The organism is Acinetobacter sp. AS23 (genome assembly GCF_023612055.1).
Lineage (GTDB): Bacteria > Pseudomonadota > Gammaproteobacteria > Pseudomonadales > Moraxellaceae > Acinetobacter > Acinetobacter oleivorans.
On sequence record NZ_CP082274.1, the window covers coordinates 230,687 to 346,029 of the forward strand.

Sequence of the window (115,343 nt, forward strand, 5' to 3'; positions counted from 1 at the left end):
GTTTTTCAAATCTAAAAATCAAGATATTACCCTCGCTGAATTTATTAATCAGAACGATATAGAAGAAGTATTCTGGCATGGCGTTGTAATGCCGGTGCTCTATACCATTTGTACATGTAATCCAAAAACAATTGGCGACTGGCCTGCAAAAAACTTACTTGAGTTTTTACGTCACTTAACTGATGGCGATATGCTGTTACGTATGAAAGGTGGTACACCTGCATTTGTAGACAGCTTAATTAAAGATATCGACATTCATAGCGGATCAGCGATTAAGAACGTTGAATTACAAGGCGAAAAAGTACTGGTTGAAAACAGCCAAGGTGAAAAGAACTTATTTGATCGAGTGATTGTTGCAACGCCAACATCTAAAATTGATGAGTTTTTGAACCCTGAACAATTTGCTGAAGATATGAATTTGCTTAAGCAATTCCGTTTTGAGCAAGGCGATCTTGTGATTCATACAGATGCAACAGTAATGCCACCACGCCGTAAGGATTGGTCAGTGCTGAGCTATATGATGGATCGTAAGTTTACGCGTCAGCAATTCACAGTTTGGATGAATGCGGTTGAACCATCACTTGTGGGTAAAAATCCAGTGTTCCAAACTTGGCGCCCAGTGACTGATATTGACCCTAAAAAAATCATTTCGAAAGTGACTTTAACGCGTGCAGTTGTAGACTCGCAAACAATTGCTCTAAATAAAGAATTGCAACAACGCCATTTAGACTTAAACCGTAAAGTATTTTACTGTGGTTCATGGTCATGTGATGGCTTACCAATTTTAGAGTCGGCAGTTACTTCTGCGATGCATATTGCTGAAATTTTAGGTGCACCTTTACCATTTGTAGGTTTAAAACCTCAGGTTGAAGTTGCTCCGGAACTCGGTTACTAAAATTGTGAAAATAAAAGTCCGAGCGGCTCTTTCTCGACTTATTCCCCATAAATATGCAATTGATGCATCAAGTTTGGGAGATGACGAAGAGCTTGCTTGGACAAATTTGGGTTTTTGGAAAAATACTCAAAACTACCGTGAAGCTTGTTGCCAATTGGCAGATCATTTGGCACAAGCTGTCAATTTAAATTCAAAAGATCATCTCTTAGATTTAGGCTGCGGACAGGGTGCAAGTTTGTTGCACTGGCTACAGCACTATCAACCCAAAAGCCTCAGTGCAGTTGACTTACAAGCCCAGTGTGTTAATAAAATTCAAAAGCTTATTCCTGAAATAAGCCAGATTTCTTGTGGTTCATTTTTAAATTTAAAACAATTTGAATTTAAACAACGCTTCGATGCTGTGTTATGTATTGATGCGGCTTATCACAGTCATTTAAATTCATTTCTAGATTCGGTCACCCCGGTTTTAAATTCAAATGGCCGATTAGGTTTTCATTACTTAATGCGCGCTGACTCATGTCAAAACATGACAGTCCTGCAAGAACAAAAGCATCGTTATTTACTCAAAGCAGCAAATGTCGCTTGGGATACTGTGCCGACTGAAAAAATATTAAGAACAACCTTGGAACAACAAGGTTTTGCTGATATTCAAATTGAAGATTTATCCGAGCCTGTATTACTCGGTTTTTCGCGGTATATTCAAAATCAGCAAGGACAAAATCAAAGCCGAGGATTGGCAAATTTTAAAATTCAAATGACTGCAAAGTTATGCCAACAACTCTACCAAAATGGATATGTACGTTATATTCAAATCACAGCAATAAAAAAATAGGATTAGCCATGTCAGCTAAATATCAAGGATCGTGTTTATGTGGAGCTGTGAGTTACCAAAGCGAAGCGGAGCCACGTTATAGCTTTAATTGCCATTGTCGAGATTGTCAGAAGGCAACAGGTTCAGCATATGCACCAATCGCTTTTTTTCACCAATCTGAATTGAAAGTAAGTGGCGAGCTTAAATATTTTGAGACTTTGGGATCTTCTGGCCGACCTATTAAACGAGCGTTCTGCCCGACGTGTGGTTCTCAGCTTTTTGGCTTACCTGAAATTGCGCCTGAAATGATTTCAATACGTGCAGGTACTTTGGATGACCCGAGTCTCTATCAGCCTAGAGCAGAGGTGTTTGTGAGCCAAGCCTATGCATGGGATACGCTGAACCCAAACCTTAAACACTTTGAAAAAATGATAGAGAAGAGCAAGAAATAAGGCTTAATTAAAAAAGCCAAATATTGCCAAAGTACATATTAAAGTAAGACTGCCAAAGGCTAAAAATAATATAGTTTTTCTAAATTTTAGCTGAGGCATTTTACTTACAATAATAATAAGGCATGCAAGTATGGTCACTAAAGGTTGAAAAAGATTTGATGGCAAAGTAAACATCTCGTTCCTTGTTATTTTTAAATATATTTTAGAAATAAAGTAATGGGTTCATTATAGCGTTTTCTTATTTAATTGACGAACAGAACTTGTTTATAAATTCATATTTTTATTTCAATGATAGTAAATTAAGTTTTAAATTTAAAAGAAACATGTACGCTTTTTCTTACATACATTCGGGAAATTGGCGTCTTTTTATGACGTGATGAATTGCCTATGATGAACTCATCAGGAACAGGAAGTTCCGAAACGTAAAACAACAATAATAAGTTTAAGCATCAGGACGTGAGGTATTACAGGAAGTGTACCTAGTAACGAAATACGAAAAAAGCCCAACAGGATGTTGGGCTTTTTTCATTTTGTATTAATAAATTTGTTTGCCGCCTAATGCTGTGCAATCAACTGGTGTATTCCATTTTACGGCAGTTCCTGTAAGTACTGGACGTACAATACGCCACGGCCAGAAACCAAATCTTTGGCTTTGATGATAATTAATCACCACATCTGCACCGTATTTACGAGCAACGATCGCTAATTTAGGTTTTACTTCTTCAAAACCACCATAGGTTCCTTTCGCGGCTTTAATACGTTTAATAGATTTATAGTGCTCTGCTGAAGGAGTACCCTCAATTAAGCAAATGGGTGGGTTTGCAGTAGTTTGCATTTGAGCTTGAGATGTAGTGTCTTGAGCATATGTTGTTAAAGGCAAAGTTAGAAATAAAGCAGGTAAAATAAAACGAAGTTTCATATTTTTCCGTATTGGTATCTTAATGAATTAAAGTTTATAAAATAGGTCTTATTCATATGACCTTATTTGGGGGCGCATTATAATCGTATCTTTTTAATATTTCTTATTTTAATCTTATATTTTTTAATAAATTAGCAGCATTCTATTTCACTTGTTAAAAGAATAAATTCCTTTTAGAAAATTATTTTTAAGCTTAGGTTTATAATAAGTCTTTATCAAATTAAAAAAATAGTTTTAGGCAAGAGCTTTTTATCGAAAAGATATTCTTTAAAATATTATTAATATATTTTGCTATAAAACTATAGCCGCAGCAAAAGAAATGGTTATTGAATTAGAGAAATATGAAAAATAATTTGAAGGGTGTAGGTCAATAGGTCTGCACTCAATTTTTTGGTAATAATTATAAATCTTTAAGTATTTCAAAACCTACAGGCAACAAAAAACCCCATAAATCAAATATTCATGAGGTTTAATGATGGTGCCGGCACACGGATTCGAACTGTGGACCTACTGATTACAAGTCAGTTGCTCTACCAACTGAGCTATGCCGGCAATGTGGAGTGAATTTTACAGTTTCTTAAAAAAAATACAAGCCAAAAAATGAGCATTTGAATTTTTTCTATCAATTTTTAAGCGCTTATGCGTTTGAGCTTTAAGAATGGCCTAAGGCTTCAACATATAAATAAAAGAATCAACATGTTCACCACTATTTAAAGTGACGCGAACAGGTACTCTTTCGTACTCTTCGCCTTCAAAGTCATCCAGTAATTTCCAGTTTGCATCTAGATGTTCCGAGCTAAAAACAAAACCTTGCACTTGGTTAGCACTATTATCGAGTACAATTCCCGGATAGCCTAAATCTGCTCCCCAACCTTCATGACGTAGGGTTCCGTTTACCCAGCCTTCCGACCATTGTCCGCCAATATTTTCAAGTATATGGGCATTAGGACGGCCAGGACCTAAAGTGCCATAAACAAATAAACTCGACATGTGATTTTCCTTTAAATTACTCATTAATGCGCTTTTGCGTGTTTTGTATAAATTACTAAAAATATTCCCAATAATGACAATACAACCGTTAAAGCTACAATCGCACTCCAGCCGCGGTGTAACCAGAACCAACCACCTGCCGAACCGACAATACTTGAACCCATATAGTAAAACAGCAAATACAGTGAACTTGCATGGGCTTTGGCTTGTTTGCTTTCAGCGCCGACTGAACTACTCGTAAGCGAGTGGGTAATAAAGAAGCCGGTGGTAATAAAGGCAATCCCAATAATAATGCCAAAAAGCGAGCTGAGCAGGGTCATGAGGCTACCCACAATCATGAGCGCGAAACCACTCATCATCATGGTTTTTTTACCAAAGCGATCGGCTAAGCTACCTGCCAACGATGAAGACACCATACCAAAGCTATATGACAAGAAAATAAGGCTAATTTGAGTCTGACTCAGTGAATAAGGTGCTGCGCTTAAACGGAAAGTGGCGTAGTTAAACAAGGTAACAAACACACTCGTGAGCAAGAAACCAATAGTAAACAGGCGTAGCAATTTAAAATTACTTAAATGGGTCCGCCACATTTGCAGGTGAAAATTTAAATTCAAACCCTTTTTCTGTACAAAATTACGCGAAGCAGGAAGTAAATTCAAAAAGGCAATTGAACAAATAAAACAGATTGCGCCAAGTAAGCCTAAAGCAGTTCGCCAAGAAAAATATTCAATCAAAATACCCATGCCGACACGGCCCATCATTCCACCAAAGGCCGTACCTGCAATATACAAACCCATGGTTTTACCCAAGTATTCAGGTGCGATTTCTTCGGCAATCCAAGCCATAGTTACGGCTGGTACACCGCCAAGCAATAGACCTTCTAGTGCTCGTGCTATTAGTAAGCTATGCCAGTTAGGCGTAAACATAGCCACAATATTAAGAATAGCCGCACACAGCATTGAACTAAAGATGACACCACGACGACCAATTGCCTGTGAAAAAGCACTAGATAGAACAATTGAAATCGCTAAAAAGGCAGTCGTTAATGACAGGGCAAGAGAGCTACTCGCAGGACTAATCTGGAAGCTTTGGCTAAATGCAGGCAGGAGCGGTTGTACGCAATAAATCAGAGAGAAACTAGCGAAACCTACGAGGAATAAAGCGAATCCTGCGTGTTTATAGGCTTTAGTCCCTTTGTGAATCCATTCTCGGGAAAGAACAGAAGTTGCCTCAGTGCTTAAGGTACTGGGCGTAGATGAAGAGTTCATATCATGACCAGGACAGAAAGAAAGTACAGTGCTTTTGGAACATGCTGCATCGAGAGAATTCGATAAATTAAAATTAGCAATTTAGATGGTATTTTTCTAATATATTTAACAATAGGTCATAATATGTTTTATATATAGCGATGGAACTCAGACATATACGCTACTTTCTAGCAGTAGCAGAAGAAAAAAACTTTACTAGAGCTGCGCATCGTTTAAATATGAGTCAGCCGCCTTTAAGCATGCAAATAAAGGACTTAGAGGAAGAGCTAGGTGCAGATTTATTTATTCGTTCTCCGCATGGGGTGGAGCTGACCGAAGCTGGGTTTGCCTTTTTAAATGCGATTCAGCCTGTACAACAGCGTGTAGAAGATGCAGCGAACTTGGTTAAACAGGTGGCAAATGGTGAAGTGGGCCAATTACGATTGGGTTTTACGGGGACCTCAATGTTGAACCCTCTAATTCCTAAATGCGTTCGTTATTTCCAGCAGCAATATCCTAAAGTTGATTTAAAACTTGAAGAAGCGAACACCTTGCTGCTCATCGATTTACTACTCGAAGACCGCTTAGATGTTGCGATTATAAGGTCACCACGCAATATTCCAGACAGTTTAATTATTCAAGAGTTATTAGCAGAGCCACTCATTGCTGCTTTGCCTTCGGAGTCTTTTAATTTAGATGATTCAACGCAAGAAATTGATTTAACGGCACTGCGAGAGCTTGATTTTATTGTCTCACCACCTTCCATTAGCGCAGGGCTTTTCGATGCGATTAAACAAGCCTGTCATGAGCGTGGTTTTGAACCAAAAATTGGACAAAATGCCCCGCAAATTGTGTCAATTTTATCGTTGGTATCTGCAAATTTAGGGGTGTCTTTGGTTCCTGAATCGACCAAACAATTACAAATACAAGGTGTGGCTTATCGCTCTTTGAAAACATCTGTACCTACGGTGGGTTTAGGGCTTGCTTATAAAAAACATGCTCCTTCACAAATGGCAATTAATTTTGCCAGTGTGGTGCAAGATATTCTCCATTTTAATTAAATATTATGAAAAGGAAGTTAAATTTTATTCACTATATAATTATTTATAGGTCTAGATTTATACAAAAATTATTTAATTTTGGTTGAAAAATAGGCTTATGAACGAAGTTTTTATCTATAAACCATAAAAACTATTATTCTATTTTTTTTAAAAAATTTATGAAAACTTAATAATATTAAACATTCGGAAAAATTGTAAAATTTTTATATTAGTTTTATTAATAAATTAATTGGTAATTTAAACTTATTCTTAATTGTAAATAATAAATCAATTGTTAGAGTTTTTTTGTAATTTAAATTTAAGCAAAGGTTTACTATGAATTTTTATAATTTTAATGAAAATAAAATTTTATTTTATGTCTATTTATTTTTCATTCTGTATTAAAAAATTAATATTAAATTAAACTGAATAATTATGTTTTTTTGGTGAGTGTTTTAATTAATTTTTAGGACGTGGATTTACGTTAAAGCAAATGCTACACTTGTGATTGATTTAGAAAGCTTAATATAAATAAAATTTTATAATTAAGGGAAATAATCAGATTTTAACTAATAGATATGTTTTATTGGTGGTTGAATGTTCGATAGTTATTTGTTTTGATAGTTAAAATTAGAAATATATGATTTAAAAGTTAGATCTTATTTTTTTGTTAAATAAAAAGGTTAATATCATCAAAAATAGGATTAATTACTATAGAAATTATTATTGGAGAGAAAGCTGAATGAAATAAGTGAAATTTATTTATAAAGTAATATTGAAAATTTAAATAAAGGCTTAAAAATAAGTCTAATTTAAAAGTTTGTGAATGTATAAAGGAAATAAGGGTTTTTGTTGTGGTACAAATTTTAAATAATGATTTAATGTTAGCTGAGCAGATCGTAAAATTAATTTTTCATAAGCGACGTTTATTAGCAAATGACTCAGAGCAAGAGAACTTTCAAGAAGAAGCTTTTTTACATATTCAAAAAGTATTGAATTTTGTCAAAAATAAACAACCTATTCATATGATTTTACCTGCTTTTCCAGCTAAATCACCAAATAGGAAAAAAACTTTAGATATTTTTCCTGATAAAGGTGAGGAATTAGCTTTAGCAACATTGAATAAATTATGTGAAAAAATAAAAAATATTTATGCACCTGGAGCAAAGTTAACTATTTGTTCTGATGGAAGAGTTTTTGCTGAACTAGTACGAATCCCGGATGAGGCCATATCTTCTTATAAATATGATCTTATAGAGAGAGTGGGAAAACCTTATGCAGATAATATTGATTACTTTGATTTAGATGATGTTTTTCAAGATATACCAGAATATAGCACACTGCGTGAAGAGTTGATGGTTCAATATGGAGAGTCATTACTAAGCTTAAAACACCGATGTAAGCAAGAAAAACCAGCAGCTGAAATGTACCGCGGGATTTGTCGCTTTTTGACTGAGGATTTTTCAGGTCTTAATGAATTCAAAGGCTGGTCAAAAAACCAGATATTGAATGTAGCTCGTATGAATGCTTACCGGGTAATTCAAAGAAGTAATGCATGGACTAATTTATTGAAGGAGCAATTCCCAAATTCGGTTCGTCTTAGTATTCATCCACAACCTCGAGTTTCAGAAAAAATTGGAATATTTTTGATGGACTCGGATGACAATTGGCGTACACCTTGGCATTCGGTCGTTATACAAGATGATGATGGATTTACTTTAGTTCCACGACATAAAGCCGAAGAAGAAAATGCTTTATTAATCTTTAAAAACGGAAAAGCTAGCCATTATTTGCGTAATAACCAACAAGAAATGTAAGTAAATATGGTTTTATATTTAGAGATTTGAATAATGTTTAGTGTAAAAGATTTATCTCCATTTGGAGCATTAATAACGGCATCTGGTGATCATGACAATATTAATGAGATCGGTGCCGAGGTTTTAAATAACTTGTTGTCTCAATATAAAGTTTTAGTATTTCGTGGATTTAAAGCGTTACCAGATCCACAATATATTAACTTTTGTGAGTCATTAGGCAATCTGATGTATTGGGAGTTTGGTGCTTTACTCAATGTAAAAATGGAACAAGATCCTAAAAACCATATTTTCTCAAAAGGTAGGGTTGAATTGCATTGGGATGGAGCTTTTGCGAAACAAACTCCAAGAATTAATGCTTTTCAGTGTACCGTATCCTCAGAAGATGGGCGAGGTGGGGAAACACTTTTTGTTGATACCACACGTATTTTGAAAGATATACCTTCTAGTCAATTAGAAGACTGGAAGAAAATTAAGCTATCTTATTCGACTGAAAAAAAAGCACATTATGGCGGCTCAATTGATGTAAGCCTCATTGAAAACCATCCTCATAAAGGCCATTCAGTTATCCGGTTTATTGAAATCGAAAATGAAGATAATCAGGAAGTGAATCCTGTACAGCTCTCCATTAAAGATACAAATCATCAACCCGTAGAATCACAGGAAATTGTTCAGTCAATTACAGAGATTTTATATGACCCTAAATACATGTACCAACATCAGTGGGTCAGTGGCGATTACATGTTGATTGATAATAATTCGGTATTACATGGCCGTGCAAAAGTTGAGGGAAATGTGAATCGACATTTAAAACGTGTCCATATCTTGTAACTAATCGATAGAAAACAAATCGATGGAAAATGTTAATGGATCAAGTGCTTCAGCTGAAGTTATTAGGACAGATTTTTCATTGAGTGGGTGGTGATTCTGCTTATCAGCAGAATCATTGCCTAGATTGCTCAAAGGTTTTTAGCTCAAATGGAATCACTAGGTGAAATTCTAGCCGGAATTATAATAGGACCTAGTATATAGGGACTCTTTTACCAAATGTATTTGTCTCATTTCTGAAGTGATGTGTAGTAAAAAAATTAAAAATTTCCGTATGGGAGTTGCGGAAATTGAAAATTCTGTACAATCAGGTGTAGAAATTTTCTTAGCGGCTTATCTTGTCTAACACTATTTTTTTCTTCTTATAAAATTTGAATAATGAGCTACTTCGAATTTACAAGTGACTCATCATCATTTTCCTCACTTTAGAAGTTTACAAACCATTAAAAAAGCACAAATAGTAAAATCTATTTGTGCTTTTAAGCTATAAATTTTTAGTTCTATCGAGCTAAATAAATTTAGCTTTTCACTCTAAACCAAGCGGCATAGAGTGCTGGGACAAAGAATAAAGTAAGTATCGTTGCTACTGCTAACCCCCCCATAATCGCAATTGCCATTGGGCCCCATAATGTGGAAAGTGTAAGAGGAATCATTGCTAAAATTGCTGCTAAAGCTGTCAATAGAACAGGACGAGTACGACCTACAGTGGCTTGAATAATCGCTTGTTCTGGCGTTTGACCGGTAGAAATATTTCTATCTATCTGATCAACTAAAATAACCGAATTACGCATAATCATACCAGCTAGAGCAATTACTCCTAATGTGGCCACAAAACCGAATGGTGCACGAGTAATCAATAAGGCTAGGCTTACTCCAATCATGCCAAGTGGAGCTGTTAATACCACCATAAACATGCGACTGAAGCTTTGCAGTTGTAACATCAAGAATATTGCCCAAAGTAATAACATCACCGGCATAACAGATTGAATAGCTGTATCTGCTTTAGCACTTTCTTCAATAGTTCCTCCAGTTTCAATACTGTAGCCAATGGGTAACATTTTACGAAGATCATTTAGCATCGGTTCTATTTGCTTTGAGACATCTGGTGCTTGAGCACCAGACACGTCAGCACGGACGCTGAGAGTTGGTAAACGGTTACGTATCCAGATTCCTCCTTCTTCTAATACAGGTCTGAGTTCAGCGACTTGATCTAGAGGAATATTTTTTCCATTTGATGCACGAATCGTAATTTGACCCATTTGAGCTGTATCAAGCCGATTATCTGCTTTCGCTCTTGCTACAACATCAATTAACTCTGTGCCTTCTCGTATCTGGGTAACTGTATAACCACTTAATAACATTTGTAAGGTACGTGAAATATCTTGCGAGCTTACTCCTAAACTACGGGCACGTTCCTGATTAATGATAAATCTGATGGCTTTACTACGTTCGTTCCATTGAAAATTGACATCACGTACATTTGGATGCTGACGCATAATGTCGCGAACCTCAGCAGCAATTTCACGAACTTTTTCAGGATCTTTACCACGTACCCTAAACTGTACAGGGTAACCAACAGTGGGACCTAGCTCTAAACGATAAACCCGTGTTCGAATATGAGGGAATTGCTGAATGAGACGATTATGTAGATCAGAAGTTAATTGACTCGCTTGTTCAATATCTTTTGGATAAACAATTAACTGTGCATAATTATTTTTAGGTGTTTCTGGATCAAGAGATAGATAAAAACGAGGAGAACCACTTCCTACATAAGCTGTGTAATCTCGGACCCGTTGATCACTGGAAAGTAATTTTTCAACCTGTTTCGTTGCGTTTAACGTTGCCGTGTAACTAGCACCTTCTTCGAGCTGTACATCAATTAGAATTTCTGCACGCGGTGAATCTGGAAAGAATTGTTTAGGAACGAATTGAAATGCAACTAAAGCGAGAACAAAGCTGAGAACAGTGGTCAGTAAAACCCATTTCCTTTTTTTGACGCACCATGCAATTTTACGACTAAACCATTGAGAAAGTTTATCTCTGTATGAATTTTTCGAGGAATGAGAATGATGTGGCTGTACTTTGGGAAGTAAAATTGTGCCTAAAAAAGGAGTAAACAGTACTGCTACAAACCAAGATACAATTAAAGAAATCCCAACCACCCAAAAAATTGATCCGGTAAACTCACTTGTTGAAGATAACGCAAAGCCAACTGGAACAAAGCCCGCCGCTGTAATTAAAGTACCTGTTAGCATAGGAAAAGCTGTATTACTCCATGCAAAACTCGCAGCTTTAAAACGGTCCAGACCTTCTTCCATTTTGACTTGCATCATTTCAACAGCAATAATCGCGTCATCGACTAACAAGCCCAAGGCAATAATAAGTGCACCTAAGGAGATTCTTTGTAAATTTATATCTAGGCGCCACATAAAGAAAAAGGTAATACCCAAAACTAGTGGAACAGATAAAGCAACCACAATCCCTGTCCGCACGCCTAAAGCAAATAAACTGACGGCAAGAACAATGCCTAAAGCTAGAATAAAGTGTCCGAGAAATTCATTAACTGAATGCTCAACGAGACTAGGTTGATCCACTACTTTTTCAATAAAAATACCCGCAGGTAAGTTTTCTTGTACCTCTTTAATACGTTGATCTAGATGTTTGCCCAAAGAAAGAATATCGCCTTTTTCTGTCATTGAAACAGCAAGACCAGTGACACGTTCACCATTTCGTCTCATAGACATTTGTGGGGGATCGATAAACCCTTTATCAATATGAGCAACATCCCCTAAATGAATATTGTGTGTTCCGACTTGAACTACGATATTTTTTAAGTCTTGTACGCTTTTTACATCTCCATCAACACGAGCATATATACGGGCATGAGGACCTTCAAAAGTTCCTGCTGGTTCGACTGCATTTTGTTTTTGTAATTCATTAACTAAGTCTAAGGGAGAAATACCCAGTTGAGCTAACTTGGCATAATTGAATTCAATATAAAAGCGAGGTTCTTGAACGCCTAATAGAATGACTTTGGAAACATCGGGAACCTGAAGTAAATGGTCTCTTGTAGAAAGAAGAACCTGCTTCATTTGGACATCATCAAATCCATCAGCATGAAATGCGTAAATAGACCCAAAGGTATCTCCAAAGTCATCATTAAAAAATGGTCCTTGGATATCTTGAGGCAAATTTTGCCGTATGTCGTTTACTCGTTTACGTGCTTGATACCAACTTTCTTCAATTTGACTTTTACGTGTCCAGTCTTTCAGAACTAAAAAGATGGTTGCTTGTCCTGGGCGTACATAACTTTGTACATAATCATAATTAGGTACTTCTTGAAGTGTACGCTGAATTTTTTCAACAACCTGTTGTTCTAAATCTCGTGTAGTAGCGCCTGGCCAATTTACATCTATTGTCATGACCTTTATCGTTAAATTTGGATCTTCAGCGCGCCCTAATTTAAAATAAGCTACAGTACCTAAAAGAAGAGACAGTAGCATCGCGAAAATAATTAATGTTCGATGCTGGAGTCCCCAACTGGATAAGTTAAATCCTTTCACGGTAACCTCCCATCCCATGCTTTTACACTCATCTTGCTATCGAGACGATGGACGCCAGCCGTAACAATTTGTTCACCCACCTGAATACCATTGGCAACCGTAATAGTTTCAGTATTGATTTTGCTAAGTTTAACTGGACGAAGCTGAAGATTTTTTGCACCGTGGGGTAATATCCAAACGGCTGTTTGTTGTCCTTTTTGGAAGAGGGCACCAATAGGTAAAATAATCTGTTGATCTACATTCTTATTTAAAAAATGGACTGTTGCTGTCATACCTAATTTAGCTGCAGCTGGTAAATTTGATATTGAGATTCGAACACGATAAGTACGACTATTTGGATCTGCAACAGTCGCTATTTCACGCACATGACCCGTAAAAGTATGGTCAGATAAGCTAAGTAATTTGATGCTGACCGGTTGGTCTATTTTGATTTCATTAATCTGACTTTCAGGAACATCTATCTGTACTTCATTTTCACCATTTTGAGCTAATTTAAATATAGGCGTGCCAGCTGACACAACCTGTCCACTTTCTGCTTGAACTTCTGCAATTGTTCCTACTGCTGGTGAACGTAAAGTCGTATAACTTAAATCGTTTTGTGCCCGATCAAGGCGACTTTGTGCTGCATTTACTTGTGCTTGAGTGTTTTGATATAAGTTTTCAAGACTATCGAGATCGGATCGTGAAATAGCGCCTATGTTAACCAGACTACGATTACGTTGAAGATCTCTTTGTAGTCTTGTGAGAGTGCTTTGTGCTTGATGCAATTCAGCAGTTGCTTCCTGAATACTAAGTCTAAACGGAGTATCGTCTAACTGGGCCAAGGCTTGATTTTTTGTAATAGAAGCTCCTGTATCTACTAAACGTTTAATGATACGACCTGCTACCCGAAAAGAAAGTTGGCTTTCAACTCTCGGTACAATATTTCCTGAAAAAGATAAATTAGAGAGCTCACTGGCAGGATGAGCTGTGGTGAGTTGAACAGTAATAACCTTTTCTGGCTCTTCAGTTTTATTACTACAACCAACTAGGGGGAGAATACTTACAAGAAATAAAATTATAAAAATCATGTAGATATTTGTTTCTAATGATTTTAATTGATTTTTAAACTCAATCGGAGGCATTTCGTAGATCCTTAAAGGGATTTTTAAACAATTAAAGTTTTCAGAGGAGTATTTTTGTACTGGTTCGCAAAATATTTGAATTTTGTACTGTTTTGTATAAAATAGTCAATAAATTTTTTATGGAGATCGCAAATGGAAATTAAATCTCGAGGCAGACCGCGCTCTTATGACCCTGAGCAAGTATTAGAGCGGGCATTACATGCATTTTGGAAAGGTGGATTTTCAGGAACTTCTCTTGATACTTTGGCTTTGGCCACAGGTTTAAACCGACCAAGTCTTTATGCTGGCTTAGGAGATAAACGCACAATCTATATTAAAGCGATGCATTATTTCCAAAAATATGCCCAGACAGAATTTGGCAAAGCATTGGAACATAAAGATACGGATAGGTCGTTTGCCGATGTTATTTTGAGATATTTGCGAACAGCTCTCGAAGTAGATGGATATCATGAAGATATCGATTTGAGCGGATGTGCAGTTATATCAACAGCCATGGCTGATGCGTTGGCTGATAATGAAATCCAAGCTGTATTAAAAGAAGTTTTAACAGAAATGAATGAACAGCTTTATCAACGGTTGAGTCTAGCTAAACAAAATCTAGAATTGCCTCATAATACTGATATTGATGCATTAGCTTTCTTAATGACTTCTGCCGCGCATAGTATTGGAATTCGTGCTAGGGCAGGTTTAGACTTACAGCAAATCGAAATATTACTACTTTCTGTGTCTAAAATTCTTTGCCCAACTTAAAGTAGAACTGTGTCTAAATTAAATAAAGCTCTCTAAAGTTTATCAATAATATTTTTAAAATTAGATAAATTGAGTTTTAAAGAGAGCTTGGATTTTGTTCCATTATCAAATTTAAATTTGCACTAGGCTTTAGGCGCTTTATTAATTAAAACAATGCCTGAAATAATGAAGATTGCACCATACAAAAACGATAAGGTTGGCTGTTCATGAATGAAAACCCAAGCCATCAGTGCTGCAAAAATGGGTTCAGAAAGTTCGGTCACTTGTACTTTTGCTGCGGGTAGATATGTTAACGCTTTGGTTGTGCAATAAAATCCAAGAATGGTCGGCAGAACTGCCAAGCCAATTAAACCTAAAATAATATTGGAATTAAAACTAATGCTATGAAAATTAATTAAAAAGGGAACGGCAAGATAAACACTACCAAAAAATAATAAATACTTCGTTAGGAATAAACCACCATTTAATCTGAATTTTTTAATTAATACTGAGAATAGACCATAGCCAGTGCCTGCAATAGAGGCATTGATCAGCATTAATAAACTATTTTCACCTTTCCATGAGATTAAACTAATACCTGTTACAGCTAATAATGTTCCAGCAATAGAATGAATATAAATACTTTCTTTTAAAACTAATCTACCAAAAAATAAAGCTGAAATAGCGGCTGAAGCCATGAGCACCACAACTACATTGGCTGCTGCACCATGGTTGTAAGCAATGGTTTCGAAAAAGAATAGTGAAAAAATCCCTAAAAAAGCACATATTGCAATTTGGACAAAAACACTCAGTTTGCTGGGAGTATTGCTAATAAAAGCAATTTTTTGGCTAACAGGAACTTTAAATAAAAACACACTTAAAAAGAAGAAGGCGATGACTGTTTTTAAAAAAGCAATGTCTTGTGGGCTTAAGCCACTGTGCATAAGCAGTTTACTGATCACACCAATAGAGGCATTGAGTGCAGCAGCACAGAGTGCAAATAGAGTCCCAATAATCAGATTATTCACTTTTCTAATACTTCCATATATTTAGCCATAAGGAGTCTACATTGTTTTTCTCAATATAGCCCTGTCAAATTCCTTCTTTTCCATGAAGTATAAATTATTTAAATTTTGTTGGTGATGGATATTAATTTGAATTAATCCATTTATTAAAAATTATTTGTTGTTCGATTGTTAATTAAATTATTTTATTTAATTTTAATTAGAAATTCTTAAAAATAATATTTTGTTGACATTTTTAAAAATATATTTAAACATAATATTTGATTGTTTTAAGTTTAATTAATAACAGTCTTAATTCTAGCTAAATAAGTATTTAATACTTAGATAATAATTTAAATATAATGGAGATAATTCGTGTTTTTCTCACAGGAAAGTTTGAAAAAATTAGAAAGTGCGGTTGATCATGCTATGCATAGCGAGTTTAAAAAAGATGAGATTATGCATAAATTTCATAATGAAGACTGGTTCGATGAAAATTATTATAAACGTCATATGTTAGAGTGTGTTATTCGCATTCATATGAATAATGAATTAGATGCAAATGCAGTTCGTGTTGCAGCCATCAATAATATCTCTGCCGCAAAACAGCTTTCATATTATTTATATGATGAATTTGGTCACGATGAAATGTTTGGTCAGGATTTGACTAAATATGGTTATTCTTCAGATCAGATCGTTTCAAAAAATGCATTTCCTGAAACATGGAAATTGATGGGGTACTTAAACTTTTGTGTAGAGAAATTTGGGGCATTACCAGCAGTCGTTTGGGACTGGTTCCTTGAATATTATGGCGACAAATTTAATAATTTTATTACGCAAAAAGCGGGTGTTCATATGGGGAATCAGGCTGTATCGGGCGCAGCTTCGCATGTTGCATTTGATGAAGCTGAAGACCATAGCGGCATGATGACAGAGATGCTTTCTTCTGTAATTAAGACACAAGAAGACTTTGATCTAGCAATCAAGCATATCAATAGCTTTGTTCCAATGGTGGGTGAGTATTTTCAGGCTGTACGTGCTGAAACGCTTTCATAGCAATGGAATTAGAATATGCCAATGGTAAATATCCGCACTCAAGAGCATATTTACATTGCTGATTCTGAACAGCCTCTCATCGATGCGGTGCCTGATAGCGCCGTGATGAAAGGCTGTTTAAAAGGTGTGTGCCGGGTTTGTCGATGTAAGCTAAAAGGTGGAGTCGTATACGAATCGGGAAATCAGGTTGCCGTAGGGAAAGAGTTCTTACCTTGTATTAGCTATGCTCATAGCGATGTCGAAATCGCGCCATTGGTTAATAATTTTAGTGTGGCTCAACTTGTCAGTAGAAGTTTTCTTGCTGAAAATATTGTTGAGCTCACATTTAAAATTAAAAGGACGTTCTTTAGCTCTAAAGCAATTGTGAATATCAAACACCCATCAGAGCCTTTAATTCGAAGTTACTCTGTAGTTTCACTGGGTGTAAAAAATTATGATTTTTTTGTTTTGCACATAAAATTAAGACCAAATGGAATATTTTCTAACTTATTTGAAAAGCTAGCGATTGGTGATCAATTAGAATACAACCTGAATAATCATATAGAACCTGAATACGAGAACGATATTTCTACGCTCAATATTGTAAGCGGTGGAAGCGGCATGGGAGCTGCACTTACTCGTGGATTAGATCTCATCCGGAAAAATCCTATTTCTAAAGTAAATATCTATGCGATTAATCGGTCAGTTTTAAGTGATTATCATCAATATTGCTTCAATGTTTTTCGAGAACAAGTTGATGCTGAGGTCAATATTATAAATATCCCGTTTTGTACGTGGACAAATAATGGATTTGATTTTTCAAATTATTTGGACTCTCACGAGTTAACAGTGGGTGTCGGTTCTACCCCAATAATTAATAAAATTTTAAATCAGCCTCTGTGTGAGTTAGAAAGTTTTGGTCCCTAACGGAGACTGTAACAATGACAGTAGTAGTTATAGAACCTATTTCTTCAGGCGTTACTTATTTAAATGCCGCTCAAGAATTAGGGATAGATTTATATGTTTTTTCTACTGATGAAGGAGAGTGCAGCATTGATGGAACAATGCGCCAAAAAGCAAAAGAAATAATAAAAATAGATACCAGTGATTTTCATAGTCAACTCTCTAAAATTGTTGAGTTAAAGACCATAAAAGCCATATTACCTGGTGTTGAATATGCGGTACCTATGGCAGCACAACTCGGTAACTCATTTGCCAAAAACTCACTTGAATATATGGCAGCTCAAACAGTTCGAAATAAATTTAAATTTCGTGACAAGCTAACCAAGTCGGGTTTAAGCGATATTAAATATGCCTTGATTTCACAGGGCAAAGAAATTGACTTACCTCTAGGTTTTAAGTTTCCTGCTGTAGTAAAGCCAGTTGATATGGCGGGCAGTATGTCTGTTAAAAAAGTTGCAGATTTTGAGGAGCTTTTAACAACAGTTGAAGCGATCTGGAAAGCTAAGCCCAACGATATTGGTTTCTATGCCAGTGGTGATTTAATTGTTGAAGAATACATTGTAGGTAAAGAATACAGTGTTGAAGGAATTATCCATACAGATGGAAAAATAACCTTTGCTTCGCTAACAGAAAAATTATTAGGGCCAGAACCTTACTTTGTCGAAATTGGACATATTGTGGGTAATCAATATGACCGCCAATTTTCTGCACATGTTTTTGACTATGCCGAAAAAGTCATTAGAACCTTAGAGTTAAATATTGGGCCTTTTCACTTAGAACTGCGAGTTACGCCTCAAGGAAAAGCCGTTGCAATTGAATTAGCAGCGCGTTTACCGGGTGACAATATTGTTGAGTTAATTAAACTGGCGACTAATTTTGACCTTGCTCAAGCGGTACTGAGCGAATACCTAGACCTGCCATATTCACCTTCAATAGAAAAAAATCTGGTTTCTGCAATTGCCTTTATACCTCAAGGTAATCACCGTCTGTTCAAAGGTTTTAGTGGTTTAGATCAACTGTTAGAAGCACCTGAATGTGTACATCATCACTTTTACTATGAAACAAACGATGAACTGGCGTGCAACCATGATTGGACCTCACGATTAGGCTACTTCATTTTCCGTTCCGAAAGCGAAGATAAGATCCGTAGTTTAGTCAAACATATACATGAGCAGGTGAAAGTCATATGAAACATGTATTAATCATCAATAGATATGACGATGAACTGTCTGATTATAATAAATATATAGATCACGATGCCGTGCATGTGTCTTATATTTCATTAACAGAAACGATGCGTTATATCACTTCTTCAAACTGTTACTGCATAGCTGGGTTAGAGCAGTTAAATGAAGAAGATGTTCTCGATCAGGCTAAAAAAATCTATAAGAAAAAACCTATAGATTATGTTATTGCCATCTCGGAATATGACCTCGATGCTGCCGCTCGCATTCGAACTGAATTGAATATTGTGGGTGCAACTGTCGAAGACAATTTGTTGTGCCGTAACAAGAAAAAAATGAAAGATGCTTTAGCTCATTCAACTGTGCGTTACCCTAAATATTCGGAAGTGTCTTCGTATCAAGATATTGAAAAGTTTTTGCTGGAAATTGGCTCAGCGATTATTTTAAAACCTCAGGTAGGCGCGGCTTCTGAAGGGGTAATTAAAATTAGTGAGTTGGCTGATATTCCTGGTTTATCTTCATATTCGGGCTATGAAGTAGAAGAATTTGTTGAAGGGGATATCTATCACGTCGATGCGATTATTTCAGACAATAAAATGCCTTACTTTAAAGTCTCAAAATATATTAATACCTGTTTAGACTTCAGAAATGGTGCGCCATTAGGCTCTGTAACAATTGATAATTCTGAATTTATTAATAAAGTAGAAAAATTTACTTTAGACGTATGTAAATTCTTAAAATTAAAAGATCAGGCGATTCATCTTGAATTTATTGAATCTAAGGGCGAGTTGGTCTTTTTAGAAGTTGGTGGACGAGTAGGCGGTGGAGAAATTCCATTCATCACATTACGCAATGAGTCAGTCGACTTATATGAAATGTGGATTAAGGCGGCCATGAAAATTCCACAAGAGCCAGTGAACACGAAAATAACGGGCTTTCTGATGATGCCTAATCCTTATAGTTCAGGCTTTTTATTTAATGGGATTAAAGAGTTAGAAAATGAAACCATTACCTATCAATTGATTCAGGAAAGTGGTGACCATAACAATTTTAGTTATGAAAATATCCCTGCAAAAATTCACTTTATGGGAGATAGCCAAATACAGGTCGAAAATGCGATTAAAAATAGTATGAAAATTTTGCAAAGCGCAATTTCTCAAAGCAGTCATTCTAATTTGAGTCTGAGTGAATCTTCTTAGTTGAGATTTGGCTAAATTCTAAAAATCAAAAGGCTTGGACTTAAATGTTCAGGCCTTTTTAAATAGCATTGTAAGGGACTTTTGTTTCAAATAATTGTGATTTATAGCGCCAGCTCATATTATATAATTAGTTAATTATTAAAGAATTTTAAAAATGATTAAATCTATTATTTCAGGTTGCGCGGTTCTTACACTTTCAGCTTTGGCAGTGACGCACGCAGAGTTTTCTTTTGAGCAAGAGCTACAGCAAGGTTGTAATAAAGTGAAGCAATACGCGAGCTTAGGTAAGAAAAACTACGACCAAAAACAATATAAAAAAGCGCTCGAAAATTTCCAAAGCCAAGCCTCTTGGACTGCATTTTGTAAAGCCAATGCAGACGAAACCACTGTTAAATTTACTGACCGAGATATTGAAGTTGCCAACAATAACGTGGGTTTAGCCTATGCCAAATTGGGTCAGCCCCTTTGGGCCAGAGCATGGTTTATGCTCGATGAAAAATCAAAATCGAGCCAGTTTAATCTTAAGCAATTACCTGCACCTAAGGCCTCAAATGATTTGTCAGGTGAATATGTGCGTTACTCAGGTTTTGGTGAATGGGATCACATCACGATAAGTCGTGAGAAGGGCCAATATGCAATCAGCTATGCCGGTTTATATATGGGACTTAGAAGCTTGATCTATGGCCCAAACATGGGTGAGTTCGACACCAAAATGCCGACTAATAAAAAGCAAACAGTTTATAAAAATGAAGACTGCCGTATTCAACTCGACTTTAAAACCAACGCGAAATTAGGAAATTATATTCAAGCCAAACAAAATGAAGGTGAGTCAGGTTGTGGCTTTGGACATAACGTTTATGCAGACGGCACTTATTTAAAAGTTGAGTCTGGGAAATAAAACTAAAAAATAGGGAATTGAATGATGAATAAATTTGCACGGTTGCTACTCGTTTCTACGATTGCCATTTCATCTCAAATTTACGCCAAGCCAACCAGCACATGCAAAGAGGTGAAATTCCAAAAATCCGATGAAGCGTGGAGTGGGCACTATTATTTAAATGGCGTGATGGAAGTGGGTTCAGAACTTTTACTTCAGCCAGATGGCAAGTTTAAATGGATGCTCGCTGTGGGTGCTTTAGACCAATATGCCGAAGGTACATGGTGGAAAAACGGTGACTGTATTGGTTTAAAGCCAGAGGCTAAATTTAAAAAGAATTTAAGTATTTTCCCTGAAAGCCTAACGATTTCAGATAAATCTTTAGACGCGATCTGGGAAGGTGGACGCCAGCAGGGCACATATAGCAAAGACTAAATAAAAAAGTCCGACACTGAGTCGGACTTTTTTATGGCTTAGATATTAGTGATTGACCGCAGCAAGTTGCTGAGCGTTATAGCGTGCGCCCATGTTTGGATATCTCGCGATAATCGCTTGAATTTCTGCCAAATCTGCCGCTGTTAAATGAAGGTCTACAGCACCCGCATTTTCTACAAGGCGTTCGATTTTACGCGTACCCGGAATTGGAATAATGTCGTCACCTTGCGCCAAAATCCAAGCCAAAGCCAGTTGAGCCGCTGTCGCATTTTTGCTTTGGGCAAAGTCACTAAATGCTTGTGCCAAGCTTTGGTTATTTTTCCAGTTATCGCCCTGATAGCGTGGTAACTGACGACGGAAATCGTTTTCATCTAGGCTACCCACATCAAGCGTATTGGTGATTAAACCACGCGATAGCGGTGAATACGGCACGAGGCTAATGCCTAACTCACGAATGGTTTCAAAGTGAGTATCTTCCAGCTCACGAGTAAGCAATGAATATTCGTGTTGAACTGCTGCAATTGGGTGAATCGCATGTGCTTTACGAATGGTTTCCGCCGATGCTTCACTGAGTCCTAGGTAACGAACTTTACCTTGTTGCACCAAGTCAGCCATTGCACCAATAGTGTCTTCAACTGGCACGCTTGGGTCTATACGGTGTGCATAATACAAATCAATTACGTCTGTATTTAAGCGTCTTAAACTGTTTTCGACCGCAACTTTAATCCACTCTGGAGAACCGTCGATATAAGATTCTAAAGAGTTTTGCGGGTTAAGGTTGTCTTCTTTATAACGGAAGCCAAATTTGGTCGCCAAGAACACTTTGTCGCGGTTTTTTTCTAAAACTTTTGAGAGCAAAACTTCGTTTGCGCCGTTGCCGTACATGTCGGCGGTATCCCAAAAGTTAATGCCGAGGTCTAATGCTTTTTCTAGAGTGGCAATGCTTTGTGTGTCGTCTGAGGCACCATAGGCAAAGCTCATTCCCATGCAACCTAAACCAAGTGCTGATACTTTTTCGCCTGTTTGTCCTAAAGTTCTATATTTCATTTTTCACACTCTTTTTGCAAAATCACTTGAGTAGAAAAACTATAAAATGCTTTGGCTCAAACTGACGTATAACATTCAAACCAATAATTATAAAATTCAAACAATCTGTTTTTAGGCTACACAGTCTTCTCGGAACTTTTTAGGTGAAAAGCCCGTATTTTTCTTAAAGAAATTGGTGAAATACGCTGAATATTCAAAGCCTAAGCTATAGGCAATTTCGGAAATATTCCAACTAGTGTGCTGTAGCAATGCTTTGGCTTCTTGCGTAATACGCGAGCTAATATGCTCAGAGGTGGTTTTACCTGTGGCTTCTTTTACAGCTCGGTTTAAATGGTTCACATGCACCGACAAGCCATAGGCATAGTCATTTGCAGTTTTGAGTTTAAGCTGAAAATGTGGCGAGTCGATTGGGAACTGGCGCTCTAATAATTCAAAGAACAAATGACAAATCCGAACCGCAGCATTACTATGTTTTTCAAACTGTTGGGTCGGTTGCATTTTCATGGCTTCATGCACAAGTAGGTGCAAATAGTTCCTTAAAACGTTGTATTTATGAATGTAGTCTGAATTTATTTCAGTCATCATCTTTTTGAAAATAAATGAAATTTCTTCAACCTGTTGATCGTTTAAAAAATACAATGGGTCACCGTCGACTTTAAAAAGCGGCGAGTCTTTTAAAAAGCTTTGCCTTGATTCTTGGTTTACAAACTCTTCGGTAAATAGGCAAAACCAGCCTGCTTGTTCAGGCGAATTAATTTCCCATGCATAGGGAACCATTGGGTTTGAAAACAGTAAAGCAGGGCGGTCGACTCGTATCCAGCGGTTGGCGTAGTGAAGTTCGCCTGTGCCTAAAACCAGTGAAATTTTATAATAATCGCGACGGCTATAAGGTGTCAGAAACGAGCAGGCATCGCGTTGGAACACGTTAAAATGTCCAAACGAAGTTGATGGAACCGAGTAATCGCTATCTCTGGTTAAAGAAAAGCGGCGATAAAAATCATGTATGGTTTCCATGTCTTTGCCTGCGTGCGTTATCAATTTATTTAAAGTTATAAAATTCAAACTTTATTTACTGTAGCTTTTATTTATAGCGTGATCAATCGGTTCATTTAAGAGATTTGAAAATGAATAATTTTTTATAAATACTCTGGGTAAGCAATGTAAGATGACTCTATACATTCGAAGCCCATTTGGCGGTAAAGCGTAACCGCTGGAGTGTTATCAACGTCGACAATTAAGTGGGCAATCCGTCCAGTTGCAACAATCCGATTAACTGCAAATTTTAAGATGCGTTCGGCAAAACCTTTTCGGCGATAAGCAGGGAAGGTATATGTGCCGCCAATAGAAACGAGTCGATCGGTTTCTATGCCTAAACGCACTATCGAAATGATTTGTTGATCTGCTTCAAGCACAATAATTTTTTCTTGTTGAATTAAAGATTCCCAATCAGGTGTTTCATTTACTGAGCGCTCTTTATTGTATTGATGCTGATATTCGTTAAGACGGGCAATGTCCGAGAGTTCAGCCAAGCGGCCTTGAGCTTCAGAAAATTGGCCTGAGCAAACCATGATCCATTGATCATATTCTCTTAAAATACGCCCTTTTTGTTTTATCTCGGCATGTAATAAGTCTCGTCCGATTGCGGTGGTTACAATCCGACGCGGTTGAAGCTCTAAAATTGATGTACAGAGCAATGCCCCAGATGAAGATGTCTTTGATGGAACCCAAAAACAGGTGCCGCCAGCAACGATGACTGCGACTCCTAGCAGTTGTTCAGCATTTTTTGAGTTATACAAACGTAAGAGTTGCCACTCGGTATTGGTCGCTTGTGTTTGATTAAGAAAGGCCATCGCCCCAATAGAATAATTGGACCGCTCTTCAAGCCACTGAAAGATAATTTGATATTCTTCTGAACTGGTGGGAGGTCCTTTTATTATCATTATTAATTATCTATTCAGATGATGAACTCAATCATAATTCACTATCCTACATTTTTATTATCATTACATCGTTAAATTTAAGTTGAAGGTCTTTTTAGCTTAAATATCTAATTGAATAAACAACAATAATTATTTAACCAATTTCTATTCAACCTTACATTGACACTCAAAAACGTGCGGATTATCCTTTGCGTGCTGGCCTACATTGCCAGTTAGCTTTTGACAGAGCTGGAACAAAAGGCGCACAACAACGTATTATTTCGTTTTGTGCGTTCTCTTAAGTCACGCCTTTATGGTGAGGCTAGGAGGGGCACGCTTGCGTGCGCTGGTTTCCTTTTGTACCAGTCTGTCAACCCTTCTAGTCTTGCCACCATTATTTGACAGTAATTGGTAAGACTCTTCTAAATCAAAAGGAGTCCGCCGTTATGCGTACTATTTCATCTCTCTCATTGGCAACCATTGCCAAAATCTTTGACTCGATACTCAACTGGTCTTTAAAACGGTTTAACCGACTCTAGGTTTTAAGCCATAGGTCATTACGACTATAAAATCATAGCAACAATAAAACCTGAGATAGGCGAGCACACCATTTTTGTGCTGCTTTTGCATGCCTGTTTTTAGCGCTCAATTTAAGAGTGGCGGCATTTCTATCTCTTTTACATACAACAAAAAATTATTTTAAACGGTATAAAAATGCCAAATTTAGAAGCTTCATTTAGAGCATTACGCGTGCTCCACGCAGCAAAAGATTTATTTAATCAAAATGGGTTTTACATCGGGATAGATCGAATTATTGAGGAAGCCAAAATCCCCAAAGCTACTTTTTATAACTATTTTCACTCCAAAGAAAGGCTCATTCAGATGAGCTTAACTTTTCAAATAGATGCATTAAAACATGAAGTATTTTCAATTATTCATTCGTACCGCGAACTCATGGCATTCGATAAACTCAAGAAAATTTATCTCTTACATGCGAACTTAGATGGCTTTTATCGGTTGCCATTTAAAGCCATTTTTGAAATTGAAAAGATCTATCCAACAGCTTATAAACTCGTAATTGACTATCGAAACTGGTTCATTAAAGAAATTCATGAATTCCTTTTAACTGTAAAAGACACTGCTACAGTTGAAGATGCACACATGTTTTTATTTGTGATTGATGGCGCGATGGTTCAGCTTTTGGGGACCAATAACACTGATGAAAGGGATGCGTTGCTCGACTATTTTTTAAGTCGGGTTTGATGGGGGAGGCCCGATGGGAGTTGGGCTTTCTACAGAAAATTAATAGAAGTTTTTTAACCCTATTTTATATATGGATTAGATTATTTAATTACTATAGAGGTTAATAATACGATAGTTTTTAGCCAACTCATGAGCTAGATTTAGAACATATTTTTCAGGATTATTTTTAATAATTTCATCAAAAAAATTAGGACTATTTTTTAGAATTTCAGGTATTTGTGTTGTGTCAGACTGTCGTTGTAGAGCTAATAAAATAGTAAGTAATTCATATGTATAGTCTGGTTGAGCGTCATCTTTAAGAAGCTTTAGAATATGTGAAGAAAATTCAAAAGCTTCTGCTGCTGATAGCGAATAAATATTCTCATCAATGAAAGCAGATAAATACCACTCATCCAATTCTTCTTTTGAAGCTAATTTTTCAAGGAAACAAGATAGAGTATCTGTAAACATTTTCATCCTTTCAAATTTTATAAACTAATATAATTATCTGGTTTATCTGTCCCATTTTCATAAGTAATCATAGATTATTATTCTTTAAAAGTTATATTCTAGCTTTGAAAAAGAAGTAAAAAGATTTTATATTTTTTGATAATAAAGATATTTTGCTCTCTCCTTAAAAGGCAAGTTTCTAATGAAGCATAAATTAATATTTATTTTCTCCATTATTTTTATACTTACAGGTTGCGGTAAAAAATATAAAATTACTCCAGAAGACTTGCCAGTTGCACGTATTAATCAAGAATATCAACAAATTATTAAGATTTCTGGTGGGAAAGTTATTGATAAATACGCTGAATTAGAAACTAATATACCCGAAGACCTAGGCGTAACAGTTAAACCTGTTGATGACTTGGATGGATATAATGTTATACAAATCAAAGGAACCCCTAAGCACAAAGGAAAATATAGAATTCATATAAGAGCTGATTTCTATGCAGGTGGTGATGCTGAAATTGACAAGATATATAGCTTTATTGTTCAAGATTAAAAATTATCGCAGAGACGGGAAATAGCAAAGTAGAGAAGTTAGTAATGACGGTAAAATTTAGACAATATTTCTTAATTTTTATTTTTGGATTACTCCTTTCCGCTTGTCAGCCAACCGCAAAACATGATGAAAATTTGACTTTGAATCAGCAGGCCTACACTTTGTATATGGGTGAAAAAGGTATTCAAGATTTTTCAAAGTATAGTGATGGAAAGGTCGATAATCACCCAGCGGGTGTTAGCTTTAAAGAGCTTCAATTTTCTCCTCCTAACTTAGGAAAATTAACCATAGAGAATGGTTCTAACAGTTTGTTAATTGAGCATGTTTTCTCTGTACTAGGTACTCAATATGATAAAAATGAAGGGATCCAAGTTTTAGATATTGATGCTGGCCTCACAAAAGAAGAATTTGCTACCCCAGAGCAGGTTTATCAAAGCTATGTAGCTTTAATGAAACGTATTAATCAGGCTGGCTGGAAAAACTATTTCTTCACAGATGCTCCGCGTATCGCTAAAGAAGATAATATTAAACATCTATCGAAAAGTCGTGATGTCATTGACCCAAGCTATATTTTTAGTTTTGAAGAATGGAAAAATATAATAAACAACAGCCCGACAAAATCATTGGGTTATAGGTTGTATGCTAATGGGGTTATTTTAGATATCAGTTTAAAAAGAACAGCTAAAAATGAGCGGAATGAAGAACAATATATGCTTAGATTTAGCTTTCAAAGTGTTCGATACAATGAAAGAGACTCAATTCCTGACTCTGATAAAATGACACCTAGTGAGTTTGAGCAAGCGTTTAAAAAGAGATTAATTGAAAATAAAAAATATCGTGAAAAGGAAGAGAGAAAAGCTAAGGCTGAAGGCTATCATATCGATGAAGAATATACAGATCCTGATGTTTGGTCATATGTTAAGTAATTAATTTTTAAATTTAAAAATAATGAAAAGGCTTAAATTTAAGCCTTTTCGAATAACTCTAATTACTGCTCACTCAAAACCAACTGCTTAATCTTAACAGCCTTCTCGAAGTGATCTAGCTTATGTTCCATAATCCACCAATGCGCTGCTTCCATCAGTAACTCAGGGTTATCGTTCTTATTTTTAAAAAAAGCATAAAAAGATAGACCAACGTTGTCTCCCTTCTTTTCAATTTTATCGTCGCATCCCTTAATAAAAATTTCTCTTAATTCATTTCTCATATTTAGTATCACTTCAAGTCTATAAAACTAAGACGATTTATTGCGCTCGCCCCAATCGCACATCATATCTAATAAAGGAATCAAAGACTGTCCTCTTTCTGAAAGACGGTACTCAACTTTAGGCGGAATTTGAGGATATTCCTTGCGAATAATAAGCTCGTCTCTTTCTAATTCTTTAAGTGTATTGCTGAGTGTTCTAAATGAAATATTGCCAATACAGCGTTGCAACTCATTAAAACGCATGACATTTTTTTCATACAGCCAATACATAATAATCATTTTATATTTGCCATTAATTAAAGAAAGGGTGTAGCCGAAACCCGTTTCTTCTAATGGCGTATGTGATGGAACGCATTCAGTCATTTTTAAAATCTACACTATCTTTTAGTATAGTATATAACACAAATTACCGTACTTATATTTAGGAAAGCACACTTCTATAATCGATTTATCAACTTTTCGATAAGAGTGTTTTTATAATGAAAAAGACATTAGTCATTGTTACTCATCCTCACATAGACCAGTCTGTTGTAAATAAAAGATGGGTAGAGGAACTAGAGAAACACCCAGACCAATTTACGGTTCATCAAATTTATCAAGCCTACCCAGATGGGGTAATTGATGTTGCCAAAGAGCAAGCACTGGTAGAAGAACACGAAAATTTAGTATTTCAATTTCCAGTGTATTGGTTTAACTGCCCACCGCTTTTGAAACAATGGATTGATGAAGTTGTGACTTATGGTTGGGCGTATGGCTCAACAGGTGACAAGCTTAAAAATAAAAAGTTTATGTTGGCTTTGTCTGCTGGTGTTAAAGAAAACGTTTATTCAGAGCAGGGTGAATATAAGCTTTCTTTAGAGCAGATATTTACTCCATTTAAGCTAACGGCTTTATATGTGGGGGCGGATTATCAACCACTCCATGCATTTTATGGTTTAGACACAAATCCTTCTGAAGATGATGATGTTCCGACTCACCAAGACATCGAAAATAATGCGGTTCAGTATGTTCAGAAGTTATTAGCGTTATCTGAGTAAATTTTAAGGTAGGAAGGCCTGAATGTGAGGTTTGGGCCTTTCAAAGTGAAAAATAGTTTTGATATATTTATGATTTATGAATAAATAGTTTGCAAAAATTGAATTTGTCTATAAGTTGAAAAATACAATAATACGTCTTTGGAAAAAATTATGAATATCGCGCCTTTTCCATTTCAAATTACAAACTGGGAAGAAATTGAAGTCACTGAATATAGCGGTGAAACTGGAAAAGCTTATTGGAAAACTCAATTTTTTGGTGAAGAAACAAATAAAATTAGAGTAAGACTTGTAGAGTACTCAGCAAATTACTTAGCTGACCATTGGTGCGAAAAAGGGCATATATTATTTTGCCTAGAAGGCGAGCTAGAAAGTAGATTGAAGGATGGTCGAACATTTACTTTAACTTCAGGCATGAGTTATCAAGTCGGAGATAACTCCGAACCACACCAGTCTTTTAGCTTGAATGGTGCGAAATTACTTATAGTCGATTAGATTCAATAAAATAGAGGGATAGAAATGTCTATCCCTCATAAAACATCTTAGTTTGCCAAAATTGTCATGGCAGTAACTAAACTTGTAATTCCTAAAAAGACATCTTTTAAACCAGCTTGGTCATCCATATAGGCAGGTGTGGTAACAAATAAGTTTTGTTTATCGACCACGCAGCTTGAGGTTTGACAAACATGGTGAATTGAACCCGTTTTTTCAATTTGTTTAGCAGTGTTAATGTCAGACCCCAAAGTGATATTTGGATGTAAATCTCCAAATGTAAGCGCCAAGAGCGCAGGGGATATGCATATTGCCCCGATCGGTTTCTTACTTTGATGAAACGCTTTTAAAATTGAAGCAACTCTAGAATGTACTCTTGCTTCTGCTCCTTTAAAGGCAAAAGTTGATAAATTTTTTGCGACTCCAAATCCACCCGGAAGAAGAAGGCCATCAAATTCATTTTCATTGAGTTGATCGAGTGAGGAAATTTCACCTCGGGCAATTCGTCCTGCTTCTTGTAAAATATTTCTCCGCTCAGTCATGTTTATTTCGCCACTCACATGATCGATGACATGAAACAAAGGTTCATCAGGTGCAAAAATTTGATATTCAATATTGGCTGTATCTAAAGCTAATAGTGTTAAAACAGATTCTCTAATTTCAGAACCATCCAAATAACCACAACCCGATAAAATAACTGCTACTTTTTTCATCTGCTTTCTTAAGTACCTTTTTTGATGTGCAAAAGATATTAAGTTTTCTTCTGAAAATTCTTTATACGCAGATTTGCCATAATTTCGCCTTAAGTAAGCATTTTAGTTTTGCGTAGCTCGCGTGGAGTAATGCCAAATAAATTTTTAAACTGTTCTGTAAATCTTGATTGTGATTGATAGCCACATTCAAATGCAATATTGCCAATACTGGTGTTGGTGGTTTGAATTAAATGTAATCCATGCCCCAGCCTTACTCTATTACGAATATCTTGAATGCTATTTCCTTCACTTTTTAGCTTTCTTCGTAAAGTCGATGAACTCATGAAAAGTTGGGATGCGATAAATTCGGCTGTGAGTTCTGTAGTTAAGTGATCAGAAATTAATGCCTGAACTTTGTCACTCAAACTTGTAATCATATTCAGGCTAGAGATGTCGGTGTAACCCGAGTGATAAATAAGTTCTAAAAGTTCTCTTCTTCTAAATTTAAAAACAGAAGGCGGCGCAATGAGAGAAAAATCTATAAATTGAGAAAGTGCGTTTTCTAGTAAGGCGTTGAGTTGGCCTTGTACAAATTTTTTAGAAGTTCCTGACAGATTTGGGAGGTCTTTAAAGTCATCAAAATCGAATTCGATGAGGAGCGCAAAATATTCTTCTTGATTTGGAATGTTGCGCATATCAATGCTGGCACTATTTGATAAAAATATAAAAGAACCCGCTTCGCATACAATGTTTTCAGTTCTACCCAACTCTTTAACGCCACTTAAGATAGCGATGAGTAACGGTTTCGTAATCGGAACATTTCTAATTTTTTGTTCTTTATAGGCTGAATAAATTGAAAAAGGTAAGTTTAAATTGTTATGTAAGTTAATTGCTTTTTTAGATAAAGAAGTGAGATTTTTCATTAAGTTAAAATGTTTGATTTAATCTATGGCTTAAATAAGATCAGAAAATTATCGGTCTTTTCGAGGTGGTTTTTTAATATTTGGCTAATAAAAAAGCTTAAACCCATTAGGTTTAAGCCTCTTTAAATTTCAATTCTGGCGGTGAGAGAGGGATTCGAACCCTCGATACGCGCAAACGTATACACACTTTCCAGGCGTGCTCCTTAAGCCACTCGGACACCTCACCAAGGCGTGCGATAGTAACTAAAAAATCGAGTCCTGCCAAGATTTAAGATGAGCATTACAGAAAAAAAATAATAGAGGTGATAAGATTGCGATAAAAATCATATTGGTTTAATTACACAATGCAAAATACGGCCAAAAAAGCAACCTTGCCTGCCACGGCTTTGGCAGCTCTTGGGGTGGTCTTTGGAGATATTGGAACAAGTCCACTCTACGCCTTAAAAGAGTCCTTCCATGCAGCGCATGGGTTGGGAATTCAGCCTGAAAACGTATTAGGAATTTTATCCATTATTTTTTGGTGCTTAATGCTGATCATCAGCATCAAGTATGTCGCCATTGTCATGCGTGCAGACAACAATGGCGAAGGCGGAATCATGGCCTTACTCGCATTGAACTTGCGTAAAGCCAAAATTGCCGATAACAAAAAAATCTACATGATTGCGATTGGCTTTATTGGCGCATCACTATTTTTTGGTGACGGTATTATTACCCCAGCCATTTCGGTACTGTCGGCAGTCGAAGGCTTGTCTATTGCAACCAATGTGTTTGACCCATTCATCATGCCAATTGCGATCACCATTATCATCGCGTTATTTTTGGTACAAAAACACGGTACGGCCTTTGTCGGTAAGTTTTTTGGCCCAATCACGATGGTGTGGTTCTTATCGTTAGGATTATTAGGTCTTCACAGCGTCATTCAGACTCCTGTGGTGTTGGGCATGTTTAGTCCGCATTGGGCGATTCAGTTTATCTATCACCACCCCGTAATGACCTTTTTTGTTATGGGTGCTGTCGTTTTAACAGTCACTGGTGGTGAAGCACTGTATGCCGATATGGGACATTTTGGACCAGTTCCAATTCGTCTAGCATGGTTCTTTGTGGTGTTGCCGTGCTTGGTTTTAAACTACGCAGGTCAGGGTGCATTACTATTAAGAGATCCAGCGGCGATTCAAAACCCATTCTATTTATTGGTTCCACAGTGGGCACTTTACCCAATGATTATTATGGCGACCATGGCAACCGTGATTGCTTCTCAAGCCGTAATTTCTGGGGTGTTTTCACTTGCTCGCCAAGCGATTCAATTGGGTTATTTACCACGTTTAAGTATTAAACATACCTCTGAGTCTGAAGAGGGTCAGATCTATGTTCCTTTCTTAAACTGGTTACTTTTAATCGCAATTATTATCTTAATCTTGATTTTCAAAACCAGCTCAAACTTGGCAAGTGCGTATGGTCTAGCTGTAACTTTGACTATGCTGTGTGACACGATTTTGGTTGCTGTGTTCATCTATTCGGCTTGGAAGTGGAGCATGCCAAAAGTGCTACTCCTGATTATTCCATTCTTTATTTTAGAGTCGGTTTTAGTCGCAGCAACTTCACTGAAAATCTTGTCGGGCGGTTGGGTGCCATTATTGATTGGTGCGATTGCAGTGACCATCTTAATGACATGGAAACGTGGTCGTGAGCTTACTTTTGCCAAGCTCGAACACGATACGTTATCGCTAGATTTGTTTGTGAAAAGTATTGGTAATAGCGTGCACTGGGTACCGGGTGATGCTGTCTTTATGACGGGTACACCAAACGTTGTGCCACATGCCATGCTACATAACATCAAGCACAATAAAGTGCTGCATCAGCGCAATATCTTGGTAACGGTAGTTATCGAAGACGTACCATTTGTTGCACCAGAAGAACGTATTTCAACAGAAACCCTAGCTGAGCATTTCTTCCGTATTAAAATCTTCTACGGCTTTAAAGATGAAATGAATGTACCAAAAGCACTTATGCAAGCTTATGAGCAGTTAGGTCTTGAATATGATTTGATGCACATCAGCTTCTTTATTTCGCGCGATCGTATTGTTCATTCGGTGGGCGATGGCATGTCTCCATGGAGAGAAAAACTATTTATCTCTATGCAGCGTAACACCAGTCCAGTGAGTGACTTCTACCAAATTCCAACTAACCGTGTAGTTGAGTTAGGTAGTCAAATCGAAATTTAAAAATTTGATGTAATAAAAAAACCAAGACAGATGTCTTGGTTTTTTTTATGGCTCTGATTACTGAGCTTGCATAGGTGCATCTGCTGGCAAACTGCCATCTTTTGCCATCGGGTCTGCCGACTGAGTTGGATCTGCCGGAGGCGGTGGAGTGTTCGGATCTTGTGGCGCTGGAGGCGCTTGGTTTGGTGCAGGTGGTACTGCATCAGTTGGTGCTGCTGGTGGAGCCAATTCACCGCCTGCTGGAGGTGCTGGTGGAACATCTGCCGGAATAGGAGCACCTGTAGGCGCTGCATTTGTTGGTGCAGCAGAAACTTGCTGTACTTGTCCGCTATTGACTAAATCGCTAATAGAGCCTGGTTGGCCATTTACGGTTGTGGTTACTTTTACTTTAGACAAACTTTCTAAAGTATCTCCTGGCTGCACTGCTGGCTCAGCCAAAGCGGCCATACTACATAATCCCGTGATTACGCCAATACCAATAATCTTTGAATGGATCATTAAGTGGACTCCGATTATATTTTTATCCAAATTTGTGGAGCTAACCATGTCATAAGCAATCAGTGTTTTTCAACGAAAGATACGCAATTGGCGTAATTCAATAGCTAAAGCATCTCATAATTCCAACAGATTGTTACGTAAGGGGAAATGGAGTTACAAAAAAGATGACCATGTTTTAACCATTTGAAAGATAAGAGATATACTTAAAAAAGCAGGATTGTTAAGCTGCGTGTGGACAGTGGTATTGATAGAAACATGGCAAGTAAAAAACGTAATAAAGGTACAAACTCATTCTCTCTAAGTGAGCATTTTGGCAAGATTATTCTTGCTTGTATTGCTGCGGGAAGTTTTGCGATTGCATTTGGTAGTGAAAAGATTTCGCAGTGGTTTTCACCTTTAAGTACTAACTCGACTTGCCTTAATCAGTTCTATCGAGAAGTTCCCCCTGCTTTAAATAAAGAAAGCTTAAAAAAAGACAGTTATCCGCTGTGTTTTAATGGCTTTAATGTCTTGTATTCAGGCATTTCTAAAACGCCGTTATGGTCGGCTGAGCATTTAAATGCAGAACGTTTGAGTGTCAAAATTAAGCGTGAAGACAACTTCCATGAAGAAACCCGTATCGATCAAAAGCATCGAGCACTATTAAGTGATTATCGTGGTTCAGGCTATGACCGTGGTCATATGGCACCGAATGGTGATATGCCAAATAAAAGCTCACAGTCTGATAGCTTCTCGTTAAGTAATATGGTGCCGCAAGCACCTAAAAATAATCAGGAAGTTTGGCGTAAACTTGAAGAAGCTACGCGTGCTATCGCGACTAAGCAAAAACAAGATGTTTATGTGGTTACAGGCCCTGTTTTTGAGGGTAAACGCCTTAAAACGATTGGGAAGGGTGTGATTGTTCCTACCGCAGTTTATAAAGCGGTCTATATGCCAAAAACAGGCGCTATTGGGGCTTACTACGCACCAAACAATAACTCTCTACAAGTGAAAGTGGTGAGTGTTTGCTACCTTGAAGAACGCTTAGGCGTTAACCTGTTCCCTCAGTTAACCGAGCAACAAAAGCGTAATGTCTATCGCCTACCTTTAACGGCAAGCCAAGTTAAGCCAAATCAGAAGCTAGATTATTTACATTGGGATGGCGAGAGCCAATGCGAGCAGGACTTAAACGCCGAACAAATTAAAGCGCTACAAGACCAATTTAAAAAGCAAAAAAGTGGTTCATCAGAAGCAATGGAAGCAAAAGTTCCAACGATTGACGAAGAAACACGCCAAGCGATTGTGAAGCAACTGGTCGAAGCATTGGTGAACTATTTCTTGCAAATAATGAAATAAGCAGCTTTTTTTGATTGTTATTGCAAAACCGTAAATGTTTAAAATAGAATCAATAGACAGATCTGTCTATGTATTCTATTTTAATAAGGACAATAACAATGTTTGCCTCGATGTTTCTTTTTTCATTTGCAATGTCTATTACCCCCGGTCCAGTAAATACCGTCATTTTATCGACCAGTTTAAATCATGGTTTAAAAAGATCGCTTCCCTATATTTCAGGTGCAACCATTGGTTTTACCTTGCTTTTAATTTTTATGGCATTTGGGCTTCAGAGTTTATTAACTCAGTTTCCTGTTGTATTAAAGATTCTTGCGATTTGTGGAACGCTATTTGTCTGTTATATCGGCATAAAAATTATTCTTTCTGCTGCAAATATTTCTATTTCCAGTGTTCCTGTAGAACAGATGATTATTCCCAATTTTAAAGATGGTTTTTTGCTACAGTGGCTCAACCCCAAAGCGTGGTTGGCTTGTGTGTCAGGCATTACCATGTTTACAAGCATTGAGAACCCGCAGTCGTTGCCGATCTTTATCGTTATTTATTTCTTCACTTGCTATGTGTGCTTGTTCTTTTGGGGGGTCTGTGGTGATAAATTTTCAGTGGTGCTCAATCAGGGCAACCGTTTGAAATATTTTAATATCCTAATGGGAGCATTCTTAATGTTATCGGCTCTTTTAATTTTGATCGATTTTTTTTAAATTGGTCGTATTACACTGTGAAGATATAACAACGAGACAAGACCTATGTTTAAGCCATTTGAAAAGGGTACAGAGTCTTCATCAATTGAAGATTTAACATTAGAAAATGATGTCGATTGCGTCAGTATTTATGGCAACTTGCAAATTACCAAAGACAAAGTCGGGTTAGAACAAGCGAAGGCTTTACAGAGCTTTTTAAACGAAGTGGTTGCGGCTTTGGAAAAAGAAGAATTGCCTGAGAAAATTGAACGTCCAGCTGAACAAGAAATTAATAATCCGTTTTTATAATTTATGCATTCTATGTGTGATGTTTAGCATAGTCATGCTGCCATACAGTCTTTAGTACCACGTTAAGTCTTATTGAGTTTGTATAGACATTTCTTACTTTTGAAAGACCAAAAGTAAGCAAAAGTCTTTTGTTGATCAGAGGGTACTTCCGTGTACCCCTGCTCAACAGGTGACATCCATGTCACCCACCGCGATAGCAGATTAAAGCTATATATAAAGAATTAATCCTTCTCCCCAGCAACTACCTTATAAATAATCGCCCCAATCACAGCACCTAAAATCGGCGCTACCCAGAACAACCACAACTGACTTAAAGCAGCAGTTTCAGCAAAGAACGCAACACCTGTACTACGTGCAGGGTTCACCGAAGTGTTTGTAACTGGAATACTGATTAAGTGAATAAGCGTTAAGCCTAAACCAATCGCAATAGGAGCGAAGCCAGCAGGTGCGCGGCGGTCAGTTGCACCTAAAATAATGATTAAGAAGAAAGCTGTAAGAACGACTTCAATAATGAAAGCTGAACCTAAGCCAAACTTGTTTGGTGATAAATCACCGAAACCATTTGAAGCAAAACCACCAACACCACTAAAGCCCGCTTGGCCTTGAGCAATAATGTAGAGAACAAATGCAGCAGCAGTCGCACCGACCACTTGAGCAACAATATAGGGAATTAAATCTTTAACATCGAAGCGGCCGCCGACCCAAAGGCCAACACTTACCGCGGGATTAAAATGTCCACCTGAGATATGCCCTAGAGCATAGGCGCCTGTCAGTACGGTTAAACCAAAGGCAAGGGCTACACCTGCAAAGCCAATACCAAGTTCAGGGAAAGCTGCGGCTAATACTGCGCTACCACAACCACCAAAGACTAGCCAAAACGTACCTAGAAATTCAGCAAAATATTTATTCATTCTGATTACTCATTTATTTAATCTATTTTAATTAATGTGAATTACGTCACATAAATTTGAAGCATGTGACTATATGAAATTTTTGTTTTCAGTGTTGTTTTAATCAAGAAAAGATTTGTAAGTTTTGGTTGGTTATTCTTTGTCTAAAAATTGATCTCGCCATTGTTGTGGTGTTTGATTGGTCCAATGTTTAAATGCTCTTTGAAAAGCACTTTGTTCTGAATAACAAAGCAAAAGAGCAATCTCTTGTAAGCTTAAATGTGGATCTTTTAAATACTCGGTTGCGAGCATAAACCGTACTTGCTGAACGCGTTCCTGAAAGGTGGTGTTTTGCTGTTGTAAATGTCTTTGGAGTTGCCGCACGGACAGGCCTAATTGAGCAGCAATATATTCAATTTGATATTGATTTTTTTGCAGTCCAGTCAAAATTGAATGCTGTAAGCGCTGATCAAGTTGGGTCGAATTTGGTAATTGCTCTAACAGCGCTTGTGCTTGCTGAACCAATAACTGCTGTAGGGTGTGGTCGGCGCTGCTAAGCGGCTTATGAATTTCCGTAATTGGAATAAGCAACTCTGTACGCGGCTGGCTAAAACGAACGGGACATTGGAAGTATTGTTCATAAACCCTAATATTTTTAGGAGCAGCATTTAAGAAATGTACTTCATGTAAATGCACATCTTCATGAGACATAAAAAGACGTAAGAACTGAATGACCAGTGCAATCGCGATTTCATCGGTAAGTTGAGTAGGGTGTAACTCAGTCGCTTCCCAGCGAATAGAGCCATATCTTCCTTGTAACTCAACGACTAAAGGGCTGCCGTCATAAATCAGACGGTGAAAATCATGATAGCGAATTAAAGCTTCACCTAAGTTATCGCAAGAGAGAGCAAGGTAGGCAATAATCCCTAAGTGTTTGGGTTGCACGTATTTGGCAATTTCTAGGCCTAATCCCGGCTTCGGGTCTAGTTTATAAATGACTTCTAATAGGTCGCGCCAAATCACATAGTCAAAGCGCTCTAGATTTTGAACTTGTTCTAATTGTTCAGGAATAGCTAACTGATTGGCTTCACAATAAGCTTTTAATAGATGTCCCAGTCCTCCATATACTGAGCCTGTATAATTTTTTAGTTGTGGCATCCCTGACCACCTCTTTCTTGTCGTGATTTGTCAATGAAACCATAAATTCTGGTCAATACCTAGCATAACGAATTTTATATGCTGAATAAAAAGAAAAAGGAGTTAGGTGATGTTAAAAGGGTTCATTGCAGGAATTGCGGTTGCAAATGCATTTGAATGGGTGGCGCATAAATATATTTTGCATGGTGTACACCGTGCTGGAAAACCGCGCTATAGCCCCGTGCCAAGAAGCATGGAGTCGCATTGGGCACACCATCGGGAAGTACGTAAACAACAATTTCATGATGATTGCTATGTGGAAGGTGTTGGAAACTGGCGAACTAAAAATGAGCTAATTTCGCTTGCTGTAGTCGCAACAGTCTCAAGTGCTATTTTCTATCCATTTTCAAAAGGTATGGCACTTGCAGCTTGGTACAGTGCTGGAAACTATTATTATATTCATCGCCGTGCACATTTAGAGCCTGACTGGGCAAAGCGTAAAATTCCATGGCATTACGATCACCACATGAACTCTAATCAAGATGCCAATTGGTGTGTGACTAAACCTTGGTTTGATTATGTAATGGGAACACGGGTGGTGTCTTCGGCAGATTTAAAAGAACAAAACCCTTTGGGTATTCGGTTACCTACTACGCTTGCTAGATCGCTGTCTCAAGCGGTAGAAAAAATCTTTCCTGCAAAATGGGTCGAGAAAAAAGAAAAGCCTAAACTCGTTAGCGACATAAATTCGGTCGATGGTGCTGCATAAAAAAAGGGGCATATCGCCCCTTTAAATATTAATAAGCTTACAAGCGCATTTCGATGCCTTGATCAGCTAAATATTGTTTAGCTTCTGGAATGGTATATTGGCCAAAGTGGAAAATACTTGCTGCCAATACTGCATCTGCACCACCTTGTAAAATACCGTCTGCAAGGTGTTGTAAGTTACCTACACCGCCTGAAGCAATGGTTGGAATGGTAACGCGGTCATTAATGGCACGCATTAAAGCAATGTCGTAACCTGCTTTCATACCATCGGCGTCCATACTGGTAATGAGTAACTCACCCGCACCGTAGTCCGCCATCTGTACTGCCCATTCAATGGCATCAATACCCGTTGGTTTACGGCCACCGTGAGTAAAGATTTCCCATTTTTTGTCGCCAGTTTTTTTGGCATCAATCGCAACCACAATACATTGCGCGCCAAAGTGCTGTGAAGCTTCTTGAACAAATTCTGGATTAAATACGGCAGCAGAGTTAATACTCACTTTGTCTGCACCTGCATTTAATAACGCACGAATATCCTCAACCTTACGTACACCACCACCGACAGTTAATGGCACAAATACGGTCTCGGCCATACGTTCAACAGTACGGTAAGTGGTATCGCGTCCATGATGTGTAGCGGTAATGTCTAAGAAAGTAATTTCGTCTGCACCTTGTTCGTTATAGCGACGTGCCACTTCAACAGGGTCGCCAGCATCACGAATATCGAGGAATTGAACGCCTTTAACTACGCGTCCGTTATCAACGTCTAGGCAAGGAATAATACGTTTAGCAAGCATAGCTTTTTCCAAAAATAATCGCCGTTGGTGAAAGTTCCTACACAGGCGCTACACCTTCATGGAGGGAAGAGGTATTCTATCAAACTTCACAGATGTTTTTTGCAGGTTTTCCATGTCGGTTTATACCCCGTTGAGTTTAGATGAAGTTCGCACCTTTGCTGCACCTTATGGATTAGAGGTGTTGGAGCTGAACCCAATTCAGGGAGGTATTCAAAACACCAATTATTTTCTGGTTGATGTAAACCGCAAACAATATGTATTGACTGTATTTGAAGAGTTAGATGCACAAGGGGCAGGTGAACTCATTCCTGTTCTTGAACAATTGGGGACTCATGATGTACCCGTTGCAGTGCCGTTAAAACATAGCGGACAAGCGGTTCATGTTATTGCAGACAAGCCTGCACAGATTGCACCACGTCTCATGGGTGACCATCCCATGCAAACGACAGTAGCGCAAGTTGCAGCGATTGCAGATGCACAGGCCAAGCTGCATGTGGCTTTACAAGATTTTCCACTTGAGCGTGAATATAGACGTGATCATCAATACTGGACAGGTGTTGCAGAACAGCTTAAACCAAATATGACTCAAGAAGACCAAACGTTACTTGAGCAGGTATATCAAGCTTTTAATACTAAAACAGCGCAGTATTCAAACCGACCAACAGGTTTTATTCACTCCGATTTGTTCCGTGACAATACGTTGTTTGAAGGTGAGCAATTACAAGGTATTTTAGATTTTTACGAATTAAATCAAGATGAATTACTGTTTGATATTGCGATTACCATTAATGATTTTTGTACCGAATATCCAGCAGCGCATTTAAACTCAGACAAAGTCGCAGCTTACTTAGCGGCATACCAAAAAGTTCGTGTGCTTACTTCAGATGAACTTGAGTGTTTAGATGTATTCTTGGCAATGGCAGCATGCCGTTTTTGGTCAATGCGTTTGCAAGTTGCTCAAAAAAATAAAGAAGAAGGACGTACCGGCGATGACATTTTGCAAAAAGACCCGCAGGAAATGCGAGCAATGATGCAAGACCGTTTAAGTCATGTAAAAGCATAAAAGGGAATAAAGATGCGAGATCAGGGGCGATTAGTCGAATGGTTCGACGAAAAAGGTTATGGTTTTATTCAGCCAGATGATGCTGAAAAAGAGCGAGTCTTTTTGCATATTAAAGATTTTGCACGCCCCGGTCCTCGGCCAATTATTGGCTGTGCACTGGAATATCTGATTATTCTCGATGAGCAAGGCCGCTTTCGTGCCCAGCAGGTCACTTATTTAAAAGCATCTCAAACTCGTAAAACATCAAAACCAGTAAAAACACAATCTTCTTTTCAAGCCAGTCCATGGTCTGCAATGCAAATGGGGATCGTGTTTTATTTCGTTTTAATGGGAATTATGAGTTTTATCCATATTTTACCAGCCTATACCTTATTGTTTATTTTAATGATGAATGTGCTGAGTTACTGGCTATATTCACAAGATAAAGAAGCTGCACAATTGGGTAATCGCCGTGTGCCTGAGCAAACATTGCACATTGTCAGCTTTTTAGGAGGCTGGCCTGCTGCATGGTGGGCACAACAAAAACTGAGACATAAAACACAAAAACAACCATTCCGTAAGATTTATTTTTGTACCATATTCCTTCATTTACTTTTGATTTTGTGGCTAATTTCTCCCTTAAATGTGTTGCGGGGCTCATAAAAGTAAATTGTTTTATTAAACTTGAGAGGTATAAAAATGAATAGTTCTATCGACCAAGATCCAAATCGTACTTTAACGCTTATTTTATATGTACTTTATATTGTCGCTATTTTTACAGGCGGCTTACTTGCGGTTATTGCTTTAATTATTAACTATGTAAAACGTTCCGATGTGCAAGGCTCAATTTTTGCGAGCCACTTTACATGGCAAATCCGAACATTCTGGTGGTATCTCGCTTGGAATATTATTGCCTTTCTGCCGTTTATTTTCTTGTTCTTTACAGGTGAAAATACTGACCTGTTTGCAGGTGTTGCAATCTCATCGACCGTATTTTGTGTGGGTGTAATTGGTGCTGCGTGGATCTGGATTGTATATCGTGCAATTCGCGGCTTGATTGCTTTAAATGATAACCGACCGATGTATCAATAAATCATGATTATTGAATATGTGCATTTGAGTATAAAGTCTGGGCAAAGTGAAGCATTTCTTGAGGCTTTTGAGCAGGCGAAACATATTGTTTATCCAATGGAGGGCTTCAATGCTGTCCAACTCATTAGACAGGCAACTGACCCACATCATTATATTTTAATGATCTCTTGGGATGAGATTGAAAATCATACAGAAGGGTTTAGAAAGTCTGATGCTTATCAGGAATGGAAAGCATTGCTCCATCCCTTTTATGATCCAATGCCAACGGTTGAGTACTACCAGCCTTGTATTTCATTGAAGAAAAAATAATAGATAAAAAAGAGAGCATTAAGCTCTCTTTTTTATTCTCGAATTCTTTTAGTTTTTTTAATGGGTAACTTAAGTTTTAACTCACTCACTAAAACACCTAATACCACTAAAGCACCACCCAAAAGAGCAATAACTGGTAAACGCTCACCCGCAATTCGACCAATAATTCCTGCCCAAACAGGTTCTCCTGCATAGATAATTGCAGCACGGGAAGGATCAACCATACGTTGAGCCCAGTTCATCACAAATTGAATCAGTGCACTTGCTAAACCTAATGCAACAGCAAGGAGTACAAGTGGCCATGAAAATGCAGGAATTGTATGTTCACCCACCACAGGCATAATGGCAAAAGAAACCAGAGAGGCTACACCGAGTTGAATGACGGTGACGCGACGTAAATTTACTTTTCCAGCAAAGTAACTAATAAAAATAATTTCTAAAGCAATCGCAAGTGATCCGAGTACTGTTACAAGCTGTCCAAAATTTAAAGAGATTTGTTCGAAACCATTACCTGTCAATAAAATAAGGCCAGCAAAAGCAAGGACTGCTCCCACCCAAGTCATGATGTGTGGAACTTTTCTAAAGATGAGCCACATTAAAATAGGTACAAGCGGAACATAAAGCGCTGTTAAAAAAGCTGACTCACTACTTGGAATGGTTTGAAGACCAATCGTCTGTGTGCCATAACCTGCCGCAATTACAAGACCAATCGTGCTGCCAGCACCTAAATCTTTTAAAGTAACGCCTTTCATACTCTTGAAAGAAATAAGCAGCAAGGTAAGCGCCGCGACAGCAAAGCGGCAGCCGACAAAAAACATAGGCGATGAAAAATTCAGTGCATATTGCACGGTAAGGAATGTTCCACCCCAAATGATCGTAATCAAAACGAGTGCTAACTGTGGGGCTTTGCTTGAACTCAAAGAAATTGGTGACATATTCAAATTAGAAAGAATTGTGCAATATACTGCACATATTGCGCTATTCTTCTATTTTGTGCAATATATTGCTCATATTTTATTTGCTGCGTTAATTTATGAGCCAGTCCAGTACCGTTTTACAGCATGTCGGCACAAACATTCGTTCTTTAAGAGATGAACGAGATTTAAGCCAACAGGACTTGGCCGATCAGGCAGGGGTGAGCAGACGGACAATCGCAGCTTTGGAAACAGGGCAGGTCAATATTAGCTTAGCTAAACTCGATGCAATTGCGGCGGTGTTGGGTGTGGATTTTAGAACGATTGTGAGTGCACCTGAGCATAAAGAACAAGCTTTGGTCAATGCACTGGCTTGGCAAGGTGAAAAAGAAGAAAGCAGGGCGACTTTTTTGGCTTCAGTTCCATCGCGTTCGCAAGTTGAGCTTTGGACGTGGTCATTGGCAGTGGGGGAGTCTTATGTTGCTGAAGCAGACCCGGAAGGATGGCAAGAGCTTATTTATGTATTAGAAGGTGAGTTGACCATACAATTTGCGGATAGCTCAAAAACTATCGTTGCTGGCTCTTCATTTATATATGCTAGTTCAGTGACTTACACCTATATCAATAGTGGTAACCAAGTACTTAAGTTTATTCGTAATGTGGTGTATTGATTTTAAAGTCTTTATAAAATCACATGAGTTATTAAATTTTATATAAAGAATTTCTCTTATTTAAAAATTTGTAAGTTTAATTCTAAACAAAAAAATAAGAAGAACAATAAATAAGGCAAGTTATAATATTTCTTGTGTAGTGAAATTATTTTAACTCGTTTTAATAGAAAAAAGATACAGAAATGAAATTTTTATTAAGTTCGCAAGATATTCAGAACTATAAATTTATATGGCAGGTTTCTAAAGAAAATTATAAGAAACAGAAGAGTAGTATGTTTCTCATGTTTTTATTAGTGATGTTTTCAGCATTCTTTACAACATTGTTGCCATACCTGCTGAAAATTATTATCGACTATTCTGCACACGAATATAACTTTTTCCTCACTATTCAACTCCCATTTAATTTTTTATATCTACTCGTACTTGCCTATGCGACTGCATGGTTGGTGAATGAGTTATGCCATTGGACGCAAAATATTTTTAGTGCTTATTTGATGGTTGATTTCAAAGGAGCATTAATTTTTGCAGGTTTAAAAAATTATTTAAATCTTAAAAAAGATGAACAAGATCAAATTGAAGCTGGAACAGTAATCAGTGATCTCGCAAGAGGAAGTTCTGCTTTTGGTGAGATTAATTTAACGTTACTTCTTCATTTGGGGCCAATTATTTTTCAATTGGCGATGATTTTTGCAGTTCTATTTACGACCATTAGCCTAGTCTTTAGTATTAGCTTTTTATTAATAGCTATCATTATTTTCCTAGTTTCCTTTCATATAAATAAAACAAGTAGTTCACTATTCGATGCGATGTACCAAAAAGATAATCAGGTGAATAGCCATTTGATACATCAGATATCCAACTCTTATGAAATTAAAGTGAAAAATGCAGTACCGTTTCAGTTATCGAAGTTTAATGAAACGCTCAATTTATCCATTACAACAGCTAAAGATAGGAATAAGAAAATAGGATTGTTGATGATTTCTCAATTGTTCATGATTTTCTTATTCTTACTTATTTTTATGTTATTTACCGTATTTCTTTCAACTGAAAAGCAATTAACTCCGGGTGCTTTCGTATTGATAAGTACTTATATTATTCAACTCACTAATCCATTTTTGGCTGTTTCTCAAAGCTTGATGCGCTTAAATGGAAACTTTGTGGCCTTAGCAAAATACCGACAGTATTTTAATCTTAAGAAAGAACAATATACTTCTTCTGCTATTCAACATTCTGAAGTCCTCTTCCAATTTATAAACGCTAAATTTTTATTAGGGAAAAGAGCAGTAGATCAATTTAATTTAACAATATTAGCCAATAAAACATATGTCGTGATTGGGCAAACAGGGCTAGGTAAGACCTCGCTGATGAATTATTTAATGGGGGTATACCAGATTCAATCAGGACAGCTTTTGTATAAAAGCATTGATATTAGCCATAATTTTTCCAAACCTATTTTTAATGAGGTCATTTATGTTGCACAGCAGCCAGTTATTTTTCCTTATTCTTTAAGAGAGAATTTGGTCTATAACTCTCAGCATATATATGAAGATTCTTACTTACTTCAGATGCTTGAGCAGTTTAATTTATTGCATATTTTGAAAAAACATCAATTAACGCTCGATGATGATCTAACTGAAATTTATAAGAATTTTTCAGGAGGAGAAAAGCAAAGAATTTGTATTCTTCGAGGTCTTTTGGCTCGTCCTCAACTCATAATCTTAGATGAACCGACTGCAGCTTTAGATGTAGGTACTGCAAAAAATATACTTAAATATATTCAGCAGGTCGTTCCATCAGTGATTATGATTACGCATTCACCTTATGCAATGGAGCTTGCAGATGAGGTGATTGATTTAGAAAAGTTATTAAATTAAAGATTATTAAGAAATAAAAAAGAGCCTAAACAGGCTCTTTTTTTACATCTTAAAAATTAAAGACGGTTTTCATCTAACAAAAGCTGAGCTTCACGAAGGTTTAGAGTGCCTTCATAAATTGCACGACCTGTGATTGCACCTAAAATGCCCGGTTTGCCTTTTAAGTTACGAACGTCATCAAGGTTAGTTACGCCACCTGAAGCAATCACTGGTAAACCTGAGTATTGAGCCAAGTTTACAGTCTGCTCAACGTTTACCCCTTGCATCATACCGTCACGCGCAATGTCTGTATAAACAATGCTAGACACGCCTGCATCTGCAAAACGTTTTGCTAAATCAGTTGCTTTAACGTCAGTAACGTTTGCCCAGCCGTCAGTTGCAACCATACCATTCATGGCATCAATACCAACAATGATGTGGCCAGCAAAGCGCTTACAAGCTTCTTCTACAAATTCAGGCTCTTGAACTGCTTTAGTACCAATAATGACAAAAGTCACGCCAGCTTCTAAGTAGTGTTCGATAGTCTCTAGTGAGCGAATACCACCACCAATTTGAATTGGTAATTCTGGCTGAGCTTTAGCAATTGCTTCAACAACAGGCTTATGAATTGGGGTACCTGCGAAAGCGCCATTCAAATCAACCAAATGCAAACGACGTGCGCCTTCATTTACCCAATGCTGGGCAGTTGCAACTGGATCGTCAGAGAAAACGGTATCGTCTTCCATACGCCCTTGTTTTAAACGCACACATTTACCATCTTTCAGGTCAATTGCTGGAATGATTAGCATGCTTCCGCTCCTTGCTTCATCATGATTATGAAATTGTGCACATCTTAGCAAAGTATTGATCAATCGCTAAGCCTTAGAAAAGACTTTTATAACTTTACGTTTGAAGTGCGGTTTGAATCGTTTGTGAAATGTGAGCAGGTAATAGTTCTTGCTTTCTGAGCTCTTCAAATACCAATAATGCTGCATACGCATCGGCGGCAGCGTAGCTTATTTGTTGTGATGTAAGTGGCTTTCGTGCCCAATTTGAAGTTCCAACTTTTTTCGACTTTGCAAGATACTGCCCAAATAGTAGTGCAATCGCTTTTTGAACCCCCATTTGCTGGGTAAAACCAAAGTGACTAAAGCTTTTAGCTAGATCGACACAACTTTCCAGCTCAATGCCTTTTTTATGAAAAATGTGTTTGTCATTTTTAAGGCCAAAGCCAACTTTAATTTGCTGAGAGTTAGACAAAATGGGCTGTAAAAATTTTAAAGTTGATGAATTTACATGAAATAAATAGGCTTTTTTTGCTGTGGCAAGCTGAATCAAATGTGGACCTGTCGAGACTTCACCTACCCGAAAAGTCGGTTTAGATTCAGAATCAAAGCCCAAAACTACAGCGTTTTTTAATTCTTCTTCAATAGTTTTGCATTGCTCAATATTTTCAATCACGACAATATTTTGATAGTGAAGATTTTCAAAAGGAGGGAGCTGCTGAATAGAGGCTTTATCAAGGAGGGGAGAGGCTTCGGACATATTTAACAGCGTACAAAAGAATTGAGCTATTAGCTTTATATATGAATAAAGCCTAGAGAACTAGGCTTTATGACAGTCTTTAAAAATTATTGAGACTGAGACGGTGTACCAATGACAACGCTTTCGCTTTTTTCAACATAACCTTCATAGGTCGGAGCCATGATTGTGGCAACAATAGCAAAAACAAAAGCAAGCGGAATCAGGATAATATAAATCCAGCCTAAAACGCGTTCCCAACCAGGGGTAGGGCGCTGCGGGCCGTAATCATTATTGCCCTCTGTACCTTTTGCCGCAAAGAGATAAATCATAAAAATGAGGTTTACGAAAGGGATAAGCATCAGCAATGATAGCCATCCTGTATTATTGCGGTCATGCAAACGGCGAATTGTAAATACAAAGCTTACATAGAGGCAGACAATATAAAGAATGGCGATAACAATCATGCCTGCTGTAGAAAGGCCTGTTAGTTCCTGACTAGATGTAAATCCAAAAGTGAATGCGATGGCAACAACAACGATGCCGATGACGAGTGAAAATAAGAATGTCCAAGCAGCATAAGAGAGTCGTCCAAAACGACCATTAGCTTTAAAAGGGGAATCTTGTTGAAGTGGCTGGTTTTCGAAAGGTGAATTCATTTTGTTTTCCTGATCATTTGGTTTTATTTAATAGTATAAATATTCAATATTTTGTTGAATAAAACATCATTCTATAAATGATTAGTTATTATTGTAAATAAAAAAAGATCAGGTCATCTAGACCTGATCTTTTTCAGTTTTAAATCAGATTAAATATTCCATTCCACAAAGTTTTTAAGTAACTGCAAACCAGCAGTATGACTTTTCTCTGGGTGGAATTGGGTCGCGAATAAATTATCTTTGTGAATCGCTGTGCAGAAGTTCACACCATACTCACAAGTCGCAGCCATAACGCTTTCATCTTTTGGTTCGACGTAGTAGCTATGTACAAAGTAGAAGCGAGCATCTTGTTCGATGTTGTTCCACATTGGATGGCTTGGGTCCATTTGGTGAACTTGGTTCCAGCCCATGTGTGGTACTTTTAAACCTTCCATTTGAGGGAAGTGCTTTACTACACCGTCAAAAATACCGAGTGCGTCTACACCGCCATTTTCCTCGGAACTTTGTAGTAATGCTTGCATACCTACACAAATCGCAAGAACTGGCTTATTAAAAGCAGCTTTACGTACGACTTCATCAATACCTGCTTCACGCATGCCTTGCATGCAGTCACGCATTGCACCAACGCCCGGAAAAACTATTTTGTCGGCTTGTGCAATTAATTTTGGATCATTGGTCACATCGACTGTAGCGCCCACATGCTCAAGTGCTTTAGCTGCTGAGTGTAGATTGCCCATGCCATAATCAAGTAACGCGATACGTGTCATTAGAGGCTACCTTTTGTCGATGCAATCGTGTTTTCTGCACGTGGATCAACTTCACATGCCATACGTAAAGCACGAGCTAGTGCTTTGAACACACTTTCAATTTGATGGTGGCTATTTTTACCTTTCAAATTATCAATGTGTAAGGTCATAAGCGCATGGTTTACGAAACCTTGGAAAAACTCAGAGAATAAATCGACATCAAAGGTACCGATGCGTGCACGAGTAAATGGAATATCCATGAATAAACCCGGACGACCAGATAAATCTACAACAACGCGAGATAAAGCTTCATCTAATGGAGCATAAAAATGACCATAGCGTTTTAAACCTTTTTTATCGCCTAAAGCTTGTGCAAAAGCTTGTCCAAGCGTGATTCCACAGTCTTCTACGGTGTGGTGATCATCAATCTCGAGGTCTCCGTCACAATGAATATCGATATCAAATAAGCCATGTCGCTTGATTTGATCAATCATATGGTCTAAAAATGGAACTCCAGTGTTTAGTGTGCCTTGACCAGTACCGTCGAGATTTAATCGAACTCGAATTTTGGTTTCATTGGTATTTCTAACCACTTCACTGATACGTTGCGTCATGGACACGTTCCTCAAAAAACGTCAAAAATGATTGGATGTTAACGACAATTTCGCTGTGACGAATTCGTGACAGCATCATAGTTTGCTCAGGAGGGTTAATCAATGCCTATTACCGTACATGCTTATAGTTCTCTAGATAATTCAGAGATCCGCGATCAGCTTGAGCGTTTGTATGATACAAGTCCGGAGTTTGGTGACGGGCACGATGCGATTGAACAACTTGAACAAGATTTACAACAGTATACCACGCTATACACTGCTGAATTTAACACCAAAATTATAGGTGCAATCTGGTCTTCAGGACAAGGCGAAAGCAAGGTCCTTGAATATATTGTTGTTCACCCTGCTAACCGTGGTCGTGGGGTAGCTGAGCGCTTGGTTGAAGAAGCTTGTCGTATAGAAGAGTCAAAAGGCGTTAAAATTTTTGAGCCGGGCTGCGGCGCAATTCATCGTTGTTTGGCTCATATTGGTAAATTACATCATTAACAGCCTAGTCCGTATGTGATGGTGATTTAAAAATAATCACTTGTTACAAAAAATACGGAAGTTGCTTGACGTGGTCATATAAACATTGTTTAATACGCCCACTTCGGCGTGATAGCTCAGTAGGTAGAGCAACGGATTGAAAATCCGTGTGTCCCCAGTTCGATCCTGGGTCTCGCCACCATTATTTGTGTTTTCAATCCCTGATCCCATCAGGGATTTTTTTTAAGTATAAAAAATACTCAGTTAAATCAAAAACTCAGGATAATTGTTGACTATTGTTCTGAGATGCGGCTTAATACAGGCCAACGGCGTGATAGCTCAGTAGGTAGAGCAACGGATTGAAAATCCGTGTGTCCCCAGTTCGATCCTGGGTCTCGCCACCATATTCGAAAAAGCCTCATACATAACGTATGAGGCTTTTTTCATGCCTATTGTTTATCTGAACAAACCATTTTCTTACTTGTGGGTAAAATGAGATTTATCCACAAGGACACTTACTTATCCCCAAACTCAGTTTATTTTCTGTGTTATGCCAAAATGATAATAAATAAGGCTCTAATCATGTGAACTATCGTTAATTAGACGTTTTCCTAAACATACCGCTTCTACTTCGTAATAGCCGAGTTGTTCATAAAAATTCAGTACATTCAAATTATCTTTACGCACCAATAATTGAAGTTTTGGGCAGCCTCGCGCAATCAGCCGCTTTTCAAGCTGCTGAACAAGGGCTGTAGCTATCCCTAAGCGTTGTTGGTGGGGGTGAACAGCCAAATAATTAATCCAGCCTCTATGGCCGTCATAGCCACCCATAAGCGTACCAATCAGTTGCTCATCTTTAATCGCAACTAGAAACAAATCATCTTGTTGTGAGACTTTTCTAAAAATATCCGTTTCAGGATTATTCCAAGGTCGAGTCAGGCCGCAGCTTTCCCATAAAATGACGACATCTTCCAGATCCGCATTTGTAAATTGACGAATGATAAACATATGGATTTCTACTTTTTGTTTTGATGTACTCAAAAGATAAAATAAAAACTCGGGCTTGAGCAGTGTTTATTAATAATTTACACAAATAAAAAAGCACTCCCTTAGGAGTGCTTTAATTCAACCAGTTATTTAAGCTGATTTTGCAACTGGTGCTGCTTGAAGCATTTGACCAGTTTCTTCGAAGTTTGCATGCCAAGACAACGCTTCACGAAGTAAATGAGGAGTGTGTCCACCTTTAGCACATGCACGATCAAAGTAATCATTTAATGCATCACGATAAAGTGGGTGTACACAATTGTCGATAACAGCGCGAGCGCGTTCACGAGGCGCCAAACCGCGTAAGTCTGCTAAACCTTGTTCTGTCACTAAAATATCAACATCATGTTCACTGTGGTCAACATGGCTCACCATTGGCACGATAGAAGAGATATCGCCGCCTTTAGCAATTGATTTGGTCACAAAGATTGCTAAGTGAGCATTACGAGCGAAGTCACCAGAACCGCCAATACCGTTCATCATTTTTGTGCCACATACGTGAGTTGAGTTCACGTTGCCGTAAATATCAAACTCAAGCGCAGTGTTAATGCCGATTATACCTAAACGGCGAACCAGTTCAGGGTGGTTAGAAATTTCTTGTGGACGAAGTACTAATTTGTCTTTGTAAGCTTCGATATTGCCAAAAACTTTCTCGCCACATTTTGCAGAAAGTGTAATTGAGCTACCAGAAGCAAATTTCATTTTGCCTGCATCAATGAGTTCAAAAGTACAGTCTTGTAATACTTCTGAGTACATGATGAGATCTTCAAAGTCAGAATCTTTTAAGCCAGTTAATACCGCATTTGCAATAGAACCGATACCCGCTTGTAATGGACCAAGGCTCTTTGGTAAGCGACCTTCAGCAACTTCTTTATTAAAGAAAGCAATGAGGTGATTTGCAATGCCTTGAGTTTCATCATCTGGCGGAGTTACCGTTGATGGTGAATCGTGAGTGTCGTTAAATACAATACCGACAATCTTTGCAGGATCGATTTGGATTGCTGATGTACCAATACGCTCATCCACTTTTGTTAATGGAATTGGAGTACGTGTTGGGCGGTAAGTTGGGATGTAGATATCGTGCAAACCTTCAAAGCTTTCGCTTAAAGATGTGTTGATTTCAACAATAACTTTCTCGGCAAAAATAGCGAAACTTGCAGAGTTACCTACAGAAGTTGTTGGAATAATGCCGCCATCTTCAGTAATTGCAATTGCTTCAATTACCGCAACATCAGGACGTTTAAGCTGTTGGTTACGCATTTGTTCAACAGTTTCAGACAAATGTTGATCAATAAACATAACTTCGCCATTGTTAATGGCACGACGTAAAGTGTTGTCCACTTGGAATGGCATACGACGAGATAAAACACCTGCTTCCGTGAGTTGTTTGTCTAAGTCATTACCTAAGCTGGCACCCGTAATTAACGTGATTTTTAACGGATTTTTCTTTGCAAGTTCTACAAGTGCTTGTGGAACAGCTTTAGCTTCACCAGCACGAGTAAAACCACTCATACCTACAGTCATTCCATCTTCGATGAATTGCGCAGCTTGTTCAGCACTGATGACCTTGTCATGAAGAGAAGCTAGGCGAATACGACTTAAAGACATTGGACATCCTCAGAATTGTCAAAACATACGGGATTTTAGCTATGAAAAATTGAAAAGTGCATAGGTGTTAGGCTAAGGTCTAATTTTGTAAATAAATGGTGGTATAAATTATATTTATGGTTTTTATTTAATTGATTTTTATCGCTTTTATTTATCTTTAAAATGAGGCTTTTAATAACCAACTGGTTAAATTAAAAGCGCTCACTCAAAGTTTGTTTTATTTTTTCTAATGGATTGATCGAGCTATTTTCTTCAGGGACTGATTTTGGGATCGGTAAAGAAATAATAACTTCTAAACCGCCTTGTTCACGGTTGTGAATTTGAATTTCACCATGATGAATATCGACAATACGTTTGACAATAGCCAATCCAAGTCCACTCCCTTGGATCGTTCTTGCGGCGTCTCCGCGGACAAAGGGCTGCATTAATTCTTCAATTTGATCTGGTGGAATACCTTCACCATGATCGGCAACAGTAATTAAAATATTTTCATTTTCAACTTTTGCACTGAGATCTATAGGTTCAGCACCATAGCGTTTTGCATTATTAATCAGGTTCGCAATAAGTCGTTTTAAAGAAAGGCTACGTGCCGGAATAATGGGCACATCCTGCATCTCAAATTGAATATCAAGTGGTTTAAATTGCACAACAAGTTCTTGCAAAAGCATATTGATATTGGTGTCTTTCAACTCTTCATCTGAACCATCGCGCATATACGAAATGAACTGATTAAGAATTGCGTCCATATCATCTACGTCATAGACCAGACCTTCACGTAAGAACTCATCAGGTAGCATTTCTGCTGTTAAACGAATACGAGTTAAAGGCGTTCGCAAATCATGAGAGATACCAGCCAACATAATACGTCGTTCACGCTCGGTTTGATCGAGTGTATAGACCATGCGGTTAAAGGCTTGGTTCACCTGTCGAATTTCTAATGGACCATGATTGGTATCTAGGTAAGGCGCTGTCCCTGACTTACTATATTCATTGGCAGCATTTTGCAAACGACGCAAAGGGCGGTTCATTTGTCTGACTAGAATCAAAATAATGATAGCTGATAGTAGAGGAACACCAACGACCCAACCAATTAAAAGTTCAGGACTGTAGTTTGCATAGGTTTTTAAAGGTTCACGAACCCAGTTCCCATGCATTTCAGGTGTTTGAATCCAAATACGTGGGCTAGGCTTAAACTGGAAGTAAACCGTAACATCCTTAGCCCCAATCTCATTTGCCAGTTTTTGTTCGATTTGATTAGTAAAAAACTCAGCAATTACTTTATCGCGGACACTTGGATATTCTTTGGGATTGGTAATGTATTCAATTCCAACCCGATTACGTAACCACTCATCAACATCGACTTCATTTTCGCGATGAAAAATTCGTATATCCGGATTGTTGACGAGCTCGAGTTCAACTGCAAGATAACGCGCGTGTTGTTGAATTTCAGGTAAGTAAAGAGTGCGCCAAAAGAACCATAACGACATAAATAAGCTAAAGAACACCACCAGCAGTACCAGAATAGTGGTACGCATGGCAGCAGAGCGTGGCTTAATTTTGTCGAGAAAACGTTCCCACCGAGTTCGTTTCCGTTCTGAGTAGGTAGCGTAATCAGTAAAGTTTTGTGGCGCGATTGGATCTAAACTCACTCTATTTTATCTCAAACTTATTCCGCACCATCTGGAACAAATACATAACCCACGCCCCATACCGTTTGGATATAACGTGCACGTGCAGGATTATCTTCAATTAAACGACGTAGGCGAGAGACTTGAACGTCAATTGAACGTTCCATTGCACCCCATTCACGGCCACGAGCTAAATTCATGAGTTTATCGCGCGTTAATGGTTCACGTGGGTGTTGTACCAATGCTTTTAATACTGCAAATTCACCAGTCGTTAAGGTAACGATTTGTCCTTCGCGTGTTAGTGTGCGGGTAGACAAGTCTAGAGACCATGGACCAAAGCTTACAACTTCAACTTGTTGGCTTGGAGCACCAGGAACTTCACGAACTTGGCGACGTAATACAGCACGGATACGGGCTAAAAGTTCATTTGGATTAAATGGTTTTGGCAGGTAATCGTCTGCACCAGCTTCAAGACCTGCAATACGGTCTGAATCGCTACCGCGCGCTGTGAGCATGATGATTGGTGTATCAATATTTGATTGGCGTAAACGACGGCAAATACTCAAACCATCTTCAACTGGCAACATAAAGTCGAGTACGATAAGTGAAAATAACTCACGTTGTAATAGACGGTCCATTTGCGAAGCATCGTGGGCAGTTTTTACAACAAAGCCTTTATCTTCCAAAAAACGTTGCAAGAGGGTACGTAAACGCACATCGTCATCGACCACTAAAATACGTTCGACACGATCCGTTTCGTTGTGTACGGTTTCAGGATGTTCAGCAGGTACAACTAAACTCATGATGTACTCCCTTTAAAGTCATAATTTATATATTATTGGGTCGGTGAGGCTTATTGCCAACAAGCCCTCAGTATAATGCTGATGTTCTTGTTAAGACTATGTATCAATTTGCTCAAAATTACAATTTTCAAGGTAGTTTGAAACCAAAAAACAACATCTTAAGCTCATAATTTAGCAAAGACTGATCTAAAAAAACAAATACTTAAATATTTGATAAATTTTTAATAATTAAATAGTAATAACTAATTGTTTCAAATAAGTTATTTTAGGTAAACCAAGTTGGTTGTTATAAAGCTTTTAATTGTTGAAGTAAGCAGATGGTTGGGTTGGTTAAAAGATTGGACGAATAAAACCTTGTTGAATCGCTATGTTTTTAGCTTTTGAGGAATGTATCAATATGATCATTTTCTCATAATTTATAATAAAATTTTGTCACTTTCATGACATAAGGTCTACGTTTATATTTTATAAAGATTAAAAAACAGAGCTCAGCCTCAACTTTTTCATAGTTGAACTCCTGTTTTTATGTGCTCTAGTAGTCGTAAAAACTATAAATATTCAGAGTCAATACAAAAAAACGTTTTGAATACGCAAACAAGTGTGGATTTTATGGGCTTGGTCTTTATAATCAGTGCTTTTAAACTTTATCCTTGTGGGATCAAACACGATGACTGACTTAGTTCAGCAGTTGGCAAGTGAGCTTGCCGTACGTCCAAACCAAGTAGAAGCTGCCATCCGCTTAATTGATGAAGGTGCCAGTGTTCCATTTATTGCCCGTTACCGTAAAGAAGTAACACAAGGTTTAGATGATACGCAGTTACGCCAATTAGATACTCGTTTAGCGTATTTACGTGATTTATATGAGCGCCGTGAAAAGGTTATTCAGTCATTGCAAGAACAGAATAAATTGAGTGATGACTTGTTGGCGCGGGTGAATGCAGCCGAAACAAAAAATGCTTTAGAAGAAATTTATGCACCGTATCGCCCTAAGCGTACAAGTAAATCTTTTAAAGCAAAAGAAGCAGGTTTAGGACCAATTGCTGAAAAAATTATTGCAGAACAAGTTGACCCGACAGAAGCATTGGCTGGATTCAGTCATGAAGACTATCCAGACGTTGAGAGTCAGTTAGATGCGATTCAGCATATTTTGATTGATGACTGGGCACAAAATATTTCACTTACTACAGAATTAAAAACAACTTTTGCAAAAACTGCGGTTTTAAAAAGTGCAGTTGCATCTGAAGAAAAGAAAGAAGTTGGTAAAAAATTCCGTGATTACTTTGAGTTCTCCGAAGGTCTAAACAAATTACCTTCACATCGTTTATTAGCGATGTTACGTGGTCGTCAAGAAAACGTATTGGGTTTGAAAGTAGATGGTGAAGATGATGCGCCATTGGCACGTATTGAAACTGAATACAACCTTGAGCAAATTCAACCTCAAGCACGTCAGGATTTCTTAAAGCAAACTGCAAAATTATTCTGGTTAGGCAAGATTCGTCCTCAAATCGAACATTCATTATTAACAGAAAAGCGTCTTACTGCTGAAGCAGAAGCAATGCAAGTATTTGCTGAAAATCTTCGTCATTTATTATTGTCAGCGCCAGCAGGCAGCCGTACGACTTTGGGTGTTGACCCTGGTATTCGTACAGGTGTGAAACTAGCAGTGATCAGCGATGCAGGTGATGTACTTGCTCACAGCACGATTTATCCATTTGCACCTAAAGATGATAAAGAAGGTTCAATTGCTGAACTTGCACGTCTATGCCGTGAATATAACGTAGAGCTCATTGCAATTGGTAATGGTACAGCTAGCCGTGAAACAGAAGCTGTTGTTGCTGAAATGATGGCTGCGAATACTGATCTGAATTTAACACGAATCACTGTAAGTGAAGCGGGTGCATCTGTTTACTCTGCAAGTGAACTTGCATCGGCGGAACTTCCAGAGCTTGACGTTTCAATTCGTGGTGCAGTTTCTATTGCTCGCCGTTTACAAGATCCACTTGCTGAACTTGTTAAGATTGATCCGAAATCAATTGGTGTGGGTCAATATCAACACGATGTGAACCAGACTGGTTTGGCAAAAACACTTGATGCAGTGGTAGAAGACTGTGTGAATGCTGTAGGTGTTGATGTAAATACCGCTTCACCAGCAATCTTGGCTTATATTGCTGGTTTAAACAAAGCAATTGCTCAACAGATTGTTGAATACCGCAAAGAGCATGGCCGTTTTGACAATCGTCAAGCGTTGAAAAGCGTACCGCGTTTAGGTGATCGTACTTTTGAACAAGCAGCTGGTTTCTTACGTATTCAAAATGGTTCTGAACCTTTAGATGCTTCTTCAGTTCACCCTGAAAGTTATGGCCTTGTTGAGAAAATTGTTGCAGCAAAAGCAACTACTGTTAAAGACATCATCGGTAATACTGAAATCATTCGCCAAGTAAAAGCTGATGAATTTGTTGATGACAAATTTGGTTTACCAACAATTCAAGATGTTTTAGCTGAACTTGAAAAACCAGGTCGTGACCCACGTCCAGAGTTCCGTACTGCTAAATTCCGTGAAGATATTACTGAAGTTGGTCAATTGACAGAAGGTATGCAACTTGAAGGTGTGATCACTAATGTCACAAACTTTGGTGCCTTTGTTGATATTGGTGTGCATCAGGATGGTTTAGTTCATATTTCTGAACTTGCAAATGAATTTGTATCTGATCCACATAAAGTTGTAAAACCGGGCCAGATTGTACAAGTACGTGTTATGCAGGTTGATGTTGAACGTAACCGCGTCAACTTAAGTATGCGTGCTGAAGGTTCTGCACCTGTAAAAGCTCAGCGTCCACCACGCCGTGAACAAAATACAGAGCAACGTTTTGAACGTAAGCCTCAAGGTAAACGTCCTCAACCGCGTAAAGATCAAACTGAACGTCCTCAGCGCGCCAAGCAAGAGAAACCTCAAGAACAAAAAATTGGTGGTTTAGGTGCGTTGTTGCTACAAGCAGGGATTAAAGGCTCTAAATAAGCGTCTTTAATTAATAAAAAGGCCTCCAATCGGGGGCTTTTTTATTGGCGAATCATTATTTCTAATCGGTATGAAAGAGCGATTAAGGAAAAAATCGCAGTCGTAAAGATGAGGTGAATCTTAAGATCAACAAATCGTTGTTAAATACACAATTAAATATACAACGTTATAGCATAACTAAACTTTAATGATATTCAGTTGTTCGACATCATCAACCGAGCCTTGAAGCATTTACTCACTTTCAGGCTGTAATAGTACAACTTTGCTTATTTCTTTTTATTATAAATGGTTGTTTTATGTCGGTTTTAAACCTGAAAAATAGATTTCATTTAAAAGACCTCTTATCTGGAGTCGTCGTATTCCTTGTGGCATTACCGCTGTGCTTGGGTATCGCTTTAGCCTCAGGTGCTCCCATCATCTCAGGTATTATTGCAGGTATTGTGGGCGGTATTATCGTAGGTTTGCTAAGTGGTTCCCACATTAGCGTTGCAGGCCCAGCGGCAGGGCTGACTGCCGTCATTCTTGTACAGTTAGAACAACTAGGCGGCAATTATGCCGCCTTTTTATTATGTATTATTTTTGCTGGTGTCCTGCAAATTCTATTTGGCTTATTCAAGTTAGGTTTTTTTGCCAACTTTATTCCAAATAATGTCATCTTAGGATTACTAGCCGCTATTGGTGTCATCCTGATTGCGACACAATTGCCTTATCTGTTTGGACTTTCTGATTTTTCATTGAAACAGGTTTGGACATCAACCCCAGATGCATTTCTACAGCGTTTTGATGGCGGAGCTGCACTGATTGGTTTGCTCAGTTTATTCTTAATTTTAGCGTGGGATAGTAGCCCCCTCAAAAAACTAGCTTTACCTTCGGCATTGATTGCGGTTGTGCTCGCAGCAGTTTTAAATTTTGTTTTAGTGAGTATTGGCTCTGCATGGGCAGTGCAAATTGATAATCTCATTCAGTTACCGAATATCTTACAAGCACCTGAAGATGTATTAATTTTTCCTGATTTTAGCTATTTAGCTGAGCCTATGATTTACACAGGGGCAATTACTCTGGCTGTCGTGGCATCTTTAGAAACATTATTGAATCTGGAAGCTGCAGATAAAATCGATCCTCAAAAACGCTCTTCTCCTCCTAACCGTGAACTCTGGGCACAAGGTACAGGTAACATCATTTCTGGCTTAATTGGTGGAATGCCGGTGACCTCAGTGATTGTACGTAGTTCGGTAAATGCAAATACAGGTGCGCGTAGCAAATGCTCTACTATTATTCATGGTGTATTGTTGCTGCTAGCGGTTTTGTTCTTCGTGCCATTAATGAACATGATTCCTCTATCTGCATTGGCTGCGATCTTAATCGTGACAGGTTTTAAGCTGACCCATCCAAAACTCTTTAAACAGCTTTATCAAAAAGGTTGGAAACAGTTCTTACCTTTTATTATTACCTTGGTTGCAATTTTACTGACCGATCTTTTAATGGGAATTTTAATTGGTCTGTTCACCAGTAGTGCTTTTATTCTCTATGGTAACTTTAATAAAGGTATTCGTGTTTATAGAGAGAAGCGCTTGCATGGCGTAGTGACTCGTATTGAACTCCCATCACAAGTAACCTTTCTTAATCGTTCTGCGCTTATTTCAGCATTGGAACATGTGCATAAACATCAGCAACTCATTATTGACGCGACTCAATGTGATTCGATCGATCCTGATATCTATCAAGTTATTCAAGATTATCAAAGTGAAACGGCCATTAAACGCCAAGTAAATCTTAAACTGGTCGGGTTCAAACAGCACTATCAAGACGTTGATGATGCAGTACTTGATATTGATATTAGTACACATGATTTGCAACAAAAGCTGAGTCCTCAACAGGTCGTCAACTTACTTAAAGAAGGGAACGAACGTTTTGTAAAAAATGAACGTCTACAACGAGATATTTATCGACAAATTCGTGTTACTGCAGATGAAGGGCAGCATCCGATCGCAGCAGTGCTTGGTTGTATGGATTCACGTGCACCTACCGAAATGATTTTTGATGTGGGTATTGGTGATCTGTTTAGCTTACGAATTGCAGGTAATATTGCTGGGCAAAAAGTACTGGGTTCTCTTGAGTTTGCTTGTCAGGCTAAAGGTTCTAAAGTAATTGTGGTTTTAGGACATACAGATTGCGGTGCTGTGACGAGTGCATGCCAATTGCGTCTAGAACAAAAGCAAGTGTCTGATGTAAAGGAAATGCCACACATTCAATATGTGCTTGGGCCATTAATGCATTCGGTTGATAGCGTATATGACATTATGCAGCCACGTGAATTAGGTAATGCTTTTATTAGCCAAGTGACCGCAATGAATGTTCACTACAACATCCAGTACATTATTAATAACAGTAGTGTGCTCAAAGATATGGTTGAGAGAGGTGACATTGTAGTGGTGGGTGCAATTTACGATGTAAAAACAGGGCATGTTCAGTTTCTTGACTAATAAGCTCTTTAATTAAAAAAAGCGCCTTATTTGAGGCGCTTTTTTTACTATGGCATCAACTCAAAATTACCAGTGTTCACCTGGGAAGATTCGTGCATAAGCTTTTTGTGCCCAGTTTAATTTCTCGGTTTTTTCACCTTTTGCGGCATCTGAACTTGGGAATAACCGGAAACCAATCGACATAAACATATTGTTAATGCCCGGTGCAACGGAATATGTCATTGAAGCTAAGCGGCCTAAGTTAGTTGCCATACGTTTCGGGCGTTTCACAATTGCATAAGCAATTAAGTCAGCAGCCTGCTCAGGTGAAAGTGTTGGTACATATTTATAAATTTTAGTCGGTGCAATCATTGGGGTACGAACTAATGGCATATAAATTGAAGTAATCGCGATTTTGTGCGCATGAACTTCAGCCGATAGACAGCGGCTAAATGCATCAAGCGCTGCTTTAGATGCAACATAAGCAGAAAAGCGAGTCGCATTTGCTAACACACCAATCGAGCTAATATTAATAATTTGCCCATCTTTACGCTGAATCATATGCGGCAAAATATTAAGAACTAGGCGTACTGCGCCAAAATAATTTAATTGCATGGTGCGTTCAAAGTCATGAAAACGATCATAAGACTCATGTACGGCACGGCGAATAGAGCGGCCTGCGTTATTAATTAAAATATCAATGTGATCAACGGTTGCTAGAATTTCTTTAGACACTTGATCAATCATGTCCATATCGTTGAGATCACACGGGAAAATTGATGCCTTACCGCCACGACTTTCAATATCTGCTTTCACTTCTTCCAAAGTTTCTTGAGTACGGGCAACCAGTAAAACATGGGCACCAGCATCAGCAAGCTTATTTGAAATCGTTAATCCGATTCCACTCGAGGCGCCTGTCACTAAAATGACTTTATCTTGTACCTTTTCCTGGAACAGAGCTTCTAATTTTTTATTCACAGCATTTTACCTAAGTAGGGGCAGGGATTATTTATTCCGGTATGTAATTTTTATTTTTTACAACCGTAGGTTCATCCAAATGAACTCATAAATATGGCTATTATCTTAATAGATGTTTAAAAATTGTCTAGTCTGTAAATATATGAAATTTAACAATTTATTTAGAGTAAAAACTCTAAAGTGGAGGTTGGAATATTTCATTCTTTATCCTAATCTTCTGAATAATATGATAATTGTTTAATACATTTTTATTGGCTAAAGAATAAACAGTAAGGTTATGGCTTAATAATGGCAAGAACGATAATTGAAATAGTACAGATAAAGATAATCAGTGTTGCCTGTTTTTTTCTAACATTTATACCATTTGCGATTTGTCGTAAAAGTTTAGCTTGAAAGCCATGGATAGCTGCCAAAATAAGTACAAATACAATTTTTGCAGGTAGCCATTTAGAGCTAAACCATTGGCCGTTAATTGCTAATATTAAACCAGACGCAAAAGTAATGAAGAGAGCTGGGGTCGTCATAATTTGATCCCATCGGTACTCACGCTCAGCCCAGATAGGAATACGTATATTCTCGTTAATATCAAACTCTATTTTAAGTGACATCGAAGCGGTAAGAACGCCACTTATAAAAATGGTCATTGAGACTATATGTATAGCTTTTAGCCATGGGCTTAAGGTTGTAAAAAGCTCTATCATGATGATTGAGCTTCATCTAACTTAGCTATTTTATTTTTTATAAATGATAAATTGAAGTAAACACCGAACGGGATGAGCGTAATCACTACTAATCTTAATATTTCTAATGGTGTCCATTTACTATCAGCTATGGTTTGTACTGCGAACCAGATATAAGTAAAAAAAGTAAGTCCGTGGATAGGCCCCATAAAATGAACACCTGTATCCCATCCATTAAAATATTTTAAAGGTACTGCAACAGCAACCAATAGCAGTAGAGAAACTGTCTCTAATAATGAAAAAAATTTCAATTTTTGAAATTGAGTAATATTGTGTGCCTTCGGATTAGCCATATTTATTGATCCGTATTTAGCCCATTTGAAGATTTAATTTATCGATACTAAGAATGGGGGGGAGATAACTATTCATTCTATATTTTGAAAATAGACAAGCTGAGCTGAGGGAATAGTTTTTCCATTCATAGTTTTGACATAAAAATTACTACGGGTAATTCTGTCAGTATTAACCTATTGTTATGAGTGGCAGGAATGACAATAATCGTTCATTTACTGCCAATTTGATATCTGCCAAAATAAGAAAAGTTTATTAATAGAGCCTTTATCCATGCATACGATAGCTATTCTTGCTTTGCATGATTTCATCCCATTTGACTTGGGTATTCCATGTGAGGCCTTTGGCTTCGTACGGTTATTAAATGGTGAGGCGGGGTACTGTGTAAAAGTTTGTGGTGAAGCAGAGCATGTAAATACAGGGGCATTTACACTTCATGCACATTTTGGGCTTGATCATCTTATTGATGCAGACACTATTATTATTCCCGGTATTAAAGATCCTAAAAAGACTCTTAAACCCAAGGTACTGACAGCCATTCTCAAAGCGTGGAAAAAAGGAGCAAGAATTGCTTCAATTTGTTCCGGGGCATTTGTTCTAGCAGAAACCGGACTTCTTGATGGATATCGAGCTACAACCCATTGGGTTCTTGCAGAGGAGTTGGCTCTTCGATACCCCAAGATCAAGGTCGACCCAAATGTACTGTTCATTGATGAAGGACGTCTTATAACTTCAGCCGGAGCCTCATCTGGACTGGATATGTGTTTACATCTTGTGCGTCGGGATTATGGTCAAACAGTGGCTGCTCATGCTGCAAAGCTTGCCGTAGCTCCCTTAAATCGTGAGGGAGGGCAAGCACAGTTTATTCAACATGAATTACCAGAGACTCGTGATAGTTTGGCTCCAGTACTGGAATGGGTGAGGGCACATTTGAATGAAGAAATTGATATTAAATTACTTGCTTATAAAGCAAATATGAGCCCAAGAACATTCGCACGACGTTTCCGCGATCAGATTGGAACTACACCATTACAGTGGCTGCTTACCATGCGTATACAACGGGCTCAAGAGTTACTGGAGACATCCTCACAATCCATTGAAGACATTGCTTTAAGCTGTGGTTTTAATTCTCCTGTCACTTTCCGGACTCGGTTTAGAAATTGTGTAGGGCTTAGTCCTAGCACCTATCGGACTAGATTTATTTCTCATTCTTTGCTTTGAATTATCTGTCTTGTGCGAATGGATCAAATTATTATTGTCGATGAATGCAGACTTCATCTGAATTTGAATAAAGGTAAATAAAAAAGCCTCTATTTTCAGAGGCTTGTTGAGTGGTTTAAAAGTTATACAGCTGAAAGTGCTTGGTCTAAATCGGCAATTAAGTCATCAATATGCTCAATTCCAATTGAAAGACGTACCATATCTTCGCTTACACCAGCAGATTTAAGTTCTTGTTCATTGAGCTGGCGATGAGTCGTCGTTGCAGGATGACACGCCAAACTTTTTGCATCACCAATATTTACGAGACGAGTAAATAATTGAAGAGCATCGATGAATCGAGTGCCGCCTTCGAGACCATCTTGTACGCCGAAAGATAAAATTGCAGAAGGTTTACCTTTTACATATTTTTGAGCAAGCTGATGCTGTGGATGATCTTTTAGACCTGCGTAATTGACCCATTTTACTTTCGGATGGTTTTGCAAATATTCCGCAATTTTCTGAGCATTTTCAGTATGACGTTCAATGCGTAAGTTTAGAGTTTCGAGACCCTGTAAAATTAAAAAAACACTGAGCGGGCTAATAGCTGCGCCTGTATTGCGTAATGGCACAACGCGAGCTCGTGCTATATAGGCAGCCTCACCTAAAGCTTCGACATAATTAACCCCGTGATAGCTTGGGTCTGGTGTATTCAAAACTTTAAAACGTTCTGGATATTTACCCCAAGGGAATTTACCGCTATCTACAATTGCTCCACCAATGCTATTGCCGTGTCCACCGATATATTTAGTAAGTGAATGAATGACGATATCGGCACCATATTCAAATGGTTTTAATAAAGCAGGGGTGGCAACGGTGTTATCGACAATGACGGGTACACCATATTCATGTGCGATTTTTGAAATTTCTTCTAAATCGATGATATTTCCGAGCGGGTTACCAATTGACTCAACAAAAACAAGTTTAGTTTTATCATCAATTAAATTACGTAAGCTTTCAGGTTTTTGATAATCAAAAAAGCGAACTTCAATGCCTTGTTTTGGTAAGGTATGGGCAAATAGATTATACGTTCCGCCATATAAAGTTGAGACTGAAGCAATATTGTCTCCAGCTTCGGTAATCGTCTGAATTGAGTAAGTAATTGCTGCCATTCCAGAAGCTAGAGCTAAAGCACCAATTCCACCTTCGAGTGCAGCAAGGCGTTGCTCAAGTACAGCAGTGGTCGGGTTCATAATACGGGTATAAATATTACCCTGAACTTTTAAATCAAAAAGATCGGCACCGTGTTGTGTGTTATCAAATGCATAAGAAGTAGTTTGATAAATAGGAACCGCCACAGCTTTTGTGGTTGCTTCTGGTGAATAACCGGCATGGATTGCTAAGGTTTCATCTTTATAAGTCATGATTACTTCATCTTCGTGAGTTAAATATTGAGCGAGTCTAGCCTAAAATTCATATTGAAAATTGCAGAAATTCTGGTTTGTTTTCTAATTTTAGGAATAAAGATAGAAAAATATACGCTGAAACACTGTATAAATCTTATACATAAACATTTTGCAACTTATTGAAAAAGAAAATTGTTTGATAAATCCGTACGATGGAAATCATAACTTCAAGTCAATGAGGTTTTCAGCGTATAATACGCGCGATTATTTATCGCTTATGCGATGTATTGGTTTTTCAATTGAGGAGTCCTGCGTGGCCCAATATATTTATACGATGAACCGAGTGTCTAAAATGGTTCCGCCAAAGCGCGAAATCTTAAAAGACATCTCTTTATCATTTTTCCCGGGTGCCAAAATTGGTGTACTCGGTTTGAACGGTGCAGGTAAATCTACCCTGCTTCGTATTATGGCTGGCGTAGATAAAGATTTCTCTGGTGAAGCTCGTGCACAACCTGGAATTAAAATCGGCTATTTAGAGCAAGAACCACCGCTAGATCCGACAAAAGACGTTCGTGGTAACGTTGAAGATGGCGTGCGTGAAGCTTTAGATGCATTAGAACGTCTTGATCAGGTTTTTGCAGAATATGCAGACCCAGATGCAGATTTTGATGCACTTGCAAAAGAGCAGGAAAAATTAGAATCAATTATCCATGCTTGGGATGCGCACAACCTAAATAACCAGCTTGAAATTGCTGCGGATGCATTGAATCTTCCAGCTTGGGATGCAGACGTAACATTACTTTCTGGTGGTGAGCGTCGTCGTGTTGCACTTTGCCGTTTATTGCTTTCGAAACCAGATATGTTACTTCTGGACGAACCGACTAACCATTTAGATGCAGAATCTGTAACTTGGTTAGAACGTTTCTTGAAAGATTTCCCAGGCACTATCGTTGCGATTACGCATGACCGTTATTTCTTGGATAACGTGGCTGAGTGGATTCTTGAACTTGACCGTGGTATGGGTATTCCTTATCAAGGAAACTATTCTTCTTGGTTAGAACAAAAGAATGCGCGTTTAGAACAAGAGCAGAAACAAGAAGAATCTTTTGCTAAAGCATTGAAAAAAGAACTTGAATGGGTTCGTTCAAATGCGAAAGGTCAGCAAAAGAAAAACAAAGCACGTATGGAACGTTTTGAAGAGCTTAACTCTAAAGAATTCCAACAACGTAATGAAACGTCTGAAATCTATATTCCACCTGGCCCGCGTTTGGGTAACAAAGTTGTGGAAGTTGAAGGTATCAGTAAATCATTCGATGGCCGCTTGTTGTACGAAAACTTAACATTTACCGTACCTCCAACAGCGATTGTTGGTATCGTTGGTCCAAACGGTGCGGGTAAAACTACTTTATTCCGTATGATGACTGGTGAACAGCAACCTGATACAGGTACTGTGACCTTAGGTGAGTCAGTTAAAGTGGCTTATGTTGGTCAGATTCGTGACACTCTAGATAATAATAAAACTGTTTGGGAAGAAGTTTCTGGCGGTTTAGATATCTTAAAAATTGGTGATTACGAAATCGCGTCACGTGCTTACATTGGCCGTTTTAACTTTAAAGGTCAAGATCAGCAAAAACGTGTAGGTGAATTGTCTGGTGGTGAACGTAACCGTTTACAACTTGCGAAGATCTTGCAGATGGGTGCAAACGTGATCTTGCTGGATGAGCCATCGAACGATTTGGATATTGAAACTTTACGTGCGCTTGAGGATGCAATTCTTGTATTCCCAGGTACGGTAATGGTGGTATCGCATGACCGTTGGTTCCTTGACCGTATTGCGACACATATCTTGTCATTTGAAAATGAACAGCCAGAATTCTACGCAGGTAACTATGCAGAATACGAAGCATATCGTCAGTCACGTTTAGGTGACGACGCTGTTCAAAAACGTACGAAATACAAAAAAATTAGCGGTTAATTTCTGCTAATTGAAAAAACCAGCCTAAGGGCTGGTTTTTTTTATTTTCTATCAAAACCTTAAGAAATAAAAAATTAAAATTCCATAAAGTGATTGAATTTATACTTATATTTTTGATTTATTAAGATTAATATTGCGGCTTAATTTATTAAAAGGTAAATAAACCTTTCTGGAAAATCATGAAAAAATTCAAACTTTATACTATTGCTTTAGGGGTAGCTGTTGCTACACAACTTACTGGATGTCTTTCAGTAAAATCTTATGTTGATCCTGCTTATAAGTCTCTTTCCTATTCAGATATTAAAAAACCAGCTCAACCTATTCCAGTGGTTTTAACTACTGAATTTCAGCGAAATGGAGCCGTTGTTCCAAAAGCTGGTAAAGAACTGCAATCAGCAGTTGAGCGTAGTCTAAGAGCAACAGGCGTATTTTCTCCAACAGCCCAAGCGAATGGCGAGAAGCAAGCAAAATTACATTTAACCGCGAATAATGTGGCTGATTTAGGTGAGGCTGCGGGCAAAGGCGTTCTAACGGGTTTGACTTTTGGTGCTGTTGGTAATGCGATTGCTGATAAATATGAGTTTAAATTTAATTATATTGATGCTCAAGGTAAAGAAGTATCTGAGCGTTACCCACATATGATTTTAACAACAGTAGGAAACAAAAAAGCGCCTATTGAAAATGTGCAACCAATGTCGATTAATGAAGCATTTAATAAAGTTGTTGATGATGTTGTGATTCGTTTTTCTTCTGATTTACAAAAACAGCAATAAACATCTAGTTCAAGTACACAAGCTATTTTTGTGACATATTGCCAGTTAATTTTAAAAACCAGCCTTAGGGCTGGTTTTTTGTTTTAAGAGTGAAAGATCTTACTTATTAAAGTCACCATGTAAATCTGACCATATTAATGATGGAGCTACCGTAATCACATCAAAGGTCATTGCTAAAGGGTATAACGCCATACGTGTTGCACGTTTAAATGGGTGTTTCTTGGTTATCTCATCTTTTTGCTGTAAAGCGACTGAGTAGGGAGTAGGCATGGCTTGTTGAATTTTTTGTGTGCTTGGAGCTTTATAAATTTGTCCTTTAAAAGGAAGAAAGGCGTACGGATATAAAACTTCTTTTTGATTTTCCATCACGACAAAATGATTTTTAAATCCCAAGTTTTTTAAATTTTCTTTTTGTTGATCAGAAAGTACTGATAGAGGAGTTTTATATTGAAATTGAAGTTCTCCGTGAAAATGGGTGGGATCATCCATTTCAAGGACAAGAGGTGATGAAATATTCAAAGTTCTCTGTTCTGCTGGAATATTTTTAATAATATTAAGAAATTTAGAACTCCCTTCTGTCATCCAATAATTATAATCTTGACCAATAAACACAAGGCCTTGTTCTTGCTCATTTTTAACTGCTTGGCCTAATGCAATAATTTGATCGGTTTTTAAAACGGTTGTTTTAATTTCAGTTGTTTCATTTGGTAAAGCGGTGGACAACATATTGGTCGCGCAGCCCGTTAAGCCCAGACAAATTGTTAATATAGATATAGAAAAAAGCTTGTACATAAAGGTTACTCAAAAGAAATTATTTTTGTCTCGTATAGAGTGAGATAAGTTCTAAATTAAAAAACGGAGATTTATGAATCGAGGTTTTGTAATTTTATTACATGCCTAGAGCCTGTTATAGTGCCTTTGTTCAACTTTTTAGTTTCATGGTGTGCTTTTGCCACGTTCCGCAATTTTTATGTCCATCTTGTTTAGTTTGCTTATATTCCAGAGTTTATGGAATGTAGCAGCTGCATTTTGTGCGCATGAAAATCAGGAAAAAGCATTGCATCATTTCGGGCATCACGCAGCTTTAGATGTATATCAACCTTCACATCAAGCTCATACTGAACAGAAAGATGCCGGAAACGCATCTCATAAAGCGCCTTTAAGTTTGCAAGATCATCATGATCATTTGCCTTCATGTTTTCATGTGGTGATGACTGAAGTTGCAAAGCAAGCTGAAGCACCTGTTGTGCATGTGCAGGAACTCTCACAAATTTATCACTGGTCTAATTCTTACCAGTCACCCCATCTTACTGCTTTAAAACCTCCTCCTGTTTTTACCCCGCTATAGGTGGGGTAGCCAAAACAAGCCCACCGCATCTCTTATTTATTGCGGGGCAAAAAACATGTCTTCTATTTTTTCAACTCGAGTGAGTTCTACTTCTCACTTAGAGAGTAACGTTAAGATAACGTTAAAAAAGGTTTTAACAATCTCAAGCCTATCTGTTGCCATGCTATTGGTTGGACAAGTAGCGATGGCTCAGTCTGAGATTCAACAAGAACGTTATATTCAAAAAGCAGCCTTTACTTTTGACCAAGCCTTAGAGCAGGTACAAAAATATCAAAGTCAGCAAGGTGTTTGGCAAGCGCAACAGCAAATGGCTGAGGCCAATTTAAAGCAAAGTCGTTTATGGGCCAACGCAAGTCTTTCCATTGAACAAACTGGCTTCCAAAGTGATCAAGAAAAAGAACTCGCGATAGGTATTTCTCAGCCTTTAGACATTTTCGGGCAGCGCAAGGCTACGCAAAACTTGGCAAAAGTGGAAATATCAAAAATTGATTTGGCTGAGCAGCGTTATCAAGCTGAGCTTGGATTAATCGTTAAATATTTCTGGTCACAAGTGGCTTTGCTTGAGCTTGAAAAGTCTCTTATTGCAGAGCAGCTAGAAGTCAGCCAAGAAAATTTGTTGGCATCGGAAAAGCGTTATCAAGCAGGAAGTATTGCGCAAGTTGATGTAGACCGAGTGCGGATGTCTCACTTGGAAAATCAGCGTTTATATCAACAAGTCGATTTAAAACTTCAAGTTGCGAAACAACAATTAGTGAACTTATGGGGAGGTGGTTCAAGTCAGTTTCAGCTATTCCAAAGTCCAAATCAGTTATGGGCATTGGCAGCGAATCTAGAACCAAGCCAAGATGCGCAAAATAATTTATTAGAGCGTTCTTTCCAGCTAGATGCTCTTGCGCAGCAAGCGAATATTCAACAGCTTAAAGCAAAAGCAAGACCACAACCTACTGTAACTTTGGGTGTTAATAACACTCGTTCTCCAGAACAGAGTACAGATAACCAAATTCGTTTAGGTGTAGAAATTCCTTTAAATCTTTTTAATCGCCAGCAATACGGAATCAAGATTGCTCAGGCCAAACAAGAGCTATCTCAACGTCAGCAAAGCTTTTATCGACAGCAAAATCAGGTTGATATTGAAACCCTAATATCAGAGTTAAAAGGTTTACGCATCCAGTTTAAACAACTGAATGATCAGCAAGTTCCTCTTGCTATTCAAGTTCAGCAAAAAACATTGCAAGGTTTCCGTTTGGGTAAGTTCGCCGTTACTGATGTTCAGCAAGCCTCCATGCAATTGCAAGACGTGCGCTTACGTAAAGTCGAGCTATTAAAACAAGCTTGGCAAAATTCAATTGAAATTCAAAGTTTACGTCTTGGGTTAGAACCAGAACAAATCATGGCGAAAGATGCCTTAATGCAACTCAATCAACGTGCTTGGCAACAAAGTCAAACATTCCCAACTCAGACAGGAGAATAATAATGTCGACAAATTTAAAGAAAAATTCTCAATGGCTCTGGGTCGGGGTGATTGCTGCAATCACTGCACTATTAATTGGTTTACTGGTTTTAAATTTAAAAAATAAATCTAATTCTTCTGAAGCATCGGAAGGTCACGGGCATGCTGAAGAAGAGGGTGAAGAACACCATGAAGAAGGTGAAAAACCACTGCTACTCACTGCTCAGCAAATGCAGGAACAAAATTTAAAAATTGAACAAGCTGAACTAGGTGAAGTTCCTCAACTTCAAACTTATCCAGCCAAACTGGTTGTGAATACAGACCGACAAGCCCATGTCTCACCAAGTTTTAGTGGTCGTGTCGAAGCGGTATATGTTGAATTGGGGCAACAGGTTAAAAAAGGTCAGGCTCTTGCAAGTTTATTGGTTCCAGATTTAGTCGATCAACAAGCCAATTTGCAAATTGCCCAGTCTAATCTTGATTTAGCGCGTCAGGACTATGAACGTGAGCGTAGCTTATGGTCTCAAGGAATTTCTGCCAAACAAGATTATCAACGAGCTTATAACGCTTACCAACAGGCCCAAATTCAAGTGAAAGCAGCTCGTTCGCGCTTAAGTGCTTTCGGGGCGGGTTCGGGCTCAGGAGGACGCTATACCTTAACGGCGCCAATTGCTGGGATGGTGAGTAATAAAGATATTGTGGTGGGTGAAAACGTACAGCTAGCAGACCAACTTTTTATTATTAATCAGCTTGATCAGTTGTGGCTGGAGTTTATTTTACCAAGCACCGCAAATCTGAATTTACAGCCAAATCAGCAGATTGAATTTAAATCTTTACAAACTGGGAATGCATTTAAGGCTCAAGTTCAGAGTTTAACAACTGAAGCTGATGCTCAAACGGGGCGTTTACAAGTACGTGCCAAGGTCTTGGCAAATAGTAGTGAGTTGCGTCCAAACTTAATGGTTAATGTTGAGCTGAATTCTTCAGGCACAACGCAAAAAGTGACCCGTGTAAAAGCTCAGGCGATTCAACAAGTCGAAGGTAAAGACGTTATCTTTACCCCAAAAATGGTGAAAACAGGCTTTGAGTTTGAACCTGTCACTGTGCAGTTGGGGCAACGTTCTAAAGATGGTCAGTGGGTCGAAATTGTAAAAGGTATTAATCCAAGCCAGCGCTATGTGGCAGAAGGTAGCTTCTTGCTGAAATCCGAACTGGAAAAGGGTGAGGCGGAGCATGGACATTAATAAACCTGAGCTACCCAAACCAGAAGGGTTGTTTGATAGAGTTATTCAGTTTGCTATTCAAAATGCCATTTGGGTCATGCTATTTGTACTGACTTGGATTGGAGTTGGGATCTGGAGTTATCAAAAGCTTCCTATTGATGCAGTTCCAGATATTACTAATACGCAGGTCCAGATTAATACTCAAGCCAATGGTTATACCGCGTTAGAGGTTGAACAGCGGATTACCTATCCGATTGAAAATGCGATGGCTGGAATTCCAAATCTGGAACAAACCCGCTCTATTTCACGTTATGGGCTTTCCCAAGTCACCATCATTTTTAAAGATGGAACCGATATTTATTGGGCAAGACAACTGATTAACCAGCGTTTACAAGAGGCGGATGGGCAACTGCCTGAATCAGTCGATCCAGTCATGTCTCCTGTTTCTACAGGTTTAGGTGAAATTTACCAATGGGTCGTAAAAGCAAAATCTGGTGCTAAAAAAGCAGATGGCACGGCCTATACAGCCATGGATTTACGTGAAATTCAGGACTGGATTGTACGTCCTCAATTGCAGCGTGTGAAAGGCGTAGCCGAAATTAACAGTATTGGTGGCTACAATAAAACTTATATTGTGTCGCCTGATTTAAAACGTTTGCAGCAGCTTCAGATTTCAATCAATGAATTTCAAACTGCTCTGCAAGAAAATAATGAAAATCGCGGTGCGGGTTTTATTGAAGAAAACGGAGAGCAACTCACCGTTCGTGTGCCCGGTATGCTAAGTAGTGTTGGAGATATTCAAAATATTACTGTAAGTACCAAAAATGGTTTACCAATTCGCGTAGCCGATGTGGCGAATGTCTCTATTGGGCATGATTTAAGAACAGGAGCTGCAACTTACAACGGTGAGGAAACGGTTCTTGGCATTGCCATGATGATGATGGGAGAAAATAGCCGTACTGTTGCTCAGGCGGTTGATACCAAAATTAAGGAAATTCAGCCTACATTACCTAAAGGTGTAGAAATCGAAACGGTTTATGACCGAACGAGTTTAGTAAACAAAGCAATTGCAACCGTACAGAAGAACCTTGTTGAAGGTGCAATTCTGGTTATTGTGATTTTGTTTATTTTCCTAGGAAATTTTCGAGCTGCTTTAATCACAGCCTGCGTTATTCCACTCTCGATGTTATTTACCCTGACAGGTATGGCTGAACAAAACATTAGTGCCAACCTCATGAGCTTAGGAGCGCTTGATTTCGGGATTATTGTAGATGGTGCAGTTGTTATAGTAGAAAACTGTATTCGACGTCTAGCAGAAGCACAACATGCTTTACATAGGCCTCTTACACGGGCTGAGCGATTTAAAGAAGTATTCCTTGCAGCAAAGCAGGCCCGTCGACCACTTATTTTTGGGCAAATGATTATTTTGGTGGTCTATTTACCTATTTTTGCTTTATCTGGCGTTGAAGCCAAAATGTTTCATCCAATGGCTATGACTGTGGTAATGGCATTATTAGGTGCCATGATTCTTTCTGTGACATTTGTACCTGCGGCAGTTGCTCTTTTTGTTACGGGTGAAGTGAAAGAAAAAGAAACACGTTGGATGTTACTTTTAAAGCAGAAATACCGAGATATTCTTGATCAGGCTTATCAACTTAAGATTGTGGTTGTTAGTTTTGCATTAAGTATTTTAGTGCTTACAGGCGTGTTAGCTACCCAAATGGGTAGTGAATTTGCACCGCAACTCAGCGAAGGTGATTTTGCCTTGCAGCAAATGCGTTCACCGAGTACTGGACTCGAACAATCACTGCGAATGCAGGAAAATACTGAAAAACTCATTTTGAAAAACTTTCCCGAGGTAAAAGCTGTTTTTGCTCGAACAGGAACGGCTGAGGTTGCAACGGATGTGATGCCGCCTAATATCTCTGATGCAGTTATTTTACTTAAACCGCATGATCAATGGCCAAACTCTAAAGAGACGCTAGCTGAGCTGCGTTCACGTATGGAAGCTTTTTTAGCGACATTACCGGGTAATAACAGTGAGTTCTCTCAACCGATCGAGCTGCGCTTTAATGAGCTAATTTCAGGGATCCGGAGTGATATTGGTGTCAAGATTTTTGGTGATGATATGCAAGTACTCAATGAGCAGGCTCAAGCACTCGCTCAGAAAGTACAAAAAATTTCAGGCGCTACAGCGGTTAAGGTAGAACAAACTAGCGGTTTACCAGTGCTGAGTGTTGAAATTAACCGACCTTTGGCTGCGCAATACGGATTATCTGCAAAAGCTATTCAAGATATTGTGGCCGCAAGTGTTGGTGGACAAAATGTTGGGCAGATTTTACAAGGTGATAGACGATTTGATTTTGAAATTCGCCTAGAAGACCAGCAGCGTACCATCCAAAACTTAGCTCAACTTCCGATTCAGCTACCAAATGGTGGACTCATCCAGCTTCAAGATGTCGCTAAAGTTGAACGTACCTCAGGTTTAAATCAGGTGGGACGTGAAAATGGTAAGCGCCGTGTCATTATTACTGCAAACGTAGAAGGCCGTGACTTAGGATCATTTGTTCAAGAGTTAAGAACAACACTCGCAAAAGAACAACTACCAGCTGGGTATTGGTTGGAATATGGCGGTCAGTTTGAAAATCTAGCTTCAGCTGCTGCACGAATGAAAATTGTTGTGCCATTGGCGCTTGCTATGATTTTCATTCTACTCATGGCTGTATTCCATAATATTAAAGAAAGCCTGTTAGTGTTTAGCGGCGTGCCGTTTGCTTTGTCAGGTGGTCTTATTGCCCTTTGGCTAAGAGATATTCCGCTGTCCATGTCGGCTGGTGTTGGGTTTATTGCCTTATCAGGTGTCGCCGTTTTGAATGGTCTGGTGATGCTGAGCTTTATTAAAGAGCTTAGAGAAAAATTTGATATTCAAACTGCAACATGGAATGGAGCAATCTTACGTTTAAGACCTGTACTCATGACGGCTTGTGTTGCGTCTCTTGGCTTTATTCCAATGGCTTTGGCAACTGGAACTGGTGCAGAAGTACAGCGACCTTTGGCAACTGTAGTAATCGGTGGCATTATTTCATCTACGATATTAACGCTGGTTTTATTACCAGTTATTTATCGATGGATGAATGAAGTTAAGACGAAAAGTGTTGAGCATTCATAATGTCATCGATTTGAGATATCTTTTTTGATGACAGAGTCAATTCAAAAAAGTGTTTGAAAGAGTTAAAGGTAATGGTGTCTTCATCGTTACTTTTAACTCACCATAAAGATAAATAAAAAGGAGTCCGCAAAATGGGTGGACATCATGGTCATGATCATAGTCATGCTGTAGTGACTGAAGGTAATGCTAAGAAATTAACGATTGCTTTAGCGCTTACGACAACGTTTTTGATTGTTGAGGTCATTGCAGGTTTAATCACACAAAGTTTGGCATTGCTTTCTGACGCTGCGCATATGTTTACAGATGCAGCTGCTTTGGCAATTGCTTTGGTCGCTATTCAAATTTCCAAACGTCCTGCCGATAATAAACGCACTTTCGGTTATCAGCGTTTTGAAATTCTGGCTGCTTTATTTAATGCACTCATGCTTTTTGTGGTGGCAATTTATATTTTATATGAGGCCTATATTCGCTTCTCTAAACCACCTGAAATTCAAAGTATGGGAATGCTCATTGTGGCGACCATTGGTTTGGTGATTAATCTCATCTCAATGAAAATTCTCATGTCGAGTGCTAATAGCAGTCTAAATGTGAAAGGTGCTTATCTAGAGGTATTGAGTGATGCGCTAGGCTCAGTCGGCGTTATTATTGGGGCACTCATCATTTACTTCACCAACTGGTATTGGGTCGATACGATTATTGCGGTACTGATTGGCTTTTGGGTATTACCAAGAACATGGGTTTTACTTAAACAAAGTATTAATATTTTGCTCGAAGGCGTGCCAGAAGAAGTGGATATTGAGAAGTTACGTACAGATCTGCTTTCTTTAAATGGTGTGGAGAGTATTCACCAACTTAAAGTGTGGGCGATTACTTCTAAAAATATCCATTTAACGGTGCACTTATTTGCGCCTCAAGCGGATCGTACCAAGCTCTATCAAGATGCTGTTGAAATGCTTTCTCATGAACATGGTATTGGCGAAGTGACCTTGCAAATTGAAGACGATGCCGAGATCAATTGCCAGCATATTGCTCAACATGCTTCACACGAGCATGATGATAAAGAACATTCACATCAGCATTAAGCTGATGTGAACACTTTTTTAAATTTCCCATTCGTGATTGCAGTCACGGCATTTCCAATGTTTTTGTGACTGCATAAATGCTTGCATAGACAGTTTAAAGTCCGGCAAATCACGCCAAAACATAAAACCTGCTCCTACAGTCACAACAAAAACAACTACTGTTGCAATTTGAAGAGTGCTACCTGCACCATTGCCAAAAATCCACATAAAAATGCTAATCACAACCAAGAGTAAAAGCATAAAAAGTGCAGGAATTAAGATAGCGAGGCTTTTAGGAACTGCTGGTTTTACGCTGTTCATGCCTTGGCTTACAGGCATAATTTTAACACTTTGACATTGAGGGCAACGATATTGCATGAGAACTCCACATTTAGTTTGAATCTATTCTAACGGAAATGTCGGAAAAGAAAAAAATTTGTAAGATATCGATGAAGTGCTATGAGTTAGCAAAAAAATTACTTATGAATAAACAAAGAAATATAAAAAACTGATGATTTATCCGTACACATAAAAATTAAAATAATATTGTAGAGCATGCTAATCTACAGAAAAATGAAGTGTGATTAGCACTATAAATGAGCTTAAATACTCGTAAATAGGACGTGGAATAAATATAAAAAGGAGAGAGGGACTTGGGTCAACAAGATGACAATAAGTCGCAGCCTACAACGACAGCATCGGTTTTAGCTATCCCAGATACTGCAAAACCGTCATTATCTCGTCGATTACTGCATAAGACATTGCAACATGCCCAAGATGCAGTTGGGTTTGCCAGCGACACCACACGTAATATTGCAGAAGTTGCTGATGCGGCTTTAGACGCGCTCGATCAAGTGACTACCCACACCAGACGTGGAGTTGTTGGAATGACAAATCTGGCAGCTGGCACTGTAAGAGACATGGTGTCTGAAACCAGTGAAACCGCACGCCAAGTCGCATTGATAATGGCGCGTACATTTTTGGGTAAGAGTACCTTAACGTTGTACTTACCTGAAATGTTATTAAATAATCAAATCCGTAAGCGCATTGATCGCTCTGAAATTGATGATATTAAAATTAAGTGCGGCAATGATAGTTTCCAAGTCGAGATCGATGGGCATTATCATCGTTTCATGTACCGTTTAAGTTTAGATTTTAAAGTATTGGAATGTCGTATTGGGCAGGAAAAGTTTTTGCGCCTACGTCAAATGGATGAAAGTCTTGATGTCCAGATTCGTCATGGAGGAACGCTGTCAAACTGGGCTGTGCGCCGTATTGGTCGAGTTGGTTTTGAAGTCGTAAATATGTTACCCATTCCATCACTTATTAATCATTTGATTGGTGATATTCCGGGTATCCAACGTGATGGTCACCGTATGTGGTTTATTGACCTAGAGCAGGCAGGATTTATTGACTTTATTAATAACCGATCTTGGATGGTTGAAAAGCTTTTGAGTCTGACAGATTTTAGTATTTTACCTGGTTTGAATATTTTGAGAGAAAGTCGAGAGTTGGTCCAACAATTGGTAGACCAATTTGAAATTAGAGGGCTACGTGTACAGTCGGGTCGCCTTGAAGTACAAGTGGGAATTGCAAGCTCATAGAGCATAGTAAAAGCTGATCATTGATTGGCTTTTTATTTTTTAGGCAAGAAAAAAGCCACTGACGTTATGCAGTGGCTTTTTAGAATTTGGCGTCCCTACGGGGATTCGAACCCCGGTTACCGCCGTGAAAGGGCGATGTCCTAGGCCTCTAGACGATAGGGACATATGTGAGGCATACATCTGAAAAAATTATTGGCGTCCCTACGGGGATTCGAACCCCGGTTACCGCCGTGAAAGGGCGATGTCCTAGGCCTCTAGACGATAGGGACGTTTCAGAGGTGGGCGTATATTAGGTCGATTTAATAAAAGTGTCAAATAGTTTTCTGAAGAAATATTAAAAAAAACAGTCAACCGATTAAAAATAACTCTAATTGTAGAAAATATATACATTTATCCTTCATTTTTCTGAAAAGGCTCAATAATTGCCTTTATAACAGACGGATGTTGTAGATAACCTAAAATCTCATGCGGTTGGTTGGCAAAGGTATAAATTTTCTGATTAATAATTGGAGGATCAAAATTAAATGGCGCCTCACATAGTGGAAATGCAGTTAGAAAATCGTCTTGAGAGTAAAAATTAAACCAATCACCGTGAATACATGATGGCCTAACAATTGGAATCGGAAGCTTACTTTGAATTACGCGAAAAGATAAAGGAGAAGCTAACGTTATAAATCGTTTAATTGAGAACCGATATGCAGGGTTTGAAAGAAGGTTAAAAGCAATAACCGAGCCGAGAGAATGTGCAACGACAATATAATCTTCATCTTCTCGCATTTTCTTTAAAATCCGTTCATTTACTTCCTCCATAAATTCAGGATTAGATAAGTACATATAAGTCTCAATCAGAAACTGTTGTATCAAGCTCTCATGTAATTTAGGGAAGTTATTTAACAGAACAACCAACTCTTTGAGTACGCGGTCTTTTACGAGCTGAGAGGTCAGATAGATTCGTTCTGAAAAGCTTTTTTCAGCGGAGTCAGTTGCTGGTAGCAATAAAGGAACAAATGGGGTGTGCTCTTTAGCAGGAGGATTATGGGGATGTAAATGAATGGGTAAATAATTATTTAAAAATGACTTAGGTAATAACGTGTTGAGGTCTAATTGATTGCTTAATCGATATTTAGTCATTAGGTCGCCATAAAATGGCATATGAATATGAAGATCGCGCACGTTAACTTTGCAAGGCATCTGTTTTAGGCCAAGCTTAAATACTTTTAGCCAATGCTCTTTCAAGCGATGAGCAGTGTAATTCTGTTGATTCATCCCGTGGATAAATATAATTTTCATTCTATACAAGGAATTGTTTTTAATATAAATTTTAATCTACAACGGTACGTTATATAAAACCAGTATGTAGGCAAAAAAAAGTGTAGCTTTTTGCTACACTTTAATTCAATCAAAGCGAATTAGGCTTTATTGCGGTAAAAAATAAAATAGCTGACATAACATAAAGCTGTAAAAATAAGACAGCCCACAAAACCAGCACGCATTTCAGGGTCTGCAGCCATACTTAAGCAAGTAATAAAGCAGAAAATAAAACCTAAAATTGGAACGATAGGGAATAATGGAGCGGCATATTGTAAGTCTTTAACAGTATGGCCAGATTTGTACCATTGGCGGCGGAAATTGAACTGACTTAAACAGATGCTCATCCAGACAATAACCATGGTAAAAGCAGCTACACCGAGTAGATTCTTAAAAATAGTCTCTGGTGCAAATTGCTCTGATAACAAACCAGGAATTGCTCCAAACATTGTTACAACTAGAGCAACAATAGGCGTCCCACTTCTTGAAAGTTTAGAGAATACGCTAGGTAATAATTTTTGTTCTGACAGTGACCACATCATACGTGAAGCAGCATAAAGTCCTGAGTTTGCTGCTGAAAGCAGAGCTGTAATAATTACAAATCGAATAATATCATCCGCATATGGAATGCCAATATAATTAAATACAGTAACAAATGGACTGCTACTTACGCTTTCACCGCCTAGACCTGCAAGCTGGAAGGGAAGCAAGGCGCTAATAACAATAATGGTACCTACAAAGAAAATAAGAAGACGCCAAATCGCGGCATTAATTGCTTTGGGTACATTCTGAGCTGGATCTTTGGTTTCACCTGCTGCTACGCCAATTAATTCTGTGCCTGAGAAAGCAAAGTTAACAATCAGCATGGTGGTGAAAATAGGAATTAAACCATGTGGGAACCAGCCTTGCGCTGTAAGGTTACTAAATAGCGGTGCAGTTTGGCTGCCATGAAAAGGAATTAAACCAAAAATTGCTAGCAGGCCAAGCACAATAAAAGCAATCACGGTAATGACTTTAACAAGAGCGAGCCAAAACTCAGACTCAGCAAAAATGCGAGTTGAACTAATATTTAAGCCAAAAATAGTGATTGCAAAAACAATTGTCCAGATCCACATTGAAATATGTGGGAACCATTCCTGCATGAGTAATGCCGCAGCTGTGAACTCAGTTCCAAGCGTTGCAGTCCAGGTCAGCCAGTACATCCAGGAAATCATATAGCCAGTACTAGGACTAATATATTTTTTGGCATAAGCACCAAAAGAGCCTGAAACAGGCATGTGTACAGCAAGCTCTCCTAGGCAAAGCATGACCATGTAAGCGATCGCGCCACCAAGTATATAGGCAATAATTGCGCCAATAGCTCCAGTTTGTGAAATGACTTCCCCTGAACCTAAAAAGAGACCAGTTCCGATAGCTCCGCCTAGTGATAACATCACAAGATGGCGAGTACTCATGGCTCTTTTTAAAGGTGCAGTACTGTTCTGATGCTGATGAGCATCTAGTTGATTGTCAGATGGCTGCATATTACACATTGAGAGAATTAAGAAAGACGCTATTTTAGATAAAATAGACAAATGTGCAATCTAGAAAGAGATAAAGAATAAACAGTAAGGTGACGATAGAGTCTTTTTATAATTTTTAAAGCAGAATATGGCGTCCCTACGGGGATTCGAACCCCGGTTACCGCCGTGAAAGGGCGATGTCCTAGGCCTCTAGACGATAGGGACTTGATGAGGCAAACACAAAGGAGCGTGGTGGAGTCAAGCGGGATCGAACCGCTGACCTCTACAATGCCATTGTAGCGCTCTACCAACTGAGCTATGACCCCAGTTTGTGTGAGCGCAATATTAGGGTGGATGCGCTCACACGTCAACAAAAAAATGAATTAAGCTTCGCTAGTTGCTTCATTTTTAGGCAATTTTAGGCTCTCATTGAGTTTTTCCCAATTTTTAACTTCTTTCTTGCTTGGTCCACCCACAACTTCTAAGGCGCGGCGTAAACGAGCGAAAGTTAAATCAGGTCCAAGGGTCACCATCGACTGCATTACAGGTGTTGAACTAGTTGAACCTGCAATTGCGATAAAGAACGCTGGCATGAAATCGCGTAATTTAATCTCCATCTGATTCGCAAGATCCATTAGAGTTTGGCTAACAGTGTCGTTATTCCAAGTAAACTGACCTTCAAGACGCCAAATTGCAAATTGCAGACTTTGACGAACCTGTTCTTGAGTCAATTTTTTGCTTTCAAACATTTCAGCAGTAATTTGTGGCATATGGTTAAAATAGAAACCAGCCCAATTCACAGCTTCTGAAAGTAAATTAATACGCGGTTGAATGGCAGCTGCAATATCTTCTAAAGTGCTGCGATCACTTTTCCATGTTAATAAGCGGTCTAATAATTGACCAGGGGTTAAGCCTTTGATCCATTGACCATTTAACCAATTCAGTTTTTCAACATCAAAAATTGGTCCACCTAGTGAAACACGTTGAATATCAAAGCTATCCATCATGTCTTGTAGCGTAAATACTTCACGCTCATCTGGCATTGACCAGCCCATACGGCCTAAATAGTTTAATAAGGCTTCTGGTAAAACGCCGATATCGCGGTAGTAGTTAATTGATGTCGGGTTCTTACGTTTAGATAATTTTGATTTATCTGGGTTACGCAATAATGGCATGTGACAAAGTGTCGGCATTTCCCAACCAAAATATTGGTAAAGCAACTGATGCTTCGGTGCAGATGGAAGCCATTCTTCACCACGTAATACATGAGTGATTTCCATTAAATGGTCATCGACCACATTCGCTAAATGATAAGTCGGTAACCCATCATTTTTAAGAAGAACTTGCATGTCGACTTGTGCCCAAGGAATTTCAACTTCCCCGCGTAATAAGTCATTAAATTTACAAATACCTTCTTCAGGTACTTTCATACGGATGACATGGGGTTCGCCCGCTTCCAAGCGACGAGTCACTTCTTCTTGAGAAAGTTTTAACCCGCGACCGTCATATTTTGGTGTTTCACCGCGTGCTTGTTGTTCAGCACGCATCTGGTCTAGTTCTTCAGCAGTAGCGAAACAATAAAAAGCATGACCTTTTTCAACAAGTTCTAATGCGTATTGCTTATAAATTCCCATACGTTCAGATTGGCGATACGGTGCATGAGGACCACCTACATCTGGACCTTCAGACCAATTTAGACCTAACCAACGCAATGAATCCAAAATCATTTTTTCAGATTCTGGTGTAGAGCGAAGTTGGTCTGTATCTTCAATTCTTAAAATGAATTCTCCGCCATGTTGTTTCGCAAAACACATGTTAAATAAAGCGATGTAGGCAGTGCCGACATGAGGAAAACCGGTAGGAGAAGGTGCAATACGAGTACGAACTTTCATAGGTAATGGGTCAAAATAAAAATTGAAACTATTATAACGAAAAAGCCCAGTATTCTGACGTTTTATTTAACGTCAGTCTGGGCTAAAACTGAAACGAAGAGGGGGTGTTTCAGATTTTAAGAAGCATGCGGCTGGAAGATTGCCTGAACAAAACGTGAAAAACGTTCGTGTTGTGCAGCAAGAAAATTTTGAGTCGGTGTAACGCGAATAGTATTGAGTACCTTAAGCTCATCATCTGAAGAAGGTAATACAATAGGATTACGTTTCTGTTGATCTAAAGCTTTTTCAATAAGCGAAGTCTGCTTATCTGACCCAGTTTTATTTGGGGTATCTTTAAGTACTGCTGCTGCAGAAAATTGTGATGCTAAACCCAGCACCAAACTTAAGCTTAACGCTTTTCCATAATGAATTTTCATTATTAATCATCCCCTCAGTTCATTACATTTCAACTATTTTTTGAGTTTAACGAAATGTAAAATTACGGTAATGCTACGATTTAAACATAAATCTTAATAAAAAAGTGGAACTGTGTCACACTTTTTACAAAAATTATCTATATTTTAATCTGGTCGACCCCAATGTAGGTCATGTGTATCCTTTACGCTTCATTATTTAACAAATTAATGTGTAGATAAAGTGAAGGCCCTCATTAAGTTGTAAGAATAATTACAAAAAATTTCAAAAATGAAATGATTTAGGCTTCTTAAGCTATATATCTTAAAGAGATTAATAAAAAATATATTAATATAAGTAATTGATTGTAAATTATAAAATTAAAAATATAGTAAAACTAAAACCAATGATGGATTTTGTAAATGAAAAAAATATCAATAATGGCTGTAGCGGTGTACTTGGGAATGGCAACAGCAGCTCAGGCCGCTACTTCTTTTTTAAATGTTTCTTATGATCCGACCCGAGAATTTTATCAAGAATATAATCAGGCTTTTGGGAAGTTCTGGAAACAGCGTACAGGTCAGGATGTTGATTTTAAACAGTCGCATGGTGGGTCTGGTAAACAAGCACGGGCAGTAGCTACGGGGCTTGAAGCCGATGTTGTAACGTTAGCGTTAGCGAATGATATTGATGAGATTGTGAAAGCGGGTTTTATCCAACCAAATTGGCAAAAAGAATTTCCAAACAATTCTGCACCTTATACGTCCACCGTTGTGTTCCTAGTACGAAAAGGTAATCCAAAAAATATACGTGACTGGAATGACTTAACAAAACCAGGTGTGGAAATTATCACCCCTAATCCTAAAACAGGGGGCGCACCGCGTTGGATCTATTTGTCGGCATGGGGTTATGCTTTAAAGCAACCGGGTGGAAATGATGCCAAAGCTCGTGAGTTAGTTAAAAAACTTTATCACAATGTAAAAGTACTTGATTCGGGAGCACGTGGTTCGCTAACAACATTTGCTGAGCGTGGAATTGGTGACGTTTTATTATCATGGGAAAATGAAGCTTTATTGGCGACTAAAGGACCTGATAAAGATAAATATGAAATCGTTTACCCATCAATTTCAATTTTGGCAGAGCCTTCCGTCGCAATTGTAGATAAAACCGTAGATAAAGATGGCAACCGAACATTAGCAAAAGGCTATTTGAACTTTTTATATTCACCGTTAGGGCAAGAGTTGGCGGCTAAACATTATTTCCGACCACGCAATGCGCAAGTGGCTGCTAAATATGCAGCACAATTCCCAAAAATTAAATTATTTACAATTAATGATGTTTTTGGTGGCTGGGCTAAAGCTCAAAAAACTCACTTTGCAAATGGGGCTGTCTTCGATCAAATTTACGATGGGAAGCAATAATTAATTAAGCTTTTGCTTAGAGCCGCTTATTTAACAACTAAGCGGCTCTTTGTATTTTTTAGATTAATTTAAAAATTACCTAATCTTTTTACTAAAGTGTTGATAAAGATATTAATGTAGCGGTCTACATCATCTTTGAAAATCATATATTGTAAAGCTAGCCCATAACTTAATGATACGAGCTCTATAACAATAGAATCATAGTCATCAGGTTCAGTTATCTCCGTTAAAGAAAAGAATTGCTTCATAATCTTCGTTACTTCTTGTTGATGAGTTTTCCAAACCTTTTGATACTCCTCGGCGAAGGTAATATCACGTGCAGCAAATAGCTGTAATTCTATTGATATTTTAAGCCATTCATCGTTTGTAAAAAAAGCTGTCAGCCATTGGCGCAATGAATCAATGAGTTGTTCCGTATTTGAAGGGGTACTGGTAAAGATTTCTTGTAGCTGTAAATTTTCTTTAGCGAATTGAAGCTGCATCAGCTCAAGTAAAAACTCTTCTTTATTGTTGAAATTCGAGTAGAAGGCACCTTGAGTATAACCTGCCTGTTTAGAAAGATTCCTGATAGATACCGCGTTATAACCAAATTCAGAAATGAGAGCAAACCCAGCGTCAATGAGATGTTGCCGAGTTTGTATCTGTTTTTCATTGCGAGAAAGAGTCATAAGAGCCAGATAAATAAAAATTGAGATATCACTTGATATCTTAATTTTTATGAGATATTTTTGCTACTCATTTATTTCAGATATCAACTGATATCTGATTGTGCGACAATAAAGGCGCCATATGTCTCAAGTCTCTAAACGTATTGTAGTTATCAATGGTCATCCATCCGATACTAGTTTTAATCATGCATTGGCTCACAACTATGTAGAGCAAGCAAAAACATTAGGTATTCATGTAGATCTAATAGAAATTGCCAAGTTGGGTTTTGAACCTAATTTAAAATATGGTTATGAGAAACGAATGGAATTGGAACCTGATTTAATGAATGCGCTAGAAAAAATTCAGGCTGCCGATCATTTGGTATGGTTCTTTCCCGTATGGTGGGGAGGACTTCCGGCCATCGCTAAAGGTTTTATTGACCGACTCTTTTTACCGAATCTTGTATTTAGTTACCGAGAAAACAGCAATCGCGTTATTGGTCATTTACAGTCAAAAACAGCACGACTGATTACGACTTTAGATCAGCCGGGTTGGTTTTATCGTTGGTATTATGGTGAGCCAAGTACTCGACAACTTAAAAAAGCGACTTTGCAATTTTGTGGGGTTAGTAAAGTCAAAGTTAATTATGTTGGAACAGTGCGGGGCGCAAGTTCAGACCAACGGCAAAAATGGTTAAATCAAATCGGTAAATATGCAGAAAAAGATTGCCAGTTCATCTCGTCCTAAGGCAAATCGGCAGGAGTTTTTAACAAAATAAGCGTAAAGGAAAAGAGAGTTTTTTAAATAAAGAATTTAATAAAAAAGTTTTATTAATTCGTATTTAACTCTAGAAAATTATTCTTACTTTCTTATTTTGCTTAAAAAGTGCTAACAAAACGGTTTTATCTATGAAAAATTAATATTTTCCTACAAAAAGCCGTTTGGCGTTGGTCATAAACAAGGTGATAATGTGCAGTTACATTTTTACGCAATGATTTAACACCTATGTCGCATATTTCTGTCTTACTTTTTGAGACCGTTGAGAGCTTATTGGCAGATCGCACAACAGGGGTGTATATCGATGCAACCTTCGGAAGAGGTGGGCATACACGTTTATTGCTCTCTAAACTTGATGAAAATGCACGAGTGTATGCATTTGATAAAGACCCTCAAGCACTGGAAGTTGCTGCTGCTTTGGCACAAGAAGATCCAAGATTTACGATCATTCATGCGAGTTTTGCTGATATCAAAGAGAAGATGCAGGAAATTGGCGTGATGAGTGTTGATGGCATTATGGCTGATCTGGGAGTTTCATCTCCTCAACTTGATCAGGCAGAACGTGGTTTTAGTTTCATGCAAGATGGTCCGTTAGACATGCGAATGGATAATTCTAAAGGTTTAACTGCGGCTGAGTGGTTACTTGAAATTGAAGAAGAACAATTAGCAAATATTATTTATCAATATGGTGAAGAGCGTTATAGTCGACGTATTGCTAAAGCCATTAAAAATGCTGGAAAACTAGATACAACTGCTCAATTGGCGGAACTTGTAAAAACAGCTCATCCAAAATGGGAAAAACATAAACATCCAGCGACACGTACATTTCAGGCTATTCGTATTGCTATTAATAAAGAGCTCGAAGATATTGAAGTTTTTTTGCCGCAAGCTGTAGACTTACTCAAACCAGAAGGACGTTTGTCTGTTATTAGTTTCCATTCTCTTGAAGACCGACTGATTAAGCAGTTTATTCAAAAAGAATCTACGTTAGCAGAAGATTTCGGTTGGGGAATGCCAGAACAGCGGGTAGATACAAGAAGATTAAAGAAAATTTCACGGGTTCGTGCGAGTGAAGAAGAAGTAAAAGCGAACCCTCGATCACGTAGTGCATGGCTTCGGGTTGCTGAACGCTTGGAAGAAAAAGGCGCGTAATGAAAAGCAGTGATGAAATCGCAACCACAGAAAACAAAGTGGTGAAAAAAGTTGTGGTGTATACAGTCTTGGTGGCACTTGTTTTTATAAGTGCCATGATGGTGGTATTTCAAGTATTTGAATATCGTCATGATTATAGAGAGCTTAGCTCTTATATGCGTGAACGTGATGATCTCAATGCTGAATGGGGGCGTTTGCTCATTGAGCAACAAACCTTTGGTGCAACGGCACAGATTGGTACACGTGCTGTAACTCAGCTACGGATGTTTTCTCCACCGGCTGCAGAAACGGTGGTAATTTCTTTACCAATGACCTCAGAGCAAAATAAGTAAGGCCTTGCTGTATGGTAGATAAGCGAACAAAACAAACACGGAAAAAACAGCAGTCTATTTCGGAAAAACCAACTCTTGCCTTTGATATGTGGCGGTTTTATCTGCTCTGGGCAGTAGTGTTACTCTGTTTTGTTGTTTTAATTGCACGTGCATTTTATGTACAGGTAATTAATAAGGATTTTTTACAAAACAAGGCCAATGCCAATATTTTGCGTACTGAGCGTGTGGAAGCTATGCGTGGCGTGATTAGTGATCGCCATGGTGTGCCTTTGGCAATTAGTACACCGATCATGAAAATCGTAATGGATCCGCGTGATTATTTCGATACAAAGCATTTATATGACCAAATTACAGCGGAATTAAAGAAAGATCCGAACAATCGTAAATTAAAACGACAATTACCCGATAAAAACTTAAATCTTGATGAATTGGCGGATGTCGTTGGTTTAGACCGTGCCGATCTTAAAAAGCAGATGAATGCACGACCACGTTCTCGTTATCTGGTTCTGAAAAAAGAAATACCGCCGCAACAGGCAGACCTTATTACGAAAGGTAACTTTCAAGGTGTATATGCCGAGAAAACCTATAAGCGTTATTATCCTCAACCACAGCCAAATGCCCAGATTATTGGTCTAACCAACAGTGAAGGCCAAGGGATTGAAGGTTTGGAAATGCAGCTTAATAAACAGCTGTCGGGTGTGGATGGTGAGCAAAAAATTATTCGTGATAAGCGCGGAAACCGCTTAAAAGTTTCAGAGGTTATCCGTGAGGGTGAGCCTGGCGAAAATATCACTTTAAGTATCGATTCTCGTTTGCAATACATTATGTATAGAGAGCTGACCGCAGCTGGTGTTGCAAATAATGCCCGTTCGGCAACGGCAATTGCTGTAGATGTAAAGACTGGTGAAATTCTGGCAATGACCAGTTGGCCGTCATATAACCCGAATGATAAAAATGGTTTGTCTAATAAAGATGCCATGCGTAACCGTGGTGCGATTGATATGTTCGAACCTGGTTCAACCATGAAGCCATTTACAATTTCTTCTGCATTAGAAACTGGGCAATATACGCCTAACACGATTGTAAATACTTCTCCAGGTTCAATGCGTTTAGGTTGGCATACGATTCGTGATACCCACAACTATGGTGCTTTAACTGTTAGTGGCGTCATTATCAAATCTTCAAACGTGGGTTCTGCAAAAATTGCATTGTCACTTCCAAAAGAAACACTACCAAGCTTCTTTAATCGTGCTGGTTTTGGTAAACGCTCGGCTGTGAAGTTTCCGGGGGAAAGTTCAGGTTTAGTGCTTCCAGTAAGTAAATTGAACTCTTCTCAAATTGGTACCATGGCTTATGGTTATGGCCTAAACGCAACTATTCTTCAGTTGGCGCAAGGCTATGCAATGCTTGCAAATCATGGCGTAAAAATGCCTCTAAGCTTGCATAAGCTCGATCAAGCACCTAAAGGTGAGCAAGTTCTTGCTCCAAAAATTGCTGATCAGGTTTTGCTTATGCTAGAGCAGGTTACGATGCCTGGTGGTACTGCCAAGCAAGCTAATATTCCGGGTTATCGCGTTGGTGGTAAAACAGGTACAGCTCATAAACTTCGTGCAGACCGTAAAGGTTATTCAAATAATGAATACCGTGCTTTATTTGCGGGTGTTGCGCCAATTAGTGACCCACGTTTAGCTGTTATTGTGGTTGTTGAAAACCCACAAGGCCGTTATTACGGTGGTTTGGTTGCGGCCCCTGTTTTTGCACGCATTATGCAAGAATCATTACGTTTAATGAATGTGCCGCTTGATAAGCCCCTTGATACTTCAGTAAATCCTATTCGCAGGTAAGCTATGTCTGTTTCTTTTCAAGAAATTAATCCAGTCGAGATTAATGCACAGTGGTCTCAGCAGCCTTTTCACGGCTTTAGTCTAGACAGCCGTAAGGTTGAGTCAGGCCAAATTTTTATTGCTTTGACCAGTTATAGCCAACCTGAAAAAACACGTGCTTTTGCTGAGTCAGCGCTAGCAAATGGCGCACTTGCGATCATTAGCGAGACGGAATTAGGTGTAGCAAATGAATGGGTATGCCCTGATGTACGTCAGCGCATGGGCGAATGGCAAGAGCGTTATTTACAACATATTGACCCTGTTACACCAGCGCGTATTGTTGCAGTAACAGGCACAAATGGTAAAACGACAATTTCACGTTTAGTTGCTGAATTAATTAGTTCACAACAACAGCGCTGTGCTGTGATGGGAACAACTGGTAATGGTATTTTGCCTGATCTGACACCATCAACTCATACTACGCTCGATGCTTTACAACTACAAAATGCATTACATGATTATGCTAAACAAGGTGCAACTTTCGCTTCTTTGGAAGCAAGCTCACATGGTTTAGAGCAAGGTCGTTTAAATGGTTGTGCGATTGAAATTGCTGTTTATAGTAATTTGAGTCGTGACCATCTGGATTATCATGGCACTTTAGAAGCCTATGCAGAAGCAAAGGCTCTCTTATTCCGTTTTAATTCTTTAAAAGTAGCTGTTATTAATCTTGATGATGAACATGCTGCTCTTATGATAAATGCGGCAAAACAAAATCCTGCTCAGCCAAAGATTCTGACGTATTCACTTACCCAAAATACGGCTGATTATTATATTAGTGACTTAAGTTACAGTTTGGCAGGGGCGACTTTTAATTTAGTCAGCTCGCAAGGTTCTTTTGCTGTTCAAAGTCCATTATTGGGACATTTCAATGTCGAAAACCTGATTGCAGCGCTTATTGCTGCTGAGCAAGCGGGTTTTGATTTAAAAGCATTAGTCGCTTTTGTTCCTGAGCTGATTGGTGCACCGGGACGAATGCAGGTCATTCGTGATGGTGAACGTTTATTTGTTGTGGATTATGCGCACACCCCAGATGCTTTGATTCAGGTGCTTAAGACTTTAAAACGTCACGTATCTAATCAGCTTTGGGCAGTATTCGGGTGTGGTGGAGATCGTGACCGTGGTAAACGTCCACTCATGACTCAAGCAGCATTGGATGGAGCGAATCCGATTATTCTGACTTCGGATAATCCAAGAACTGAAGACCCTGAACAAATTTTTGCTGATATGAAGCAAGGAATTGATTTCTCTGGGCATCACATGCAGGAAATTCATGATCGCCGTGAAGCAATTAAATTTGTTGCACAGCAAGCTCAAGCTGGTGATATTGTGGTTATTGCTGGTAAAGGTCATGAAAATTATCAAGAAATTAATGGTGTGCGCCACTGGTTTGATGATGTTGTCGAAGTACAATCAGCAATTGCTGCGCAACACCATACTGTAGACGCTGCTTACCCTGCACAATAGGATTATTTATGCATACTTCAACCACCAGTACCGTGCCTTTGGAACCGTGGACAGCTCAACAATTACAACAGGCAACGCAGGGTTATTGGCATAAAGACCAGATCCCTCAAACTGAAATTAAACGTATTTTGACGGACTCTCGTCATGCGGAAACTGGGGATGCCTTTTTAGCTCTAAAAGGTGAGCGTTTTGATGCACACGACTTTGTAGCTCAGGTTGCCGCGAATGGTTGTCAAATAGCCATTGTTGAACGTCCTTTAGATATAGAAATTGCACAGTTAGTTGTTGCCGATACTCGCTTGGCTTTGGGGCAACTTGGCGCTTATCGCCGTGAGCAAAATACCCAATTAAAAGTGATTGCTTTAACAGGCAGTAGCGGTAAAACCACAACTAAAGAAATGTTGGGAAGTATATTATCGCGCTTAGCTCCGACATTAATTACCCGTGGTAATTTAAATAATGACCTTGGTGTGCCCATGATGCTGCTAGAGCTTCGTAAGGAACATCAATATGCGGTGATGGAGTTGGGTGCAAGCCATCAAGGTGAAATTGACTATACTTCTAAATTAGTTCAGCCTCATGTTGCAGGCATTTTAAATATTGGTACAGCTCATCTGGGCGAATTTGGTGGGCGTGAAGGTATTTGCCGAGCTAAATCGGAAATTTATCGTCATATTTTACCAAATGGCGTTGCAATCGTACCGCAACAAGATGATTTCAGTGCTGAGATTTTTGACGCAGCAAAAGCGCATCGTATTTCTACATTTGGTGTAGGTGGCGATGTTTATGCAACAGATATTGAATTATTACCTCAATCAACAAATTTTACGCTACATACGCCGCAAGGCGTCAGTGCCGTTAAACTCCCTTTTGCAGGTGAGCATAATGTTCAGAATGCAACCGCAGCTGTAGCCTTTGCTTTAGCAATTGGTATTGGACTAGAAGATATTGTCCAAGGCTTAGAGCAAGCTCAGGGAGCTAAGGGTCGTCTTAACTTTATTCAAAAGTCACCTTACTTATTTATTGATGATACCTATAATGCCAATCCGACCTCAATGCGTGCTGCTGCACAAGTGTTGTTGCAGCAACAAGGCTTAAAAGTGATGGTCATGGGGGATATTGGTGAGTTAGGTGATAGCAGTTGGCAAGAACACCACGATTTAGGCCGTTATCTTGCTGAGCTTCCTTTAGATCATATTATTGCAGTTGGGCAGTTTGCTCCAGCCGCTCTCGAGGGTGCAGACTCTCATTTCAATAAAGTGAAAGCATTTCAGACACAAGCTGAGGCGCTTCCATTTTTAATCAATCTAATCCAAACACATCAACCACAGTCCATGAGTTTCCTGTTTAAAGGTTCTCGCTTTACTCATATGGAAACGTTGATGGCTGATTTGATGGAGAAACTTTAAATGCTGTTATGGTTGTTTGAACAACTTGCGGGCTATCACAGTTCGTTTCAGGTCGTTCGTTATTTAACATTACGTTCTTTACTCAGTGTATTAACTTCACTGACCATTGGTTTGGTCCTCGGGCCGATCATGATTCGTAAATTACAAGCGTTAAAATACGGTCAGGCAGTAAGTTCATTTGCTCCTGAAAATCATGCTAAAAAGATGGGTACACCAACCATGGGCGGGATTTTAATTCTGCTTTCAATTGGTATTAGTACTTTACTCTGGGCTGATTTATCTAACCCTTATGTCTGGATTGTGCTTGGTGTAATGGTTGTATTCGGGGCTGTGGGCTGGGCAGATGACTGGATTAAAATTCGCTATAAAGACAATGCAGGTTTACCTGCCCGTAAGAAGTTTTTCTGGACTTCTGTTGCATCGCTTGGGGCTGGTATTGCTTTATATTTAATTGCAACCCAACAGTCGAATGCTGAACATACGGCAAACATGCTGGATTTATTGATTCCATTCTTTAAGAATCTTTCAATTCCACTCTCTATGGTTCCTTTGGGCTTGGCATTTATTGTATTTACCTATCTAGTTATTAATGGTGCTTCTAACGCCGTTAACTTAACTGATGGTTTAGATGGTTTGGCAATCATGCCTGTTGTAATGGTCGCTACGGGCTTAGGTGTATTTGCTTACTTGTCAGGTGACATCCGTTTCGCTAACTATTTGCATATTCCCTATGTGAAATATACCTCTGAGCTTGTTGTAATCTGCTCTGCCATGATTGGTGCGGGTTTGGCATTTCTTTGGTATAACGCACACCCAGCTCAAATCTTTATGGGTGATGTTGGTGCATTAGCTTTAGGCGCGATGCTTGGAACAATTGCTGTTATGGTACGCCAAGAAATCGTATTTGCGATTATGGGTGGTGTATTTGTAATGGAGGCTGTATCTGTCTTCTTGCAAATTGGATCGCTGCGGATGCGTAATAAACGCGTGTTCTTAATGGCACCGCTGCATCATCACTATGAAAAGCAGGGCTGGAAAGAAACCCAAGTTGTGATTCGTTTTTGGATTATTACAATTATATTAGTAGTTTTAGGTCTAATGACTTTAAAATTGCGATAGATCTTATTTTAGTGTCAATATAAAGCCAGTTCTACTGGCTTTTTTTATTGGAGAGATGAATGACAAAAGTTGCTGGTCTAGACCAATTATCTGTAATTAATCAGAAAGTAGTTGGAGAAGGCGAAGTATTACCTCAAGTTGTGCTTAAAGATGGAAGTCAGGTACAAACCGGAACTGTCGCTACAATGCTGCATAATATTGAATTATATAATGCAGGCCAAAGAGGTCAGATTGAGGAAGAATTAAAGATTGCTATTCCAACTTTAGTCAAAGTGGGGCTATTTGATTTATTTCAGGTAGATGAATGGATTAAGGGAACAAATGCAGGGCGTACATTTGTGGGAATGCATGCAAAGTCTTATTTACAACATAAAGAACAAGAGAACAATTAAAAGTGACTAAGCAAATTTTAATGTGTCCTGTGTGTCGTCAGTCTCTCGATTTAAATGAAAAAACTTGGCGATGTGGACAAGGGCATAGTTATGATGTCGCTAAACAAGGTTATGTGAACTTACATGTTGTGCAACATAAACATAGTAAAAACCCTGGAGATACGCCAGAGTCGGTCGATGCACGAAGAGCTTTTTTACAAGGTGGTTATTATCAACCTCTGCAACATGCTGTAGTCGCTTTATTAAAACAATTAGATGTAAAAACCGTACTTGATATCGGGTGTGGTGAGGGCTATTACACCAGTGCCATGCAGCAAGTCGTTGAGCAATGTATTGGTGTTGATATTGCAAAAAATGCGGTACAGCGTGCAGCAAAGCTTAATGCTGAGGTGACTTGGGTTGTGGGGACTGGTGCGACTTTGCCTGTACTTGATCAAAGCATGGATGCATGTACCAGTTTGTTTAGCCCAATTCCACAGGCAGAAATTGCTCGTGTTTTAAAGGATGATGGATATTTAATTGTTGTCACTCCTGCATCTGAACATTTGTATGCAATGCGTGAGGCTCTATTTGAGCAGGTTAACCCTCATATACCAGAAAAGTTTGTAGAGCAGTTGCAAGATTTGTTTGAGCTTAAACAAGAGCAAATTATTAATGCCCCTTTTGTGCTTGATCAACAGGCTTTAAAAAATCTGATTGCTATGACACCTTATGCTTATAAAGCCTCTCCTGAGCGTCGTTTGCAGTTAGAGCAGCAGTCGCAATTAGAGGTAACGGCATCTTTTCAAATTTATGTCTTTCAGAAGCGTAATAAAATAGCTAGTTAACAGTCTATTTTTAAAAGCATAAAAAAAGCCATCTGATGATTTATTTTTAAGAGCGCAAAAAAAAGCCATCTGATGATGGCTTCTTTTTTTTGCTATTCAATCTGATTAATCAGATTTTCTAGTTCATCTTTCTCACGCTTCGGCGCTGCTCCCTGTGAAGGCTTCATCGCAGGAGGTGCAGCTTTTGATGGAATAACAATTTCCTCACCTGGTAAATCGGAGAAGTCATTGTCATTGCTCAGTTTTGGTTGTGGTGGTGCTGGGCGATATAGCGGGCGTGCTAATGGTGGAGCTGCACGATAAGTTTTCTTATCGCCTACCTCAGTAACAGTTTGTTGTTTGTCACGTGAAATAGGACCTTGGGCATCTTTATCTAAACGAACCCAAGATGCTGGCGTACCTTGCAAAGCTTGACCCATAAAGTTAATCCAGATCGGTAATGCAGCAATACCACCATACTCACGTCGACCTAATGTTGTCGGTTGGTCAAATCCAACCCACGTTACAGTCACTAATTTGCCGTTAAAACCTGCAAACCATGCATCTTTTGCATCGTTGGTTGTACCTGTTTTACCGCCTAAATCACTACGGCCAATTTTAAGTGCGGCACGGCCTGTACCATGCTCAATTACATCACGTAAAATGTTCGCCATATCGTAAGCAGAGCTTGATTTTAAAATACGTTGAGCTTGGCGATATTCGCTATTCGCTTTATCAGTTTGTTTAAGATTAAGTTGCTTAGCTGCCTTTTCTTTCTGCTCTACGTCTTTGTTAGTAACCTCAATCACTTCATCATCTGTTGTCGTAGCCTTCTGCTCGTCATCAGTTGTGTCTGGCGCATTAATACATGGAATACATGCATATTCTGGCTTAGCTTGATAAATCACTTTACCGTATGCATCTTCAATACGCTGAATAAAGTGTGGTTGAACGCGATAACCGCCATTTGCAAAAGTTGCGTATCCAGTTGCCATTTGAATTGGTAAAACTTGAGGTGTACCTAGAGCAATAGTGTAGTTACGTGGAATTTGATCTTCTTGTAAACCAAAATCCATGAATAACTGGCGAGTACGTTCAATTCCCACCGTTTGCAAAAGGCGTACAGACACGGTATTACGAGACAAATACAAAGCACGACGTAATGGAATCATCCCTAAATAACGACCATCTGAGTTTCTCGGTGTCCACTTGCCAATTGTGATAGGACTATCATTCACCATGCTGTACGGCGTCATACCGCGTTCAAGTGCCAATGCATAGACAAACGGTTTGATCGTTGAACCGGGTTGGCGCCAGCCTTGTAAGGCACGGTTAAATTTCGATTGATAGAAGTTATAACCACCTACAATTGCTTCAATTGAACCATCATTCGGGTTAATCGCAATAAGTTGACCTTGAACTTTTGGAACCTGAACTAAAGACCATGCTGTTTTTGCATCATTTGGACGTAAGCGAACAATATCTTTAACTTGAACAATTTGAGATGCACGTGAAGGAGCACCACCTACACTATTCGCATTGCGATAGGGGCGAGCCCATGACATACCTGACCACTGTACAGTAACGGTTGTGCCATCTTGCATTAATGCATCAAAAGAGCTGCTATTTACCTTGGTAACTTGTGCCGGGTAGGTATTGGCATATGCTCTAAATTCATTTAGTGGTTTATCGTGTGCTTCCGCACCACGCCAGCCATGGCGACGATCGTAAGCTTCAAGACCATCTTGTACAGATTTCTCTGCAATCGCTTGGCGTTTAGCATTGATGGTTGTATAGACTTTATAGCCAGAATCAATGGCTTGTTCGCCAAAATGCTTTACAAGCTCCGAACGAACCATTTCGCCCGCATACGGGTGAATATTATTTAAATCCCGATTGGGCATGTTTAGATTAATCGGTTCAGCTACAGCTTTTTGATATTCTGTTTGAGAGATATAACCCAGCTGTAACATACGACCTAAAATCCAGTTGCGGCGTTCAAGTGCGCGTTCAGGATTAACCACAGGATTGTATTTAGAAGGTGCTTTTGGCAAACCTGCAATCATTGCCATTTGAGCAATACTAAGCTCATTAATACTTTTGTTGTAATAAATTTTGGCTGCTGCTGCGATACCGTAGGCATTTTTTCCTAAGAAGATTTTATTCACATACAGACTGAGAATTTCTTCTTTAGATAAATTTTGCTCAATTTTTCGAGCTAAAAAGATCTCGGTTATTTTACGTTTTAAGGTTCTTTCTGGACTCAAATAATAGTTCTTTGCAACCTGCATGGTAATGGTTGAACCACCAGTTTGCACATCAGAACCAGTTACACTTTCACTTAAAGCACGCCCTAAACCTTTAAAACTGATCCCGCTATGTTCAAAGAAAGAAGAATCTTCTGCTGCTAAAAATGCATGAATAAAAGCAGGAGGAATTTGTTTGTATTCAACTGGAATAGAAAGCTTACCACCATACTCGGCAATCAGTTGATTGTCCGAGGTATAGACCTGTAGCGGTTTTAAAAGCGGAGCTTTTTTTAGTGAACTCATTTCAGGGAGCGATGGGGCGATATAGAGATACATGCCATAAAAGCCCATCGGAAGTGAGACTAAGATAATAATAATGATCAAAAAAATTGGACGCACGAAGCCCAAACTGGATAGCTTTTTCATGATAAGTAAGCTTTAATAAGATCGAATACAAACTAATTGTGGTCAGTATAGCCTTTAGACATGCGGATTGTTAGATGAGATATTGTATCCGTGTAAAAATAAAGACCTAGATTATTGGTTTGTAATTTTTTTTGGGGATAAAAAAATAATAGGACAATAGTGTGCTCAGGTTATATCGTAAACCGAATAAGGGGTTAATGGGTGTCGATATTAGTTCGACTTCTGTTAAGTTGTTAGAGCTCTCTGTTAAGAACGGTAAATATTGGGTGGAAAGCTATGCTTTGATGCCTTTACCCGAGAACAGTGTAGTTGAAAAAAATATCTTGAATCCAGAGGCAGTAGCAGAAGTTTTGGAACGGGCGATGAATTTAGCAAATCCCCAAACCAGTAACGCTGCAATTGCTGTTCCAACATCGACGGTTATTCATAAAACCATCGAAATGGATGCAGATATGAATGATGACGAACGAGAAGTTCAGATTCGTTTAGATGCGGAGCAGTATATACCGTTCCCTTTGGATGAAGTGAGTCTTGATTTTGAGGTTTTACCAGATCGACTGCCTAATCCAAACCGTGTAAATGTACTTCTAGTTGCAACAAGAACAGAAAATGTTGAAACACGAGTAGAAGTGCTGGAGTTGGTGGATCTAACGCCTAAGCTTGCTGATGTCGAAAGTTATGCTGTCGAGCGCGCTTTTAGTGTATTTGCTGATAGTTTGCCCATGGGTGCAAATACCATTGGTATTTTAGATATCGGCCATACCATGACTACATTATCGGTTATGCAAAGTGGCAAAATCATTTATACCCGTGAACAAGTCTTCGGCGGCAAGCAGCTTACTCTGGAAATTCAAAGCCGTTATGGTTTGTCATTGGAAGAAGCGGGACGAGCTAAAAAAGAACGCTCTTTACCCGATGACTATGACATCGAAGTCTTAGAGCCATTTTTAGATGCGGTAGTGCAGCAAGCAGCCAGATCTCTACAATTTTTCTTTTCTTCATCACAGTTCAATGAAATAGACCATATTTTACTAGCAGGTGGGAACGCCAATATTCCTGGACTTGCCAAATTGTTGCAGCAAAAACTTGGTTACCGTGTGACCATTGCCAATCCATTTTTACAAATGGGTTTTTCTCCTCAAGTCGATATTCAAAAAATTGAAAATGATGCCTCATCATTAATGGTGGCATGTGGCTTGGCTTTAAGGAGTTTTGATTAATGGCAATAATTAATTTACTCCCTTGGCGTGATGGGCTTAGGGAACAGCGCAAAAAACAATTTATTATTTTCTGTTTTGGAGTAGTTGTTCTGGGGATCACCACTGTATTTTCTGGGTGGTTTTATTTGAATCAAAAATTAGATGATCAAGAACAAGCTAATCAACTCATTACCAGTACAAACCAGAGTCTAGATCAACAGCTTAAAACCTTAAATGGCTTGCAAGAGCAACGTGATGCCATTATCGAACGTATGAAACTTATTCAGGGGTTGCAAAGTCAACGTCCTGTTGTTGTGCGTTTGGTGGATGAATTGGTACGGGTGACTCCGGCAGCGATGTATTTGACTAAATTTAGCAGAACTGGAGATAAGTTTACCATTGAAGGTAAAGCAGAAAGTCCAAATACGGTCGCGGAGTTATTACGTAATCTCGAAGCATCACCATGGTATCGCAATGCTTTTATGAACTCTTTCTTGGCGACCGAAGAGAAAAAAGATAAGACGGCGAGTTCACTGCTTCCTAGAGTAGAAGATAGTTATGGCAGTTTTGTTGTGACTGTTGATTTAGGAGAAATGGGGGTGACTACAACAGATGATACCGCGAATACGTCTGTAAGTGCGGATAAGGGGGCGGTTAAATGAGTCCGGATGAACTTCATGAGTTGTCGTTAGAACAAGCTCCATCTAAGAAAAAGCAGATCACTTTAGAAAAATTTCTTCAGCAATTTAACACACTAGATATGAACAGTTACGGTAGCTGGCCATTATCTGTGAAAATTACGTGCTGGATTTTTATTTTCTTTGCTGTGTTGGCTTTAGGATACTTTGTTGTTATTCAGCCAAAGCTTCAAGCAATTGATAATGCGCAGGCACAAGAAAGTAATTTGTTGAATGAGTTTCGCGAAAAAGATTCAAAATTACGTAACTTGCGGCAATATCAACTTCAACTCCAAGAGATGCAAGCAAACTTTAATCAGCAGTTAGAGCAACTGCCAAAAGAAACCGAGATTCCAAGTTTGGTTGAGGACATTAACTTAACTGGTGTGAGCTCTGGTCTGAAGTTTAAAAATATTCGTTTAGAAGATGAAGTGAAGCAGGAAATCTTTATTGAACAGCCTATTACGATGGAAGCAACTGGCGATTATCACGCTTTTGGTGCTTTTGTTAGTAGTATTGCGGCATTACCACGTATTGTGACGATGCATGATTTTGTTGTAGAAGCTGCACCTGTTAAAGATAGTAAGTCGGATATTCCTGTCCTTAATTATTCTATTAAAGCAAAAACTTATCGCTATATGGGCGCCGTAGAAAATGCTGAACATCCGGAAAACAACGCTTCGGCTTCAGTAGCACCTGTTTCCTCTACTGCTAATACACAGTCGAAATAGGAGCATTACAATGAAACTTAAGCAAATTTCTTTTTCTATTTTGGCATGTTTAGTTTTAGTTGGATGTGACTCGAGAATTGATGCTGTAAATCAGCAAATGGCAAATATACGTAATCAGCCACCACAGCCGATAGATCCAGCACCTGTTTTCACGCCTGTACCACAATTTAACTATGCGGCTCATCAGCTAAAGAGTCCATTTTTACCAAGCTCACTTGCTGCTGAGCTCAAAATTATGGCAGGAAAACGGGTGTATCCGAACTTCTCACGTGCACCTCAGCCTCTAGAAAGTTATGCATTAGAATCCTTAAACATGAAAGGAAGCATACGTAATAACCGTGGGCAAGTATTGGCTCTTATCCAATCACCCGATCAGCAAATTGAACGGGTACAGGTGGGGAACTATATCGGGATGAACCAAGGGCGTATTACCCATATTGGTCCAACCCAGATTGATCTGGTAGAGATTGTTCCTGATGGGCGCGAAGGCTATGTGGAGAGACCAAGAACCTTAGTGTTAATTGGACCCGCACCCTAAAATTTAGGGAATAACAAAGAAAAAGTATTTTTAAAGATTATTTAATTGGGGATGGTCAGACAATGAATCACGTATTCCGTCAGTTTTCTATGGGGGCTGTAGCCATTGCACTTATGCAGGTTGCCTCTGCACAGGTCAGCATGACCAATATTGTACCAACGCAAATTGCAGGTCAGGGTACAGAAATTCGAGTTATGTTTAATGGTTTGCCACCACAACCACAGGCATACCAACTTGAAAATCCTTCACGTTTGATTTTGGATTTTAATAAAGCTCAGCAGACTTTAACACAGTCAAAAGTAGCAATTGGTACAAATGAAGCAAGCTCAGTTGATGTAAGTTCTGATGATCAGCGCTCACGTTTAACTGTAAATTTAAAAGAGGCAGGTGCGTTTACAACGCGCATTGAAGGCAATACTTTTATTCTAAAGATTAATTCAGCTCAAGCAGCTATTAAGCCTTTACCAACCACTACAGTACAGCCGCAAGGTGTCTCAAATATTGGCTTTCAGCGCGGTGGTCAAGGTGAAGGATTAATTGTTATTGATTTATTGGGAAGTAATACCCCTGTTGATGTTCAGCAACAAGGTAGCAAAGTCGTAGTGAGAACTCTGGGCTCTAAAATTCCTACCCATTTGGCTAAACGTTTAAATGTGAACGATTTTGCAACTCCTGTTTCTACCATTGAATCTTATAACGAAAAAGGCAATGGTGTTATTACGGTCCAATCTACTGGTAGCTATGAATATATGGCTTATCAAGCGGAAAATAAACTCACCATTAGCTTAAAGCGTCCTCAGGATAAAAACGTAACTTCTTTATATAAGACACCTAATTACTCTGGTAATAAGCTTTCTCTTGATTTCCAAGATATTGAAGTCCGTCGTGTTTTACAATTACTTGCCGATTTTACTGGCATTAATATGGTAGCCGCCGATAGTGTTCAGGGTAATATTACTTTGCGCTTGAAAGATGTTCCGTGGGATCAGGCACTTGATATTATTTTAAAGACTAAAAATCTGGATAAACGCAGAAATGGTAACGTTATTTGGATTGCGCCTGTTGCGGAATTGATTAAGGCTGAAGAAGAAGAAGCAAAAGCTGTCGCACAGAGTGTCAAACTCGCTCCTTTGCAAACTGAGTATATTCAACTTAAATATGCGCAAGCACACGATATTATGGGTTTAATTACTCAAGGTTCAAATAATGGCAATGGTTTGCAGCATACTTCAGGTGGGGGTACTTCAACTTCTACTAACTTAAATACGGGTGTTGATAGTTTAGGAAATAATGTAGGAAGTTTATTGAGTCCACGTGGAACAATTACTCAAGATGATCGCACCAATACCTTGATTATTAACGATACAGCTCAGTCGATTGATCAAATTCGTAAAATGATTGATTTACTGGATGTACAAGTTAAGCAGGTCATGGTTGAGGCACGTATTGTTAGAGCATCTACTTCTTTTACTAAAGAGCTTGGTGTTAAATGGGGAATATTATCGCAAGGGATTACCAATAATAATAACTTGCTGGTTGGTGGTAGTGAAACAACCTTATGGAATTTAAGAAAGCCAGAAAAAGACAGTACAACGGGTGGTTATACATATACGATTGAACGTCCAGATAACTTAAACGTCGATTTAGGGGTAACCAATCCGGCTGGAAGTATTGCCTTTGGTTTGATTAGCATGTCTGATTTTATGCTTGATCTTGAACTTTCAGCATTACAAGCTGATGGCTATGGTGAGGTTATTTCTACACCTAAAGTCATGACGGCAGATAAACAACCAGCGAAAGTTGCAACAGGTCAGCAGGTCCCTTATCAATCTACAACGAACTCTGCTGCAGGCTCAACCGCTACAACCTCATTTAAAGATGCGCTGTTAAGCTTAAACGTGACACCAAGTATTACACCTGATGGTAAGATCCAAATGAAATTAGATATTTCGAAAGATTCTGTTGCTGGTGCTGCTCCTAATGGTGAGTTAATTTTAAATAAAAATCAGATTAACACCAATGTATTGGTTAATAACGGTGAAACAGTCATTTTAGGAGGGGTATTTGAACAGACGACATCTAACTCACAAACCAAGGTTCCTTTCTTTGGTGATATTCCTGTACTTGGGCATTTATTCAGAAAAGATGTGAAATCTGATGATAAACAAGAGTTACTGATTTTCGTTACTCCACGAATTGTTAATGACACTTTGGTGAGAAATCATTAATATATTTTTTAATGAAAGCAATTGAAATAGGTGGCGCCTTGCCAAGCAAAGCGTTTGAAACCCTGCCAAATATTTATTTGGTGGGGCCCATGGGGGCAGGAAAAACAACCGTTGGACGTCATTTAGCCGAAATATTAGGGCGTGAATTTTTAGATAGTGATCATGAAATTGAACGCAAAACAGGGGCTACTATTCCTTGGATTTTTGAAAAAGAAGGGGAATTCGGATTTCGTGCTCGTGAAACCATAGTTTTGAATGAGTTAACTTCCCGTAAGGCTTTGGTTTTAGCAACAGGTGGTGGTGCCATTACTCAAGCACCCAATCGTGAGTTTCTAAAGCAACGTGGTATAGTTGTTTATCTTTACACTCCTGTGGAACTACAATTACAACGAACTTATCGCGATAAAAATAGACCTCTATTACAAGTTGAAAACCCTGAACAAAAATTGCGAGATTTGTTAAAAATACGTGATCCTTTATATCGTGAAGTTGCTCATTACACGATTGAAACCAATCAGGGTGCTGCACGCGATCTTGCTCAAAAGATTCTGCAACTTATTTTATCTAACACGCTAAAATAGCCAAACTTACTCGTGGTTTAATAAACTCATGCAAATTTTACATGTTGAATTAGGCGAACGCCGTTATCCTATTTTTATTGGCAGTCAACTTGATCCTAAACAGTTGCTTGAACCTTATATTCATGGTCAACAGGTCATGATTGTGAGTAACGAAACGGTCGCACCTTTATATTTATCTCACTATCAAGAAGCATTAAAAAGTTTGGGTAAAACTGTAGCTACGTGTATTTTGCCCGATGGTGAAAAATATAAAGATATTCAACATTTAAATTTAATTTTTGATGCATTACTTGAAGCTGGTTTTAACCGAGATTGTACGGTTTTAGCTTTAGGCGGTGGTGTTATTGGTGATATGGCTGGCTTTGCATCAGCTTGTTTTCAGCGCGGTGTTTATTTTGTTCAGGTTCCAACTACGCTTCTTTCACAAGTAGATTCAAGTGTAGGTGGTAAAACTGGTATTAATCATCCACTGGGTAAAAACATGCTTGGTGCATTTCAGCAACCTCAAGTTGTTTTGGCTGATATGGCTCAACTCAACACCTTACCGGATCGAGAGTTGTCTGCTGGATTATCAGAAGTCATTAAATATGCCTTGTTAGGCGACGCTGATTTTCTTGTTTGGCTAGAGCAAAATATGGATGGGTTGATTGGGCGAGATGCTGATCTTTTAGCGGAAGCCGTTTACCGTTCATGCGCTCATAAAGCCCGTATTGTTGCAAATGATGAAAAAGAGCAAGGCGAAAGAGCCTTACTCAACTTAGGTCATACGTTTGGTCATGCTATTGAATCTTATCTAGGTTATGGAACTTGGTTGCATGGCGAAGCAGTAGCTACCGGCATGGTTATGGCAGCTGATTTATCACAGCGTTTAGGCTGGATTTCAAGTGATGATGTAGAGCGTACAAAAAAAATTATTCAACGCGCTAATTTGCCGATATCATGTCCAAAAATTCCATTGGATGAATTCCTTGGATATATGGCACATGATAAAAAAGTCCTCAATGGTCAATTACGTTTAGTGTTGTTAAAGCAACTTGGACAAGCGGTAATTACTAAAGACTTTGATGTTGAATTCATGAAACAAGCTATTTTAGCAAATCAACACGGATAATAAATTAAGGTAACACATGACTGTATCACGTACACTTTGGCAGAATGTTCAACAATATATCTGGTTGGTGGGTGGTATCGTCTGCTTGTTTCTGGCTTTTCTTTTCTGGGTAATGACGGATAGCAAGAAGCTTGTAGAAGTTGAAAAAGCTGCCGATTCAGAAGCACCTGTGCAAATTCAGCCAGAAAAAGTAGCAACAACGGCTAACTTAGGGGCTTTAGCTGATGAAGTTAGGCCTCTTGATTTAACAACTCGTACGGTTGCTTCTGGACAGCATGAAGCAGAGTTTCGCGGTACAAAATTTATTAACGAAAACAAGAAACAGTGGACGCTTGAGCTATTCCGTGCATCTGATGAAGATATTATTAAAAACTTTTTAAAGAATCGTTCAGACCGAAATAAATTTATCTACTTCCGATTAAGTGGAGAGAAGCAATCTGAACAATATGTTTTGACATATGGTGTATTTAAGCGTTCTGAGGATGCAATTCAGCAGTTAACGCAACTGAATCTTGATTTGCCTGAATCAATTAAGCCACAACCACAACAATTTTCTACTTATGTGCCACTAGTTAATGACTTGGGTGCAGATGAAATGAAAGGTGGCATTAGCCAAACTTATGAAGTGCGTTTACGTCCAGCGGCTTTGCCTAAAATTGATGAGTCTTTGCTCATGGTCGCAGGTGTAAACGGTGCGACAAGTACGCAGCCTAAAGTGGCTGCTCCAGCAACGAACTCTACAACTCGAACGACCATTATTCGCCGAGATGCTGAAGGAAATGTTGTGGATGTACATCAGTCCAATTCTGCAGATGCTTCTAAAAAGACTCAGCAAAATCGTGAAATTGAAACTACTCCTAAAAATGCAACAAATGAGGGCGCAAGAGGGAACTAAGGATAAGAATAATGTGCACAAATATAGTGCAATAACAAAAGATATATATAATTTTTGATCAAGTGTGGTGCATATTTGGTCATTTATTAAAATGATAGCCTGAATAAAACTGATCTATTTTTAAGAAATATAAACACTTAAGCTGCGAAAATTATATTGGCATAGTTTTTGCTTTATTCTTGTGCTTATTAATGTACTGCTAACTATTTTGGCGCTCTAAAGAGTGAAGTCTATGCAGAGTCGTGGGGTCGAGCTGCTTTAAAAGAGTGCGAAATAAGTCAAAACATTTTTCTAGCAAAAACCAGTGTACGTAAAAATGGAACAGCGTATATTGGCTTATCAGCCCAAAATTTTTTTTTGCGAAACATTGAGCTAACTATCGTCCGTAGGCAATATCGCAGAAATAAGTTGTTTGTTTGACGCTCGAAAGAGCCTTATTGAAAGAAGGGTACGCTATGCACATGCCATCGCCTAATACTGTAGCTCCCGCTCAAGGTTTATATCAACCTGATGAGTTTAAGGATAACTGTGGTTTTGGACTGATTGCCCATATGAAGGGTGAATCAAGTCATCATCTTGTAGAAACCGCGATTCACAGTTTAAGTTGCATGACGCACCGTGGTGGTATTGCCGCAGATGGCAAGACGGGAGATGGTTGCGGCTTATTATTGGCGATGCCAAAGCAATTTTTCCGTGATGAAGCAAAAAAACTAAGCGATATTACACTTAGCGAAGTTTTTGCTGTAGGAACGGTATTTTTAAATGTCGATCCGGCATTAGCACAGCACTCTAAAAATATTTTAACTAAAGAAATTGAGGCTGATGGCTTACGCGTATTGGCTTGGCGTGTTGTCCCTACAAATAACGATGCACTAGGTGAAATTGCACTTCAATCTTTACCTGCTTTTGAACAGGTCATTGTGAACTGTCCAATGGGTGTAACTGAAGTTGAGTTTAACCGTAAACTATTTTTGGCACGTCGTCGTGCAGAACAACAATTACAAAATGATCCGTCATTCTATGTGACTACGCTTTGTTCGACAGTGATCAGCTATAAAGGCTTGATGATGCCGGCTGCAATTGCTGAGTTCTATACAGATTTGGCAGACGAACGTTTAAAATCACATATCGTGGTGTTCCACCAACGTTTCTCGACCAACACTTTACCGCGTTGGCCTTTGGCGCAGCCATTCCGTTACCTTGCGCATAATGGTGAAATCAACACTATTACAGCAAACCGTAACTGGGCATTGGCACGTACGCCTAAATTTGAAAACCCATTGTTACCAGGCCTAACTGAGCTTAACCCAATTGTGAACCGTACTGGTTCAGACTCTTCAAGCTTAGATAACATGCTTGAAATCTTGGTCGGTGGCGGTATGGATTTATTCCGTGCATTGCGTATGCTCGTGCCACCAGCGTGGCAGAACGTTGAAACTTTGGATGCAGACTTACGTGCATTCTATGAGTTCAACTCTAAGCATATGGAAGCTTGGGATGGTCCAGCAGGCTTAGTAATTCAAGATGGTCGTCATGCTATTTGTATGCTTGATCGTAATGGTTTACGTCCTGCACGTTGGGTCATTACCAAAAACGATTACATTACCTTGGCATCTGAAATTGGTGTGTGGGGTTATGAACCTGAAGATGTTATTTCTAAAGGTCGCGTAGGCCCTGGTCAAATTTTAGTAGTTGATACTTTAACAGGTAAAGTACTTGATACTAAAGATGTTAGTACTCATTTGAAAAATATGCGTCCGTACCGTGAGTGGTTACGTGATCATGCAATTCGCCTCAATGCTAATCCTGAACTTGAAGAACAATTAGTTGATCAAGGTTTAACAGGTGATGCTTTAAAAGCAGCTCAAAAAATGTTTATGGTGACATTTGAAGAGCGCGACCAGTTGTTGCGTCCTATTGCTGAAAGTGGTCAGGAAGCTGTAGGTTCTATGGGTGATGATACGCCAATGGCTGTATTGTCTCGTCAAGTACGCCATGTGACTGATTATTTCCGTCAACAATTTGCGCAAGTAACAAACCCGCCAATTGATCCACTACGTGAATCGATTGTAATGTCGCTCGAAACCTGTTTAGGTCGTGAACAGAATGTATTTGAGCAAGGTCCAGAGCACGCAGATCGAATCATTATTTCGAGCCCTGTTCTGTCTAACTCAAAAATGCAGCAAATCCGTAGTATTGATCGTGCAGGCTATGCGTCTGTTGACATCAATTTGAACTATGCTGAAGAAGAAGGTTTGCAAGCTGCGATTACACGTATCTGTGAAGAAGCGGCGCAAGCGGTTCGTGACGGTAAAACTTTAATTGTTTTAACTGATAAAAATATTCGCCAAGGTTTCTTGCCTGCAAACGCAGCTCTTGCAACAGGTGCAGTACATCATTACCTCATTAAAACTGGTTTACGTACTGATGCAAACATCATGGTTGAAACTGGTTTTGCACGTGATCCGCACCAATTTGCGGTATTACTAGGTTTCGGTGCAACCGCTGTTTACCCATACCTTGCATATGACGTAATTAATGATTTGATTGCGAAAGGTGAGCTTTTAGGTGATCCAATCCATGCTCAAGCGAACTTCCGTAAAGGTATTGAGAAAGGCTTATTAAAAGTTCTTTCAAAAATGGGTATCTCTACCGTTGCTTCGTATCGTGGTGGTCAGCTTTTTGAAGCAGTGGGTTTATCATCTGAAGTTGTAGATCAGTGCTTCTTGGGTGTTCCAAGTCGTATTCAGGGTGCAACATTTGCTGATCTTGAAAAAGACCAGAAAAAATTAGCTACTACAGCATGGTCAAATCGTAAACCAATTGATCAAGGTGGTCTGCTTAAATTTGTGTTTGATAAAGAGTATCACGCGTTTAATCCAGATGTGATTAACTCATTACACAAAGCGGTTCGCTCAGGTAAATACGAACACTTTAAAGAATATGCTGAATTGGTAAATAACCGTCCAGTAGCGACTATTCGTGACTTATTTAAGTTAAAAACAACGAATTCGATTCCAGTTGAGCAAGTTGAATCAGTTGAAGAGATCTTGCCTCGTTTTGACTCGGCAGGGATGTCTTTAGGTGCTCTTTCTCCAGAAGCGCATGAAGCGATTGCAATTGCGATGAACACGATTGGTGGTCGTTCAAACTCTGGTGAGGGCGGTGAAGATCCTGTTCGCTACGGCACAATTCGTAACTCGAAAATCAAACAGATCGCATCTGGTCGTTTTGGTGTAACGCCTGCATATTTAACTTCTGCTGAAGTATTGCAAATTAAAGTTGCTCAAGGTGCAAAACCAGGTGAAGGCGGTCAGTTACCGGGCGGTAAAGTAAATGGTTTAATTGCACGTTTACGTTACTCAGTGCCGGGTGTAACACTGATTTCACCTCCACCGCACCACGATATTTACTCAATTGAAGATTTGTCTCAGTTAATTTTTGACTTGAAACAAGTTAACCCGCAAGCAATGGTTTCGGTAAAACTGGTATCTGAGCCAGGTGTAGGAACAATTGCAGCTGGTGTTGCGAAGGCATATGCAGACTTCATTACCATTTCTGGTTATGACGGTGGTACTGCTGCATCTCCACTTTCATCAATTCACCATGCGGGTTCTCCATGGGAGTTGGGTTTAAGTGAGGCGCATCAAGCTCTTCGTGTAAATGACTTGCGTGGCAAAGTACGTGTACAGACTGATGGTGGCTTAAAAACTGGTCTTGATGTGATCAAGGCAGCAATTTTAGGTGCTGAGAGCTTTGGTTTCGGTTCAACCCCAATGATTGCGTTAGGTTGTAAATATCTACGTATTTGCCACTTAAACAACTGTGCGACTGGTGTTGCAACTCAACAAGATCACTTACGTCAAGAGCACTACATTGGCGAACCAGAAATGCTCATCAATTTCTTCCACTTTATTGCGGAAGAAACACGTGAATGGTTGGCAGCATTAGGTGTGTCTTCATTGAAAGACTTAATCGGTCGTGTTGATTTACTCGAAGTATTACCGGGTGAAACTGAAAAACATGCTCACCTAGATTTAAGTGCATTGTTAACTTCTCATCCATCTGCTGACGGTAAAGCACAGTACTGTGAAGTACAGGGGAATGCACCATTTGATAAAGGTGTGTTAGCTGAGAAAATGGTTGCTGAAATGCTTCCTGCAATTGAATCAAGCGCAGGTGGTCAGTTCAACTTCAATGTTGTGAACTGTGACCGCTCGATCGGTGCTCGTGTGTCTGGTGAAATTGCTCGTCGCTATGGCAACTTAGGTATGGAAGTACATCCAGTAGTGATGAACTTAACTGGTACAGCTGGTCAGTCACTTGGTGTATGGAACGCGGGTGGTTTACACATCCGTCTTGAAGGTGATGCAAACGACTATGTGGGTAAAGGTATGGCAGGTGGTCGTATCTCAATTTTCCCACCAAAAGGTTCACCTTTCCAAACCCAAAACACAGCAATTATTGGTAATACCTGTTTGTATGGCGCAACTGGCGGTAAGCTTTTTGCAGCGGGTACAGCGGGTGAGCGTTTTGCAGTTCGTAACTCTGGTGCATTTGCTGTAATTGAAGGTGCTGGTGATCACTGCTGTGAATATATGACAGGTGGTGTTGTGACTGTACTTGGTAAAGTAGGCCATAACTTTGGTGCGGGCATGACTGGTGGTTTTGCTTATGTACTTGACCTTGATAATGACTTCGTAGATTACTACAACCACGAATTGATTGATTTAAATCGTATTTCAACAGAATCTATGGAAGATCATAAAGAGTTCTTGTTGCGTATTATCGATGAGCATATTAAAGAAACAGGTAGTGCCTGGGCTTATAAAATCCGCAATGAGTTCGATTTCTACAGCCGTAAATTCTGGCTTGTGAAACCAAAGGCTGCTAATTTACAAACGCTTTTGAAAACTACACAAGCTGATCCACAATAATTCCACGACTGCAACGACATAGGCAGGTGCGGACAACAGTAAAAACCGCGCCTACCCACGGAGAGAGACATGGCAGAACGCCTAAATAATGACTTTCAATTTCTGGATGTAGCACGCCAAGATCCAGAGAAAAAAGATATTACTGTCCGCAAAGCAGAATTTGTGGAAATTTATAAGCCTTTTACATCGGAAACTGTTACTAATCAGACTCACCGTTGTTTAGGTTGTGGTAACCCATATTGCGAATGGAAATGTCCTGTACATAACTACATTCCAAACTGGTTAAAACTCATCGCTGAAGGCCAAATTTTCCAAGCTGCTGAGCTTTGTCATCAAACGAATACACTACCTGAGGTATGTGGTCGCGTATGTCCACAAGACCGTTTGTGTGAAGGTGCTTGTACCTTAAATGATGGTTTTGGTGCAGTAACGATTGGTAATGCTGAAAAATATATCAATGATACAGCCTTTGCTTTGGGCTGGCGTCCAGATATGTCAGGCGTAAAATGGACTGACAAAAAAGTTGCCATTATTGGTGCTGGCCCTGCTGGTTTAGGCTGTGCAGATATTCTAGCTCGCGGTGGTGTTAAACCAGTGGTATTCGACAAGCGTCCTGAAATTGGTGGCTTACTTACATTTGGTATTCCAGAATTTAAAATGGAAAAAGATGTGATGAAACGCCGCCGTGAAATTTTCACAGGTATGGGCATCGAATTTCGCTTAAATACTGAAATTGGTACAGATGTAACCATTGATGAATTACTTGCAGAATATGATGCGGTGTTCATGGGTATGGGAACTTATACCTACATGAAGGGTGGTTTCCCGGGTGAAGGTCTTAATGGCGTTTATGATGCTCTTGATTTCCTAATCTCTAACGTGAACCGATGCCAAGGTTGGGAAAAAGATCCAAGTGAGTACATCAGTTTAGATGGTAAAAAGGTGATTGTACTTGGTGGTGGTGATACAGCGATGGACTGTAACCGTACTTCATTACGTCAAGGCGCTCATGATGTAACTTGTGCATACCGTCGTGATGAAAGCAACATGCCGGGTTCTGCACGTGAAGTGAAAAATGCCTATGAAGAAGGTGTAAAATTCCTATTCAATCGTCAACCGATCGAAATCGTTGGTGAAAATGGCAAAGTGACAGGCGTAAAAGTGGTAACGACACAAATGGGTGAACCAGATAGTCGTGGCCGTCGTAGTCCTGAACCAGTTCCAGGTTCTGAAGAAGTATTACCAGCCGATGCAGTTTTACTTGCATTCGGTTTCCGCCCAAGCCCAGCGGATTGGTTTGGTAACGCGAATATTAATCTTGATGGTTCAGGTCGCGTTGTCGCAGCTGAAAAACAAGAATTCAAATTCCAGACATCAAACCCGAAAATCTTTGCTGGTGGCGATATGGTGCGTGGTTCAGATCTAGTCGTAACCGCGATTTGGGAAGGCCGTCAAGCTGCTGAAGGCATTTTGGATTATCTTGGTGTTTAATAAATTAATTTGTTAAAACACTCAAAAAAGCCTACTTCAAGTAGGCTTTTTTATTGTCTACCATTAGTCACTTTGATGTTTTTGGCAAATATAATAAGCTTTTTTGCCCTTTTTAGCTTTTTAAGCTCGCGACATACTCAAAACTTCCTTCTTCAATACAATAGGTGTTGAGTATGAACATCGCAGATATGACGGCAGAAAAATCATATTTAAATCGTCGAAAAGCGTTGGGTATTACAGTGCGTCGTCTTGAATTTAATCCAAAGGCGATCAAGCGGCACTATTTTGCAAATTCACCGCTCATGTCTCATTTTTTAACTGCACTTTCCTCAACGTTTCCGGTGGGTGAGCAATTTTTTGTAAATAGCGTACGTAATGTGCGTGATAAAGTTTCAGACCCTCAACTACAAGCGCAAATTGCAGCTTTTATTGGACAAGAGGCTATGCATTCCAAAGCGCATGGCGAGTTTAATGAAGCTTGGCGCCGTGATGATTATAATCTGGACAGTTTTCAAAACTGGTTAAATGAGCGGGATAAATACTTAAGAACGATTCCACCTAAGCTGCAATTAGCTCTTACCTGTGCTTTTGAACATTTTACAGCTCTCCTTGGAGCATATGTTTTACAACATCCAGAATTGTTAAAAACGTTAGATCAAGATGCGCTAAAACTTTGGGTATGGCATGCGATTGAAGAAATTGAGCATCGTTCAGTCGCATTCGATGTCTATCAACATGTATATGGAGATGACCGTATTCGTCGTTTACTCATGCGTAGTGTCACGACTGGGTTTGCGAGTCTCGCTTTTTATGGGACAACTCGTTTATTTTGGCAAGATAAGTGGAATAGCTTACCTAAAATCGGAGGTAATTTATTTGGTTCGTATTTGCTGATAAAAATGCTTGTCCAATTGATGCCTGAATACTTCGCATATTACAAAAAAGATTTTCATCCTAGTCAAAAAGATTACGACAAGATGGTCGATTACTGGAAAAGTTCTTTAGCAGAAGAATATCAAATGGCAAGTTTTCAACAAGAAAAAGATCAAAGATTAAGTTAATAGAAAACCGGATTTAAAAATCCGGTTTTTAAAAATCAATAAAATAAAAGCAACACAATAATGCCAAATTCATCATACAATCGAGTAAAGAGGTCAAAAATATAAAGAAAAACTTGAGGATAATGTGACGATGAAAACATTGAAACAATTAGCGATCGCAACAACACTTGCCAGCACCTTACTGTTTTCGGGATGTGGCTATAACACTCTACAAGTAAAAGATGAGGCTGTAACAGCAGCGTGGTCTGAAGTACAAAACCAATATCAACGTCGATCAGACTTGGTGCCAAACCTTGTCAATGTGGTAAAAGGTTATGCTAAACATGAAGAGCAAGTATTAACCGAAGTAACACAGGCACGCTCAAATGTTGCAGGTTTAAAAGTTGATAAAGAAGTTCTAGAAGATCCAGCTTTACTTGAAAAATATCAACAGGCTCAAAGTCAATTAACAGGGGCATTATCTCGACTTATTGCTGTGTCTGAAAACTACCCGGATTTGAAAGCCAATACTCAATTCCAAGAATTACAAGTTCAGCTTGAGGGTACAGAAAACCGTATCGCAGTTGCACGTAATCGTTATATTACAACAGTGCAAGATTACAACGGATATGTACGCCAGTTCCCGCAAGCAGTGACAGCAAAAGTAATTGGTATGCATCCTAAAGCCAATTTCTCTGCAGAAGCTTCTGCACAACAGGCTCCAAAAGTTTCTTTTGATTAATTTAATAAATCAAAGGAGTGCTGTATGAGAAATATTATATTGCTTCAGTCTAAGCAAATTAAGGTCTTTATTGCGACCTTAATTTTGCTCTGTTGTGGTGTCCTTTTTCAGAATACGGCATGGAGTGAAAGTAATATTGCAACTGCTACTGACGAGACTGACACAATAGTAGCGGGCAAAATCATTCAAAAGCAGCAAAATCAAGCCACCCCATCTAAATCGGGTGAACAACCTGCTTCAAGTGTTGTTACTTCACCTAAAGTCTCTAACGATATGGCAGATGGTGAGTCAATTCGTAGTTTGCCAACTTTAAACCAACCTGTTATTGATCAAGCTAACATTTTAAGTGAGGCTGAGAAACAGCAGCTCGACCAAAAAATTCTAAGTTTATACCAACAAGGTAAAGCGCAAATTGGTGTCGTTATTGTCCCAACTACGGGTCAAGAAGATATTTTTGATTATGCATTACGAGTGGGTGAGCAGTGGCAATTAGGATCATCTAAACGTGACAATGGATTACTCATTGCAGTTGCGGTGAATGATCGCCGCATACAAATTTTAACGGGATACGGCTTAGAAGGCGTATTGCCTGATATTGTGGCAAGTCGGATTATTCGAAACCAAATTACACCTTATTTTAAACAAGCCCAATATGCACAAGGTTTAAATGCAGGTCTTGATGAAATTGGAAGGATTTTAAATCTTGACCCAGAAGTCGCTCAGCAAGCTGCTCAAGATTTAAAAGAACGCCAACATCAAGCTGCGGAAGAGCAACAAGCCAAACAGACAACTCTGACAATGGCTTTATTTATTCTTGTTGCTGGAATTGTGGGTTCATTTATTGTAGGACGACCTCTTAGCGCATCTACAGCTGGTGTTGCTGCTGCGGTAGCAGGTTTTGTAAATGGTGCAGGTCTAGTGACAAGCTTATTACTTGGTTTTGGAATCTTCTTTTTACTCATTACTTCAATTGCCCAGCTTATTTTACAGGTTATCCTGAGTGGTGCAGGCGGAGGAGGGCGTGGTGGTGGCTTCGGCGGTGGAGGCGGAGGCTATGGCGGCGGCGGAGGTCGTTTTGGCGGTGGAGGTGCTTCAGGCTCATGGTAACAACATCAGAAACAACACAAATTATTACTCAGCCAAAAATTGAGGAATCTGTAGAGCCAAGCCTAAAACGTTGGTTTAAACATCTATGCTATTTTCCGGCCAGTAGCCGTTATTTTTCAAAACAAGATAAGCAAACTATTGCTGATGCGGTACAACAAGCAGAACATGGGCATGTTGGAGAAATACAGGTTGTAATTGAAGGCCATATTCCATGTTCACAGGCCTATAGACAAAATACCCGATTGAGAGCGCAACAATTGTTTGCAGAGTTAGGGGTCTGGGACACCGCGTTAAATAGTGGAGTACTACTTTATTTAAACTTATGTGAACGTACAGTAGAAATTATATTTGACCGTGGTATTAGAAATGCGACTAACGATCAGGTCTGGCAGCAGATTTGTGAGTCTATCGTTCAAAAACTTAAACAAAAAGAATATCAACAAGCTGTCGTGATGGGTGTACAGCAAATTGGAGAGGTATTGTCACATTTTTATGATGAAAACATGCCAGATCAATCCAATGAATTGGGAAATGCTCCAATTATTATTAATTAAGTTATTTTCTAAAGTTCTATATCTCATAATTTTAAAATTTTATTTCTTAAGGTGGCTGACAAAAAATGTCACCTATTTATTTATTTTTAAAGAGAATTTGCTCACAAAAACAAATATAAAGTTTGATAGATTTTGTTTACTTTTTTTGATGTGTGATCTGTTGTAACTAAAAGTTATGTGACGATTTTTGTCAGTTATTTACGGTGATTTTAGATTAAGCAAATTTAAAAATTAATATAAGTTTTTGTTTTATAAGTAAAATAAAAGTTGGCATGGTTGCTGCTATATAGTTGAGAGCTGAAAAAGCTTATATAAAAACATACATACAATCTTTGGGGAAAAGGCTATGAATGCACAAAAAGGTTTTACATTAATTGAACTTATGATCGTTGTTGCGATTATCGGTATTTTGGCGGCAATTGCGATTCCGCAATATCAAACTTATATTGCGAAATCACAAGTAACAAGAGCTGTAGATGAAGCTGCAGGTCTGAAAACTGCTTTAGATACATGTATACTTGATGGAAAAGCAACGGCTGCATGTGACTTTGGCGCTACTGGATCAAATATTTTAACAGGTGCTGCTACAGGTGGCTTAAATGGAACTAATGGGGTATCTTCTGGGGTTACAGGTGTTCCTGTTGCAGTAATTGGTGCTAACGCGACAACTGATTCAACAATTACTGCGACAATAGGTAATAGTGCTGCTCAAGCGATTGCTACCCAAACCATCGTTTGGACAAGAAATGCTGGTACAGGTACATGGACTTGTTCTTCAAACGTGTTGCAAAAATATGCTACTTCAGCTTGCCCGACAACTAGTACTAACTAATAATAAAAATAAAAAAACGCACCTCATGGTGCGTTTTTTTATTTTAAAATTTACCTCTATCGGTATTAGCAGTTTATAAATTAGTTAGAACTTCTCTTTTTCTATTTGCATGTATAATTCTTTCAAGTTTTAACCTCTAACCTTTTACTATGCAAGTATTCTTCCTATTCTTCGCTGCAATCCTGTTAGGTTTTGCATGGTTGTCTCCATTTCACTATAGCCCTTGGGTCATGTTTTCGAGTGAAGTGAGTACTTTTGGGGCTGGATTATGGGTATTAGCCGCTCTAATTCAGCAAAATATTAAAATTCCTAGGGCGCAATTATTGTTGCTGCCATTTACTTTAATTCCAATAGTGCAGTGGGGTTTTGGTTTAGTTTTTGATTTGAGCACAGCCTTATTGAGTTCATTTTACTTATTAGGTTTTTGGTTTATGGTCTTGGCTGGTTACAACCTGTCTTTAGATCAACAAAAGCGAGATCAAATCTTTTCTGGTTTTAGCCTACTTGTAATTATTGTATCGCTTATTACTAGCTTTAT

General features: G+C 38.7%; 108 protein-coding genes and 8 tRNA genes (2 of these 116 running past the window's edge). 69 read left to right on the top strand and 47 right to left on the bottom strand.

The window, feature by feature from the left end:
• The 3 genes in view from K6I41_RS01030 to K6I41_RS01040 are tightly spaced (at most 8 nt apart) and all read left to right on the top strand, a layout consistent with a single transcriptional unit that may run on beyond the window.
• Positions 1 to 895, top strand: partial view of an FAD-dependent oxidoreductase gene (locus tag K6I41_RS01030; RefSeq protein ID WP_043961653.1) — the 3' portion only. 404 nt of this gene lie to the left of the window's left edge; the window shows 895 of its 1,299 coding nt (coding positions 405–1,299); its start codon lies off the left edge, out of view; the stop codon is at positions 893 to 895.
• A gap of 4 nt (positions 896 to 899) precedes the next feature.
• The gene (locus tag K6I41_RS01035; protein WP_250375046.1) at positions 900 to 1,727 is read left to right on the top strand and encodes an SAM-dependent methyltransferase; all 828 of its coding nucleotides are present in this window, start codon (positions 900 to 902) and stop codon (positions 1,725 to 1,727) included.
• A gap of 8 nt (positions 1,728 to 1,735) precedes the next feature.
• Complete coding sequence (locus tag K6I41_RS01040) at positions 1,736 to 2,158, top strand: GFA family protein (RefSeq protein WP_002117390.1); 423 nt, start codon at positions 1,736 to 1,738, stop codon at positions 2,156 to 2,158.
• Positions 2,159 to 2,693: 535 nt separating this feature from the next.
• Here K6I41_RS01040 and K6I41_RS01045 read toward each other — a convergent pair.
• The 4 genes from K6I41_RS01045 to sxtP all read right to left on the bottom strand — a co-directional run bounded on the left by K6I41_RS01045 (position 2,694) and on the right by sxtP (position 5,335).
• Positions 2,694 to 3,077 (bottom strand): hypothetical protein, encoded by a 384-nt coding sequence (locus K6I41_RS01045; RefSeq protein ID WP_005300754.1) that lies wholly within the window; start codon positions 3,075 to 3,077, stop codon positions 2,694 to 2,696.
• A gap of 476 nt (positions 3,078 to 3,553) precedes the next feature.
• A tRNA-Thr gene (locus tag K6I41_RS01050) sits at positions 3,554 to 3,629 on the bottom strand.
• Positions 3,630 to 3,740: 111 nt separating this feature from the next.
• Positions 3,741 to 4,067, bottom strand: coding sequence for a gamma-glutamylcyclotransferase family protein (locus tag K6I41_RS01055; protein WP_250375047.1), 327 nt, complete (start codon positions 4,065 to 4,067; stop codon positions 3,741 to 3,743).
• Positions 4,068 to 4,090: 23 nt separating this feature from the next.
• The gene (gene sxtP / locus K6I41_RS01060; RefSeq protein WP_250375048.1) at positions 4,091 to 5,335 is read right to left on the bottom strand and encodes a multidrug efflux MFS transporter SxtP; all 1,245 of its coding nucleotides are present in this window, start codon (positions 5,333 to 5,335) and stop codon (positions 4,091 to 4,093) included.
• A gap of 140 nt (positions 5,336 to 5,475) precedes the next feature.
• Here sxtP and sxtR point away from each other — a divergent pair, with 140 nt between their 5' ends.
• From sxtR to K6I41_RS01075, 3 genes are all read left to right on the top strand, one after another.
• Positions 5,476 to 6,375, top strand: coding sequence for a multidrug efflux pump transcriptional activator SxtR (sxtR, locus tag K6I41_RS01065; RefSeq protein WP_013196633.1), 900 nt, complete (start codon positions 5,476 to 5,478; stop codon positions 6,373 to 6,375).
• Between the two features lie 833 nt (positions 6,376 to 7,208).
• Positions 7,209 to 8,171, top strand: a complete 963-nt coding sequence (locus K6I41_RS01070) for an isocyanide synthase family protein (RefSeq protein WP_013196634.1) — start codon at positions 7,209 to 7,211, stop codon at positions 8,169 to 8,171.
• Positions 8,172 to 8,204: 33 nt separating this feature from the next.
• Positions 8,205 to 8,999, top strand: a complete 795-nt coding sequence (locus K6I41_RS01075) for a TauD/TfdA family dioxygenase (protein WP_013196635.1) — start codon at positions 8,205 to 8,207, stop codon at positions 8,997 to 8,999.
• Between the two features lie 515 nt (positions 9,000 to 9,514).
• Here the strand turns inward: K6I41_RS01075 and K6I41_RS01080 are convergent.
• Together K6I41_RS01080 and K6I41_RS01085 are read right to left on the bottom strand one after the other, a co-directional pair.
• The gene (locus K6I41_RS01080) at positions 9,515 to 12,559 is read right to left on the bottom strand and encodes an efflux RND transporter permease subunit (RefSeq protein ID WP_151988723.1); all 3,045 of its coding nucleotides are present in this window, start codon (positions 12,557 to 12,559) and stop codon (positions 9,515 to 9,517) included.
• Positions 12,556 to 13,683, bottom strand: a complete 1,128-nt coding sequence (locus tag K6I41_RS01085; protein WP_151988722.1) for an efflux RND transporter periplasmic adaptor subunit — start codon at positions 13,681 to 13,683, stop codon at positions 12,556 to 12,558. The genes K6I41_RS01080 and K6I41_RS01085 overlap by 4 nt, the downstream gene beginning before the upstream one ends.
• A gap of 132 nt (positions 13,684 to 13,815) precedes the next feature.
• On the opposite strand from K6I41_RS01085, the gene K6I41_RS01090 reads away from it, so the two are divergent.
• Entirely contained in the window at positions 13,816 to 14,433 is a 618-nt protein-coding gene (locus K6I41_RS01090; RefSeq protein WP_151988721.1) for a TetR/AcrR family transcriptional regulator, read from the top strand.
• Positions 14,434 to 14,555: 122 nt separating this feature from the next.
• Here the strand turns inward: K6I41_RS01090 and K6I41_RS01095 are convergent, their stop codons facing one another.
• Positions 14,556 to 15,440 (bottom strand): DMT family transporter, encoded by an 885-nt coding sequence (locus K6I41_RS01095; RefSeq protein ID WP_250375049.1) that lies wholly within the window; start codon positions 15,438 to 15,440, stop codon positions 14,556 to 14,558.
• A 351-nt stretch (positions 15,441 to 15,791) separates the two neighbouring features.
• Here K6I41_RS01095 and K6I41_RS01100 point away from each other — a divergent pair, with 351 nt between their 5' ends.
• The 6 genes from K6I41_RS01100 (at position 15,792) to K6I41_RS01125 (ending at position 21,109) form a co-directional block, all read left to right on the top strand.
• Complete coding sequence (locus tag K6I41_RS01100) at positions 15,792 to 16,472, top strand: hypothetical protein (protein ID WP_151988719.1); 681 nt, start codon at positions 15,792 to 15,794, stop codon at positions 16,470 to 16,472.
• 15 nt (positions 16,473 to 16,487) lie between these two features.
• The gene (locus K6I41_RS01105) at positions 16,488 to 17,378 is read left to right on the top strand and encodes an FAD-binding oxidoreductase (RefSeq protein ID WP_250375050.1); all 891 of its coding nucleotides are present in this window, start codon (positions 16,488 to 16,490) and stop codon (positions 17,376 to 17,378) included.
• A 14-nt stretch (positions 17,379 to 17,392) separates the two neighbouring features.
• A complete protein-coding gene (locus K6I41_RS01110; RefSeq protein WP_250375051.1) occupies positions 17,393 to 18,604 on the top strand; it encodes an ATP-grasp domain-containing protein in 1,212 nt (403 codons plus the stop codon).
• Positions 18,601 to 19,797, top strand: a complete 1,197-nt coding sequence (locus K6I41_RS01115; RefSeq protein ID WP_250375052.1) for an ATP-grasp domain-containing protein — start codon at positions 18,601 to 18,603, stop codon at positions 19,795 to 19,797. Before K6I41_RS01110 ends, K6I41_RS01115 begins: the two co-directional genes overlap by 4 nt.
• A 154-nt stretch (positions 19,798 to 19,951) precedes the next feature.
• Positions 19,952 to 20,695, top strand: a complete 744-nt coding sequence (locus K6I41_RS01120; protein WP_250375053.1) for a hypothetical protein — start codon at positions 19,952 to 19,954, stop codon at positions 20,693 to 20,695.
• 21 nt (positions 20,696 to 20,716) lie between these two features.
• The gene (locus tag K6I41_RS01125) at positions 20,717 to 21,109 is read left to right on the top strand and encodes a hypothetical protein (RefSeq protein ID WP_250375054.1); all 393 of its coding nucleotides are present in this window, start codon (positions 20,717 to 20,719) and stop codon (positions 21,107 to 21,109) included.
• A 45-nt stretch (positions 21,110 to 21,154) separates the two neighbouring features.
• On the opposite strand, the gene K6I41_RS01130 is transcribed toward K6I41_RS01125, so the two are convergent.
• The 3 genes from K6I41_RS01130 to K6I41_RS01140 form a co-directional block, all read right to left on the bottom strand.
• Positions 21,155 to 22,156 (bottom strand): aldo/keto reductase, encoded by a 1,002-nt coding sequence (locus tag K6I41_RS01130; protein ID WP_250375055.1) that lies wholly within the window; start codon positions 22,154 to 22,156, stop codon positions 21,155 to 21,157.
• Between the two features lie 111 nt (positions 22,157 to 22,267).
• Entirely contained in the window at positions 22,268 to 23,170 is a 903-nt protein-coding gene (locus K6I41_RS01135; protein WP_100290639.1) for a helix-turn-helix domain-containing protein, read from the bottom strand.
• 122 nt (positions 23,171 to 23,292) lie between these two features.
• The gene (locus K6I41_RS01140) at positions 23,293 to 24,096 is read right to left on the bottom strand and encodes a GNAT family N-acetyltransferase (protein WP_250375056.1); all 804 of its coding nucleotides are present in this window, start codon (positions 24,094 to 24,096) and stop codon (positions 23,293 to 23,295) included.
• 693 nt (positions 24,097 to 24,789) lie between these two features.
• On the opposite strand from K6I41_RS01140, the gene K6I41_RS01145 reads away from it, so the two are divergent.
• On the top strand, positions 24,790 to 25,338 hold the full coding sequence (locus K6I41_RS01145) for a TetR/AcrR family transcriptional regulator (protein WP_250375057.1): 549 nt from the start codon (positions 24,790 to 24,792) through the stop codon (positions 25,336 to 25,338).
• 84 nt (positions 25,339 to 25,422) lie between these two features.
• On the opposite strand, the gene K6I41_RS01150 is transcribed toward K6I41_RS01145, so the two are convergent.
• A complete protein-coding gene (locus tag K6I41_RS01150; protein ID WP_035332243.1) occupies positions 25,423 to 25,788 on the bottom strand; it encodes a hypothetical protein in 366 nt (121 codons plus the stop codon).
• A gap of 181 nt (positions 25,789 to 25,969) precedes the next feature.
• On the opposite strand from K6I41_RS01150, the gene K6I41_RS01155 reads away from it, so the two are divergent.
• Positions 25,970 to 26,326, top strand: coding sequence for a hypothetical protein (locus K6I41_RS01155; protein WP_013196651.1), 357 nt, complete (start codon positions 25,970 to 25,972; stop codon positions 26,324 to 26,326).
• Positions 26,327 to 26,370: 44 nt separating this feature from the next.
• On the top strand, positions 26,371 to 27,252 hold the full coding sequence (locus K6I41_RS01160) for a hypothetical protein (RefSeq protein ID WP_250375058.1): 882 nt from the start codon (positions 26,371 to 26,373) through the stop codon (positions 27,250 to 27,252).
• Positions 27,253 to 27,314: 62 nt separating this feature from the next.
• Here K6I41_RS01160 and K6I41_RS01165 read toward each other — a convergent pair whose 3' ends face one another.
• Positions 27,315 to 27,533 carry a DUF6500 family protein gene (locus K6I41_RS01165; protein ID WP_005066974.1) on the bottom strand — a complete coding sequence of 73 codons (219 nt, stop codon included), beginning with the start codon at positions 27,531 to 27,533 and terminating at the stop codon, positions 27,315 to 27,317.
• Positions 27,534 to 27,560: 27 nt separating this feature from the next.
• Positions 27,561 to 27,896 carry a winged helix-turn-helix transcriptional regulator gene (locus K6I41_RS01170; protein WP_151822595.1) on the bottom strand — a complete coding sequence of 112 codons (336 nt, stop codon included), beginning with the start codon at positions 27,894 to 27,896 and terminating at the stop codon, positions 27,561 to 27,563.
• A gap of 116 nt (positions 27,897 to 28,012) precedes the next feature.
• On the opposite strand from K6I41_RS01170, the gene K6I41_RS01175 reads away from it, so the two are divergent.
• Both K6I41_RS01175 and K6I41_RS01180 read left to right on the top strand, forming a co-directional pair.
• Positions 28,013 to 28,570: an NAD(P)H-dependent oxidoreductase gene (locus K6I41_RS01175; RefSeq protein WP_250375059.1), complete on the top strand. Its 558-nt coding sequence runs from the start codon at positions 28,013 to 28,015 to the stop codon at positions 28,568 to 28,570.
• 150 nt (positions 28,571 to 28,720) lie between these two features.
• Positions 28,721 to 29,062, top strand: coding sequence for a DHCW motif cupin fold protein (locus K6I41_RS01180; protein ID WP_001017481.1), 342 nt, complete (start codon positions 28,721 to 28,723; stop codon positions 29,060 to 29,062).
• Positions 29,063 to 29,109: 47 nt separating this feature from the next.
• Here K6I41_RS01180 and elbB read toward each other — a convergent pair whose 3' ends face one another.
• From elbB to K6I41_RS01195, 3 genes are all read right to left on the bottom strand, one after another.
• Complete coding sequence (elbB, locus tag K6I41_RS01185; RefSeq protein WP_250375060.1) at positions 29,110 to 29,772, bottom strand: isoprenoid biosynthesis glyoxalase ElbB; 663 nt, start codon at positions 29,770 to 29,772, stop codon at positions 29,110 to 29,112.
• 89 nt (positions 29,773 to 29,861) lie between these two features.
• Positions 29,862 to 30,674, bottom strand: a complete 813-nt coding sequence (locus tag K6I41_RS01190; protein WP_250375061.1) for a helix-turn-helix transcriptional regulator — start codon at positions 30,672 to 30,674, stop codon at positions 29,862 to 29,864.
• A gap of 136 nt (positions 30,675 to 30,810) precedes the next feature.
• Positions 30,811 to 30,900, bottom strand: a tRNA-Ser gene (locus K6I41_RS01195).
• A 118-nt stretch (positions 30,901 to 31,018) separates the two neighbouring features.
• Here K6I41_RS01195 and K6I41_RS01200 point away from each other — a divergent pair.
• Positions 31,019 to 32,896, top strand: a complete 1,878-nt coding sequence (locus K6I41_RS01200) for a potassium transporter Kup (protein ID WP_151766969.1) — start codon at positions 31,019 to 31,021, stop codon at positions 32,894 to 32,896.
• A 57-nt stretch (positions 32,897 to 32,953) separates the two neighbouring features.
• Here K6I41_RS01200 and K6I41_RS01205 read toward each other — a convergent pair whose 3' ends face one another.
• On the bottom strand, positions 32,954 to 33,394 hold the full coding sequence (locus K6I41_RS01205) for a hypothetical protein (protein WP_250375062.1): 441 nt from the start codon (positions 33,392 to 33,394) through the stop codon (positions 32,954 to 32,956).
• A gap of 255 nt (positions 33,395 to 33,649) precedes the next feature.
• Here K6I41_RS01205 and K6I41_RS01210 point away from each other — a divergent pair, with 255 nt between their 5' ends.
• The 3 genes from K6I41_RS01210 to K6I41_RS01220 all read left to right on the top strand — a co-directional run bounded on the left by K6I41_RS01210 (position 33,650) and on the right by K6I41_RS01220 (position 35,715).
• Entirely contained in the window at positions 33,650 to 34,729 is a 1,080-nt protein-coding gene (locus K6I41_RS01210; RefSeq protein ID WP_250375063.1) for a DNA/RNA non-specific endonuclease, read from the top strand.
• A gap of 98 nt (positions 34,730 to 34,827) precedes the next feature.
• A complete protein-coding gene (locus tag K6I41_RS01215) occupies positions 34,828 to 35,427 on the top strand; it encodes a LysE family translocator (RefSeq protein ID WP_250375064.1) in 600 nt (199 codons plus the stop codon).
• 45 nt (positions 35,428 to 35,472) lie between these two features.
• Positions 35,473 to 35,715 carry a hypothetical protein gene (locus tag K6I41_RS01220; protein ID WP_016139941.1) on the top strand — a complete coding sequence of 81 codons (243 nt, stop codon included), beginning with the start codon at positions 35,473 to 35,475 and terminating at the stop codon, positions 35,713 to 35,715.
• 221 nt (positions 35,716 to 35,936) lie between these two features.
• Here K6I41_RS01220 and aqpZ read toward each other — a convergent pair whose 3' ends face one another.
• Both aqpZ and K6I41_RS01230 read right to left on the bottom strand, forming a co-directional pair.
• Positions 35,937 to 36,626, bottom strand: a complete 690-nt coding sequence (gene aqpZ, locus K6I41_RS01225) for an aquaporin Z (protein ID WP_005300839.1) — start codon at positions 36,624 to 36,626, stop codon at positions 35,937 to 35,939.
• Positions 36,627 to 36,758: 132 nt separating this feature from the next.
• On the bottom strand, positions 36,759 to 37,763 hold the full coding sequence (locus K6I41_RS01230) for an AraC family transcriptional regulator (RefSeq protein WP_250375065.1): 1,005 nt from the start codon (positions 37,761 to 37,763) through the stop codon (positions 36,759 to 36,761).
• Between the two features lie 109 nt (positions 37,764 to 37,872).
• On the opposite strand from K6I41_RS01230, the gene K6I41_RS01235 reads away from it, so the two are divergent.
• The gene (locus K6I41_RS01235; RefSeq protein WP_250375066.1) at positions 37,873 to 38,511 is read left to right on the top strand and encodes a hypothetical protein; all 639 of its coding nucleotides are present in this window, start codon (positions 37,873 to 37,875) and stop codon (positions 38,509 to 38,511) included.
• A gap of 37 nt (positions 38,512 to 38,548) precedes the next feature.
• Here the strand turns inward: K6I41_RS01235 and hisF are convergent, their stop codons facing one another.
• Positions 38,549 to 39,307 carry an imidazole glycerol phosphate synthase subunit HisF gene (gene hisF / locus K6I41_RS01240; RefSeq protein WP_250375067.1) on the bottom strand — a complete coding sequence of 253 codons (759 nt, stop codon included), beginning with the start codon at positions 39,305 to 39,307 and terminating at the stop codon, positions 38,549 to 38,551.
• Positions 39,308 to 39,419: 112 nt separating this feature from the next.
• Here hisF and K6I41_RS01245 point away from each other — a divergent pair, with 112 nt between their 5' ends.
• From K6I41_RS01245 to K6I41_RS01260, 4 genes are read left to right on the top strand one after another with little or no spacing between them, the layout of a single operon-like run.
• The gene (locus tag K6I41_RS01245) at positions 39,420 to 40,370 is read left to right on the top strand and encodes a homoserine kinase (RefSeq protein WP_049837474.1); all 951 of its coding nucleotides are present in this window, start codon (positions 39,420 to 39,422) and stop codon (positions 40,368 to 40,370) included.
• 12 nt (positions 40,371 to 40,382) lie between these two features.
• Positions 40,383 to 41,012 carry a DUF1294 domain-containing protein gene (locus tag K6I41_RS01250; RefSeq protein WP_005300854.1) on the top strand — a complete coding sequence of 210 codons (630 nt, stop codon included), beginning with the start codon at positions 40,383 to 40,385 and terminating at the stop codon, positions 41,010 to 41,012.
• A gap of 36 nt (positions 41,013 to 41,048) precedes the next feature.
• Positions 41,049 to 41,441, top strand: coding sequence for a DUF4870 family protein (locus K6I41_RS01255; RefSeq protein WP_005300857.1), 393 nt, complete (start codon positions 41,049 to 41,051; stop codon positions 41,439 to 41,441).
• A gap of 3 nt (positions 41,442 to 41,444) precedes the next feature.
• On the top strand, positions 41,445 to 41,750 hold the full coding sequence (locus K6I41_RS01260; RefSeq protein ID WP_250375068.1) for an antibiotic biosynthesis monooxygenase family protein: 306 nt from the start codon (positions 41,445 to 41,447) through the stop codon (positions 41,748 to 41,750).
• A 32-nt stretch (positions 41,751 to 41,782) separates the two neighbouring features.
• Here the strand turns inward: K6I41_RS01260 and K6I41_RS01265 are convergent, their stop codons facing one another.
• Positions 41,783 to 42,685 (bottom strand): DMT family transporter, encoded by a 903-nt coding sequence (locus K6I41_RS01265; RefSeq protein ID WP_151766973.1) that lies wholly within the window; start codon positions 42,683 to 42,685, stop codon positions 41,783 to 41,785.
• Positions 42,686 to 42,783: 98 nt separating this feature from the next.
• Here K6I41_RS01265 and K6I41_RS01270 point away from each other — a divergent pair, with 98 nt between their 5' ends.
• Entirely contained in the window at positions 42,784 to 43,335 is a 552-nt protein-coding gene (locus K6I41_RS01270; RefSeq protein ID WP_005300869.1) for a helix-turn-helix domain-containing protein, read from the top strand.
• Between the two features lie 182 nt (positions 43,336 to 43,517).
• Complete coding sequence (locus K6I41_RS01275) at positions 43,518 to 45,209, top strand: ATP-binding cassette domain-containing protein (protein WP_151766975.1); 1,692 nt, start codon at positions 43,518 to 43,520, stop codon at positions 45,207 to 45,209.
• A gap of 56 nt (positions 45,210 to 45,265) precedes the next feature.
• Here the strand turns inward: K6I41_RS01275 and hisA are convergent, their stop codons facing one another.
• From hisA to hisB, 5 genes are all read right to left on the bottom strand, one after another.
• Positions 45,266 to 45,997: a 1-(5-phosphoribosyl)-5-[(5-phosphoribosylamino)methylideneamino]imidazole-4-carboxamide isomerase gene (gene hisA / locus K6I41_RS01280; protein ID WP_002052186.1), complete on the bottom strand. Its 732-nt coding sequence runs from the start codon at positions 45,995 to 45,997 to the stop codon at positions 45,266 to 45,268.
• A gap of 94 nt (positions 45,998 to 46,091) precedes the next feature.
• Positions 46,092 to 46,733, bottom strand: coding sequence for a 3'-5' exonuclease (locus tag K6I41_RS01285; protein WP_250375069.1), 642 nt, complete (start codon positions 46,731 to 46,733; stop codon positions 46,092 to 46,094).
• Between the two features lie 86 nt (positions 46,734 to 46,819).
• Complete coding sequence (locus tag K6I41_RS01290) at positions 46,820 to 47,368, bottom strand: DUF805 domain-containing protein (RefSeq protein ID WP_151988698.1); 549 nt, start codon at positions 47,366 to 47,368, stop codon at positions 46,820 to 46,822.
• A 149-nt stretch (positions 47,369 to 47,517) separates the two neighbouring features.
• A complete protein-coding gene (hisH, locus tag K6I41_RS01295; protein ID WP_250375070.1) occupies positions 47,518 to 48,135 on the bottom strand; it encodes an imidazole glycerol phosphate synthase subunit HisH in 618 nt (205 codons plus the stop codon).
• Complete coding sequence (hisB, locus tag K6I41_RS01300; protein WP_002116767.1) at positions 48,135 to 48,728, bottom strand: imidazoleglycerol-phosphate dehydratase HisB; 594 nt, start codon at positions 48,726 to 48,728, stop codon at positions 48,135 to 48,137. Before hisB ends, hisH begins: the two co-directional genes overlap by 1 nt.
• A 102-nt stretch (positions 48,729 to 48,830) precedes the next feature.
• On the opposite strand from hisB, the gene K6I41_RS01305 reads away from it, so the two are divergent.
• The 3 genes from K6I41_RS01305 to K6I41_RS01315 all read left to right on the top strand — a co-directional run bounded on the left by K6I41_RS01305 (position 48,831) and on the right by K6I41_RS01315 (position 49,597).
• Positions 48,831 to 49,214 carry a GNAT family N-acetyltransferase gene (locus K6I41_RS01305; protein WP_004789887.1) on the top strand — a complete coding sequence of 128 codons (384 nt, stop codon included), beginning with the start codon at positions 48,831 to 48,833 and terminating at the stop codon, positions 49,212 to 49,214.
• Between the two features lie 105 nt (positions 49,215 to 49,319).
• Positions 49,320 to 49,395: transfer RNA gene (locus K6I41_RS01310), tRNA-Phe, on the top strand.
• A gap of 126 nt (positions 49,396 to 49,521) precedes the next feature.
• Positions 49,522 to 49,597 (top strand) — tRNA-Phe (locus K6I41_RS01315).
• Between the two features lie 172 nt (positions 49,598 to 49,769).
• Here the strand turns inward: K6I41_RS01315 and K6I41_RS01320 are convergent.
• The 5 genes from K6I41_RS01320 to ompR form a co-directional block, all read right to left on the bottom strand.
• Positions 49,770 to 50,201 (bottom strand): GNAT family acetyltransferase, encoded by a 432-nt coding sequence (locus K6I41_RS01320; protein ID WP_250375071.1) that lies wholly within the window; start codon positions 50,199 to 50,201, stop codon positions 49,770 to 49,772.
• Between the two features lie 129 nt (positions 50,202 to 50,330).
• Positions 50,331 to 51,845 carry a succinyl-CoA:acetate CoA-transferase ScpC gene (scpC, locus tag K6I41_RS01325; protein ID WP_005044101.1) on the bottom strand — a complete coding sequence of 505 codons (1,515 nt, stop codon included), beginning with the start codon at positions 51,843 to 51,845 and terminating at the stop codon, positions 50,331 to 50,333.
• A 35-nt stretch (positions 51,846 to 51,880) separates the two neighbouring features.
• Positions 51,881 to 52,000, bottom strand: coding sequence for a hypothetical protein (locus K6I41_RS01330; RefSeq protein WP_144733065.1), 120 nt, complete (start codon positions 51,998 to 52,000; stop codon positions 51,881 to 51,883).
• 36 nt (positions 52,001 to 52,036) lie between these two features.
• Positions 52,037 to 53,494 (bottom strand): ATP-binding protein, encoded by a 1,458-nt coding sequence (locus K6I41_RS01335; protein ID WP_005300883.1) that lies wholly within the window; start codon positions 53,492 to 53,494, stop codon positions 52,037 to 52,039.
• Positions 53,495 to 53,511: 17 nt separating this feature from the next.
• On the bottom strand, positions 53,512 to 54,276 hold the full coding sequence (gene ompR / locus K6I41_RS01340; protein ID WP_000060753.1) for an osmolarity response regulator transcription factor OmpR: 765 nt from the start codon (positions 54,274 to 54,276) through the stop codon (positions 53,512 to 53,514).
• Positions 54,277 to 54,943: 667 nt separating this feature from the next.
• Here ompR and K6I41_RS01345 point away from each other — a divergent pair.
• Both K6I41_RS01345 and K6I41_RS01350 read left to right on the top strand, forming a co-directional pair.
• Complete coding sequence (locus K6I41_RS01345; RefSeq protein ID WP_250375072.1) at positions 54,944 to 57,292, top strand: Tex family protein; 2,349 nt, start codon at positions 54,944 to 54,946, stop codon at positions 57,290 to 57,292.
• A 296-nt stretch (positions 57,293 to 57,588) separates the two neighbouring features.
• Positions 57,589 to 59,775, top strand: coding sequence for a bifunctional SulP family inorganic anion transporter/carbonic anhydrase (locus K6I41_RS01350; protein ID WP_107880537.1), 2,187 nt, complete (start codon positions 57,589 to 57,591; stop codon positions 59,773 to 59,775).
• Positions 59,776 to 59,841: 66 nt separating this feature from the next.
• Here the strand turns inward: K6I41_RS01350 and K6I41_RS01355 are convergent, their stop codons facing one another.
• The 3 genes from K6I41_RS01355 to K6I41_RS01365 form a co-directional block, all read right to left on the bottom strand.
• Entirely contained in the window at positions 59,842 to 60,732 is an 891-nt protein-coding gene (locus K6I41_RS01355) for an SDR family NAD(P)-dependent oxidoreductase (RefSeq protein WP_005300894.1), read from the bottom strand.
• 275 nt (positions 60,733 to 61,007) lie between these two features.
• Positions 61,008 to 61,433 carry a CopD family protein gene (locus K6I41_RS01360; protein WP_151766978.1) on the bottom strand — a complete coding sequence of 142 codons (426 nt, stop codon included), beginning with the start codon at positions 61,431 to 61,433 and terminating at the stop codon, positions 61,008 to 61,010.
• The gene (locus K6I41_RS01365) at positions 61,430 to 61,765 is read right to left on the bottom strand and encodes a DUF3817 domain-containing protein (protein WP_151988696.1); all 336 of its coding nucleotides are present in this window, start codon (positions 61,763 to 61,765) and stop codon (positions 61,430 to 61,432) included. The genes K6I41_RS01360 and K6I41_RS01365 overlap by 4 nt, the downstream gene beginning before the upstream one ends.
• 271 nt (positions 61,766 to 62,036) lie before the next feature.
• On the opposite strand from K6I41_RS01365, the gene K6I41_RS01370 reads away from it, so the two are divergent.
• The gene (locus K6I41_RS01370) at positions 62,037 to 62,984 is read left to right on the top strand and encodes a GlxA family transcriptional regulator (protein ID WP_250375073.1); all 948 of its coding nucleotides are present in this window, start codon (positions 62,037 to 62,039) and stop codon (positions 62,982 to 62,984) included.
• 122 nt (positions 62,985 to 63,106) lie between these two features.
• Here the strand turns inward: K6I41_RS01370 and K6I41_RS01375 are convergent, their stop codons facing one another.
• The gene (locus K6I41_RS01375; protein WP_250375074.1) at positions 63,107 to 64,384 is read right to left on the bottom strand and encodes an O-acetylhomoserine aminocarboxypropyltransferase/cysteine synthase family protein; all 1,278 of its coding nucleotides are present in this window, start codon (positions 64,382 to 64,384) and stop codon (positions 63,107 to 63,109) included.
• A gap of 295 nt (positions 64,385 to 64,679) precedes the next feature.
• Here K6I41_RS01375 and ettA point away from each other — a divergent pair, with 295 nt between their 5' ends.
• Positions 64,680 to 66,341: an energy-dependent translational throttle protein EttA gene (ettA, locus tag K6I41_RS01380; RefSeq protein ID WP_005300902.1), complete on the top strand. Its 1,662-nt coding sequence runs from the start codon at positions 64,680 to 64,682 to the stop codon at positions 66,339 to 66,341.
• Positions 66,342 to 66,520: 179 nt separating this feature from the next.
• Positions 66,521 to 67,114 carry a hypothetical protein gene (locus K6I41_RS01385; RefSeq protein ID WP_111855097.1) on the top strand — a complete coding sequence of 198 codons (594 nt, stop codon included), beginning with the start codon at positions 66,521 to 66,523 and terminating at the stop codon, positions 67,112 to 67,114.
• Between the two features lie 99 nt (positions 67,115 to 67,213).
• Here the strand turns inward: K6I41_RS01385 and K6I41_RS01390 are convergent, their stop codons facing one another.
• Positions 67,214 to 67,906: a YidX family protein gene (locus K6I41_RS01390; protein ID WP_250375075.1), complete on the bottom strand. Its 693-nt coding sequence runs from the start codon at positions 67,904 to 67,906 to the stop codon at positions 67,214 to 67,216.
• Positions 67,907 to 68,063: 157 nt separating this feature from the next.
• Between K6I41_RS01390 and K6I41_RS01395 the strand changes: the two genes are divergently transcribed.
• The 5 genes from K6I41_RS01395 to K6I41_RS01415 all read left to right on the top strand — a co-directional run bounded on the left by K6I41_RS01395 (position 68,064) and on the right by K6I41_RS01415 (position 75,386).
• Positions 68,064 to 68,462 (top strand): cation efflux protein, CzcI-like, encoded by a 399-nt coding sequence (locus tag K6I41_RS01395; protein ID WP_216070925.1) that lies wholly within the window; start codon positions 68,064 to 68,066, stop codon positions 68,460 to 68,462.
• Between the two features lie 55 nt (positions 68,463 to 68,517).
• Positions 68,518 to 69,933 (top strand): TolC family protein, encoded by a 1,416-nt coding sequence (locus K6I41_RS01400; protein WP_250375076.1) that lies wholly within the window; start codon positions 68,518 to 68,520, stop codon positions 69,931 to 69,933.
• A gap of 2 nt (positions 69,934 to 69,935) precedes the next feature.
• A complete protein-coding gene (locus tag K6I41_RS01405) occupies positions 69,936 to 71,156 on the top strand; it encodes an efflux RND transporter periplasmic adaptor subunit (protein ID WP_250375077.1) in 1,221 nt (406 codons plus the stop codon).
• Positions 71,146 to 74,304, top strand: a complete 3,159-nt coding sequence (locus K6I41_RS01410) for an efflux RND transporter permease subunit (RefSeq protein WP_250375078.1) — start codon at positions 71,146 to 71,148, stop codon at positions 74,302 to 74,304. Before K6I41_RS01405 ends, K6I41_RS01410 begins: the two co-directional genes overlap by 11 nt.
• A 131-nt stretch (positions 74,305 to 74,435) precedes the next feature.
• Positions 74,436 to 75,386 (top strand): cation diffusion facilitator family transporter, encoded by a 951-nt coding sequence (locus K6I41_RS01415; RefSeq protein ID WP_151822080.1) that lies wholly within the window; start codon positions 74,436 to 74,438, stop codon positions 75,384 to 75,386.
• A gap of 18 nt (positions 75,387 to 75,404) precedes the next feature.
• On the opposite strand, the gene K6I41_RS01420 is transcribed toward K6I41_RS01415, so the two are convergent.
• Positions 75,405 to 75,743 carry a membrane protein gene (locus K6I41_RS01420; RefSeq protein ID WP_005300922.1) on the bottom strand — a complete coding sequence of 113 codons (339 nt, stop codon included), beginning with the start codon at positions 75,741 to 75,743 and terminating at the stop codon, positions 75,405 to 75,407.
• A gap of 275 nt (positions 75,744 to 76,018) precedes the next feature.
• Between K6I41_RS01420 and K6I41_RS01425 the strand changes: the two genes are divergently transcribed.
• Entirely contained in the window at positions 76,019 to 76,969 is a 951-nt protein-coding gene (locus tag K6I41_RS01425) for a hypothetical protein (protein WP_250375079.1), read from the top strand.
• A gap of 87 nt (positions 76,970 to 77,056) precedes the next feature.
• Here K6I41_RS01425 and K6I41_RS01430 read toward each other — a convergent pair.
• From K6I41_RS01430 to K6I41_RS01465, 8 genes are all read right to left on the bottom strand, one after another.
• Positions 77,057 to 77,132 (bottom strand) — tRNA-Glu (locus tag K6I41_RS01430).
• A gap of 30 nt (positions 77,133 to 77,162) precedes the next feature.
• Positions 77,163 to 77,238 (bottom strand) — tRNA-Glu (locus K6I41_RS01435).
• Positions 77,239 to 77,359: 121 nt separating this feature from the next.
• Positions 77,360 to 78,259: a hypothetical protein gene (locus tag K6I41_RS01440; RefSeq protein ID WP_199986871.1), complete on the bottom strand. Its 900-nt coding sequence runs from the start codon at positions 78,257 to 78,259 to the stop codon at positions 77,360 to 77,362.
• A gap of 119 nt (positions 78,260 to 78,378) precedes the next feature.
• Positions 78,379 to 79,800, bottom strand: a complete 1,422-nt coding sequence (locus K6I41_RS01445; RefSeq protein ID WP_005300929.1) for an amino acid permease — start codon at positions 79,798 to 79,800, stop codon at positions 78,379 to 78,381.
• Between the two features lie 128 nt (positions 79,801 to 79,928).
• Positions 79,929 to 80,004: transfer RNA gene (locus tag K6I41_RS01450), tRNA-Glu, on the bottom strand.
• Between the two features lie 25 nt (positions 80,005 to 80,029).
• Positions 80,030 to 80,105 (bottom strand) — tRNA-Ala (locus tag K6I41_RS01455).
• A 57-nt stretch (positions 80,106 to 80,162) separates the two neighbouring features.
• Entirely contained in the window at positions 80,163 to 81,671 is a 1,509-nt protein-coding gene (gltX, locus tag K6I41_RS01460; protein ID WP_004789843.1) for a glutamate--tRNA ligase, read from the bottom strand.
• A gap of 116 nt (positions 81,672 to 81,787) precedes the next feature.
• Positions 81,788 to 82,087 (bottom strand): hypothetical protein, encoded by a 300-nt coding sequence (locus tag K6I41_RS01465; RefSeq protein WP_005300933.1) that lies wholly within the window; start codon positions 82,085 to 82,087, stop codon positions 81,788 to 81,790.
• Between the two features lie 399 nt (positions 82,088 to 82,486).
• Between K6I41_RS01465 and K6I41_RS01470 the strand changes: the two genes are divergently transcribed.
• A complete protein-coding gene (locus K6I41_RS01470; RefSeq protein ID WP_250375080.1) occupies positions 82,487 to 83,485 on the top strand; it encodes a sulfate ABC transporter substrate-binding protein in 999 nt (332 codons plus the stop codon).
• Positions 83,486 to 83,553: 68 nt separating this feature from the next.
• Here the strand turns inward: K6I41_RS01470 and K6I41_RS01475 are convergent, their stop codons facing one another.
• Positions 83,554 to 84,153: a TetR/AcrR family transcriptional regulator gene (locus K6I41_RS01475; RefSeq protein ID WP_013196687.1), complete on the bottom strand. Its 600-nt coding sequence runs from the start codon at positions 84,151 to 84,153 to the stop codon at positions 83,554 to 83,556.
• Positions 84,154 to 84,274: 121 nt separating this feature from the next.
• On the opposite strand from K6I41_RS01475, the gene K6I41_RS01480 reads away from it, so the two are divergent.
• The 9 genes from K6I41_RS01480 (at position 84,275) to K6I41_RS01520 (ending at position 93,488) form a co-directional block, all read left to right on the top strand.
• Entirely contained in the window at positions 84,275 to 84,880 is a 606-nt protein-coding gene (locus tag K6I41_RS01480) for an NAD(P)H-dependent oxidoreductase (RefSeq protein ID WP_151822042.1), read from the top strand.
• Between the two features lie 258 nt (positions 84,881 to 85,138).
• A complete protein-coding gene (rsmH, locus tag K6I41_RS01485) occupies positions 85,139 to 86,062 on the top strand; it encodes a 16S rRNA (cytosine(1402)-N(4))-methyltransferase RsmH (protein WP_005300940.1) in 924 nt (307 codons plus the stop codon).
• Positions 86,062 to 86,394, top strand: a complete 333-nt coding sequence (gene ftsL, locus K6I41_RS01490; RefSeq protein ID WP_004789835.1) for a cell division protein FtsL — start codon at positions 86,062 to 86,064, stop codon at positions 86,392 to 86,394. Before rsmH ends, ftsL begins: the two co-directional genes overlap by 1 nt.
• An 11-nt stretch (positions 86,395 to 86,405) precedes the next feature.
• Entirely contained in the window at positions 86,406 to 88,238 is a 1,833-nt protein-coding gene (gene ftsI / locus K6I41_RS01495) for a penicillin-binding protein PBP3 (protein ID WP_005300944.1), read from the top strand.
• A gap of 3 nt (positions 88,239 to 88,241) precedes the next feature.
• Entirely contained in the window at positions 88,242 to 89,741 is a 1,500-nt protein-coding gene (locus tag K6I41_RS01500) for a UDP-N-acetylmuramoyl-L-alanyl-D-glutamate--2,6-diaminopimelate ligase (protein ID WP_250375081.1), read from the top strand.
• A gap of 8 nt (positions 89,742 to 89,749) precedes the next feature.
• Complete coding sequence (locus K6I41_RS01505) at positions 89,750 to 91,150, top strand: UDP-N-acetylmuramoyl-tripeptide--D-alanyl-D-alanine ligase (protein WP_250375082.1); 1,401 nt, start codon at positions 89,750 to 89,752, stop codon at positions 91,148 to 91,150.
• Positions 91,151 to 92,269: a phospho-N-acetylmuramoyl-pentapeptide-transferase gene (gene mraY / locus K6I41_RS01510; RefSeq protein WP_004789827.1), complete on the top strand. Its 1,119-nt coding sequence runs from the start codon at positions 91,151 to 91,153 to the stop codon at positions 92,267 to 92,269.
• Positions 92,270 to 92,328: 59 nt separating this feature from the next.
• The gene (locus K6I41_RS01515; RefSeq protein WP_005300952.1) at positions 92,329 to 92,661 is read left to right on the top strand and encodes a DUF7709 family protein; all 333 of its coding nucleotides are present in this window, start codon (positions 92,329 to 92,331) and stop codon (positions 92,659 to 92,661) included.
• A 2-nt stretch (positions 92,662 to 92,663) separates the two neighbouring features.
• Positions 92,664 to 93,488, top strand: coding sequence for a putative RNA methyltransferase (locus tag K6I41_RS01520; RefSeq protein WP_250375083.1), 825 nt, complete (start codon positions 92,664 to 92,666; stop codon positions 93,486 to 93,488).
• A 92-nt stretch (positions 93,489 to 93,580) separates the two neighbouring features.
• Here the strand turns inward: K6I41_RS01520 and ponA are convergent, their stop codons facing one another.
• A complete protein-coding gene (gene ponA / locus K6I41_RS01525; RefSeq protein WP_191900376.1) occupies positions 93,581 to 96,142 on the bottom strand; it encodes a penicillin-binding protein PBP1a in 2,562 nt (853 codons plus the stop codon).
• A 161-nt stretch (positions 96,143 to 96,303) separates the two neighbouring features.
• On the opposite strand from ponA, the gene K6I41_RS01530 reads away from it, so the two are divergent.
• The 16 genes from K6I41_RS01530 to K6I41_RS01605 form a co-directional block, all read left to right on the top strand.
• A complete protein-coding gene (locus tag K6I41_RS01530; protein WP_192834141.1) occupies positions 96,304 to 97,362 on the top strand; it encodes a pilus assembly protein PilM in 1,059 nt (352 codons plus the stop codon).
• Positions 97,362 to 98,003 carry a PilN domain-containing protein gene (locus K6I41_RS01535; RefSeq protein WP_250375084.1) on the top strand — a complete coding sequence of 214 codons (642 nt, stop codon included), beginning with the start codon at positions 97,362 to 97,364 and terminating at the stop codon, positions 98,001 to 98,003. Before K6I41_RS01530 ends, K6I41_RS01535 begins: the two co-directional genes overlap by 1 nt.
• Positions 98,000 to 98,749 (top strand): type IV pilus inner membrane component PilO, encoded by a 750-nt coding sequence (locus K6I41_RS01540; RefSeq protein ID WP_250375085.1) that lies wholly within the window; start codon positions 98,000 to 98,002, stop codon positions 98,747 to 98,749. Before K6I41_RS01535 ends, K6I41_RS01540 begins: the two co-directional genes overlap by 4 nt.
• 10 nt (positions 98,750 to 98,759) lie before the next feature.
• Positions 98,760 to 99,287 carry a pilus assembly protein PilP gene (locus K6I41_RS01545; protein WP_042895464.1) on the top strand — a complete coding sequence of 176 codons (528 nt, stop codon included), beginning with the start codon at positions 98,760 to 98,762 and terminating at the stop codon, positions 99,285 to 99,287.
• 62 nt (positions 99,288 to 99,349) lie between these two features.
• Positions 99,350 to 101,515, top strand: coding sequence for a type IV pilus secretin PilQ (locus K6I41_RS01550; RefSeq protein WP_250375086.1), 2,166 nt, complete (start codon positions 99,350 to 99,352; stop codon positions 101,513 to 101,515).
• An 11-nt stretch (positions 101,516 to 101,526) separates the two neighbouring features.
• Positions 101,527 to 102,096: a shikimate kinase AroK gene (gene aroK, locus K6I41_RS01555; RefSeq protein WP_004789808.1), complete on the top strand. Its 570-nt coding sequence runs from the start codon at positions 101,527 to 101,529 to the stop codon at positions 102,094 to 102,096.
• 28 nt (positions 102,097 to 102,124) lie between these two features.
• Positions 102,125 to 103,207: a 3-dehydroquinate synthase gene (aroB, locus tag K6I41_RS01560; protein WP_151988679.1), complete on the top strand. Its 1,083-nt coding sequence runs from the start codon at positions 102,125 to 102,127 to the stop codon at positions 103,205 to 103,207.
• A 16-nt stretch (positions 103,208 to 103,223) separates the two neighbouring features.
• Positions 103,224 to 104,102: a hypothetical protein gene (locus K6I41_RS01565; protein WP_250375087.1), complete on the top strand. Its 879-nt coding sequence runs from the start codon at positions 103,224 to 103,226 to the stop codon at positions 104,100 to 104,102.
• A gap of 461 nt (positions 104,103 to 104,563) precedes the next feature.
• On the top strand, positions 104,564 to 109,039 hold the full coding sequence (gltB, locus tag K6I41_RS01570; RefSeq protein ID WP_250375088.1) for a glutamate synthase large subunit: 4,476 nt from the start codon (positions 104,564 to 104,566) through the stop codon (positions 109,037 to 109,039).
• Between the two features lie 69 nt (positions 109,040 to 109,108).
• Positions 109,109 to 110,530, top strand: coding sequence for a glutamate synthase small subunit GltD family protein (locus tag K6I41_RS01575; RefSeq protein ID WP_250375089.1), 1,422 nt, complete (start codon positions 109,109 to 109,111; stop codon positions 110,528 to 110,530).
• 173 nt (positions 110,531 to 110,703) lie between these two features.
• Positions 110,704 to 111,591, top strand: a complete 888-nt coding sequence (locus tag K6I41_RS01580) for a metal-dependent hydrolase (RefSeq protein ID WP_049837440.1) — start codon at positions 110,704 to 110,706, stop codon at positions 111,589 to 111,591.
• 130 nt (positions 111,592 to 111,721) lie between these two features.
• A complete protein-coding gene (locus K6I41_RS01585; RefSeq protein ID WP_003653797.1) occupies positions 111,722 to 112,312 on the top strand; it encodes a LemA family protein in 591 nt (196 codons plus the stop codon).
• 24 nt (positions 112,313 to 112,336) lie between these two features.
• A complete protein-coding gene (locus K6I41_RS01590) occupies positions 112,337 to 113,419 on the top strand; it encodes a TPM domain-containing protein (protein WP_199943402.1) in 1,083 nt (360 codons plus the stop codon).
• Positions 113,413 to 113,973: a TPM domain-containing protein gene (locus K6I41_RS01595; protein WP_250375090.1), complete on the top strand. Its 561-nt coding sequence runs from the start codon at positions 113,413 to 113,415 to the stop codon at positions 113,971 to 113,973. The genes K6I41_RS01590 and K6I41_RS01595 overlap by 7 nt, the downstream gene beginning before the upstream one ends.
• Positions 113,974 to 114,319: 346 nt before the next feature.
• Positions 114,320 to 114,805 (top strand): pilin, encoded by a 486-nt coding sequence (locus K6I41_RS01600; protein ID WP_049837439.1) that lies wholly within the window; start codon positions 114,320 to 114,322, stop codon positions 114,803 to 114,805.
• A 149-nt stretch (positions 114,806 to 114,954) separates the two neighbouring features.
• Positions 114,955 to 115,343: the beginning of a PglL family O-oligosaccharyltransferase gene (locus K6I41_RS01605; RefSeq protein WP_250375091.1), read on the top strand. 1,240 nt of this gene lie beyond the right edge of the window; 389 of the gene's 1,629 nt are visible here — the first part of the coding sequence; the start codon lies at positions 114,955 to 114,957; the stop codon falls past the right edge of the window.

What these genes read in the sequence shown, in the direction of transcription:
- K6I41_RS01150 (WP_035332243.1), bottom strand. Translation starts at nt 25,788, where the DNA reads ATGTTTACAGATACTCTATCTTGTTTCCTTGAAAAATTAGCTTCAAAA.
- K6I41_RS01055 (WP_250375047.1), bottom strand. Translation starts at nt 4,067, where the DNA reads ATGTCGAGTTTATTTGTTTATGGCACTTTAGGTCCTGGCCGTCCTAAT.
- K6I41_RS01500 (WP_250375081.1), top strand. Translation starts at nt 88,242, where the DNA reads ATGTCTGTTTCTTTTCAAGAAATTAATCCAGTCGAGATTAATGCACAG.
- K6I41_RS01265 (WP_151766973.1), bottom strand. Translation starts at nt 42,685, where the DNA reads ATGTCACCAATTTCTTTGAGTTCAAGCAAAGCCCCACAGTTAGCACTC.
- K6I41_RS01390 (WP_250375075.1), bottom strand. Translation starts at nt 67,906, where the DNA reads ATGTACAAGCTTTTTTCTATATCTATATTAACAATTTGTCTGGGCTTA.
- K6I41_RS01215 (WP_250375064.1), top strand. Translation starts at nt 34,828, where the DNA reads ATGTTTGCCTCGATGTTTCTTTTTTCATTTGCAATGTCTATTACCCCC.
- K6I41_RS01345 (WP_250375072.1), top strand. Translation starts at nt 54,944, where the DNA reads ATGACTGACTTAGTTCAGCAGTTGGCAAGTGAGCTTGCCGTACGTCCA.
- K6I41_RS01375 (WP_250375074.1), bottom strand. Translation starts at nt 64,384, where the DNA reads ATGACTTATAAAGATGAAACCTTAGCAATCCATGCCGGTTATTCACCA.
- mraY (WP_004789827.1), top strand. Translation starts at nt 91,151, where the DNA reads ATGCTGTTATGGTTGTTTGAACAACTTGCGGGCTATCACAGTTCGTTT.
- K6I41_RS01210 (WP_250375063.1), top strand. Translation starts at nt 33,650, where the DNA reads ATGGCAAGTAAAAAACGTAATAAAGGTACAAACTCATTCTCTCTAAGT.
- K6I41_RS01170 (WP_151822595.1), bottom strand. Translation starts at nt 27,896, where the DNA reads ATGACTGAATGCGTTCCATCACATACGCCATTAGAAGAAACGGGTTTC.
- K6I41_RS01590 (WP_199943402.1), top strand. Translation starts at nt 112,337, where the DNA reads ATGAGAAATATTATATTGCTTCAGTCTAAGCAAATTAAGGTCTTTATT.
- sxtP (WP_250375048.1), bottom strand. Translation starts at nt 5,335, where the DNA reads ATGAACTCTTCATCTACGCCCAGTACCTTAAGCACTGAGGCAACTTCT.
- K6I41_RS01220 (WP_016139941.1), top strand. Translation starts at nt 35,473, where the DNA reads ATGTTTAAGCCATTTGAAAAGGGTACAGAGTCTTCATCAATTGAAGAT.
- K6I41_RS01075 (WP_013196635.1), top strand. Translation starts at nt 8,205, where the DNA reads ATGTTTAGTGTAAAAGATTTATCTCCATTTGGAGCATTAATAACGGCA.
- K6I41_RS01260 (WP_250375068.1), top strand. Translation starts at nt 41,445, where the DNA reads ATGATTATTGAATATGTGCATTTGAGTATAAAGTCTGGGCAAAGTGAA.
- K6I41_RS01415 (WP_151822080.1), top strand. Translation starts at nt 74,436, where the DNA reads ATGGGTGGACATCATGGTCATGATCATAGTCATGCTGTAGTGACTGAA.
- K6I41_RS01290 (WP_151988698.1), bottom strand. Translation starts at nt 47,368, where the DNA reads ATGAATTCACCTTTCGAAAACCAGCCACTTCAACAAGATTCCCCTTTT.
- K6I41_RS01400 (WP_250375076.1), top strand. Translation starts at nt 68,518, where the DNA reads ATGTCTTCTATTTTTTCAACTCGAGTGAGTTCTACTTCTCACTTAGAG.
- K6I41_RS01115 (WP_250375052.1), top strand. Translation starts at nt 18,601, where the DNA reads ATGAAACATGTATTAATCATCAATAGATATGACGATGAACTGTCTGAT.
- K6I41_RS01540 (WP_250375085.1), top strand. Translation starts at nt 98,000, where the DNA reads ATGAGTCCGGATGAACTTCATGAGTTGTCGTTAGAACAAGCTCCATCT.
- aroB (WP_151988679.1), top strand. Translation starts at nt 102,125, where the DNA reads ATGCAAATTTTACATGTTGAATTAGGCGAACGCCGTTATCCTATTTTT.
- K6I41_RS01105 (WP_250375050.1), top strand. Translation starts at nt 16,488, where the DNA reads ATGCCAATGGTAAATATCCGCACTCAAGAGCATATTTACATTGCTGAT.
- K6I41_RS01410 (WP_250375078.1), top strand. Translation starts at nt 71,146, where the DNA reads ATGGACATTAATAAACCTGAGCTACCCAAACCAGAAGGGTTGTTTGAT.
- K6I41_RS01120 (WP_250375053.1), top strand. Translation starts at nt 19,952, where the DNA reads ATGATTAAATCTATTATTTCAGGTTGCGCGGTTCTTACACTTTCAGCT.
- K6I41_RS01595 (WP_250375090.1), top strand. Translation starts at nt 113,413, where the DNA reads ATGGTAACAACATCAGAAACAACACAAATTATTACTCAGCCAAAAATT.
- K6I41_RS01545 (WP_042895464.1), top strand. Translation starts at nt 98,760, where the DNA reads ATGAAACTTAAGCAAATTTCTTTTTCTATTTTGGCATGTTTAGTTTTA.
- aroK (WP_004789808.1), top strand. Translation starts at nt 101,527, where the DNA reads ATGAAAGCAATTGAAATAGGTGGCGCCTTGCCAAGCAAAGCGTTTGAA.
- K6I41_RS01165 (WP_005066974.1), bottom strand. Translation starts at nt 27,533, where the DNA reads ATGAGAAATGAATTAAGAGAAATTTTTATTAAGGGATGCGACGATAAA.
- K6I41_RS01175 (WP_250375059.1), top strand. Translation starts at nt 28,013, where the DNA reads ATGAAAAAGACATTAGTCATTGTTACTCATCCTCACATAGACCAGTCT.
- K6I41_RS01465 (WP_005300933.1), bottom strand. Translation starts at nt 82,087, where the DNA reads ATGAAAATTCATTATGGAAAAGCGTTAAGCTTAAGTTTGGTGCTGGGT.
- K6I41_RS01580 (WP_049837440.1), top strand. Translation starts at nt 110,704, where the DNA reads ATGAACATCGCAGATATGACGGCAGAAAAATCATATTTAAATCGTCGA.
- gltB (WP_250375088.1), top strand. Translation starts at nt 104,564, where the DNA reads ATGCCATCGCCTAATACTGTAGCTCCCGCTCAAGGTTTATATCAACCT.
- aqpZ (WP_005300839.1), bottom strand. Translation starts at nt 36,626, where the DNA reads ATGAATAAATATTTTGCTGAATTTCTAGGTACGTTTTGGCTAGTCTTT.
- K6I41_RS01385 (WP_111855097.1), top strand. Translation starts at nt 66,521, where the DNA reads ATGAAAAAATTCAAACTTTATACTATTGCTTTAGGGGTAGCTGTTGCT.
- K6I41_RS01575 (WP_250375089.1), top strand. Translation starts at nt 109,109, where the DNA reads ATGGCAGAACGCCTAAATAATGACTTTCAATTTCTGGATGTAGCACGC.
- K6I41_RS01515 (WP_005300952.1), top strand. Translation starts at nt 92,329, where the DNA reads ATGACAAAAGTTGCTGGTCTAGACCAATTATCTGTAATTAATCAGAAA.
- K6I41_RS01155 (WP_013196651.1), top strand. Translation starts at nt 25,970, where the DNA reads ATGAAGCATAAATTAATATTTATTTTCTCCATTATTTTTATACTTACA.
- K6I41_RS01305 (WP_004789887.1), top strand. Translation starts at nt 48,831, where the DNA reads ATGCCTATTACCGTACATGCTTATAGTTCTCTAGATAATTCAGAGATC.
- scpC (WP_005044101.1), bottom strand. Translation starts at nt 51,845, where the DNA reads ATGTCTTTAAGTCGTATTCGCCTAGCTTCTCTTCATGACAAGGTCATC.
- K6I41_RS01350 (WP_107880537.1), top strand. Translation starts at nt 57,589, where the DNA reads ATGTCGGTTTTAAACCTGAAAAATAGATTTCATTTAAAAGACCTCTTA.
- K6I41_RS01205 (WP_250375062.1), bottom strand. Translation starts at nt 33,394, where the DNA reads ATGATCCATTCAAAGATTATTGGTATTGGCGTAATCACGGGATTATGT.
- K6I41_RS01125 (WP_250375054.1), top strand. Translation starts at nt 20,717, where the DNA reads ATGATGAATAAATTTGCACGGTTGCTACTCGTTTCTACGATTGCCATT.
- K6I41_RS01480 (WP_151822042.1), top strand. Translation starts at nt 84,275, where the DNA reads ATGTCTCAAGTCTCTAAACGTATTGTAGTTATCAATGGTCATCCATCC.
- K6I41_RS01470 (WP_250375080.1), top strand. Translation starts at nt 82,487, where the DNA reads ATGAAAAAAATATCAATAATGGCTGTAGCGGTGTACTTGGGAATGGCA.
- K6I41_RS01440 (WP_199986871.1), bottom strand. Translation starts at nt 78,259, where the DNA reads ATGAAAATTATATTTATCCACGGGATGAATCAACAGAATTACACTGCT.
- elbB (WP_250375060.1), bottom strand. Translation starts at nt 29,772, where the DNA reads ATGAAAAAAGTAGCAGTTATTTTATCGGGTTGTGGTTATTTGGATGGT.
- K6I41_RS01360 (WP_151766978.1), bottom strand. Translation starts at nt 61,433, where the DNA reads ATGATAGAGCTTTTTACAACCTTAAGCCCATGGCTAAAAGCTATACAT.
- hisB (WP_002116767.1), bottom strand. Translation starts at nt 48,728, where the DNA reads ATGACGCAACGTATCAGTGAAGTGGTTAGAAATACCAATGAAACCAAA.
- K6I41_RS01255 (WP_005300857.1), top strand. Translation starts at nt 41,049, where the DNA reads ATGAATAGTTCTATCGACCAAGATCCAAATCGTACTTTAACGCTTATT.
- K6I41_RS01600 (WP_049837439.1), top strand. Translation starts at nt 114,320, where the DNA reads ATGAATGCACAAAAAGGTTTTACATTAATTGAACTTATGATCGTTGTT.
- K6I41_RS01285 (WP_250375069.1), bottom strand. Translation starts at nt 46,733, where the DNA reads ATGTCCGAAGCCTCTCCCCTCCTTGATAAAGCCTCTATTCAGCAGCTC.
- sxtR (WP_013196633.1), top strand. Translation starts at nt 5,476, where the DNA reads ATGGAACTCAGACATATACGCTACTTTCTAGCAGTAGCAGAAGAAAAA.
- K6I41_RS01270 (WP_005300869.1), top strand. Translation starts at nt 42,784, where the DNA reads ATGAGCCAGTCCAGTACCGTTTTACAGCATGTCGGCACAAACATTCGT.
- K6I41_RS01320 (WP_250375071.1), bottom strand. Translation starts at nt 50,201, where the DNA reads ATGTTTATCATTCGTCAATTTACAAATGCGGATCTGGAAGATGTCGTC.
- hisA (WP_002052186.1), bottom strand. Translation starts at nt 45,997, where the DNA reads ATGCTAATCATTCCAGCAATTGACCTGAAAGATGGTAAATGTGTGCGT.
- K6I41_RS01045 (WP_005300754.1), bottom strand. Translation starts at nt 3,077, where the DNA reads ATGAAACTTCGTTTTATTTTACCTGCTTTATTTCTAACTTTGCCTTTA.
- K6I41_RS01535 (WP_250375084.1), top strand. Translation starts at nt 97,362, where the DNA reads ATGGCAATAATTAATTTACTCCCTTGGCGTGATGGGCTTAGGGAACAG.
- K6I41_RS01140 (WP_250375056.1), bottom strand. Translation starts at nt 24,096, where the DNA reads ATGATAATAAAAGGACCTCCCACCAGTTCAGAAGAATATCAAATTATC.
- K6I41_RS01245 (WP_049837474.1), top strand. Translation starts at nt 39,420, where the DNA reads ATGTCGGTTTATACCCCGTTGAGTTTAGATGAAGTTCGCACCTTTGCT.
- K6I41_RS01420 (WP_005300922.1), bottom strand. Translation starts at nt 75,743, where the DNA reads ATGCAATATCGTTGCCCTCAATGTCAAAGTGTTAAAATTATGCCTGTA.
- K6I41_RS01405 (WP_250375077.1), top strand. Translation starts at nt 69,936, where the DNA reads ATGTCGACAAATTTAAAGAAAAATTCTCAATGGCTCTGGGTCGGGGTG.
- K6I41_RS01190 (WP_250375061.1), bottom strand. Translation starts at nt 30,674, where the DNA reads ATGAAAAATCTCACTTCTTTATCTAAAAAAGCAATTAACTTACATAAC.
- hisF (WP_250375067.1), bottom strand. Translation starts at nt 39,307, where the DNA reads ATGCTTGCTAAACGTATTATTCCTTGCCTAGACGTTGATAACGGACGC.
- K6I41_RS01585 (WP_003653797.1), top strand. Translation starts at nt 111,722, where the DNA reads ATGAAAACATTGAAACAATTAGCGATCGCAACAACACTTGCCAGCACC.
- ponA (WP_191900376.1), bottom strand. Translation starts at nt 96,142, where the DNA reads ATGAAAAAGCTATCCAGTTTGGGCTTCGTGCGTCCAATTTTTTTGATC.
- gltX (WP_004789843.1), bottom strand. Translation starts at nt 81,671, where the DNA reads ATGAAAGTTCGTACTCGTATTGCACCTTCTCCTACCGGTTTTCCTCAT.
- ftsL (WP_004789835.1), top strand. Translation starts at nt 86,062, where the DNA reads ATGAAAAGCAGTGATGAAATCGCAACCACAGAAAACAAAGTGGTGAAA.
- K6I41_RS01110 (WP_250375051.1), top strand. Translation starts at nt 17,393, where the DNA reads ATGACAGTAGTAGTTATAGAACCTATTTCTTCAGGCGTTACTTATTTA.
- K6I41_RS01180 (WP_001017481.1), top strand. Translation starts at nt 28,721, where the DNA reads ATGAATATCGCGCCTTTTCCATTTCAAATTACAAACTGGGAAGAAATT.
- K6I41_RS01200 (WP_151766969.1), top strand. Translation starts at nt 31,019, where the DNA reads ATGCAAAATACGGCCAAAAAAGCAACCTTGCCTGCCACGGCTTTGGCA.
- K6I41_RS01565 (WP_250375087.1), top strand. Translation starts at nt 103,224, where the DNA reads ATGACTGTATCACGTACACTTTGGCAGAATGTTCAACAATATATCTGG.
- hisH (WP_250375070.1), bottom strand. Translation starts at nt 48,135, where the DNA reads ATGACACGTATCGCGTTACTTGATTATGGCATGGGCAATCTACACTCA.
- ompR (WP_000060753.1), bottom strand. Translation starts at nt 54,276, where the DNA reads ATGAGTTTAGTTGTACCTGCTGAACATCCTGAAACCGTACACAACGAA.
- K6I41_RS01445 (WP_005300929.1), bottom strand. Translation starts at nt 79,800, where the DNA reads ATGCAGCCATCTGACAATCAACTAGATGCTCATCAGCATCAGAACAGT.
- K6I41_RS01085 (WP_151988722.1), bottom strand. Translation starts at nt 13,683, where the DNA reads ATGCCTCCGATTGAGTTTAAAAATCAATTAAAATCATTAGAAACAAAT.
- K6I41_RS01160 (WP_250375058.1), top strand. Translation starts at nt 26,371, where the DNA reads ATGACGGTAAAATTTAGACAATATTTCTTAATTTTTATTTTTGGATTA.
- K6I41_RS01230 (WP_250375065.1), bottom strand. Translation starts at nt 37,763, where the DNA reads ATGCCACAACTAAAAAATTATACAGGCTCAGTATATGGAGGACTGGGA.
- K6I41_RS01475 (WP_013196687.1), bottom strand. Translation starts at nt 84,153, where the DNA reads ATGACTCTTTCTCGCAATGAAAAACAGATACAAACTCGGCAACATCTC.
- ftsI (WP_005300944.1), top strand. Translation starts at nt 86,406, where the DNA reads ATGGTAGATAAGCGAACAAAACAAACACGGAAAAAACAGCAGTCTATT.
- K6I41_RS01250 (WP_005300854.1), top strand. Translation starts at nt 40,383, where the DNA reads ATGCGAGATCAGGGGCGATTAGTCGAATGGTTCGACGAAAAAGGTTAT.
- K6I41_RS01370 (WP_250375073.1), top strand. Translation starts at nt 62,037, where the DNA reads ATGCATACGATAGCTATTCTTGCTTTGCATGATTTCATCCCATTTGAC.
- K6I41_RS01040 (WP_002117390.1), top strand. Translation starts at nt 1,736, where the DNA reads ATGTCAGCTAAATATCAAGGATCGTGTTTATGTGGAGCTGTGAGTTAC.
- K6I41_RS01550 (WP_250375086.1), top strand. Translation starts at nt 99,350, where the DNA reads ATGAATCACGTATTCCGTCAGTTTTCTATGGGGGCTGTAGCCATTGCA.
- K6I41_RS01135 (WP_100290639.1), bottom strand. Translation starts at nt 23,170, where the DNA reads ATGGAAACCATACATGATTTTTATCGCCGCTTTTCTTTAACCAGAGAT.
- K6I41_RS01275 (WP_151766975.1), top strand. Translation starts at nt 43,518, where the DNA reads ATGAAATTTTTATTAAGTTCGCAAGATATTCAGAACTATAAATTTATA.
- K6I41_RS01145 (WP_250375057.1), top strand. Translation starts at nt 24,790, where the DNA reads ATGCCAAATTTAGAAGCTTCATTTAGAGCATTACGCGTGCTCCACGCA.
- rsmH (WP_005300940.1), top strand. Translation starts at nt 85,139, where the DNA reads ATGTCGCATATTTCTGTCTTACTTTTTGAGACCGTTGAGAGCTTATTG.
- K6I41_RS01505 (WP_250375082.1), top strand. Translation starts at nt 89,750, where the DNA reads ATGCATACTTCAACCACCAGTACCGTGCCTTTGGAACCGTGGACAGCT.
- K6I41_RS01090 (WP_151988721.1), top strand. Translation starts at nt 13,816, where the DNA reads ATGGAAATTAAATCTCGAGGCAGACCGCGCTCTTATGACCCTGAGCAA.
- K6I41_RS01365 (WP_151988696.1), bottom strand. Translation starts at nt 61,765, where the DNA reads ATGGCTAATCCGAAGGCACACAATATTACTCAATTTCAAAAATTGAAA.
- K6I41_RS01130 (WP_250375055.1), bottom strand. Translation starts at nt 22,156, where the DNA reads ATGAAATATAGAACTTTAGGACAAACAGGCGAAAAAGTATCAGCACTT.
- K6I41_RS01235 (WP_250375066.1), top strand. Translation starts at nt 37,873, where the DNA reads ATGTTAAAAGGGTTCATTGCAGGAATTGCGGTTGCAAATGCATTTGAA.